Source organism: Sphaerisporangium aureirubrum, from assembly GCF_042658925.1.
Lineage (GTDB): Bacteria > Actinomycetota > Actinomycetes > Streptosporangiales > Streptosporangiaceae > Sphaerisporangium > Sphaerisporangium aureirubrum.
Map to the genome: position 1 here is coordinate 57,672 of NZ_JBHSRF010000013.1, position 95,689 is coordinate 153,360.

General features: G+C 73.4%; 82 protein-coding genes, 2 pseudogenes and 1 riboswitch (1 of these 85 running past the window's edge). Of the genes and pseudogenes, 36 read left to right on the top strand and 48 right to left on the bottom strand.

Going from position 1 to position 95,689, the window contains the following annotated elements:
* Positions 1-701, bottom strand: partial view of a substrate-binding domain-containing protein gene (locus tag ACFP1K_RS12350; RefSeq protein ID WP_380750939.1) — the 5' portion only. 418 nt of this gene lie to the left of the window's left edge; the window shows 701 of its 1,119 coding nt (coding positions 1-701); it begins with the start codon at positions 699-701; the stop codon falls past the left edge of the window.
* A 690-nt stretch (positions 702-1,391) separates the two neighbouring features.
* Between ACFP1K_RS12350 and ACFP1K_RS12355 the strand changes: the two genes are divergently transcribed.
* A complete protein-coding gene (locus ACFP1K_RS12355; RefSeq protein ID WP_380750942.1) occupies positions 1,392-2,240 on the top strand; it encodes a hypothetical protein in 849 nt (282 codons plus the stop codon).
* Here ACFP1K_RS12355 and ACFP1K_RS12360 read toward each other — a convergent pair.
* The 4 genes from ACFP1K_RS12360 to ACFP1K_RS12375 form a co-directional block, all read right to left on the bottom strand.
* The gene (locus ACFP1K_RS12360; RefSeq protein WP_380750945.1) at positions 2,230-4,254 is read right to left on the bottom strand and encodes a beta-galactosidase; all 2,025 of its coding nucleotides are present in this window, start codon (positions 4,252-4,254) and stop codon (positions 2,230-2,232) included. The genes ACFP1K_RS12355 and ACFP1K_RS12360 overlap by 11 nt on opposite strands.
* Before the next feature lie 63 nt (positions 4,255-4,317).
* Complete coding sequence (locus ACFP1K_RS12365) at positions 4,318-5,661, bottom strand: ABC transporter substrate-binding protein (RefSeq protein WP_380750948.1); 1,344 nt, start codon at positions 5,659-5,661, stop codon at positions 4,318-4,320.
* Between the two features lie 24 nt (positions 5,662-5,685).
* A complete protein-coding gene (locus ACFP1K_RS12370) occupies positions 5,686-6,528 on the bottom strand; it encodes a carbohydrate ABC transporter permease (RefSeq protein ID WP_380750951.1) in 843 nt (280 codons plus the stop codon).
* Positions 6,522-7,397, bottom strand: a complete 876-nt coding sequence (locus ACFP1K_RS12375) for a carbohydrate ABC transporter permease (protein ID WP_380750954.1) — start codon at positions 7,395-7,397, stop codon at positions 6,522-6,524. Before ACFP1K_RS12375 ends, ACFP1K_RS12370 begins: the two co-directional genes overlap by 7 nt.
* Before the next feature lie 226 nt (positions 7,398-7,623).
* On the opposite strand from ACFP1K_RS12375, the gene ACFP1K_RS12380 reads away from it, so the two are divergent.
* Positions 7,624-8,667 carry a LacI family DNA-binding transcriptional regulator gene (locus ACFP1K_RS12380; protein ID WP_380750957.1) on the top strand — a complete coding sequence of 348 codons (1,044 nt, stop codon included), beginning with the start codon at positions 7,624-7,626 and terminating at the stop codon, positions 8,665-8,667.
* On the opposite strand, the gene ACFP1K_RS12385 is transcribed toward ACFP1K_RS12380, so the two are convergent.
* Positions 8,664-10,001 (bottom strand): aminotransferase class V-fold PLP-dependent enzyme, encoded by a 1,338-nt coding sequence (locus tag ACFP1K_RS12385; protein ID WP_380750960.1) that lies wholly within the window; start codon positions 9,999-10,001, stop codon positions 8,664-8,666. The genes ACFP1K_RS12380 and ACFP1K_RS12385 overlap by 4 nt on opposite strands.
* 181 nt (positions 10,002-10,182) lie before the next feature.
* On the opposite strand from ACFP1K_RS12385, the gene ACFP1K_RS12390 reads away from it, so the two are divergent.
* The 8 genes from ACFP1K_RS12390 to ACFP1K_RS12425 all read left to right on the top strand — a co-directional run bounded on the left by ACFP1K_RS12390 (position 10,183) and on the right by ACFP1K_RS12425 (position 18,999).
* A complete protein-coding gene (locus ACFP1K_RS12390) occupies positions 10,183-10,587 on the top strand; it encodes a hypothetical protein (protein ID WP_380750963.1) in 405 nt (134 codons plus the stop codon).
* 104 nt (positions 10,588-10,691) lie between these two features.
* Positions 10,692-11,804: a PLP-dependent cysteine synthase family protein gene (locus ACFP1K_RS12395; RefSeq protein WP_380750966.1), complete on the top strand. Its 1,113-nt coding sequence runs from the start codon at positions 10,692-10,694 to the stop codon at positions 11,802-11,804.
* A complete protein-coding gene (locus tag ACFP1K_RS12400; RefSeq protein ID WP_380750969.1) occupies positions 11,801-13,057 on the top strand; it encodes an MFS transporter in 1,257 nt (418 codons plus the stop codon). The genes ACFP1K_RS12395 and ACFP1K_RS12400 overlap by 4 nt, the downstream gene beginning before the upstream one ends.
* A gap of 389 nt (positions 13,058-13,446) precedes the next feature.
* Entirely contained in the window at positions 13,447-14,193 is a 747-nt protein-coding gene (locus ACFP1K_RS12405) for a hypothetical protein (protein WP_380750972.1), read from the top strand.
* The gene (locus ACFP1K_RS12410) at positions 14,193-14,918 is read left to right on the top strand and encodes a hypothetical protein (RefSeq protein ID WP_380750975.1); all 726 of its coding nucleotides are present in this window, start codon (positions 14,193-14,195) and stop codon (positions 14,916-14,918) included. Before ACFP1K_RS12405 ends, ACFP1K_RS12410 begins: the two co-directional genes overlap by 1 nt.
* A 15-nt stretch (positions 14,919-14,933) precedes the next feature.
* The gene (locus tag ACFP1K_RS12415) at positions 14,934-16,223 is read left to right on the top strand and encodes a hypothetical protein (protein ID WP_380750978.1); all 1,290 of its coding nucleotides are present in this window, start codon (positions 14,934-14,936) and stop codon (positions 16,221-16,223) included.
* A 40-nt stretch (positions 16,224-16,263) separates the two neighbouring features.
* The gene (locus ACFP1K_RS12420; RefSeq protein WP_380750981.1) at positions 16,264-16,926 is read left to right on the top strand and encodes a hypothetical protein; all 663 of its coding nucleotides are present in this window, start codon (positions 16,264-16,266) and stop codon (positions 16,924-16,926) included.
* Between the two features lie 312 nt (positions 16,927-17,238).
* Entirely contained in the window at positions 17,239-18,999 is a 1,761-nt protein-coding gene (locus tag ACFP1K_RS12425; RefSeq protein ID WP_380750984.1) for a serine/threonine-protein kinase, read from the top strand.
* A 13-nt stretch (positions 19,000-19,012) separates the two neighbouring features.
* Here the strand turns inward: ACFP1K_RS12425 and ACFP1K_RS12430 are convergent, their stop codons facing one another.
* From ACFP1K_RS12430 to ACFP1K_RS12440, 3 genes are all read right to left on the bottom strand, one after another.
* Complete coding sequence (locus ACFP1K_RS12430) at positions 19,013-19,543, bottom strand: SRPBCC family protein (protein ID WP_380750986.1); 531 nt, start codon at positions 19,541-19,543, stop codon at positions 19,013-19,015.
* Complete coding sequence (locus ACFP1K_RS12435; protein ID WP_380750989.1) at positions 19,540-19,890, bottom strand: ArsR/SmtB family transcription factor; 351 nt, start codon at positions 19,888-19,890, stop codon at positions 19,540-19,542. The genes ACFP1K_RS12430 and ACFP1K_RS12435 overlap by 4 nt, the downstream gene beginning before the upstream one ends.
* 67 nt (positions 19,891-19,957) lie before the next feature.
* Positions 19,958-20,752, bottom strand: a complete 795-nt coding sequence (locus tag ACFP1K_RS12440; RefSeq protein ID WP_380750992.1) for an SDR family NAD(P)-dependent oxidoreductase — start codon at positions 20,750-20,752, stop codon at positions 19,958-19,960.
* A gap of 115 nt (positions 20,753-20,867) precedes the next feature.
* On the opposite strand from ACFP1K_RS12440, the gene ACFP1K_RS12445 reads away from it, so the two are divergent.
* Both ACFP1K_RS12445 and ACFP1K_RS12450 read left to right on the top strand, forming a co-directional pair.
* Positions 20,868-21,893: a DNA topoisomerase IB gene (locus ACFP1K_RS12445; protein WP_380750995.1), complete on the top strand. Its 1,026-nt coding sequence runs from the start codon at positions 20,868-20,870 to the stop codon at positions 21,891-21,893.
* 64 nt (positions 21,894-21,957) lie between these two features.
* A complete protein-coding gene (locus ACFP1K_RS12450) occupies positions 21,958-23,025 on the top strand; it encodes a DNA alkylation repair protein (protein WP_380750998.1) in 1,068 nt (355 codons plus the stop codon).
* 62 nt (positions 23,026-23,087) lie between these two features.
* Here the strand turns inward: ACFP1K_RS12450 and ACFP1K_RS12455 are convergent, their stop codons facing one another.
* Positions 23,088-23,648: an NADPH-dependent FMN reductase gene (locus tag ACFP1K_RS12455; protein ID WP_380751001.1), complete on the bottom strand. Its 561-nt coding sequence runs from the start codon at positions 23,646-23,648 to the stop codon at positions 23,088-23,090.
* An 85-nt stretch (positions 23,649-23,733) separates the two neighbouring features.
* On the opposite strand from ACFP1K_RS12455, the gene ACFP1K_RS12460 reads away from it, so the two are divergent.
* The 3 genes from ACFP1K_RS12460 to ACFP1K_RS12470 all read left to right on the top strand — a co-directional run bounded on the left by ACFP1K_RS12460 (position 23,734) and on the right by ACFP1K_RS12470 (position 27,044).
* Positions 23,734-24,192, top strand: coding sequence for a MarR family winged helix-turn-helix transcriptional regulator (locus tag ACFP1K_RS12460; RefSeq protein WP_380751004.1), 459 nt, complete (start codon positions 23,734-23,736; stop codon positions 24,190-24,192).
* 163 nt (positions 24,193-24,355) lie between these two features.
* Positions 24,356-25,168: a class I SAM-dependent methyltransferase gene (locus ACFP1K_RS12465; protein WP_380751007.1), complete on the top strand. Its 813-nt coding sequence runs from the start codon at positions 24,356-24,358 to the stop codon at positions 25,166-25,168.
* A gap of 43 nt (positions 25,169-25,211) precedes the next feature.
* Entirely contained in the window at positions 25,212-27,044 is a 1,833-nt protein-coding gene (locus ACFP1K_RS12470; protein ID WP_380751010.1) for an AfsR/SARP family transcriptional regulator, read from the top strand.
* Here ACFP1K_RS12470 and ACFP1K_RS12475 read toward each other — a convergent pair.
* The 14 genes from ACFP1K_RS12475 to ACFP1K_RS12540 form a co-directional block, all read right to left on the bottom strand.
* A complete protein-coding gene (locus ACFP1K_RS12475; RefSeq protein ID WP_380751013.1) occupies positions 27,041-31,468 on the bottom strand; it encodes a caspase, EACC1-associated type in 4,428 nt (1,475 codons plus the stop codon). The two genes, ACFP1K_RS12470 and ACFP1K_RS12475, sit on opposite strands and share 4 nt — an antisense overlap.
* A gap of 18 nt (positions 31,469-31,486) precedes the next feature.
* Complete coding sequence (locus ACFP1K_RS12480) at positions 31,487-31,867, bottom strand: effector-associated constant component EACC1 (RefSeq protein WP_380751016.1); 381 nt, start codon at positions 31,865-31,867, stop codon at positions 31,487-31,489.
* Positions 31,868-31,964: 97 nt separating this feature from the next.
* The gene (locus tag ACFP1K_RS12485) at positions 31,965-32,681 is read right to left on the bottom strand and encodes an ABC transporter ATP-binding protein (RefSeq protein ID WP_380751019.1); all 717 of its coding nucleotides are present in this window, start codon (positions 32,679-32,681) and stop codon (positions 31,965-31,967) included.
* On the bottom strand, positions 32,678-33,202 hold the full coding sequence (locus ACFP1K_RS12490) for a PadR family transcriptional regulator (protein WP_380751022.1): 525 nt from the start codon (positions 33,200-33,202) through the stop codon (positions 32,678-32,680). Before ACFP1K_RS12490 ends, ACFP1K_RS12485 begins: the two co-directional genes overlap by 4 nt.
* Positions 33,203-33,280: 78 nt before the next feature.
* Positions 33,281-34,888: an ABC transporter permease gene (locus ACFP1K_RS12495; protein ID WP_380751025.1), complete on the bottom strand. Its 1,608-nt coding sequence runs from the start codon at positions 34,886-34,888 to the stop codon at positions 33,281-33,283.
* A complete protein-coding gene (locus ACFP1K_RS12500; RefSeq protein ID WP_380751029.1) occupies positions 34,885-35,805 on the bottom strand; it encodes an ABC transporter ATP-binding protein in 921 nt (306 codons plus the stop codon). The genes ACFP1K_RS12495 and ACFP1K_RS12500 overlap by 4 nt, the downstream gene beginning before the upstream one ends.
* Positions 35,783-36,487 (bottom strand): TetR/AcrR family transcriptional regulator, encoded by a 705-nt coding sequence (locus ACFP1K_RS12505; protein WP_380751032.1) that lies wholly within the window; start codon positions 36,485-36,487, stop codon positions 35,783-35,785. Before ACFP1K_RS12505 ends, ACFP1K_RS12500 begins: the two co-directional genes overlap by 23 nt.
* Before the next feature lie 71 nt (positions 36,488-36,558).
* Positions 36,559-37,065, bottom strand: coding sequence for a flavin reductase family protein (locus ACFP1K_RS12510; RefSeq protein ID WP_380751035.1), 507 nt, complete (start codon positions 37,063-37,065; stop codon positions 36,559-36,561).
* A complete protein-coding gene (locus ACFP1K_RS12515; RefSeq protein WP_380751038.1) occupies positions 37,062-37,589 on the bottom strand; it encodes an NADPH-dependent FMN reductase in 528 nt (175 codons plus the stop codon). The genes ACFP1K_RS12510 and ACFP1K_RS12515 overlap by 4 nt, the downstream gene beginning before the upstream one ends.
* On the bottom strand, positions 37,586-38,932 hold the full coding sequence (locus tag ACFP1K_RS12520) for an LLM class flavin-dependent oxidoreductase (RefSeq protein ID WP_380751041.1): 1,347 nt from the start codon (positions 38,930-38,932) through the stop codon (positions 37,586-37,588). The genes ACFP1K_RS12515 and ACFP1K_RS12520 overlap by 4 nt, the downstream gene beginning before the upstream one ends.
* Positions 38,932-39,882, bottom strand: coding sequence for an ABC transporter permease (locus tag ACFP1K_RS12525; protein WP_380751044.1), 951 nt, complete (start codon positions 39,880-39,882; stop codon positions 38,932-38,934). The genes ACFP1K_RS12520 and ACFP1K_RS12525 overlap by 1 nt, the downstream gene beginning before the upstream one ends.
* A complete protein-coding gene (locus ACFP1K_RS12530) occupies positions 39,875-40,726 on the bottom strand; it encodes an ABC transporter ATP-binding protein (protein WP_380751047.1) in 852 nt (283 codons plus the stop codon). Before ACFP1K_RS12530 ends, ACFP1K_RS12525 begins: the two co-directional genes overlap by 8 nt.
* Complete coding sequence (locus tag ACFP1K_RS12535; RefSeq protein ID WP_380751050.1) at positions 40,723-41,742, bottom strand: ABC transporter substrate-binding protein; 1,020 nt, start codon at positions 41,740-41,742, stop codon at positions 40,723-40,725. Before ACFP1K_RS12535 ends, ACFP1K_RS12530 begins: the two co-directional genes overlap by 4 nt.
* A gap of 343 nt (positions 41,743-42,085) precedes the next feature.
* Positions 42,086-43,426 carry a lanthionine synthetase LanC family protein gene (locus ACFP1K_RS12540; RefSeq protein WP_380751053.1) on the bottom strand — a complete coding sequence of 447 codons (1,341 nt, stop codon included), beginning with the start codon at positions 43,424-43,426 and terminating at the stop codon, positions 42,086-42,088.
* Positions 43,427-43,495: 69 nt separating this feature from the next.
* Here ACFP1K_RS12540 and ACFP1K_RS12545 point away from each other — a divergent pair, with 69 nt between their 5' ends.
* On the top strand, positions 43,496-44,521 hold the full coding sequence (locus ACFP1K_RS12545; RefSeq protein ID WP_380751056.1) for a sulfotransferase family protein: 1,026 nt from the start codon (positions 43,496-43,498) through the stop codon (positions 44,519-44,521).
* 35 nt (positions 44,522-44,556) lie between these two features.
* On the opposite strand, the gene ACFP1K_RS12550 is transcribed toward ACFP1K_RS12545, so the two are convergent.
* Positions 44,557-45,456, bottom strand: coding sequence for a hypothetical protein (locus ACFP1K_RS12550; protein WP_380751059.1), 900 nt, complete (start codon positions 45,454-45,456; stop codon positions 44,557-44,559).
* 219 nt (positions 45,457-45,675) lie between these two features.
* On the opposite strand from ACFP1K_RS12550, the gene ACFP1K_RS12555 reads away from it, so the two are divergent.
* Complete coding sequence (locus tag ACFP1K_RS12555; RefSeq protein ID WP_380751062.1) at positions 45,676-46,341, top strand: MOSC domain-containing protein; 666 nt, start codon at positions 45,676-45,678, stop codon at positions 46,339-46,341.
* Between the two features lie 39 nt (positions 46,342-46,380).
* A complete protein-coding gene (locus ACFP1K_RS12560; protein ID WP_380751065.1) occupies positions 46,381-47,484 on the top strand; it encodes a serine hydrolase domain-containing protein in 1,104 nt (367 codons plus the stop codon).
* Positions 47,485-47,492: 8 nt separating this feature from the next.
* On the opposite strand, the gene ACFP1K_RS12565 is transcribed toward ACFP1K_RS12560, so the two are convergent.
* Complete coding sequence (locus tag ACFP1K_RS12565; RefSeq protein ID WP_380751068.1) at positions 47,493-47,927, bottom strand: hypothetical protein; 435 nt, start codon at positions 47,925-47,927, stop codon at positions 47,493-47,495.
* Positions 47,924-48,268, bottom strand: a complete 345-nt coding sequence (locus ACFP1K_RS12570) for a hypothetical protein (protein ID WP_380751071.1) — start codon at positions 48,266-48,268, stop codon at positions 47,924-47,926. The genes ACFP1K_RS12565 and ACFP1K_RS12570 overlap by 4 nt, the downstream gene beginning before the upstream one ends.
* Positions 48,269-48,531: 263 nt before the next feature.
* On the opposite strand from ACFP1K_RS12570, the gene ACFP1K_RS12575 reads away from it, so the two are divergent.
* Genes ACFP1K_RS12575 through ACFP1K_RS12590 form a run of 4 tightly spaced genes read left to right on the top strand, consistent with a single transcriptional unit; the run spans position 48,532 to position 51,650 of the window.
* Positions 48,532-48,921: a TIGR03618 family F420-dependent PPOX class oxidoreductase gene (locus ACFP1K_RS12575; protein WP_380751074.1), complete on the top strand. Its 390-nt coding sequence runs from the start codon at positions 48,532-48,534 to the stop codon at positions 48,919-48,921.
* A complete protein-coding gene (cbiE, locus tag ACFP1K_RS12580) occupies positions 48,918-50,126 on the top strand; it encodes a precorrin-6y C5,15-methyltransferase (decarboxylating) subunit CbiE (RefSeq protein ID WP_380751077.1) in 1,209 nt (402 codons plus the stop codon). The genes ACFP1K_RS12575 and cbiE overlap by 4 nt, the downstream gene beginning before the upstream one ends.
* Positions 50,123-50,866 (top strand): precorrin-4 C(11)-methyltransferase, encoded by a 744-nt coding sequence (gene cobM / locus ACFP1K_RS12585; protein WP_380751080.1) that lies wholly within the window; start codon positions 50,123-50,125, stop codon positions 50,864-50,866. Before cbiE ends, cobM begins: the two co-directional genes overlap by 4 nt.
* A gap of 22 nt (positions 50,867-50,888) precedes the next feature.
* A complete protein-coding gene (locus ACFP1K_RS12590) occupies positions 50,889-51,650 on the top strand; it encodes a cobalt-precorrin-6A reductase (RefSeq protein ID WP_380751083.1) in 762 nt (253 codons plus the stop codon).
* Here the strand turns inward: ACFP1K_RS12590 and ACFP1K_RS12595 are convergent.
* The 3 genes from ACFP1K_RS12595 to cobG are packed head-to-tail and all read right to left on the bottom strand — an operon-like array spanning position 51,638 to position 54,998.
* Positions 51,638-53,128: a precorrin-2 C(20)-methyltransferase gene (locus tag ACFP1K_RS12595; protein ID WP_380751086.1), complete on the bottom strand. Its 1,491-nt coding sequence runs from the start codon at positions 53,126-53,128 to the stop codon at positions 51,638-51,640. The genes ACFP1K_RS12590 and ACFP1K_RS12595 overlap by 13 nt on opposite strands.
* 5 nt (positions 53,129-53,133) lie before the next feature.
* Positions 53,134-53,754 carry a precorrin-8X methylmutase gene (locus tag ACFP1K_RS12600; RefSeq protein ID WP_380751089.1) on the bottom strand — a complete coding sequence of 207 codons (621 nt, stop codon included), beginning with the start codon at positions 53,752-53,754 and terminating at the stop codon, positions 53,134-53,136.
* A complete protein-coding gene (gene cobG / locus ACFP1K_RS12605) occupies positions 53,751-54,998 on the bottom strand; it encodes a precorrin-3B synthase (protein WP_380751092.1) in 1,248 nt (415 codons plus the stop codon). The genes ACFP1K_RS12600 and cobG overlap by 4 nt, the downstream gene beginning before the upstream one ends.
* A gap of 11 nt (positions 54,999-55,009) precedes the next feature.
* Positions 55,010-55,217: riboswitch (cobalamin riboswitch) on the top strand.
* A 30-nt stretch (positions 55,218-55,247) separates the two neighbouring features.
* On the opposite strand from cobG, the gene cobN reads away from it, so the two are divergent.
* Positions 55,248-58,862, top strand: a complete 3,615-nt coding sequence (cobN, locus tag ACFP1K_RS12610) for a cobaltochelatase subunit CobN (protein WP_380751095.1) — start codon at positions 55,248-55,250, stop codon at positions 58,860-58,862.
* Here the strand turns inward: cobN and ACFP1K_RS12615 are convergent.
* The 8 genes from ACFP1K_RS12615 to ACFP1K_RS12650 form a co-directional block, all read right to left on the bottom strand.
* Entirely contained in the window at positions 58,817-60,175 is a 1,359-nt protein-coding gene (locus ACFP1K_RS12615; RefSeq protein WP_380751097.1) for a cobyrinate a,c-diamide synthase, read from the bottom strand. The two genes, cobN and ACFP1K_RS12615, sit on opposite strands and share 46 nt — an antisense overlap.
* Positions 60,169-60,771 (bottom strand): cob(I)yrinic acid a,c-diamide adenosyltransferase, encoded by a 603-nt coding sequence (gene cobO / locus ACFP1K_RS12620; RefSeq protein WP_380751100.1) that lies wholly within the window; start codon positions 60,769-60,771, stop codon positions 60,169-60,171. Before cobO ends, ACFP1K_RS12615 begins: the two co-directional genes overlap by 7 nt.
* A 3-nt stretch (positions 60,772-60,774) precedes the next feature.
* On the bottom strand, positions 60,775-62,892 hold the full coding sequence (locus ACFP1K_RS12625; protein WP_380751103.1) for a magnesium chelatase subunit D family protein: 2,118 nt from the start codon (positions 62,890-62,892) through the stop codon (positions 60,775-60,777).
* Between the two features lie 39 nt (positions 62,893-62,931).
* Positions 62,932-63,672 (bottom strand): CbtA family protein, encoded by a 741-nt coding sequence (locus ACFP1K_RS12630; RefSeq protein WP_380751106.1) that lies wholly within the window; start codon positions 63,670-63,672, stop codon positions 62,932-62,934.
* Positions 63,673-63,680: 8 nt separating this feature from the next.
* The gene (locus tag ACFP1K_RS12635) at positions 63,681-63,866 is read right to left on the bottom strand and encodes a CbtB domain-containing protein (RefSeq protein WP_380751109.1); all 186 of its coding nucleotides are present in this window, start codon (positions 63,864-63,866) and stop codon (positions 63,681-63,683) included.
* A gap of 198 nt (positions 63,867-64,064) precedes the next feature.
* Entirely contained in the window at positions 64,065-64,823 is a 759-nt protein-coding gene (gene cobF / locus ACFP1K_RS12640; RefSeq protein ID WP_380751112.1) for a precorrin-6A synthase (deacetylating), read from the bottom strand.
* Between the two features lie 48 nt (positions 64,824-64,871).
* Positions 64,872-65,231, bottom strand: a complete 360-nt coding sequence (locus tag ACFP1K_RS12645; protein WP_380751115.1) for a spore germination protein GerW family protein — start codon at positions 65,229-65,231, stop codon at positions 64,872-64,874.
* 95 nt (positions 65,232-65,326) lie between these two features.
* Positions 65,327-66,298 carry a UDP-glucuronic acid decarboxylase family protein gene (locus tag ACFP1K_RS12650; protein ID WP_380751118.1) on the bottom strand — a complete coding sequence of 324 codons (972 nt, stop codon included), beginning with the start codon at positions 66,296-66,298 and terminating at the stop codon, positions 65,327-65,329.
* A gap of 267 nt (positions 66,299-66,565) precedes the next feature.
* Here ACFP1K_RS12650 and ACFP1K_RS12655 point away from each other — a divergent pair, with 267 nt between their 5' ends.
* Both ACFP1K_RS12655 and ACFP1K_RS12660 read left to right on the top strand, forming a co-directional pair.
* Positions 66,566-67,108, top strand: coding sequence for a D-glycero-alpha-D-manno-heptose-1,7-bisphosphate 7-phosphatase (locus ACFP1K_RS12655; RefSeq protein ID WP_380751121.1), 543 nt, complete (start codon positions 66,566-66,568; stop codon positions 67,106-67,108).
* Between the two features lie 60 nt (positions 67,109-67,168).
* On the top strand, positions 67,169-67,516 hold the full coding sequence (locus tag ACFP1K_RS12660) for an MmcQ/YjbR family DNA-binding protein (protein ID WP_380751124.1): 348 nt from the start codon (positions 67,169-67,171) through the stop codon (positions 67,514-67,516).
* Here the strand turns inward: ACFP1K_RS12660 and ACFP1K_RS12665 are convergent.
* The 3 genes from ACFP1K_RS12665 to ACFP1K_RS12675 form a co-directional block, all read right to left on the bottom strand.
* Positions 67,495-68,478 carry a helix-turn-helix domain-containing protein gene (locus tag ACFP1K_RS12665; protein ID WP_380751127.1) on the bottom strand — a complete coding sequence of 328 codons (984 nt, stop codon included), beginning with the start codon at positions 68,476-68,478 and terminating at the stop codon, positions 67,495-67,497. The two genes, ACFP1K_RS12660 and ACFP1K_RS12665, sit on opposite strands and share 22 nt — an antisense overlap.
* Positions 68,479-68,530: 52 nt before the next feature.
* Positions 68,531-69,352 carry an alpha/beta fold hydrolase gene (locus tag ACFP1K_RS12670; protein WP_380751130.1) on the bottom strand — a complete coding sequence of 274 codons (822 nt, stop codon included), beginning with the start codon at positions 69,350-69,352 and terminating at the stop codon, positions 68,531-68,533.
* 125 nt (positions 69,353-69,477) lie between these two features.
* A complete protein-coding gene (locus ACFP1K_RS12675) occupies positions 69,478-70,314 on the bottom strand; it encodes an alpha/beta hydrolase (RefSeq protein WP_380751133.1) in 837 nt (278 codons plus the stop codon).
* A 172-nt stretch (positions 70,315-70,486) separates the two neighbouring features.
* On the opposite strand from ACFP1K_RS12675, the gene ACFP1K_RS12680 reads away from it, so the two are divergent.
* The 3 genes from ACFP1K_RS12680 to ACFP1K_RS12690 all read left to right on the top strand — a co-directional run bounded on the left by ACFP1K_RS12680 (position 70,487) and on the right by ACFP1K_RS12690 (position 72,368).
* Positions 70,487-70,945 (top strand): nitroreductase/quinone reductase family protein, encoded by a 459-nt coding sequence (locus ACFP1K_RS12680; RefSeq protein ID WP_380751136.1) that lies wholly within the window; start codon positions 70,487-70,489, stop codon positions 70,943-70,945.
* A 65-nt stretch (positions 70,946-71,010) separates the two neighbouring features.
* Entirely contained in the window at positions 71,011-71,517 is a 507-nt protein-coding gene (locus ACFP1K_RS12685) for a MarR family winged helix-turn-helix transcriptional regulator (protein ID WP_380751139.1), read from the top strand.
* 113 nt (positions 71,518-71,630) lie between these two features.
* The gene (locus ACFP1K_RS12690; RefSeq protein WP_380751142.1) at positions 71,631-72,368 is read left to right on the top strand and encodes a DsbA family protein; all 738 of its coding nucleotides are present in this window, start codon (positions 71,631-71,633) and stop codon (positions 72,366-72,368) included.
* Between the two features lies 1 nt (position 72,369).
* Here the strand turns inward: ACFP1K_RS12690 and ACFP1K_RS12695 are convergent, their stop codons facing one another.
* Positions 72,370-73,023 (bottom strand): TetR/AcrR family transcriptional regulator, encoded by a 654-nt coding sequence (locus ACFP1K_RS12695; protein WP_380751145.1) that lies wholly within the window; start codon positions 73,021-73,023, stop codon positions 72,370-72,372.
* Positions 73,024-73,146: 123 nt separating this feature from the next.
* Between ACFP1K_RS12695 and ACFP1K_RS12700 the strand changes: the two genes are divergently transcribed.
* From ACFP1K_RS12700 to ACFP1K_RS12710, 3 genes are read left to right on the top strand one after another with little or no spacing between them, the layout of a single operon-like run.
* Complete coding sequence (locus tag ACFP1K_RS12700) at positions 73,147-73,662, top strand: (2Fe-2S)-binding protein (protein WP_380751149.1); 516 nt, start codon at positions 73,147-73,149, stop codon at positions 73,660-73,662.
* Positions 73,659-74,654 carry an FAD binding domain-containing protein gene (locus ACFP1K_RS12705; protein WP_380751152.1) on the top strand — a complete coding sequence of 332 codons (996 nt, stop codon included), beginning with the start codon at positions 73,659-73,661 and terminating at the stop codon, positions 74,652-74,654. Before ACFP1K_RS12700 ends, ACFP1K_RS12705 begins: the two co-directional genes overlap by 4 nt.
* Positions 74,651-76,957 (top strand): xanthine dehydrogenase family protein molybdopterin-binding subunit, encoded by a 2,307-nt coding sequence (locus tag ACFP1K_RS12710; protein WP_380751155.1) that lies wholly within the window; start codon positions 74,651-74,653, stop codon positions 76,955-76,957. Before ACFP1K_RS12705 ends, ACFP1K_RS12710 begins: the two co-directional genes overlap by 4 nt.
* Before the next feature lie 116 nt (positions 76,958-77,073).
* On the opposite strand, the gene ACFP1K_RS12715 is transcribed toward ACFP1K_RS12710, so the two are convergent.
* The 4 genes from ACFP1K_RS12715 to ACFP1K_RS12730 form a co-directional block, all read right to left on the bottom strand.
* On the bottom strand, positions 77,074-79,614 hold the full coding sequence (locus ACFP1K_RS12715) for a hypothetical protein (protein WP_380751158.1): 2,541 nt from the start codon (positions 79,612-79,614) through the stop codon (positions 77,074-77,076).
* A gap of 169 nt (positions 79,615-79,783) precedes the next feature.
* Positions 79,784-81,190: a metallopeptidase TldD-related protein gene (locus tag ACFP1K_RS12720; protein WP_380751161.1), complete on the bottom strand. Its 1,407-nt coding sequence runs from the start codon at positions 81,188-81,190 to the stop codon at positions 79,784-79,786.
* Between the two features lie 57 nt (positions 81,191-81,247).
* Positions 81,248-82,636, bottom strand: coding sequence for a TldD/PmbA family protein (locus ACFP1K_RS12725; protein WP_380751164.1), 1,389 nt, complete (start codon positions 82,634-82,636; stop codon positions 81,248-81,250).
* Complete coding sequence (locus ACFP1K_RS12730; RefSeq protein WP_380751167.1) at positions 82,633-85,056, bottom strand: lantibiotic dehydratase; 2,424 nt, start codon at positions 85,054-85,056, stop codon at positions 82,633-82,635. Before ACFP1K_RS12730 ends, ACFP1K_RS12725 begins: the two co-directional genes overlap by 4 nt.
* Here ACFP1K_RS12730 and ACFP1K_RS12735 point away from each other — a divergent pair.
* Complete coding sequence (locus ACFP1K_RS12735; protein WP_380751170.1) at positions 85,033-85,434, top strand: hypothetical protein; 402 nt, start codon at positions 85,033-85,035, stop codon at positions 85,432-85,434. The two genes, ACFP1K_RS12730 and ACFP1K_RS12735, sit on opposite strands and share 24 nt — an antisense overlap.
* Here the strand turns inward: ACFP1K_RS12735 and ACFP1K_RS12740 are convergent.
* Together ACFP1K_RS12740 and ACFP1K_RS12745 are read right to left on the bottom strand one after the other, a co-directional pair.
* On the bottom strand, positions 85,371-86,459 hold the full coding sequence (locus ACFP1K_RS12740) for an NAD(P)/FAD-dependent oxidoreductase (RefSeq protein ID WP_380751173.1): 1,089 nt from the start codon (positions 86,457-86,459) through the stop codon (positions 85,371-85,373). The genes ACFP1K_RS12735 and ACFP1K_RS12740 overlap by 64 nt on opposite strands.
* A 1,271-nt stretch (positions 86,460-87,730) precedes the next feature.
* Positions 87,731-87,952 (bottom strand): annotated as a pseudogene (locus ACFP1K_RS12745) (hypothetical protein); the annotation flags it as partial.
* 1,553 nt (positions 87,953-89,505) lie between these two features.
* Here ACFP1K_RS12745 and ACFP1K_RS12750 point away from each other — a divergent pair.
* From ACFP1K_RS12750 to ACFP1K_RS12765, 4 genes and pseudogenes are all read left to right on the top strand, one after another.
* On the top strand, positions 89,506-89,649 hold the full coding sequence (locus tag ACFP1K_RS12750) for an ammosamide/lymphostin RiPP family protein (RefSeq protein ID WP_380751176.1): 144 nt from the start codon (positions 89,506-89,508) through the stop codon (positions 89,647-89,649).
* A gap of 105 nt (positions 89,650-89,754) precedes the next feature.
* Complete coding sequence (locus ACFP1K_RS12755) at positions 89,755-91,662, top strand: hypothetical protein (protein WP_380751179.1); 1,908 nt, start codon at positions 89,755-89,757, stop codon at positions 91,660-91,662.
* Entirely contained in the window at positions 91,659-94,136 is a 2,478-nt protein-coding gene (locus ACFP1K_RS12760; protein ID WP_380751182.1) for a lantibiotic dehydratase, read from the top strand. The genes ACFP1K_RS12755 and ACFP1K_RS12760 overlap by 4 nt, the downstream gene beginning before the upstream one ends.
* A pseudogene (locus tag ACFP1K_RS12765) lies at positions 94,133-95,689 on the top strand (hypothetical protein); the annotation flags it as partial. The gene ACFP1K_RS12760 and the pseudogene ACFP1K_RS12765, both read left to right, overlap by 4 nt.

The following is a 95,689-nucleotide window of genomic DNA, read 5'->3' on the forward strand; positions in this document are numbered from 1 at the left end:
GCCTGCCGCCACCCGCGCCGCACGTGCGGGGTGGTGGGGCTGCGCCGCGGGGTGACCACGCCGATCCGCCGGTGCCCGAGCGTGGCGAGGTGGCGCACCGCCATGGCGGCGCCGAGCGCGTGGTCGCTGACCACCGACTCCATCGCCTCGCGGTAGGGCCCCACCGTGGCGGCACGCTCCAGCAGCACCACCGGCACGGCGGCGGACTGCAGCCACCGCACCAGCGACTCCCCCTCCTCGCCCGTGGTGGTCGGCGCCACCAGCAGCCCGTCCACCGCCATCGACTCGACCAGCCACGTCAGCTGGCGCCGCTCGTCGGCCGCCTGGTAGGTCGCGCCCCGCAGGACGACCCGGGCGGACGACGGCCCGGCGGCGGCGCGCACGCCGCGGGTCACGTCGGGCCAGTAGTAGGTGAGCGACGGCACCACCAGGCCGACGGTGAGCCTCGCCCCCGGCACGTCGCCGGTGTCCGGCGCGGTGTCCTCGTCCTCGGCCTGGGTGTGGAGCACGGCGCCGCCGCGCACCCGGCGGATCACCCCCTGGGCGGCCAGCAGCGCGATGTCCCGCCGGATGGTGATGACGGAGACGTCCAGCTCGGCCGCCAGGTCGTTGACGCGGACCACGCCGCGCCGCCGCAGCAGATCGACCACCTGGGCCCGGCGCTCGTACGGCAGCGGGCCGGGCGGGTCGGACACCGTCATGCGCAGCTCTCCACCCCGCCATCGTACCGATCGGAACTGATCGAAAATGACCCGTCCACCGGCGGAACCGATCGGAACCGCGGACCGTAATTTTCATCTCCGCGCGCCACGGCATCGGCCCCCCTCGGCGGGGTGAGCAGCGCGAAGGCCGCTGACCCCCCACGTCCCCCTGTGCGCCCGGTGCCCGGTGCCATGGACACCTCCCGCGTGAAGGGCTCACCATCCGACCGCGACGACGGCCGCCTGTCCCTTCTCCCGAGCCGCGGCCGAGGACACGAGGAGAACGTTCATGAGGCGCAGAACCCTGCTCGCCGGAGCCGGCGGAGTCCTGCTGGCGGGAGCCCTGCCGGTAGGCACGGCCCACGCGGACGTCACCATCCGGGTCGACCCGGGCGCCGGCTACGGGCCCTGGGAGGGCTGGGGCACGTCCCTCGCCTGGTGGGCCAACGTGTTCGGCGACCGGGACGACTTCGCCGACGCCTTCTTCACGCTGCGGGACGTCTCCTACAGCGGCCGCACGCTCCCCGGCCTCGGGCTGAACATCGCCCGCTACAACCTCGGGGCCTGTAGCTGGAACTCGGTGAACGGCGAGTCGATGGTGGCCTCGCCCAACATCCCGAGGTTCAAACAGAGCGGCAGTTCGCCACCTACCTCGCCGCCACGGCCCGCCGCGCGCAGGACTCCTGGGGCGTGCGGTTCGCCTCGGTGGAGCCGTTCAACGAGCCGTCCGCCAACTGGTGGCGGGCCGACGGCACGCAGGAGGGCTGCCACATCGGCGCCGGCGTGCAGGCCACCGTGCTCGGCCACCTGCGTTCCGAGCTGAACCGGCTGGGGCTGTCCGGCATGACCATCGCCGCCTCGGACGAGACCAGCTACGACCAGGCCCGTACCACCTGGGCCGCCTTCAACTCCCAGACCCGCGCCCTGGTGGGCCGGGTGAACGTGCACGGCTACCAGGGCTCGGGCGGGCGCAGGGACCTGCTGTACAGCGAGGTCACCGGGGCGGGCAAGGCGCTGTGGAACTCCGAGACCGGGCAGAACGACGGGACGGGCCGGACGATGGCCACCAACCTGTTCCTGGACTTCCGCTGGCTGAAGCCCACCGCGTGGGTGTACTGGCAGGTGATGGACCCGAGCGCCGCCTGGTCGATGATCGCCTATGACGGCAACACCTCGCAGCCGGGGGCCGTGCAGACCAAGTACTACGCGTTCGCGCAGTTCACCCGGCACATCCGGCCCGGGATGCGCATCATGCCGACCAGCGCGGGCGACTCGATCGCGGCGTACGACCCGGCCGCCCGCCGCCTGGTGCTGGTCGCGATCAACACCGGGGCGGCGCAGCGGCTCATCTTCGACCTGTCGGCCTTCGGGCAGGTCGCCGGGGACGCCGGCGGGGCGGTGACGCGGTGGTCCACCCACACCGGCGGCGACGACCTCTACGTCCGGCGCGCCGACACCCGGCTGTCCGGCAAGACCCTCAGCGTGCCGTTCACCACCGGGCAGATCCAGACGATCGAGGTGAACAACGTCACCGAGTGACGGTGCGCAGCACGACCACCCCGCCGGGCGGCACCTCGGTCCAGCCCTCGGCGGGGTGCTCGGTGCCGGTGAGCAGGTCGGTGCCGCCCGCGCGCACGAAGGCAGGGGCGTCCGCGTGGTTGAGGGCGAACAGGTAGTCCGCGTGCGGGCTGCGGCGCCGTACCAGCTCGGGACCGCCGGTGGCCTCGGCGGGCGGCGCCGCCCCCGCCTCCGCCAGGACCCGGGACACCAGCGCGGCCGTGGACCCGGGGTCGAGCTGGGTGGCGGCGTACCAGGCCAGGCCGTCGCCGTGCCGGTTCACCGTGACCGCGGGGACGCCGGCCAGCGGGCCCTCGGCGTAGGTGGCGACGGGCCGCGCGGTGGTCGCGCGCATCAGCTCGGTCCACGTGGCGGCGGTCCACTCCGGTCCCGGTGAGTCGTGGTGCACGGCGACCGTGGCGCCGGGCAGCAGGGGGAAGAACTCCTCGGTGCGCACGCCCAGCAGCTCGCGCAGCGCGCCGGGGTAGCCGCCGAGGCGGATGTGGTCGTTCTCGTCCACGATGCCGGAGAAGTAGGTGACGAGCAGGTGGCCGCCCCCATCGGTGTACTCGGCCAGGCGGGCGGCCGTGGCGTCGGTGACCAGGTGCAGGGCCGGGGCGAGGACGAGCCGGTAGCCGTCCAGATCGGCCGTGGGCGGGACGACGTCGGCGGTGATCCCGGCCTGCCACAGCGCCTCGTACCACCCGAGGGTGATCTCCCGGTAGCGCAGCGCGGCCGGATGGGAGTCCAGCTCGACGGCCCACCACGACTCCCAGTCGAACAGCAGCGCCACGTCGGCGACCACCCGGGAACCCGCGGCCTCGGCCAGCGCGGCCAGGTTCCCGCCGAGGGCCACCACGTCGCGCCAGATCTTCGAGTCGGTGCCCGCGTGCGGCACCATGCCCGAGTGGTACTTCTCCGCGCCTGCCCGGGAGGCGCGCCACTGGAAGAAGCACGCGCCGTCCGCGCCGCGGGCCACGTGGGCGAGGCTGCCGAGGCGCAGGGTCCCGGCGGGCTTGGCGACGTTGACCGGCTGCCAGTTGACCGCGCTCGGCGCGTGCTCCATCAGCAGCCAGGGCCGCCCGCCCGCCACCCCCCGGGTCAGGTCGGCGGCGAAGGCCAGCTCGACGTGCGGGCGAGCCCGCGCGCCGTCGGGGTAGTGGTCGTTGGCGACGAGGTCGACGTCGTCCGCCCAGGACGCGTAGTCCATGTTCTTCGCGCCGGCGATCATGAAGTTGGTGGTCACCGGGATATCGGGGGTGAGGCGGCGCAGCACGTCGCGCTCGGCGCGCAGCTGGTCGCGCAGCTCGTCGGAGCAGAAGCGGGCGAAGTCGAGCCGCTGGGTGGGGTTGACGAAGGTGGGCGCCGGTCGCGGCGGCAGGATCTCCGCCCAGTCCGAGTAGACCTGGGACCAGAAGTCGGTCGCCCAGGCGGCGTTGAGGCCGGGAAGGGTGCCATGCCGCCGCTGGAGCCAGCGCCGGAACGCCGTGGCGGAGACGTCGCAATGGCAGTGGGCGTTGTGGCAGCCGAGCTCGTTGGAGACGTGCCACATCGCCAGGGCCGGGTGCCCGCCGTACCGCGTGGCCAGCTCCTCCGTCAGCCGCAGCGCGTGCACCCGGTAGACGGGGGAGCTCGGGCACCACGCCTGCCGCCCGCCGTGGTGCAGGCGGCGGCCCTCGGCGTCCACGGGCAGCATCTCGGGGTGGGCATGGGTGAGCCACGGCGGGGGCGATGCGGTCGCGGTGGCGAGGTCGACGGCGATCCCGCCCTCGTGCAGCAGGTCCATCACCCGGTCCAGCCAGCCGAACGCCCAGGTCTTCGCGGTCGGCTGGAGGCGGGCCCAGGAGAAGACGCCGACGCTGACGAGGTTGACCCCGGCCTCGCGCATGAGCCGGACGTCCTCGTGCCAGACCTCCTCGGGCCACTGCTCGGGGTTGTAGTCGGCGCCGTGGGCGAGGCCGGTGGGCCTCGGCCAGCGGATCCAGCGGTGCGGCATGGTCCTCCTCGGGACGGGACGGGCGGTCGCCGGACGGCGCCCGCCGGGGATCGGGGTCGTCGCTCAGGGGCCGGTGGTGACGGTGAAGCCCTGCTGCTTGGCGTAGCCGGTGATCTGCTGCTGCCAGGCGGACAGCCCGGCGGCGATGTCGCTCCGGCCGGCGAGGGCCTGGCCGACGGTGTCCTTGATCACGCTGTTGGCGTAGACCTGGAAGGGCAGGTAGTTCCAGCCCGCCGCCACCTCGGCCGAGCCGCGCGCGAGGATCTCGTTGGCCCGCTGGCCGTCGAAGAAGGGCATCTCGGCGTCGGTGAACTCGGGGCTGTTCAGCAGCTCCCCGGTGGCGGGGAACAGGCCGGACGCGGTGTTCAGCATCCGCACGGCCTCGGGGTCGGAGTTCAGCCACTTGGCGAAGCCGGCCGCCGCGAGCGTGTTCTCGCTCTGCGCCAGCACCGCGACGCTCGACCCGCCGTTCTCGGCGTTGACCGGCGTCCCGGCGTCCCACCGCGGCATGGGCGCCACCCGCCACCTGCCCTTGGTCTGCGGGATCGTGCTCTCGATGGCGCCCGGCGCCCACGCCCCGGTCAGCCACATGGCGTACTTGCCGCCGCTCATCCCCTGCCACCAGGCGTCGTTCCACCCGGCGGCGGGATCGACCAGTTCGTCCTTGAGCAGCCTCGTCCACAGCGCCGCCCACCGCTTGGCACCCGCGTCCTGGAGGTCGACCCGCACGCCGGACGGGCCGGTGATGGCGAAGGGCCTGCCGCCGGCCTGCCAGATGAGGCTGTCGACACCGCCCGCGTCACCGGGGTCGATGGTGGTGATGAACGACGACGGGTTCGCCTTCTTGAGCTTCTGGGCGGCGGTGACGAACTCGTCCCAGGTGGCGGGCGGCTTCACCCCGGCCCGGTCCAGGAGGTCCTTGCGGTAGAACATGGCCATCGGCCCGGTGTCCTGCGGCACGCCGTAGACGCCGCCGTTCACGTTCACCTGGGCCCAGGCCGACTCGGTGAACAACCCCTTCCACGACGCCGCCCCGTACGGGTTGAGGTCGACCACCGCCTTGGACAGGGCGAACTGCGGCAGCGCGAAGTACTCGATCTGCGCCACGTCGGGCGCGCCGCTGCCCGCCTTCACCGCGGACTGCAGCTTGGTGTACTGCGCGGCGGACTGCCCGGCGTTGACCAGGTTCACCGTGACCTTCGGGTACTTGCTCCGGAACAGGTCGACCGCCTTCTCGATGCCGGGCACCCAGGACCAGAACGTGAGCGTGGCGCCGGTCGCCAGCGCCTGCTCGACGTCGGTGGCGGCGGGCCGTGGGGCCTCCGCCGCGGGGGGCGTCGGGGACCCGCCACACCCGGCGAGGGGGAGCAGGCACAGGGCGAGTGCGGCGATCACTGACTTTCGCATGATGATCTCCCTGGGGTGGGGTCACTACTGCTTGACGGCGCCCGCCGCCAGCCCCGACCGCCAGTACCGCTGGAGGAAGAGGAAAGCCAGGACGAGCGGGATGATCGCGATGAGGGAGCCGGTGAGCACGAGGTTGTGGACGGCCTGCCCGCCCGAGCTGCTGCCCGCCTGGCTGTTCCACTGGTTGAGGCCGATGGTGAGCGGGTACCACGCGGGGTCGCTCAGCATGATCAGCGGGAGGAAGTAGTTGTTCCACGTCGCCACCAGCGTGAACAGCAGCACGGTGACGAGCCCCGGGCGCAGCAGGCGCAGCGCGATGCACAGGAAGATGCGCAGCTCGCCCGCCCCGTCCAGCCGGGCGGCCTCGATCATCGAGGGGGGCACCGCGCCCGCGGCGTAGACGCGCATCAGGTAGAGGCCGAACGGGCTGGCCAGGGCGGGCACGAGCACCGCCCACGGCGTGTTCACCAGGCCGATCCTGGTGAACAACAGGAACGTCGGCACCGCGAGGGCGGTGGTGGGCACGGTGATCGCGCCGAGCACCACGGCGAACAGCACCTTGGCGCCGCGGAACTCGTAGACGGCCAGGGCGTACCCGCCGAGCGCGGCGATGGCGGTGGCGCCGCCCGCGCCCACCACGGCGTACAGCACCGTGTTGGCGAGCCACCGGCCGTAGGCGCCGTCCTGGTAGACGAAGACCTGCCGGACGTTGTCCGCGAGCGCGAAGTCGTCCGCGAACCACAGACCCGGGCTGTCCGCCAGGCCGGCGTTGGTCTTGGTCGCGCTGATCGTCAGCCAGACCAGAGGGAGCAGGCAGTACAGCAGCATGGCCAGCATGGGGACCGTCAGCGCCGCGCGTCTCACCACAGGCGCTCCCTGCGGCCGGCGGTCAGCTGCACCGCGTACGACACGACGATGGTCACCAGGCCGAGCACCACGGCGATCGCCGCGGCGTAGTTGTACTGCTGGCCGTTGAAGGCGAGGTTGTAGGCGTACATGTTCGGCGTGTAGTAGGTGGTGATCTGCGCGGGCGCGAGCGTGGCCAGCACGTTGGGCTCGTTGAAGAGCTGGAAGCTGCCGATGATGGAGAAGATCGTGGCCAGCAGCAGCGCCGGGCGCAGCGCGGGCAGTTTGATGCTCCACGCTTTGCGGATCTCCCCCGCGCCGTCGATCTCGGCGGCCTCGTACAGCTCGGTGGGGACGACCCGCAGCGCGGCGTACAGGATCAGCATGTTGTAGCCGGTCCACTCCCAGGTGACGATGTTGCCGATGGAGACGAGGATCCACGAGCCCGACAGCGCCTCGCCGCCGAGCACGCCGAACCGGTCGCCGTACAGGTAGCCCCACATGAGCGACGCGACCACCGCGGGCACCGCGTACGGCACGAACACCCCGATGCGGTACACCCCCGACCACCGCAGGCGCCCGCTGTCGACGGCGAGGGCCAGCAGCGTGGCGAGGCCCAGCATGATCGGGACCTGCACCGCGAGGAACAGCGCGACCCGGAGCAGGCCGACGTGGAACAGGCGGTCGGTGAAGGCCGCCGCGTAGTTGGCCGCCCCCGCGAAGACGACACCGCCGACCAGCCGGTCCTGGAAGAGGCTCAGGTACATGGCGTACGCCAGCGGCGCCACGATCGCCACCAGGAAGACCGCGCAGAACGGAAGGCAGAAGGCCCACCCCGTCCAGTGGTGGCGCGGGACGCCGCGGCGGCTCCTCCCTCCGGAACCGGGCATACGGCATCCCACTTCCCCTCGTGTTAGCGCTACCAGGGTCGTAGAAGATCGAGCATCACAGCGGCGGGGAGGGCCGTCAAGAGAGCCCCCGCTGAGCTGGAGGTTTTTCGCCGCCCGACACATCGCCGTCACGCGGGACGGCCATCATGTGTGTTAGCGCTGCCATGACTCTGGGTGCCCCCGTGGGGGTTGTGGCACGATTCGACCGAGGACAGGGAGGGCGTGGGTGACCATCCTCGACGACGGGGCGAGATCCGGCCGGGGCCACGGGGCCCCCTCCATGGCCGACGTCGCGCGGCTGGCCGGGGTGTCCCCGCAGACCGTGTCGCGGGTGGCCAACAACCGGGCCAACGTCGAGGGGGCGACCAGGGAGCGCGTGCTGAACGCCATGCGGGCGCTCGGCTACCAGCCCAACATCGCCGCCCGCGCCCTCGCCACCGGCCGGTTCGGCACGATCGGGCTGATCAGCTTCTCACTCGGCAGCCACGGCAACATGCGCACCCTGGACGGCGTCGCCACCGCCGCCCGCGAGGCCGGGTTCTCCATCAACCTCGCCGGCATCACCACACCGACCAGCCAGGAGGTGCACAGGGCCTTCGCCCGGCTCGGTACACAGGCTGTGGACGGCATCGTCATCGTCGAGGCCGAGGTGCTCGACACCCCGTCCCTGCTGCTCCCCCCGGGGATCCCCGTCGTCGTGGCCGACGGCCACGGCGGCCACGACCACCCCCGGGTCGACTCCGACCAGGCGGACGGAGCGCGCCTGGCCACCGAGCACCTGCTCGGCCTCGGCCACCGGACGGTCTGGCACATCGCGGGACCGCCCGACTCCCACTCCGCCAAGCACCGGCACGCCGCCTGGCGCGGCACCCTGGAACGCGCCGGACGCCCCGTCCCCCAGGTCCTGTTCGGCGACTGGACCGCCGCCTCCGGCCACCGCCTCGGCGGCTACCTCGCCGCCCGCCCCGACGTCACCGCCGTCTTCGCCGCCAACGACCAGATGGCCCTCGGCGCCCTGCACGCCCTGCACGAGGCCGGCCGCCGCGTCCCACACGACGTCAGCCTCGCCGGTTTCGACGACATGCCAGAATCCGCCCACTTCTGGCCCCCCCTCACCTCCGTCCACCAGGACTTCACCCGCGTCGGCCGCGTGTGCGTGGACATCCTGGTGGAACAGCTCCGCACCAGAACCCCGGCCCCCGCCGTCCTCCACCCGGTCCCCGTCGAACTGAAAATCCGCGCCAGCACGGGCCCGCCGCAGGCCCTCTAGCCGGGCCGTCCGGCCAGCTCGCGCAGTCCCTTGGCGAGCAGGTCGACGTCGCCCGCCGAGGTGAACAGGGCCGGGGTCACCCGGACGCAGTCGCCCCGGGCCAGGCCGCCGCGGCGGACCGTGAAGACGCGGTGGCGGTCGAGCAGGTGCTTGACGATCGCCAGGTTGTCGGCCTCGGAGGTGCGGCCGGTGAGGCGGAAGGAGGTGATCGCGCCGTACATCGCGGGGTCGTCCGGGGTGAGGATCTCCACGCCGGGAAGGTGCCGGACCTGCTCCACCCAGCGGTCGCGCAGGTAGCGCAGCCGGGCCTGTTTGACGGCGGCGCCGAGGGCGTCGTGGAAGTCCAGCGCGACCGGGGTGACGAGGATCGGGGCGACGTCCATCGTGCCGGAGTGCACGCGGGAGCGGATGTCGTCGCGCGGAAAGGACTCGTCGGCGAAGGCGAGGTCGATGTCGTCCAGGCGGTCGCGGCGGATGTAGAGGAAGCCGCTGCCGAGGGGGGCACCCATCCATTTGTGCAGGGAGAAACCGGCGAAGTCCGCGCCGAGGCCGGGGATGGTGAAGTCCAGCTGGCCCCACGAGTGCGCGGCGTCCACGACGGCGTCGGCGCCCGCCTCGCGGGCCATCGCGACGAGCTCCGCGACCGGCAGCACCAGGCCGGTGCGGTTGTTCATGTGGCTGATCAGGAGCAGCCGGGTCCGCGGGTGCTCGCGCAGGGCCTTGGCGTACGCGTCCAGCACCGCGGCGCGGGTGGCCGGTTCCGGGACGACCAGCCGTGCCACGCGCACGCCCCGGCGCTCCTTCAGCCAGTTCATCGTGTACTGCGTGCTGTGGTAGTCGAGATCGGCGTACATGACCACGTCGCCCGGCGCCAGGCGGCGGTACCCGGCGAGGAGATTCTGCAGGGCCTCGGTTCCGCCCCGGGTGAGGGCCAGCTCGTCCGGCCGCACGCCGGTCACGGCGGCGACGCGTTCGCGCACCCGATCGGCCTCGGCCCGGTAGGTGGTGCGCAGCAGGTGGGAGTTCTCCCGGTTGAGACGGTCGACGGCGCGGTGGTACGCCGCGCGGACCGGGTCCGGCATGATGCCGTAGTACCCGTTCTCCAGGTTGACGAAGTCCGGGCTGACCTGGAACCGCCGCGCGACGCCCTCCCAGAAGCCCTCGTCCCGGGCGAGCCGGTCGGGCGTGACACCCTTCGGCGCGCCGAAGAGTGCCGGTGGCTCCGGCTCGGCGCCGGCCGGAGGCGCCCTGCGGACGGCGGCGGCTGGCGGTGCGCCGTACGTGGCGGCCGCCGCGCCGAGGCCGGCCATCATCGCCCGTCGTGTGAGGACCATCGCAGCACTCCCCCGCCGCTCGGGGGATCCGTGTCGCGGAGCCCCGGCCTGCTCCGACCAGTGTGCTTCGGCCCGGCGCCGGAGATCGGCAACCGGGGTTCCCGGGCGTGGCGCGGCACGGGACCACCATTTGGACGCTACGTTGCCAATCGGTCACCATATGTGACCTAGGTTGGCGGATGTGATCTCGTCGCGGTGGTTCGCGCAGCGTGGCGGGCCCTGGCTCATCCTGTGCCTGGGCCTGCTCGCCATGACCGTGGTGATCCACCCGGGCCACCGGCTCTCCTTCGACCAGGCCCCCGCGCACGACCACGGCGCGGCGGCCGAGGCGTGGCCGTCCGTGGGTCCCGTCTCGGACCACCCCGGCCATTCGCACCCGCATCCGCCCGCCGGCCACGACCACTCGCTGTGCGGGGTCACCACCGTCCCCGGCCCGGCCACCGGGCCCGTCCCCGTGGCACCGCCCCTCGACGGCCGCCCGCAGCGCGCGGAGACGTCGTGTCCCTGGCGCCCGGCCGGCGGCGCCGCCCGCGCCGCCGTCGCGGGGCCCGCGTTCCTGCGGCTGCTGTCCGTCTCCCGCACATGACCGCCGTCCCGGCCACGCCCGCGCCGCACCCCGACGGGGTGCCGCGGCGCCCGCGTGCCCACGCGAAGTGAATCGGAGGAGACCTCGACTCGCAGGGACGGACCATGACCAGCACGATCACGGGCTTCGACATGCCCTCACCCAGCCAGATGGTGGCCGGGACCACCTGCCACACCCCGGATCGGGTGGTCGGCAACACCCCGGTGCTGTGGATACCGGAGATCGCCGCGGGCCGGGGCGGCTTCTGGGCGAAGCTGGAAGGCAGCAACCCCGGCGGGATCAAGGACAGGGCCGCCCTCCACATCGTCGAACAGGCCAGGGCCCGCGGCGAGCTGCGCCCCGGCGCGCCGATCGTGGAGTCCACCAGCGGCACGTTCGGCCTCGGGCTGGCCCTCGCCGGGATCGTGTACGGCCACCCCGTCACGCTGGTGACCGACCCCGGCATGGAGCCCCTGATGCTCCGCCTGCTCCGCGCGCACGGCGCACGGGTCGAGGTCGTCACCCGCCCGCACCCCGAGGGCGGATGGCAGCAGGCCCGCCGCCTGCGGGCCAGGGAGCTCATGACGCCGGACGCCTACTGTCCCGACCAGTACGGCAACCCCGACAACGTCACCGCCTACCGGGGCCTGGCGGTGGAGCTCGCCGGGCAGCTCGGCCGGGTCGACGTGCTGGTGTGCGGGGTCGGCACCGGCGGCCACAGCGCCGGGATCAGCCGGACGCTGCGCCGCTTCTACCCCGACCTGCGGCTGGTGGGCGTCGACACGATCGGCTCCACGATCTTCGGCCAGCCGGCCCGCCCGCGGCTCATGCGCGGTCTCGGCAGCAGCATCCACCCGCGCAACGTCGACCACGGCGCCTTCCAGGAGGTGCACTGGGTCGCGCCGCACGAGGCGGTGTGGGCGTGCCACCGCCTGGCGCTGCTCCACTACGCCACCGGCGGCTGGAGCGTCGGTGCCGTCGCCCTGGTCGCGTCCTGGCTCGCCCGCACCCTGCCCGGTCACGTGAGGATCGCCGCCGTCTTCCCCGACGGCCCGCACCGGTACTTCGACACCGTCTACAACGACGACTACTGCCGGGCCCACGAGCTGCTGGCCCGGCCGCCCGCCGCCGAGCCGGACGAGATCCGCCACCCGGCCGAGCGCGAGCCCGTCCGCTGGACCCGCTGCACCACCGTCGTCGACCCCACGGGAACACGCGTCCCCGGCGCGGCACGATGACGAGCACGCTCGCCCTGGCCCGTTCCTTCGACCGCCCCGTGCGGCTCCTGCTCGTCAACCAGCTCACGATCAACATCGGCTTCTACATGCTCATGCCGTACCTGGCCGGGCACCTGTCGGGAGCCCTCGGCCTTTCCGCGGCCGTCGTGGGCCTGATCCTCGGCGTCCGCAACCTCGGCCAGCAGGGCATGTTCCTGATCGGCGGCACCCTCGCCGACCGCTTCGGCTACAAGCCCGCGATCGTGGCGGGCTGCGCCCTGCGCACCGCCGGCTTCCTGCTCCTCGGCCTCGCCGGCACCGTCCCGGTGCTCATCGCCGCGTCGGTCCTCACCGGCCTGGCCGGCGCCCTGTTCAACCCCGCCGTCCGCGCCTACCTGGCCGAGGAGGCCGGCGAGCGCCGCGTGGAGGCCTTCGCCGCCTTCAACGCCTTCTACCAGCTGGGCATCCTGGCGGGCCCCTTGATCGGCTTCCTGCTCTACAAGGTCGACTTCTCCGCGGTCTGCCTCACCGCCGCCCTGATGTTCGCCGCCCTCACCGTCGCCCAGCTGCGCGCCCTGCCCCCCCAGCGAACTTCCACCCACCGAACCGGCCGCCCCTTCCTCGCCGACTGGTCCGAGGCCCTGTCCAACCGCAACTTCATGCTGTTCGCCGGAGCGATGTCCGGTTCCTACATCCTCAACTTCCAGATCTACCTGACCCTCCCCCTGGAGATCCGCCGCACCACAGGAGGAGAACTAGGCGTAACCCTGATGTTCGTCCTGTCCGGCCTGCTCACCATCGCCACCCAAGCCCACGTGACCTCCTGGGCCACCCGCCGCTGGACCCCACCCGCAGCCGTAACCAGAGGCTTGTTCCTGATGTCAGCAGCCTTCCTCCCCCTGGCCCTGACCGCCCCCTTCCTGCCCCCGACCGGCCCCGTCCCCCCCATGATCCCGATCATGCTCACCACCACCCTGCTGACCCTCGCCACCATGCTCGCCTACCCCTTCGAGATGGCCACCATCATCACCCTCGCCGGCGACCGCATGATCGCCACCTACTACGGCATCTACAACACCCTCGCCGGCCTAGGCATCGCCACAGGCACCCTGCTCTCCGGCCTCACTTTGGACATCGCCCACCACTCATCCCTCCCCAGCCTCCCCTGGACAGCCCTAACCCTCATAGGCACAACCTGCGCCCTAGCCCTCCACCTCCTCAGCAGAAAGAACCGCCTGACCGGGACACCCCACGAGGCCGACCTGCAAACCTAGGGATATCCACCTCCCATCTACTTTCTGGATATTTCAGACATTCAGCTTTTTCGGGCCATTGCCGTATTTAGCTCATATGCCTGCCTTGCCACCATTTCAGGGCCTTTTCCCGGTCGCTTGCGCTTCCTTATCAACGACGGCGTCTACGGCTCCGCCGCGCCGCATGATCTCGCAAGCGAGCTGCAAGTAGCGAGCTGTACACATCTTTTATGTGTATCGGTCCCGCGAGCCAGGATTTGCCGGGAGATGATCACCTACGCCGAAGTTCTTACGTCTTTCCCCGACCCTGGAACGCGGGTCATTGATATCCCGTTGTACAGCTGACATAAGAATTCCGCTGAAGATGCGGGAAAGTGTGGTGACAGGTGCAAAACTCCAGAAATCCCGGGATGCCGCCCCTGTGGTGGCGACCGGCGAAACAGTTCAGGGCCGCCCGGGCCGGACGCAGGGACGGACGTCTCGGGGTCCCCTACGACCACTTCGCGACCGAGAACCACGGCCTGGATTCCAGGCGGTGGACGACATACATCCAAGCCCTCGCCGCCGAAAGCACCTGCAGGCGCGCACGGGTCCTGAAGGCATTCATCCGTGACAGCAAGCCCGAGCAGGGAGCGCTGCTGCTGGCCGCGGGCAAGGTCAACGACCTGGCCCGTCGGCTGGAGATCATCGGGTCCCGCTGCGGTGCGGCGGGCAAGGGCGGCCGGACTTTCCCCCTGTCCGCGGAGGACGTCATCAGCGCCCGCCACGAGAAGTCGTCCGGCGGGGAACGACGCGCCCTTGAGGACGCGTTCAGCGAGGCGCGGCAGGCGATGACCGGAAAGATCGCCCTGTACGAGGCCGCCATCAGCCGGATGCGCACCGAGATGCACGAGGTGGCCGGGTGGTCCAACCGCATGGTGGCGCACTACCGCGAGTCGCTGGACCGCGCGTATCTCATCCGCAAAAGGAGAAAGGGCCGCACCGACATCCGTCTTCCGGTCTGGGTCCCGGCGGAGATCAAGCCGGAGACCTCCGAGGAGCAGATGGTGCTGTCCGGCGACCACCTCTCTCTCCTGTCGCCGAAGATCCGGGGCGTCGTGGAGGAAGCCCTGCGCCACCTCGCCGCCGTGCCGGCGGGGGAGAGGGGGGCCGCCTGATGCCCGCCTCACGCCTGGCCGCCGGCGGGCTCGTCGTCTGCCTCGCGCTCCTCGGCACCGGCTGCTCGCAGCCGGCGGCCAAGCCCCTGCGCGGCTGCGGGATCATCGTGGACGCGACTTCCTTCAGCGGGCACACCGACGTCCCCGGAAAGATCAAGAGTAAGGTCCCGAAGTTCCTCGCCGAGTGCGACCGGGTCGCCTTCGGGGTGATCAGCGGCTCCGCGGGATCGTCCGACTGCCGGGAAGAGCCGATGGAACTCGTCGCGGGACCCCAGGACAACCCGCAGAACAACCCGAACAAAGCGACTCAGATCGGCCTGCTGCGCCGCGCCGCCGCGGTCACCACGATGAACCGGTTGCTGGACTGCGCGCTCGCCGAGACCGACACCCGGACGGGATCGGACATCATCGGCGCCCTGTCCGAGATCGCTCGCCAGACGGCCCCGTTCGACAAAGCGGCGAAGGTCCTAGTGATCAGCGACATGGCGCAGAACACCAAGGAACTGAGCCTCTACAAAGCGGAGATCGACACGCCGGAGAAACGGCTGGCCATCATCTCGGTCCTTCAGCAGACCAACCGTCTTCCCCGGCTGAACGGAACACACATCAAGATCATCGGATTCGGCATCGACGTCACGAAACAGGTGGTGCGCGACCAGCAGATCCGGGATTTCTGGGACCTGCTCTTCCAAAAGGCCGGCGCACACCCGGCGACCTACGTCTGAACCAAGGAGAATCCGTTGGGCCAGAACCAGCGCCGCGCCTTCTGGTGGCGGCTGATGTCCTACCTCGACGGTAGTGGCTTCGAAGCCCGCGAGATGGAAATGGACATGGAGGACGACCCCTACGGGGGGCCGACTCCGAAGGAGCCCGCCTCCGACAAAGAATTCAAGTCGCTGCGCGAGGAGGCCAGGAAGAAGGGCGTTCACGACGGCCGCTCCGGAATGTACGACGAATGGAGCCTTTCCACGGGAAGCCGTCCGCCGTACCTCACGACGCTGGAGGCCAGGCGCGAGGAGGCGACGGCGCACGAGCGGGTCCGCGAGATGCGCGATCTAGAGCGCCTGGAGCAACGTGTCGCCGTCACCCAGTTCGACCTCAGCAAATGCCAGGAACGGGTCAAGCGAATCACGGACGAGATCGACTCGCTGCGCTCGCAGGAGAAGGACATCCAGCACGTCCTCAGCGGCCACAGCGCGAACGAAGACTCCCGCGACGGCGCCGCGAGGCTCGGTGCCGCCGGGCGCGCGGGACACCGGTGGGCCGAGCCCACGCGCACGCTGAGACGGCGCGCCCTAGGCGGCACGCTGCGCTTCGCCGTCCTGGTCCTCTTCGTGGCGGTGGAACTGCCCATCCAGTACGCGACCTTCCTGTACCTCGGCGAGGACTCGCTGATGACCTGGGCCTTCGTCATCGGCACCGCGGGGGCGATGCTCGTCGCCCCGCACCTCGCCGGCGGATGGACGCGGCGCATGAAGGTCGAGGGCTGGCGATCGCCGCTGCTGCCGAGCATGCTGATCGTGCTCGCCGGATGGTCGGCGGGGGTGTGGCTACTGGCCGTCCTGCGCACCGCCGTGCTGTTCGTGCCGACCATCGACTCCGTCACCCTGCAACCGGTCGTGTCGACGATCGACGCGCTGAAGCTGGGCCACATCCCGGTGACCGTGCTGTTCGCCAGCCTCCTGACGATCAGTGGTGTCGTGACCTTCACCTTCGGCTACCTCGGCGAGAACCCCTACGCCGGGAAACTGGCGGACCTCCAGCGCGAGCGCAAGAAGCTGGAGCGGACCCTGGCGGGTCTCGAAGGGCGTAAGGAGCGCGACGAGTACATCGTCGGCCTCACCGAGACGAGGATCAAGCGTCACAGGGAGCGCTGGCAGGCATACATCGAGGCCACGAGCACGCCCTACCGGGTCTGCGCCGCGCTGTACCTCCACGCCGTCGCCGACACGATGCGCAACCCCGCCTTCACCGAATCCGCGAGCCAATGGCTGCGTCTCCAGGAGGAGAAACCGAAGCAGGCCGCCTGACCTCCCGTCCGCATCCGACCCGCACCACCTGGAGCGTCCCTTGGACAGTGTCCGCGTCTGCCTGGCCGGCCTCGGGTTCGGCCTACTGGTCGCCGCATTGCTCGACCTGCCCGTCAGGGTGGCCGGCATCGTCGAGATAGACCCCGTCCCCTCACCCGGGGTGCGCATCGGCATGCTGGTGATCGGGGTCGCCACCCTGCTGCTGACCATCGTGATCCCGCGCGGGCGCAGACGCCGCGGGGTGCGTTACGTGTGCGGGGTCCTGTTCACCAGCATGCTGGCGACCTTCGGCGTCATCGTCGCCGGAACCCTGAGCTTCCCCTTCGTCGCGCGGCAGATCGGCGCTTGGGGCTCCGGCGGCCACTGGAGAGGACACCTCGACTACCAGAACGTCGGCCCGCACGACGTCGACCTGTACATCGACCCCGGCACGCCGGAGCTCATGAGTTCCGGCCGTCTGACCGTCCACCTCGCCAACGGCAAGGATTGCGTCTTCTCCCTGGAGGACTTCACGATCCCGCCGGCTCACCGGATGGTCATGAAAACGCGGGAGGAGAGCACCGACAAGGCGTGCGACTCCGGCAACGGCTCCGAACTGAACATCACCCCCAGGGACGGCTCCAACCGCGTGCTCGAACTGAAGGTGAAGAACTCCGAACCCTTCCCAATCGCCACCGGGGTGGCCACGGCGGCGCCCACCTGAAAATGGAGCACGATGAGCCCGGCAGGACCCGGGGGTGCGGGGGTGTCCCCCGCAGGAGAACAGCCCTCGCGGTGTCCGCGCGAAGCGCGCCCTCCGCGAGGACCATTTCACCGGAGCCGCACACACGCCGGGTTGTCCGCCCTACGGCTGCGCCGAATTCGGCGTATCACGTCGGTATGTGCTGCGACAGGGGACATAGCGGGGCAGACTTAGGTCTTCCGCCAGTGGACCTTTGTCGGGGATGTGGGGGCACCTGTGGTTGCCGGGCCGTTGAGGGCGGGGGATCCCGAGTGGGTGGGGAGCTTCCGGATCGTGGGGCGGCTTGGTGAAGGGGGGCAGGGGGTCGTCTACCTGGGGGTGGGGGGGACCGGGGAGCGGGTGGCGGTCAAGGTCTTTCATGCTTCTGTGCGGGCGGGGCGGGATTCGGGGATCGTCAGGGAGCTGGCGGCGGCGCGGCAGGTGGCCGAGTTCTGTACGGTGCGGATTCTGGAGATCGGGCTGGAGGGGCGGCCGCCTTACATCGCCAGTGAGTATGTGGACGGGCCCACGTTGCAGCATGTGATCGAGCGGGAGGGGCCGCGGCGGGGGGCGGGGCTGCATCGGCTGGCCATCGGGACGATCACGGCGCTGGCGGCGATCCATCGGGCGGGGGTGGTGCATCGGGACTTCAAGCCGGGGAACGTGCTGATCGGGGCGGACGGGCCGCGGGTCATCGACTTCGGGATCGCGCGGCTGGCGGAGGCGTCGCACACCACGGGGGGAGCGTCGGGGTCGCCGTCGTACATGGCGCCCGAGCATTTCTCCGGGGAGCGGATCGGACCCAAGGCGGACGTGTTCGCGTGGGGGTCGACGATCGCGTACGCGGCGACCGGCGTGCCGCCGTTCGGCGGGGACACGCTGGCGGCCATCGCCTACCGGATCCTGCACAACGAGCCCGACCTGAGTGCGCTGCCGGTGGCGTTGCGGAGCGTGGTGGCGCCCTGCCTGGCGAAGGATCCGGAGCGGCGCCCTTCGGCGAAGGACGTGTTGCTGCGGCTGCTCGACGACCGGGAGGAGTCGACCGAGGAGACGGTGGCCCTGCGTCAGGGCGCGGTGGTCGCGGGCGGCCCCCCAGGCGGGGTGGCGGGCAGAGCGGCCGGCGAGGCGGCGGGCAGGGGAGCCGGCGGGGCGGCGGTGGTGAACGGACGTCCTCGTGGGGGGCCGGACAGTCCGTCCGGGGAGACACCCACGGGGCCGGCGGGGGCGGGGGTGTCGCGGCGGAGGCTGCTCCTGTCGGTGGCGAGCGGTGTCGTGGCCGTGGGCGGGGGTGGGGCGGTGCTGGCGTACGCGGCGTCGCGGAACGGGGGGACGCCGGGGGCCGCGTCCGGGACCCCATCGGCGCGCCGGAGCACGAAGAGTTCGCCGGCCCCGCCGGAAGAGGAGACGGAGCCACCGCCGGGGAACGCGATCGATCTGGCGGCGGCGATCGACACCGCGGTGACGGCCAGGCCGGTCGCGGACTTCACCTTCACCGGCGCCTTCACCGAGAGCAGCTCGTCGGCCCGCGCGACGGGGCGGCTGGTCCACGGGAACGAGGGATCCAGCCGCACCGACTACGACATGCGGTTGCAGGGCGGGGGCATCGAGGCCGGGGAACGGGTCGTGGTGCTCGGCACCTCGGGATACGCGGTGAACCGGACGAAGAAGGCGTTCGAGCTGTACCGGTCGCCCGAGGACGGCGAGAGGCCGGGGTACGCCGACGGCGCCGCGATGGTCGTCGCCACGGGCTCCGTGCTCACCCTGCTGGAGATCATCGCGGTGAGCCGGAGCGTGCGCCGCGACGGCCGCACGTACTCGGCGAGCATCTCCATGAGCGCCGCGGGCGCCGACCTGCACCAGCTCTTCACCCCGTGGAACCAGGCGGTCGACAAAACGTACGTCTCCTACACCGTCACGATCGACCCCGCCGACCTGCCCGTCGAGTTCAGGCTGATCTGGAAGGTCCCCATCGCGGGCACCGGTTTCTACGAGTCGTCCTTCACCACGAGATACGCCTCCTGGCGGCAGGGCTCGCCCATCCACGAACCGAAGTGAAGCGCCCGGCCGGTCAGCCGCCGGCCTCGGGTCGCGGACCGGCTGGACGGTACCGGTCCTCGTCGGCGGTCGTGCTCACGGTGTTCCCCTTTCCTGTGTCCTCGGCAGGGTGCGCGGTCAGGCGCGCGTCGAGCAGGTCGAAGCAGCCGCGCCAGCCCTCAGCGAGGGCGTCGCGCGTCTCGGGGGAGGTCAGGCCGGTCTGCAGGAAGGTCATCTCGGTCTTCCCGTCCCGCTCGGCGAGCACGACGGTCACCACCGTCTCGGGCGCGGAGCGGCCGTCGCCGTCCCGCTGGGTGAGCGTGAGGACCAGGCGCTCCGGCGGCACGACCTCGCGGAACTCGCCGTGCTCCAGGTAGGCCTCTCCGGCGGGCGACTCGTACCGGACGTGCCACCGCCCGCCGGGGCGCGCGTCGAGCTCGCACTCTGTGACGGCGAAGCCGCCGGGCGCGAACCACGTGCCGACGTCCTCGGCGCTCACCCAGACGCGGAACACGAGTTCGCGCGGGGCGTCGAAGAGCCGGACGATCGAGATGGAATGTGTCATCGGGTGTCCCCTTCCTCGGCTTGGGGCCGCTCCTTGCGCCGGGCGAGCCCTTCGTCCATCCGGTCGAAGCGGTGCTGCCAGAGCCGCCGATAGGAGTCCAGCCATTGGTCGATGCCGGCGAGCGGCTCGGCCCGGATGCGGCTCGGCCGGCGTTGCGCGTCCCGGCCCCGGACGACGAGCCCCGCGGCCTCCAGCACGGCGATGTGCTTGGACACCGCGCGCGGGGTCATGGTGAAGGGCTCGGCGAGCTCCGCCACCGACGCGTCGCCGTCCAGCAGGCGGGCGAGGATCGCCCGCCTGGTCGGGTCGGCGAGCGCCGCGAAGGCCGCGCTGAGCGTGTCCTCCAATTGGAACCTCCTAGTTCCGGAACCTACTGGTACCGTAAGCCGAGAGGGCCGCGGAAGGCAAGCGGCGTCAGGGGATGATGGCGTCGACGTAGCCGCCGTCGACGCGCAGGGCTCCGCCTGTGGTGGCAGAGGCCTGGGCGGAGCTCAGGTAGACGACCATGTTGGCGATCTCCTCGGGTTCGATGAAGCGTTGCAGCAGGGAGTTCGGGCGGTGTTCGCGCATGAAGACGCGCTGTGCCTCGTCCCAGGGCAGGTTCCGGTCGACCAGTTCGTACACGTACGTCTCGACGCCGCCGGTGTGGGTGGGGCCGGCCAGCACGGCGTTGACGGTGACCCCGGTGCCGGCGGCCTGCTTGGCGAAGCCCCTGCTGACCGCGAGCAGGGCCGTCTTGGACATGCCGTAGTGGATCATCTCGATGGGGGTCGCCACCGACGAGTCGCTGGCGATGTACTGCACGCGCCCCCAGCCGCGCTCGATCATCCCGGGCAGGTAGGCGCGGGTGAGGCGGACCGCGGACAGCACGTTGACCTCGAAGTAGCGCCGCCACTCGTCGTCGGTGATCTCCAGCGCGGGCCGGGCCTCGAAGACCCCCAGGTTGTTGACCAGGATGTCCACCTCCGGCAGCCGTTCCACCGCCCGCGCGGCGCCCTCCTCGGTGGCGAGGTCCGCCACGACGGGCACGAAGTCGGCGTCCGGGACCTGCTCCGCGAGGCGCGCGACGGCCTCCTCGACGCCCGCCGCGCCGCGGCCGTTGACCCCGACCCGGGCGCCCGAGCGGGCCAGGCCCGCGGCGATCGCCGCCCCGATGCCCTGGGTGGATCCGGTGACCAGCGCGGTCCGTCCTGCCGAGTTCAGATGCATCGCACACTCCCCGTCGGTACTTGTCTCCTCCGCCCCCTACCCGGCCGCCCCCGTCATGATCAGGGCAGTCGGCACCGCTCTGATGGGCCGCCCGGTTCGTGGGTAGAAGGGGCGGGTGAGCGAGCTACGGCACAGCAACCCCGCCGAGCCCGGGATCGTCCGGCGGCGCAGGGGGCGGGGGTTCCGCTACCACTACGCGGACGGACGGCCGGTGCGGGACCGGGCGACGCTGGCGAGGATCAAGGCGCTGGTGCTGCCGCCCGCGTGGACGGACGTGTGGATCTGCCGGTCGGCCGACGGCCACATCCAGGCCGTGGGGACGGACGCGGCGGGGCGGCGGCAGTACCGCTACCACGACGTGTGGCGCGCCGAGCAGGACATGCTCAAGTTCGACCGGGTGGCGCGGATGGCCGAGCGGCTGCCGCGGTTCCGGGAACGGGTGGCCGGCCATCTGAGCCTGCGGGGACTGACCCGCGAACGGGTGCTCGCGACGGCCGCCCGCATGCTCGACAGCGGGTTCTTCCGGGTTGGCGGGGAGTCGTACGACTCGTTCGGGCTCGCCACCCTGCGCAGGGACCACGTCGTCTGCTCGCGCGGCCGGGTGCGGTGCTCGTATCCGGCCAAGGGCGGCAAGCCGCGCGAGGTGGAGATCACCGACCCGGACGTGTGCAAGGTCGTCACCGCGCTGCACCGCGAGGGGGACCAGGAGGAGCTGCTGCGCTACAAGAGGGACGGCGAGTGGGTCGACGTGCGCAGCGAGGACATCAACGAGTACCTGCGCGAGACGCTGGACTTCGAGGCGACCGCCAAGGACTTCCGCACCTGGCACGCCACGGTGCTGGCCGCCGTCGGGCTCGCCGTCTCGGTCCGCGCGCGGTCCCCCCGGGGCCGCACCCGCGCGGTGACCCGGGTGATGCGCGAGGTCGCCGAGTACCTGGGCAACACCCCCGCGGTGGCCAGGGCCTCCTATGTCGACCCGCGCGTCGTTGCGGCGTACGAGCGGGGCCGCACCATCGACCGCGCGCTCACCAGGCTCGGCGAGGAGAACGGCGACGGACGGCTGGCCACGCACGGCCCGGTCGAGCGCGCCGTGCTGTCCCTGCTGCGCGCCACCCCGGCGAACGGCGCCCCGTCCCGCTGAGCCCCGAGCGGCGCCGGACGGCGTCCGGCGGAATTGTCGGTGCGGCCTGCGACGCTGTGGTCTTATGGCGCAACCCCTCAAAGAGCTGATCAACCCCACGTCGGTGGGAGTCCTCGCCGACGGCCTGGCCGCGGCCTGGGCGGCGTTCCCGCGCGACCGCTTCGTCCGCACGGCCGGGGCCGGGCTTGACGGGCTGGAGCTCAAAGATCGCGTGCGCCATGTCGCCGGCGCGCTCGGCGCCACCCTGCCGGCGAGCTTCCCCGAGGCCGCGGCGATCGTGCGGGAGAGCACGACGCTCGCCCGGCTGGACATGTGGAGCGGCTGGCCCGCCACCGAGTACGTCGCCGTGCACGGGCTCGGCCATCTCGACGAGGGCATGCGCACGCTGGCCACGCTCACGCCGTACGCCACCGGCGAGTTCGCCGTCCGCCCCTACCTGGACCTCCACCGCGACGACGCGCTACGCGTGATGCGCGGCTTCGCCGACTCCGCCGACGAGCACCTGCGGCGGCTGGCCTCGGAGGGCTCGCGCCCCCGGCTGCCCTGGGGTGCCCGGGTGCGGTGGCTCATGGAGCACGGCACCACCCTGCCCATCCTGGACCACCTGCGCGACGACCCCAGCGAGTACGTCCGCAGGTCCGTGGCCAACCACGTCAACGACATCACCAAGGACCACCCCGACCTGGCCGTGCGCACGCTGGCCCGCTGGCGCGCCGAGGGCGGCTCCCACGTGGAGGCCGTCCTGCGCCACGCCGTCCGCGGCCTGCTGCGCGCCGGCCACGCGGGCGCCCTCACCCTCGTCGGCGCCACCCCCGGCCAGGGCTCGGTGCGGGCCCTGACCCTGTCCGCCGACCAGGTCGCCGTGGGCGGCCACCTCCGCTTCACGGCCACCGTCGCCGCGGGCGCGGAAGGCCCCCTGGTCCTGCGCTACGCCGTCCGCCGCGAAGGCTCCCGCCGCGTCTTCCACCTCGCCGAACGCACCGCCACCACCCCCGGCCAGACCTTCACCCTCACCAAGTCCCACTCGTTCAAGCCCGTGACCACCCGCACCGAACCCCCGGGTCCCCGCCTACTGGAGATCATGGTCAACGGCACCCTCCGCGCGACCGCCCCCTTCACCCTGACCAGCTGACCGCCTGGTCCCCGGGCCCGCCGGCGTCCGCCTGCCGGACATCGGCGGGCCTGGGGGGCTTTTCAGGCGGCGCGGAGCGGGGCGAGGGCCCTGCTCCAGGCGACGACCTGGTCCAGGGTGCCGCCGAGGGCCTGGGCCTGATGTTCGGCGGGCTTGAAGACGCTGAAGTTCTCGAAGTCGGTGAACATCGAGAGGGCCACCTGGGCGCGCACGTCGGCCATCATCAGCTCGCCGACGATCAGGCGCAGGTGCTCGACGGCGCGGGCGCCGCCGACGGAGCCGTAGCTGACGAAGCCGACGGCCTTGTTGTTCCACTCGCGGAACAGGAAGTCGATGGCGTTCTTCAGCGCGCCGGAGGTGGAGTGGTTGTACTCGGGGGTGACCATCACGAAACCGTCGAACGAGTCGATCTTGGCGGCCCACTCCAGGGTGTGCGGCTGGCTGTACTGGCCCATCGCCGGCGGGTACGCCTCGTCGAGGTGCGGCAGCTTGTAGTCGAGCAGGTCGATCAGCTCGAACTCCGCGTCGGTGCGCTGCCGGGCGATGTCGTACACCCAGCGGGCGACGGCCTCTCCGTTACGCCCGGGGCGGGTGCTGCCAAGAATGATCCCGATCCTGGTCATCGGTGGGTGCTTCTTTCGCTAGAAAATACTTGCTTCGTCAAGCAACATACAGACACTTGCACCGTCAAGCAACTAGAGTGAGCTCATGGCCACCGGCACCGAACAGGCATTACTTCCACTGACCCCCGACGAAGAAGCGCTGCTCCGTTCGCTGCGCCAGGTGATGTTCGCCCTCCCCCGGGCCCTCGACACCGACCTCGTCCGCGAGCAGCGCATCACCCTCGCCGAGTACACGACCCTGATGCACCTGTCCGAGGCCCCTCGGAACATGCTGCGCATGAGCGAGCTCGCCGCCGCCAACGACGTCTCCCTGAGCGGCATGACCCGCCTCGTCACCCGGCTGGAGGAGCGGGGCCTGGTCAAGCGCACCAAGTGCGCCGAGGACGCCCGAGGCTGGAACGCCGCCCTCACCGACGCCGGCCTCACCCGCCTGCGAGAGGCGTGGCCCACCCACCTGGCCAGCGTCCGCCGCCACATCTTCACCCACCTGGAGGGCTTCGACCTCGCCCGCCTCGCCACCGCCCTGAGCACCTTCGCCACCTGATCGCTGTCCCGCCTGGACCGCCACGGCGCCGTCACACGCCGGCTCACACGGCGGTGCCGCAGAGTTCCGCGTACATACCCCGTAGGGCGTGCGCGGGTTCCGCCGCACGCCCCTCGCCACGGGGGCCGGGGTACGGCGCACTGGCAACCGGAGGGAATGTTCCATGAGCTCCATCATCGACCTCGAAGACCTCAAGGCACGGCAGCAGAAGACGTGGGCCAGCGGGGACTACGCCAGGATCGCCTGGGTCACCGTCCCGCTGGCGGACGTGCTGTGCGACGCGGTGGGCCTGCGGCCCGGGTCGGCCGTCCTCGACGTGGCGACCGGCACCGGCCACGTCGCGCTCGCCGCGGCGCGCCGCTTCTGCGCCGTCACCGGCATCGACTACGTACCCGCGCTGCTGGACCGGGCCCGGAGCCGCGCCGGGAGCGAAGACCTTCCCGTCGTGTTCCGGGTGGCGGACGCGGAACAGCTTCCTTTCGGGGACGGGAGCTTCGACTACGTGCTCTCCGCGATCGGGGTCATGTTCACCGCCGACCACCGGCGGGCGGCGGGGGAGCTGGTGCGCGTGTGCAGGCCGGGGGGCCGCGTCGGCCTGGTGAGCTGGACGCCGCAGGGCTTCGTCGGCGGGATCCTCGCCACCGCGGGCCGCCACGCCCCGCCGCCCGCGGGCGCGCTGCCGCCGACGCGGTGGGGCACCGAGGACACCGTCCGCGAACTGCTCGGTGACGGTGTCACCGGCCTGACGGTCACCACCGCGACGGTGACCCAGAGGTTCCTGTCGGCCGAGCACTTCGCCGACTTCTTCCTCACCTACTACGGCCCGACCCTGAAGGCCGCCGAACGGCTCGGCGAGGCGGAACGGCGGGCCTTCCGCGACGACCTGATCGCCCTCGCCGCCGGGTCGAACCTCGCCGCGGACGGAACGCTGGTCAACGAGTGGGAGTACCAGATCGCCGTCGCGACCAAGGTCTAGCGGCGGCGCGCCGGGACCTGGATGCTGGGTACGGGGTGGGCTCATGCTGACGATAAGGCTGCTCGGGCCGCCGGCCGTCGAGCGGGACGGCCGGCCGGTCAGGCCGCCACGCGGCCGCAAGGCGTGGGCCCTGCTCGGCTACCTGCTGCTGGCCGAGCGTCCACCGGCCCGCGAACGCCTCGCGGAGCTGTTCTTCTGCGACGCCGACGACCCGCTCGGAGCGCTGCGGTGGACGCTCGCCGAGCTGCGCCGCGCGCTCGCCCTGCCCGGCACGCTCGGCGGCGACCCCGTCGCGACGGAGCTCGGCGCGGAGGTGACGGTCGACGTCCACGTGCTCGCGAACGGGGACACCGACCCCGCCCCGCTGCTGGACGTCGAAGGGGAGCTGCTCGAAGGGCTGCGGCTGGCGGCCTGCCCGCAGTTCGAGTCGTGGCTGCTGGTGGAACGGCACCACGTCTCGGCCATGGTGGAGGCGCGGCTGCGCCAGGCGGCGGTCGCCCTGCTCGCCGCCGGGCGCCCGCGCGAGGCGATCGCGTACGCCACGCGCGCGGTCGCCCGCAACCCGCTGGAGGAAGGCAACCACGAGCTGCTGGTCCGCGGCCTGGCGGCGGCGGGCGACCGGACCGCCGCGCTGCGGCAGGTGGCGGTCTGCGAGGACACCCTGCGCCGGGAGCTCGGCATGCGGGCCTCGGCGGCGCTGCGGGAGGCGGCGGCCGTGGACCGGGGGTCCCCCACGGCGCCGCCGCTGAGCGGGCGGGGCGCGGCGGCCAGCCAGCTCGACGCGGGACGGGCCGCCATCGTCGCCGGTGCCGTGGACGCCGGCCTGCAATGCCTGCGCCGCGCGGTGTCGGAGGCGGCCCGCTGCGGCGAGGCCACCCTGCACGGCCGCGCGCTGGCCGCCCTCGGCGGCGCCCTTGTCCACGCGTCCCGAGGCCGGGACGAGGAGGGCGCCGTGGTCCTGCACGAGGCGATCGCCGTCGCCACCCGGGCGGGCGACCGCGCCACCGCCGTGACGGCGCACCGCCAGCTCGGGTACGTCGAGGTGCTCGCCGGCCGGGGGCGGACCGCCGACACCTGGCTCGCCAAGGCCCACGCGCTTGCCGAGACCGACGAGGAACTGGCGGCCGTCCTCGCGCTGCGGGGCCTGCGCGCCGTGGACCGCGCCGACTACCCGGCCGGCCTGCGCCACCTCGGCGAGTCCGCCGAGCGGGCCGGCCGCTGCGCCGACAACCGGCAGCAGGCGTGGTCGCTGACCATACTGGCCCGCACCCACCTGCTGCGCGGCGAGCACAGCCAGTCCGCCGCCGCCCTGACGCAGGCGCTCGACCTGGTGCACCGGGAACGCTGGATGGCGTTCCTGCCGTTCCCGCAGACCCTGCGCGCCGAGCTCGACCTGCGGGCCGGTGACACCGTCCTCGCGTCCGAAGGGCTGGAACGGGCCTGGGCGCTGGCGTGCCAGGTGGAAGACCCGTGCTGGGAGGGCATGGCCGCCCGCGGCCTCGCCCTGCTCTCCGCCCGCCGGGGCGACCACACCGCCGCCGTCATGTGGTTCGCCGAGGCGGACCGCCGCTGCCGCCGGGTGACCGACCTCTACCAGTGGCTGCACGCCTACGTGATGGATGCCATGGCCGCCGCCGCCCTGGCCCGCGGCGACACCGCCCAGGCGGCCCCGCTCGTCGCGCGCCTGGCGTCCCTGGCCGCCCGCTGCGACATGCGCGAGTTCGTGGTCCGCGCCCACCTGCACCGCCACCACCTCGGCGACCGCACGGCCCTCGCCGCCGCCCGCCTGCTCGCCGCCGACATCGACAACCCCGCCCTGCTCCCGCTGCTCGGCGGGACACCCGCCCTCGGCGCGCTCGCGGCGCGGACGGGCTAGCAGGTGGCCTGGTAGGGCGCGGTCCGCACGTGGTCGGCCCATTCGGCCTCGGTCAGGCCCCGCCCGCTCATGGCGCAGGCCGTCTCCAGGGGACGGGCGGTCCTGGCGATGAAGTCCGTCAGGTCCCACAGCTCCAGCTCGGGACCGGTGCCGCCGGAGACGAGCCTGCGGCCGTCGGGGCTGAAGGCCACGGCCTCGACGAAGCCGTCGTGGTCGCCGAGCGTCGCGGCGAGCCGTGGTCGCGCGGGGTCGGTGACGTCCCACAGCTTGACCGGGTCGTGCTCCCCGCCGGTGGCCAGCAGGTGGTCGTCGCGGCCGAAGGCGGCGGTGACGATCCTGTTGTTGCCGGTGACGCTCGCCGTGCGGCGGGGCGCGGCGATGTCGGTGACGTCCCAGACCACGAAGGTGTCGCCGCCGCCGCTCACCAGCAGCCGACCGCTGGGGCTGAACGCGAGCGTCTCGACGTAGGCCTCGCTGTCCAGGGTGACGACGGGACGGCTGAAGTCGCGGGTGTCCCAGACGCTCACCCTGTCGCGGTCGGACCCGGAGGTGGACCGGCTCACGGCCAGGAACCGCCCGTCCGGGCTGAAGGCCAGCGTCTCTCCTCCGCTGTGACCGGCCAACGGCAGCCTGCGCACGACCTTCGGCCGGAGGGGATCGGTGGTGTCCCAGAGGGTCAGGGCGTCCACGTCGACGCCGGCGAGCACGGCGCCGCCGGGGGCGTACGCGAGGGAGGCCACGTCGTGCCCACCGGGAAGCGGAACCGCGTGCGGTCGCCCGGGCCGTCGCAGATCCCAGATCCGCGCACCGGACCTGGACCTCCCCCCGTCCGCGCCGGCGGCGACTCCCGGAGTGGAAGGGCTGAACGCCACCGAGGAGTAGTCATCGGGGTTGTCCGGATCGCCGGTCACCATGGGTGTCCGGCGCAGACCGCCCCGGTGGTCCACGCTCCAGAGGTTGAAGTCGCCCCCGTCGAGCAGAGCGGCGCCGTCCGGGCTGAAGGACACCGAACGCGGATACGACTCGCCCGCCTTGTCCAGCAGGACCGGGCGCGGCGGCGCCGCCGCCGACCACAGCCGTACGCTGCGGGCCCCAAAGGTGAGCAGGAGCCCGCCGGAACGGTCGAACCGCGCCCCGAGGACCACGTCCTCGTGGCCGGTCAGCGGCGCCGAGCGCACGGGGGCGCCGGGCCGGCGGAGGTCCCACAGTACGAAGGCGTTCAGCGAGTGGCGGGTGACCAGGACCGGGCCGGCCGGGCTGAACGCCACGAACACGTTTCCCCGCGTGCCGACACCGGGCGGCTCCGGCACCCGCCTCGGCCGCGCGGGGTCGGAGACGTCCCACAGGAGCGGCAGGCTCCCCGACAACGCGAGCAGCCGGCCGTCGGCGCTGAACGCCATCGAGCGCGTGCCGGTCTCGTACGCGCCGGTCACGGCGTCCAGCCGCGCCACACGGCGGGGCCGGGCGGGATCGCCCACCTCCCACAGGGACGCCGTCTCGCCGCCGCTCAGGCCGACGGCGGTGCGGAGCTGGGCGACGCCCACGGCGAGGATCCGGCCGTCCGGCCGGAAGGCCAGCGACACGGGGTTCAGGATGATGCCGTTGGTCGCCACGAGCCTTCCGGCCGACCGCAGCTTCCCCGCCGGGCCGACCGCCACCAGCGCGACGGCCATCGGCGTGTCGGCCACCGCCAGCAGCCGTCCGTCCGCGCGGAACGCCAGCGCCGGCGCCCGGCCCGCGTGCGCGAGTCGACCGGTGCGCCGCGGACGACCCGGATCGGCGACGTCCCACAGCGTGACCTCGGTCGCGGTGCCGACGGCCAGCAGCCCGGCCGGGCCGAACGCCAGGGTCCCGCCGGACGGCAGGGTGCCCGCCTGGCGCGGCCGGCCGGGATCGCGCACGTCCCACAGGATGGTCGAGGATTCCAGGGCCACCGCGGCGAGGTGGCCGTCCGGGGCGAGCGCCGCCGACACGACCGGGAACTCCGGGCCGCCCGGCGCCCGGATCCGTGAACCGGCACCGCCGGGGAAGGTGTCGATGGTCCCGAGGGCCCGGCTGCCCGCGACGGAGGCGCGCAGCGCGGCGAGCGTCTCCCTGCCGGGCCGGATGCGGTGCGCGGCGATCTCCAGCCGCAGCGCGGTCGCGGGATGGGTGCGCCTGATGGCGTCGGCCCTGGCCAGCAGGGCCAGCGCCGTCGCGCCGCGCCGCTGCTCGTCGGCGGCATGCCGCTGCTCGTCGGCGGCGCGCCACTGGGTGAACGCGACCCCGCCCCCGGCCAGCGACGCCAGCAGCAGCACGGCGAGCACGGCGGTGGTGATCGTCCGGACACGGCTCCGCCGGCGGACCGCGGCCCGTTCCTGCCGGTCGCGCTCGGTGCCCGCGTCGAGGAACCGTCGCGCGACCGGCGCGACCGGCCCGCCGAGCGCGGCGCCCTGCGCCACGGCGAGACGCGTGTCGCGGTAGAGGTAGGAGGGGTCCTGTCCGTGCCGTGCCCAGGCGTCGGCGTCCTCGGCGAGTTGCTGCCGTACGGTGAGACCGGCCCGGTCCTCGTCGATCCAGCCGCGCAGCCGGGGCCAGGCCCGGATCAGCGCCTCGTGGGCGATCTCGACCTCGTGCTCGTCCACGGTGATCAGCCGGGCCCGGACGAAGCGGTCCAGGACCTCCCTGGCCTCGTGGTGGTCCGGGTCGTCCGGAGCGGGGAGCAGGTCCGCGCGCGGGACCCGGCGGCGGGTGTCCTCCATGCCCTCGCCGAGCCGCACCAGGCGGGGGAACAGCGACCGCGCGATCCGCCTGCCCGCGGGGTCGAGGGCCTCCAGCGTGGTGTCGGCGGTGTTGGCGAGGGACCGCCGGATGCCGCCGGTCGCGCGGTAGCCGGCCAGGGTCAGCGTGCGGCCCTCGCGGTGCTGCCACGTGGTGAGCAGTGCGTGTGACAGCAGCGGCAGCGTGCTCACCGTGCCGTTTCCCGGGCCCGCGCCGAGCTCGTCCATCAGCAGGTCGGCCAGGCCGTCCTGGAGGGTGAGCCCGCCGAGCGCGGCGGGGCCCTCGATGACCGCGCGCAGGTTCTCGCCCGTCATGGGGCCGACGACGACGGGACGCGCGAGCGCGTCGAGCAGCTCGGGGTGGCCGGTGCAATGCCCGAAGAAGTCCGCCCGCACCCCGATGACGACGACCGCGGGGGCCTCGGACACCGGCTCCGCGCACGCCGCGTGCAGCGCCGCCACGAAGGCCCGGCGCCGGGTCTCGTCGCGGCAGGCGATGAACACCTCCTCGAACTGGTCGATCACGATGACCGGGCGGGACCGCTGCGGCGGGCGCGCCAGCAGCGCGCGGAACGACGCCGGGTCCTCCGTCAGCTCGTCGGTGTCCCCGCCGAAGGTCGCCGCGAGGCGCCGCACCGGATCCCCGCCCGGCAGCAGGACGCCGCAGTCGATGTCCTGGCCGTGCAGCCACGGCAGCAGCCCCGCCCGCAACAGCGACGACTTGCCCGCCCCCGAGGGCCCGGCCACGACCAGCGGGCCCGGCACGTGCCGCTGGGCGGCGACCCGTCCGGTGAGGGTGGCGGTCAGCTCGTCCCGCCCGAAGTAGTACCGCGCGTCCTCCTCGCCGAACGCCGCCAGCCCCCGGTACGGGCTGAAGTCCCCCTCCGGCTCGGCCGGGGAGGCCGACGGCGGCGTGTAGGCGGGGTTCGGCGCCACCACCTCGGGCCCGCCAGCGTCCGACGCCTGGCGGCGCGGCCGGGGCAGCCCTCGCTCGGCGAGCCGCCGGGACAGCGAGCGGTACAAGTCGTCCAGGGTGAACCGCGGCGGGCCGGTCGGGTCGCCTTCGGTCAGCAGGCCGATCAGAGCCCCGGTGAACGCCGTGTGCCGTTCCCCGTCCGGCGCCCAGGCGGCCTCGTCTCCGCCGGTGGCGCTCAGCAGGTACATGCCCCGCGGCACGGTCGCGAAGGCGTCGTCCACGCCGCCGCGCGGGACGGCCCGTGCCCGGCCGGAGAAGCAGCAGTCGAGCACGACCACCACCAGCCGGGCGCGGGAACCGGCGAGGACGTCCCGCACGGTGGCGTACGGCAGCGCCTGGTGGGCCGGGATCCCTCGGGTCAGGTCGTCCGTCGCCACGGTGGCCAGGTGCAGTTCGTTCCCGGCGCTCACCAGCCCGTGCCCCGCGAAGTACAGGACCAGCACGCCGGTCGCCTCGCGCGCCGCGTCCACCAGGGCCGTGCCGAACTCCTGCGGGCCCGCCGGGTCGACCAGCGTGGTCAGCCCCGCCGGATCCAGCCCCGCCCGCTCCACCAGAGCCTGCCCGAGATCGGCGACCGAGGCGGCCACGGCCCCCACCGCGGGCAGCCGCGAGCCGGGCGCGTGGGAGGACGTGCCCACCAGCAGCACCCGCGTACCCGGCGCCCCGAGCAGAAGGTCCGGTCCGCTCACCACCGCCGGCCGCCGCCCTCAGCCCGTGTCCTGGTCCGGGGACAGGGACTTCTCACCGCTGCGTCTGATGCGTTCGGCGAGGTCGGCGACCGCGGCGGGGTCCAGGGAGCGGACTCCGGAGGCGGTGACCTCGAACTCGTCGTCACCGCGTCTCAGGCGCACGGTGATCTCGGCGGGGCGGGTCTTCAGCCAGGCGATGACGACGCCGGCCAGGGTGGCGGCGACGCCGCCGGAGCCGAGGGCGATGTGGAGGCCGTCCAGGACGGGGCCGAGGGCGCCGGGGGGCGGCGGGCTCTCGTGGGGGGTGACGCGGCCGCGCAGGTCGGGCTCGTCGGTCAGCCAGGAGTGGAGGTCGCGGAGGTCGTCGGCGGAGGCGTCCACGGTGACGAGCACGTGCATATCGCCTCACCTGGGGCCGATGAACCAGTGGGATGTGTCCAGTATCCCGCCGGCCGGTCTCCGGGGGGAATGATTCAGCGCAACCGGGTCATCACTGTCAGGCACTCTGCGGGGCTATGAGGTGTTCGGCGGACGATGTCCCTTTCGCGGGGGACGGGGTGCGGCCGTCGCGGACGACGATCTCGCGGTCGGAGTAACCGGCGACGCGGGGTTCGTGGGTGACCAGGACGACGGCGGCCCCCGTGTCGCGGGCCGCGCCGGTCAGCAGGCGCATCACGCGTTCGCCGCCCAGGGAGTCGAGGGCGCCGGTGGGCTCGTCGGCGAAGATCACCTGGGGGGCGGTGACGAGGGCGCGGGCGACGGCGACGCGCTGGGCCTGGCCGCCGGAGACCTCGCCGGGGCGCTTGCCGGACACGCCGGTGACCTCCAGGCGGTCCAGCCACTCGGTGGCCCTGCGCTCGGCCTCGTGGCGGCGGACCTTCTCCATGCGCAGCGGCAGCGCGACGTTCTCCAGGCAGGTGAGCTCGGGCACCAGCTGGCCGAACTGGAAGACGAAGCCGAACCGCGTGCGGCGCAGCACCGTGCGCTCGGCGTCGGACATCGTCCCCATCTCGCGGCCCTGGTAGCGCACGCGGCCCGCGTCCGGGCGGGTGATCCCGGCCAGGCAGTGCAGCAGGGTCGACTTGCCCGCCCCGGACGGCCCCATGACCGCCACCACCTCACCGGCGGCCACGGCCAGCGAGACGCCGTCCAGCGCGACCGTCCGGCCGTACGACTTGCGCAGGCCCTCGGCGGCCAGCAGCGGCGGCGTCACGGCCGCACCTCTTTCGCCAGGTCGTCCAGCCGGGCGGCCGTCAGCTCCAGCCAGCGCAGGTCGGCCTCCAGGTGGAACAGCGCGTGGTCGCAGATGAGCTGCTCGGCGAGGTCGCCGGTGGTCTTGCGCCGGGTGAGCTCGCGCATCAGCCGCAGGTGCTCGGCGCGCTGCACGTCGAGCAGCTCGGCCGCGGGCCGCCCGGTCAGCACGGCGAGCACCACCTTGGTGTACAGGGTGCTCTGGAGGTAGGGCTCCGGTCTCTCCGGGCTCGCCAGCCACCGTGCCACGTCCGTCACCCCCGCCGAGGTGACCGCGTACCGCTTGCGCTCGGGCCCGCCGCCCGGCTCGACCCCGTCCAGCTCGACCAGGCCGTCCTTGAGCAGCCGCGACAGCGTGGCGTAGACCTGGCCGTACGCGAGCGGCCTGGCGTGGCCGAACCGGTCGTCGTAGGCGCGCTTGAGGTCGTATCCGTGCCGGGGTCCCGACTCCAGCAGGCCGAGGAACGTCTGTCCGATCGACATACCCGCGACTATACACTCCATGTATAGCCGAGGGCCCGGCCGCCGGGACGCGGCGGCCGGGCCCGGCCGGGTATCGGGTCAGGTCGCGGGCATGTCCCGGCGACGCAGCGCCGCCAGGCCGGCGAGCCCGAGTACGGCCGCCAGCGCCACCAGGACCACCAGCGGGGCCGCGGTCACGTCACCGCCGGGCAGGTGGGGCAGATGGGTGAACGGCGAGATGTCCAGCACCCACTGGCTCACCCCGAGCGCGCCGCCGACCAGGCTGATCAGCAGGCACACCACCAGCGCGCCCCAGCTGACCGCCGCCACGCGGGGCAGCAGGCCGAACAGCACCACCGGCACGGCGGTCAGCACCCAGACCGCGGGCAGCTGCACGAGCGCGGCCACGAGGACCCGGGGCATCTCGCCGCCGACGTCGCCGATGATCGCCCCGTAGGTCGCCCCGACGGCCAGCCCGGCGGCGACCAGCGCCACGGCGGGGCCGAGCGTGGCGAAGACCAGGTGACTGGCGGCCCAGCGCAGCCGTCCCACCGCGGTGCCGAGCAGCGGCTCGGCCCGTCCGGCGCCTTCCTCGGCGCGCAGCCGCAGGCAGGCCTGGATGCCGTACGCCGCGCCGATCAGCCCGAACAGGCCCATCATGGCGGCGAAGTAGCTGTCCACGAGCGCGCCGGCCCCGCCGATCCTGGCGAAGACGTCCGCCATCTCGCGACTGTCGCGCACCAGGTCCCCGACACTGTCGGCGAGCCCGCCGAACAGCACGCCGAGCAGGGCGAACGTCACGACCCACCCGGCCAGCAGCCCGCGGTGCAGCCGCCAGGAGAGGGCCAGCGGCGAGCGCAGCCCCGGCGCCGCGTACACCGGGCCGAGCCGGGACGGCAGCAGGCCCGAGCCGACGTCGCGCCGCGCCGAGAGCGCGACGGCCACCACGACCAGCAGCGCGGCGGCCACGACGGTGAGCACGGCCGGCCCCCACGCGTCGGCGCTGTACGGAGCGATCTTCTGGGCCCAGCCGATGGGTGACAGCCAGGGGAGCCAGGACAGCGGCCCGCCGGACAGCGCGCTGACGTCACCGGCCATCCGGAGCGCGTAGGCCACACCGAGGACGGAGACCGCGATCGCCCGCGCGCCGCCCGCGTTCTCGGTGAGCTGCGCCGCGATCGCGCCGATCCCGGTGAACACCCAGCCGCTCACCGCGAACTCCAGGCCGAACAGCCAGGAACCGGTCGGGGCCAGACCCTGGCCGAGCATGTTGACCGCCAGCACCAGGCCGATCACCGCGTTGGCGGCGAGCGTGGTGAGCACCGCCGCCGCGAGGCCCGCGTGCCGTCCGACCACCGTCGCGCCGAGCAGCTCCCGGCGGCCGGTCTCCTCGTCGGTCCTGGTGTGCCGGATGACGGTGAGGACGCTGAACAGGCCGATCATGACGGGGATGAAGCCCGCGCGCCACGCGACCAGCTCTCCGACACCCGACCCGGACAGGGGGCCGTACAGCGCGATGAAGCCGACATTGCCGGTGCTGGCGTCGGCGTACCCCTGGCGTCCCGCGGCGGTGGGGAAGAGCTGGTTGATCGACACTACGTACGAGGCCGGGATGAGCCCTGTGATGAGCACCCACACCGGCAGCAGCAGGCGGTCGCGCCGCAGGACGAGGCGGATCAGCTTGGCGGTGCCCGCGAACGTGCTCATCGGGACGTCTCCGGCTGGCGCGGCGCGGCGCCCTCACGCACGTAGTGGCGCAGGAACAGCTGCTCCAGCGTCGGCGGCCTGCTCACCAGGCTGCGCACGCCCGCCGAGGTGAGGTGGCGCAGCACCGGGTCCAGCGCGTCGTTGTCGACGTCGAAGCGCACGTGGCCGTTGTCGGTGCGCAGGTCGTGCACGCCCGGCAGCTCGGCGAGGCCGTTCACGGGGGCGGCCAGCTCGGCGTCGATGGAGGTGCGGGTGAGGTGGCGCAGTTCGTCCAGGGTGCCGGTCTCGACGTCGCGGCCCTCGCGGACGATGGTGACGCGGTGGCACAGCGCCTCGACCTCGGACAGGATGTGGCTGGACAGCAGCACGGTGCGGTCGCCGCGGCGCAGCTCCTCCCGCACGACCTCGCGGAACACCTCTTCCATCAGGGGGTCCAGGCCGGAGGTCGGCTCGTCGAGCAGCAGCAGCTCGACGTCGGAGGCCAGCGCGGCGACCAGGGCGACCTTCTGCCGGTTTCCCTTGGAGTACGCGCGGCCCTTCTTGCGGGGGTCCAGATCGAAGCGTTCGAGTAGTTCGTCGCGGCGCTTCCTGTCCAGCCCGCCGCGTAGCCTGCCGAGCAGGTCGATCACCTCGCCGCCGGACAGGCTCGGCCACAGCGTCACGTCGCCGGGCACGTACGCCAGCCTGCGGTGCAGCTCGGTGGCGTCGGCCCAGGGGTCGCCGCCGAGCAGTCGCGTCTGTCCGGTGTCCGGCCGCATCAGGCCGAGCAGGATGCGGATCGTGGTGGTCTTCCCGGCGCCGTTCGGCCCGAGGAAGCCGTGCACCTCGCCGGTGCGCACCGACAGGTTCAGCCCGTCCAGGGCGCGGGTACGCCCGAACGTCTTGACCAATCCCTCAGCGTGAATCGCCTCGGTCATCGCCGTTCTCCTTCGGGCGCGCGGTGTGCCGCGCGCCGCCTGTGGGGGAACCGCGCTGGACACGCTCCAGCGCGGCGAGCAGCTCGCCCGCGACCTCCGGGCTGAGCAATGCGTGCGAGTAGAACTCCACGAGCCCCCGGGACATGCGCAGATGCCCCTCGGCGCCGAGGACGTCGGCCCCGAGGGCGCGGGACAGCTGTTCGTGCATCACGTACAGGCCCGACTGCATCGCGACCAGCACCGCGACGTACGCCCGCGGGTCGCTCACCGTGATGTCCTGCTGGTCGAGCCATCGCTCGCCCAGCAGGACCATCTCGTCGAACATCGCCGACGCGGCGTCCGATCCGTCGACCATCGATCGGGAGAGATAGCGCTGCAGGAGCAGCGCCTCCGGATGGACCTCGACCATCAACCCCGCGTTGAGGTGGCCTCCGGGGAACATCTCGTCCCGCAGGTGGTTGAGCCGGTTCATCGCGTAGGAGTCGCACGCGTCGCGCAGCGCCTCCTTGGAGCCGAAGTGGTGCCGGACGAGACCCGAGGACACCCCCGCCTCCGCGGCGATGTCCCGGATGCTCGCCCCGTCGATGCCGCGGTCGGCGAACAGGCGGAGGGCCGCGTCTCTGATCCGGGCACGGGCCGTAAGGTCCTCAGCCGCCCGGTCACGGGACGAGCCCACCGCCATACCGACTCCTCAACTGTGCAGGTTCCTACTCGCATGTACAGCACACTATACATACGTGTAGGCGAGTCCTGTCAGCCGTGCGGGGTGAACCTCCCGAAACGTCCTCGGTGGTACAGCAGCGGATGGTCGAGGGAGTACACGAAGGCGTCGGTGACCAGCCCGACGACCAGGATGTGGTCCCCGATGTCGAGGCTGCTGTGCGGGGTGCACAGCACATGGGCGGCGGTGTCGCCGAGCAGCGGGGTGCCGAGCGGGCCGGGACGCCAGCGGGTCGGTTCGCCGAACCGGTCGGCACCCGGGCGGGCGAACCTGGCGGCCAGCTCGGCCTGGTCACCGGCCAGGATGTTCACCGCGAACTGGTCGGCCTCCCGCAGCCTGGGCCAGGTGGTGGAGTTCCGGTCGACGTAGAAGCACACCAGCGGCGGCTCCAGGCTGACCGACGAGAACGACGTGGCGGTCAGCCCGGCCGGGATGCCGTCGGTCTGCCCCGTGACGATGACGACCCCGGCGGCGTGCGCGGACAGCACCCGGCGGAAGCGCGCCGGGTCGACGGCCCGGCCGGGCAGCATCTCGGTCATGCCTCCACCCCCTGCCGTATCCGCGTGGCGGCCACCTGGGGGGCGACCCGGTCGGCCCACTCGGCGAGCACCGCGTCCAGCTCCGGGATCTGCGCCTCCAGCAGGGCGAGCCCTGGGGTGGGCACGACGGCGCCGAGTTCCAGCAGCAGCGGCCGCAGGTGGATCTCGACGGCCAGGGCGTGCCGGGGGTCGCCCATCACCAGCAGCGGCAGCGCGACGGTCCCCCGCAGCGCCTGCGGAGGCAGCCGGTCGACGAACGCCTTGAGCAGCCCGGTGTAGGTGGCCTTGTAGGTGGGGCTGGCGACGAGCAGCACCTCGGCCCCGGCCACCAGCTCCAGGGCCACCTCCACACCGGGCGACGGCACGGGGGACAGCAGGTGCGGGCCGAGCGCCGACAGGTCCACGACCTCCACCGGCTCGGTCAGCCCCGCGCGCCCGCCGACCACCTCGGCGGCCCGCAGCGCCACCGTGCGGGTCTTCGACCCGGGCTTCGGGTTGCCGATCAGCGCGACCAGGCCGCTCATGACGCCACCACCAGGTCGTGCCGCTCGCCGGATGTCGCGGCGAAGCGGGAGGCGGGCCGGTCCAGGCCGTAGTTCTCCCGCAGGGTACGGCCGGTGTACTCGGTGCGGAACAGACCTCTGACCTGCAGCTCCGGCACCACGTGGTCCACGAAGTCGGCCAGCCCGTCCGGGAGGATCGGCGGCATGATGTTGAAGCCGTCGGCGGCGCCGTTCTCGAACCACAGCTGGATCTGGTCGGCGATCTGCTCGGGCGTGCCCGCCACAACGCGGTGCCCGCGCCCGCCGGCGAGGCGGCCGAGCAGTTGCCGCACGGTCAGGCCCTCCCGCCGGGCCAGCTCGACGACGAGCCTGCGGCGGCTCTGCGCACCCTCGGTCTCCACGCCGACGTCCGGCAGCGGGCCGTCCAGGTCGTCCTCGCCGAGGTGGATGCCGGTCATCTGGGAGAGCTGGGCCAGGCCGTAGGCCGGGATGATCAGGTCTTCGAGCTCCTTCTCCAGCCGCAGCGCCTCCCGCTCGGTGGAACCGATGATCGGCGAGATGCCCGGCAGGACGACGACCTGCTCGGGCCGCCTGCCGTACCTGGCGAGGCGCCCCTTGAGGTCGGCGTAGAACTCCTGGCCGTCCTCAAGGGTCTGCTGCGCGGTGAACACGGCCTCGGCGTGCCGGGCGGCGAACTCGATGCCGTCCTGCGACGACCCGGCCTGCACCAGCAGCGGGTGACCCTGCGGCGAACGGGAGATGTTGAGCGGCCCGGTGACGCCGAAGTGGTCACCCGCGTGCCGGATCGCGTGGATCTTCCCCGAGTCGGCGTACCGGCCCCCGTTCCGGTCGCGCAGGACGGCGTCGTCCTCCCAGCTGTCCCACAGCTTGGTGACCACGTCCAGGAACTCGGTGGCGCGCTGGTACCGGGCGGCGTGCGCGGGGCGCTCGATGCCGAAGTTGTGCGCCTCGGCCTCACCGGCGGAGGTGACGATGTTCCAGCCGGCCCTGCCGCCGCTGATGTGGTCGAGCGAGGCGAACTTCCTGGCCACGTGGAACGGCTCGTTGTAGGTGGTGGACACGGTGGCGATCAGGCCGATGTGCTCGGTGACCGCCGCCAGCGCCGCGAGCAGCGTCAACGGCTCCGGCGTGCCGAGCGCGTTGTGCCGGACGTCGCCCTGCAGGGCGAGCCCGTCGGCGAAGAACACCGAGTCCAGCCTGCCGCGCTCGGCGATCTCGGCCAGCCGCCGGTAGTGCCGCACGTCGGTGATCAGCGCCGGGTCGGTGCGGGGATGGCGCCAGGCGGCCTCGTGGTGGCCCACGCCCATCAGGAAGGCGTTCAGGTGGAGCGTGCGAGGGGACATCAGGTGGTCCTCCAGGTGGAGAAACGGCGCTCGACGAGGAGCAGCAGCAGGTTGAACGAGAGACCGACCACGGAGATCGTGATGATCCCTGCGTACATGTCGGGGATGCGGAAGCTGGCCTGGGCGTCGTTGATGAGGTAGCCGAGCCCGGCCTTGGCGCCCACCATCTCGGCGATCAGCAGCACGAGGATCGAGTACGCCCCCGCCAGCCGGATGCCGGTGAAGATGGTCGGCACGGCCGCGGGCAGGATGACCTTGCGGAACAGGGTGATCGGGCCGAGGCCCATCGACCGGGCCGACTTGATGAGCATCGGCTCCACGGTCTTCACGCCGCTTACGGTGTTGAGCAGGATCGGCCACGCGCAGGCGTACAGCACGAAGGCGACCTTCGAGGACTCGCCCAGGCCGAGGATCAGGATGAAGACCGGCAGCAGGGCGATCGGCGAGGTGTTGCGGAAGAGTTCCAGCAGCGGGGTGAGCAGGTCGGCGACCGGCTTGTACCAGCCGATGACCAGGCCCAGCGGCACGGCCAGCGCGATCGCCAGCCCGAAGCCCGACAGCGACCGGATCACCGACGCCTGGAAGTGCTCGGCGAGCTGACCGCTGAGCAGCAGGTCGTACCACGCGACCAGGTCCTCGGAGAACGGCGGCACGAACACCCGGTCCACCACCCCGATCCGGGGCAGCGTCTCCCAGACGGCGAGCAGCAGCACGATGGCCAGCGAGTTGCGCACCGCCCGCGATCCCCCGGCGCGTGCCACGCCCCAGCCCCGGCGCCACCGCGACCGCGACGCGGGCCGCGCCTCCTCGTCGTCCTCCGGCGCGGCGTCGTCGTCGGGCAGGTCGTACCAGTGGACGTCGCCGGGATACTCCTCCGCGGTCCCCTCGCGTGGCGGGGTACCCTCGGCGACGGCCACGTTCGTGCCCCCCGTCGTGCGCGGCTCAGCCATGACGGCGCACCGCCTCACGCCTGGCGACGGCCTCGGCGCCTTCCTCACGCAGCAGCGTCCACACGTGGTGGCGGTACTCCCCGAACGCCGGGTTGGCGCGCAGGTCGCCGTCGCGGGAGTCGAAGTCGACCGGGAAGATCTCCTTGATCCGGCCGGGCCGCGCGGTCATCACCGCCACCCGTTGCCCGAGGTAGACCGCCTCGTCGATGCCGTGCGTGATGAAGATGACGGTCTTGCCGGTCTTGTCCCAGATGCGCAGCAGCTCCTCCTGGAGCGACTCGCGGGTCTGCGCGTCCAGCGCGGCGAACGGCTCGTCCATCAGCAGCACCTGCGGGTCGAACGCCAGGCTGCGGGCGATGGCCACCCGCTGCCGCATGCCGCCGGACAACTCGTGCGGGTAGCGCTCGCCGAAGCCGTCCAGACCGACCAGGTCCAGGTAGTGCCGCGCCCGCTCGGCCCGCTCCCTGCGGGACACCCCCTTGGCCTCCAGGCCGAACTCGATGTTGGCCAGCGCCGTGCGCCAGGGGAACAACGCGTACTGCTGGAAGACGATCCCCCGGTCCAGCCCGGGACCGGTGATCGGCGTGCCGTCCAGCAGGATCTCCCCGGACGTCGGCGCGGTCAGGCCCGCGACCAGGTCCAGCAGCGTGGACTTGCCGCAGCCGCTCGGGCCGACCAGGGTCAGGAACTCCCCGGCGCCCACGTCCAGCGAGATGTCCTCCAGGGCGGCGAACGGCGGGCCGCCGTCGCGTACGGGGAACTCCTTGCGCACGTCCCTGATGCCGATCTTGGGTCGCGTCGCGGCCGGTTCCCAGCCGGTGACCTGGTCCAGGATGGCGGTCATGAGGCGCTCCCGTTCGCGTAGGGGTTGAAGTCGTTGGTGTAGAGGTCGGTGAGCTTCACCTGGCCGGGACGGATCTCGCCCTCGCGCTGCAACCAGTCGATCCAGGTCTGGAACTCGCTCTCGGCGATGACCCCGCCCTTGCCGGCGATGCCGGTGCTCTTCCAGAACTTCACCGCGCTCGCGTCCTCGTTACGCCCGCGCTTGGCGATGATCTGCTCGAACTTGGCGATGACCTCGGCCTTGGGATGGGTCTGCGCCCAGTCGATGGCCTTGGCGAAGCCCGCCACGAACTTCTTGACGGTCTGCGGGTTGCGGGCGATGAAGTCCTCGCGCATCACGGTGGCGCCGGCGGTGAACGGCCCGAACAGGCCGACGTCGGTGAACAGCGGCCGCAGCCCGCCGCGCTCCAGCGCCTTGTCCTTGAGAATGCCGCCGAGCGTGGCCACGTCCAGCGTGCCCTGCCGCACGGCCTGCTCGGTGTTGACCGGCGGGACGACGACCAGCTCGACCTGCTTGATCTCCTCGGGGCTGAGGCCGTTGCGCTTGAGGTACTCCTTGATCACGGCCTCGTGGTGCGCGCCGAGGGTGTTGACGCCGATCTTCTTGCCGATCAGGTCGCGTGCGGTCCTGATCGGGCTGTCCTCGGCGACGTAGTAGCCGCTGAAGCTCTCCTTGTCGGAGCCGTAGTAGCCGATCACTCCCTTGATCGGCGCCTTGGCGGCCCTGAGCTTGACGATCGCGCCGTTGAACGCGCCGCCGAAGTCGATCTGGCCGGTGGCGACGGACTGGATGTCCTGGGGACCGGAGATGGTGTTGCCGACCCACTTGAGTTTGATGTCACCGAGGTAGCCGAGTTCGGCGGCGAGCTCGGGGAAGGTGACTTGGCCGACGCTGCCCTGGTAGCGAAGCTCGGTCGCCTCGGGAGCGCCGGGCTCGGCCTGGCCCGCGGCGGAGCCGCAGCCCGCCAGCACGGTGGCCAGCAGGACGGGCAGCAGGGCGTGTCTGATTCTGATCACGGGGATTTCGTCCTCACGGAGGGACGGGCATGGTCGCGCGACCTGGTCGCGGGCATGCGAAAGCACATCGGGCGTGCGTGGGCGGCGTCGGCCACGCGGGGGTGGAGGCGGGGCGGGGGGCGGCGTTGGCCGCGCTCAGGGCCCCGGGCGAAAGGAAGAGGACTGACCGGTGATCAACGACACTGCGCGGCGACGACGCGCCCGAAGTCCACGTACGGGCGCCGGGTCAGGTAAAGGCCCTGGCTCATGTCTTTCACGCTACGAGCCCGCGATCCATAAGTCAATATTTCCTACCTGATATACATGAAAAGGACGGACCTGGACGTCACCGGCGCTTCGCGCGCTACGCGCCGGGCCGCCGGGCCATCACCGCGGGCACCGGGATGACCGGGAAGGGGTTGTCCGGCAGCAGCAGAACCGAGCGCGCCGGGTCACCCGCGACCGCGGCGTGCAGATGGAGCAGCGCCGCCCCGATGCCGGCCGCGCCGACCATGTACCCCGTGTCGGCGGAGATCTCGGTGGGCCGAATCCGCCGGTACGCCTGGTACCAGCGCAGCCCTCTGCCGTCTGGATCGGTCCCTTTCCCTGCCAGGTGCTCGCCGAGCGTGCGCGCGAAGGCGAGGTGCGCCTGCCGGCCGGTCGCCGCCCACAGGCCGACGAACAGCTCGAGCAGCCCGGCCGCGCCGCAGCACTGGCACGCGACGTCCCAGAACCCCTCGGTCTTCACCCACGGCGCGCCGCTGGTCATGATGCCGTGCGCGAGCAGCTCGACCCACTCCAGGTCGCCGGGGTCGCCCGCCACCTGGTACAGCTCGTGGAACAGCCGCGCCACCCCCGCGGAGCCGGAGCACAGCCCGAGGTAGTGCAGTTCCCTGGCCTGCGGCACGTGGTGCGGGACCACCGCGCACCGGCCGCGCACCGTGCTCACCGCGCGGACGAACCCCGCGCCGCGCCGGGCCGCGCTCAGGAACCGCTCGTCGCCGGTGACGCCGTACAGCCGGGCGAGCAGGAAGGCCGTTCCCGCGGTGCCGGACAGGAAGCCGGGCGTGACCGCGTCCTCGGGGAGGTCGGGGCAGTCGCCGAACCGGTGGCCGGGCACGACCGCCGCCGCGACCCGCTTGCCCGCCTCGACCGCCACCTCTTCGTACGCCGGCACGCCGAGCACCGCTCCGGCCTGCAGCAGCCCGAGGATGATGCCTCCGTCACCGCGCTGCGCGGGGTCCTTGGACCAGCCCACGCCGTCGTCGAAGACGCGCACCCGGCGGACGATGTGGTCGGCGGCGGCCACCGCGGCGTCCTCGAGGCCGGCGTCGCCGAGCGCCCAGCCGGCCCGGGTGAGCGCGACCACCGTGCCGGTCAGGCCGTGGTACAGGGACAGGTCGGTCTGGCGCCGCCAGGTCGCGGCGAGGCGGCGGGCTCCGGCCCGCGCGTCGTCGAGGTACGCCTCGTGGCCGGTCGCCTCGGCGAGCTCCAGGAAGAAGAGCACGATCCCGGCCGCGCCCGCGTAGAGGGAGGACGGCTCCGGGGTGCCCGCGGAACGGCCTCCGGGGTCGGGGTTGGCCTTCCAGTACCGGCCGTGCTCGTCGTCGACGGCCGCGGAGCGGATCCATCGGGCCGCCGCGATCGCGGCGCTCAGCGGAGTCTCGGCACGCCCGCCGCCTGGGCGGATCCGATCCGAACTCATGACCAGGATTATCCCATACATCTGGTAGGAATATAAGGTTTGTCGACCGGAGCGTGGGAGGGACAGCCGATGCCGTTTCCGGACTTCCTGGTCATAGGTGTACCCAAATCTGGGACCACCGCTTTGCACGCCGCCCTGCGGCCCCATCCCGCCCTGTACATGTCACCGGTCAAGGAACCCAAATACTTTCTCACCGATGGGCCTCCCCCCACCAGAGGGGGACCCGGGGACGCCGCGACGTACCGTGAGCACGTCTGGCGTCGCGAGGACTACGAAGCCCTGTTCGCGGACGCGCCAGCCGGGGCGTTGTGTGGTGAGTCGACCCCTTTTTATCTCTATGACCGGGCGGCGCAGCGGCGCATCCACGCCGTCGCCCCGCAGGCGAAGCTCATCGCCATCCTGCGCGACCCCGTCGAGCGGGCCCACTCCAACTGGACCCACCTGTGGTCGGCGGGACTGGAGCCGATCGGCGACGTGGTGCGGGCGTGCGCCGAGGACGAGCGGCGCAAGGCCGCCGGGTGGGCGCACTTCTGGCACTACGTGAGCCTCGGCCGGTACGGCGAGCAACTGGAGCATCTGTACGACCTCTTCCCTCGCGAGCAGGTGCTGGTCTTCCGGTACCGCGAGCTGCTCGACGACCCGGCCCGGACGCTCGACCGGGTGTGCGGCTTCCTCGGCGTCGAGCAGGGGCTGCTCACCCACATCCCCCGGGAGAACGTGACGGCCCAGCCCGAGCAGGGGCGGCGGCACCAGTTGCTGTCGATGGCGCTGCGGGCACTCGCCAGGGCCGGGCACCACCTGCCGGAAAAGCTGGGGCGGGTGCCGATCGAACGGATCGAGAGCCTGCTGCAGAGCCAGGGCGCGCCGCGGCGCCCGCTCACCTGGGATCAGCGGCAGCGGCTGCTGGCCCACTTCACCGCCGACATCGAGCTGCTCCAGCGGGTCACCGGCGAGGACTTCGGCGACTGGCTGAGGCCGCGCGAACGCTCGGGCGGCCTGGTCGGGGCCCGTCCGCCCGGCCAGCGCCAGGCCCGCAACGGCCGCCCCGGCCCTCCGGCGATCGGCCGGAACGACCGGAACGACCGTCCGGCGTAGGAGCCGCCGCGCGACCGCCCGGCGGAACCGGGCGGTCAGCGCAGTTCGGTGCGTAGTTCGTGGGTGCCGTCGGCGCGGGTGTACTCGTAGTACAGCCGCGTCCCGCCGCCCGGCAGGTCGACCAGGTCGAGGTAGCGCAGGCCGCCGCCGCGATGCGGTGAGGCGGCGAGCGGGGCGGTGCCGATCGCGGTCAGCTCGGCCGGGTCGCGGCCGACGGCCACGCCGGTCTTCTCCTCGTAGTTCTCCGCCGCGCTGGCGCGGCCGTCGTAGAACGCCACCACGCGGTCGCCCTCGAAGCGCACCGCGCTGATCCGCACGCCGCGGCCGTCCCACTCGCCCGGCCGGCCGCGCAGCGCCGTGCCCCGCCACGTCCAGACGAGCCCGTCGGTGCTGGTGGCGTAGTCGGTCACCATCTGGTCGGCCTGCTCGGGGTCGGCCAGCGGGTGGCAGGACGCCCACAGGTGCCAGACGCCACCGTGCCGCACGATCACCGTGTCCTTGACGCCGGTGCTCGCGTCGCCCGCGAGCACGGTGCGGCGGCCCGCCGGGTCGAAGTCCGCCGGGTCGTCCGCCTCGAGCACCTCCACCCGCCAGTGCTTGGTGCCGATGGTCGCGCAGCTGAGGTAGAGCCGCCAGCGTCCCTCGGGCGTGTGCACCAGCGTGGGACGCTCCAGCGACTCGGCGTCCATGTCCTCGCGCCGGATCGTCCGCAAGGTCTCGAAGGTCGTGCCGTCCGCGGAGCGGGCCACCGACACCGCGTACCCGCGCCCTTCCCCGATCGGCCGCCGCAGCCGGTACGCGAGGTAGATCGTCCCATCGGCCAGGACGGCACTCGGCGCGCCCGCCCAGTGGCCCTCCCCGGCGACGGGAGGGGTGATCGCGACGGCCGAGCGGTCGGGAGCCGGGAGCAGCTCTCCGAGATCGGCGACGCTCACATCCTCGGGTGCGGGTGTCACCTTCGGCAGAGGTTGGGCAAGGTTCACGAGTGTTCACTCCTCACGGTGTAGGTCCGAGCTTCCTACATGGATTTCCCGCATTCCCTACGAACTTTACCGGAAATAACGCGGTGCCGCATGACGCGCTGTGACGATCGCTGCCTCGCGGCGGAAAAATAGGGAGTGCGCCGGGGTCGACTCCCCGGATAGCGTGCCGGTATGGGGGAACTCATTTCCGTCAACCTCGCGGTGCCCCGGCCGAACCCGGCGAAAGCCGACGTGGGCACCACCGGCATCGACAAGCGGCCTACCACCGAGGCCGTCCACGTACGCGCTCCCGGGCCCAGGCGCACCGGGCTCGGCAGTGGCCTGCTGGGCGACCAGATCTTCGACACGACCAGCCACGGCGGCGACGACCAGGCCGTCTACGCCTACGCCCGCGAGGACCTCGACCACTGGGAGGGTGAACTCGGCCGATCCCTGACCGGCGGGATGTTCGGCGAGAACATCACCACGCGCGGCCTGGACGTCAACGGCGCCCTCATCGGCGAACGCTGGCGGATCGGCGATCATCTCCTCCTGGAGGTCAGCGCGCCGCGCATCCCCTGCGACACCTTCGCGCAGTGGATCGAAGAGCCGGGCTGGATCAAGCGCTTCGTCGTCGCCGCGCGGCCGGGGGCGTACCTCCGGGTGATCGAACCCGGCGAGATGCGCGCCGGGGACCCCGTCGTCGTCGAGTACCGCCCCGGCCACGAGGTCACCGTCGCCGTCACCTTCCGCGCCACCACCCTCGAACCGGACCTGCTTCCCCTGCTGCCGCCCGTCGAGGCCCTGCCCCGGTCCGTCCGCGAGCGGGCCGCCCGCCGCACCGGGACGACCATCTGACCGTGCCGCGAACCACGCGGCGGAGAGGAAGGCCCCTCGATGGGTGACGTGCGGATGCGCCTCCAGGAGGCCGTGGACCGGCTCGTCGAGGACGGCACCGAACGGGGGATACAGGTCGCGGTCTACCGGCACGGCGAGCTGGTCGCCGACGTCGTGGCCGGCACGGCGGACCCCGGCTCCGGCCGGCCGGTCACCTCCGGCACCCTGTTCTACAACTTCTCCATCGGCAAGGGCGCCGCCTCGGCCGTCGCGCACGTGCTCGCCGAGCGCGGCCTGTTCACCTACGACACCCCGGTCGCCGAGCTGTGGCCGGAGTTCGCGGCGCACGGCAAGGGCGGGGTGACGGTACGGCACGTGCTGACCCACTCGGCCGGGCTGCCGGGCGTGCCCCCGGGCACCACCGTCGAGGACCTGTGCGACTGGGACCGCATGTGCGCGGGGCTGGCCGGCGCGGAGCTCTGGTGGGAGCCGGGCACCCGGGTGGGCTACCACGCCTACTCCTTCGGGTACCTCATCGGGGAGATCGTCCGCCGGGCGACGGGGAAGCCGATCTCGCAGGTGCTGCGCGAGGAGGTGACCGGTCCGCTGGGCGTCGCCGACGAGCTGTACTTCGGCGTGCCCGAGTCCGAGCACCACCGGCTCGCCCGGCTGGAGGACGCCGAGGGCACCGCCGAGATGATGGGGAGCCTGCCTCCCGACCTGCCGATGTTCCGGGCGGGCGGCCCCCAGCTGTGGCCGTGCGCCGCCCTCGGCAACCGCACCGACGTCCTCACCGCGGACATCCCCGCGGGCGGCAAGACCACGGCCCGCGCCATCGCCCGCATGTACGCCGCGATGATCGGCGAGGTGGACGGCGTGCGGCTGATCTCCCCCGGGCGGCTGAAAGAGGTGTCGTCCACGGCCGCCGAGGGCGTCGACGCCGTCTTCGGCAACGAGTCCCGCTGGGGGCTCGGCTTCGGCCTCGGCCGGCCCGACGTCACCAAGGAGGTCCCCGGCGCGTTCGGCATGAGCGGCGCGGGCGGCAGCCACGCCTACGCCGACACCGCGACCGGCATGACGCTCGCCGTCACCAAGAACCGCCTCAGTCTCGATTTCTCCACCGTCAACCAGATCAACGAGCTGGTGCTCGGCCCGGACGCCTGAGCGGCAGGTCAGGCCGGGCAGTCGTCGTCATCGGGGCGGGTCTCCTGGGCGAGCGCCGTGTCGCCGTCCTCGCGGGCCGTCGTCTCGGCCTTCTTGACCTTCGGCTTCTCGGGCGACCGGACGATGATCTGCAGGGTGATGTGACAGACCTTGACGTTCTTGCACAGGGCGCTCTGCACGTTGGTCGCGCCGCCGGCGTTCTGGGTGGAGGTGTGCTGGGTGCCGCGCTGGACGGTCGGGCTCTTGATGTCGACGAAGGTGCGGTTGCGCTTGCCGTTGCCCGCGTCGACGCTCTTGGGGTCGTCGCCGCGGATCTCGGCGTGCTTCACGGGCCGCCGGCCGCCCTTGCCGTCCGCGCTCGTGGGGGACGCGGTGGCGAGGACGGCCAGGCTGCCGAGGAGTGTCAGGACGAGGACCGTCCCGGCGGTGGGTCGTCGGCTCATCTGAGCCTTTGGCGGATCTTGCACACCCGGTGCTTCTTCACGCAGGCGCCCGACAGCGAGAAGATGCCGCCGCCAATGGCGGAGTTCTCCGCGTGCTGAACGCCGCTCAGGTACGCCGGGCTGTTCCATTCGACGAAGATGTTGTTGCGCTTACCGTTGCCGATCCGCAGCCGGATCGAGCCGCCGTCGTCGTGCGAGTGGGCCCTCGGCCGTCCCTGCGCCGTGGCGGCGTGCGCGGCGCCCCCCAGGGACACGACTCCCCCGGAGAGGACGAGCGCCGAGACGACGAGCGCGGCCCGTCCCGCCCGGCCGGCTCGGCTCCGCCTGTTTCGTGAGTCCATTCGGTGTGCACCTCGATCGTCTGATGGTGGGCGACGCCGCCGGCCCCGGTGACAGAAAGCTCCTACCCGATCACTGCGCACGGACCCCTCGGCCGATCGATCACGGCACCTGCGTTTGCGGAGTTTTTGCCCGTCCACCGGAAGGCTCGGTGGCCCTCGGCCCCCACGCGACGGCCCCGCCGCCATCGGCCCGCCGCCTGCACACCAAGGGCTGACCGCGGGGGCTACGATGTCCGAGGTTTCCGGCCGGGGGAGGGGTTTGGGTGGATTTGACGGAGCGTGGTGTGGAGTTCGCGGCGTTCTGGCGGGAGCGGCATCTGTCCACCCTGTCCACCGTCCGTCCCGACGGCACCCCGCACGTGGTCCCCGTGGGGGTGACCCTGGACATCCCCAGCGGCATCGCCCGCGTGATCACCTCGGGTACCTCCCACAAGGCCCGCCTTGTCGCCGCGACCCCCGGCGTCTCCGTGGCCCTCTGCCAGGTCGACGGCCGCCGCTGGTCCACCCTGGAAGGCCGCGCCGTCCTGCGCGCCGCCCCCGAGGACGTCGCCGACGCCGAGCGCCGCTACACCGCCCGCTACAAGCCCCCTCGCCCCAACCCGGCCCGCGTCGTCCTGGAGATCCAGGTGACCCGCGTACTGGGCAACGTATGATCACCGTCGTCGGCATCGGCGCGGACGGCTGGGACGGCATCTCCACCGCCTCCCGGCTCGCCATCAGCGCCGCCGAGGTGCTCGTCGGCAGTCCGCGGCAGCTGGACCTGATCCCGCCGACCCCCGCCGAACGCCTCCCTCTCCCCTCCCCCCTGCTCCCCGCGTTACCGGAACTGCTCACCGCACACGAAGACCAGGAGGTCTGCGTGCTGGCCAGCGGCGACCCCATGTTCTTCGGCATCGGCGCCACCCTGGCCCGCCTGCTCGGCCCCGGCGCCCTGCGCGTGCTGCCCCACGTGTCGTCCCTCTCCCTGGCCTGCGCCCGCCTCGGCTGGCCGGTCGAGCGGGTCACCCCGATCAGCCTGCTCGGCCGCCCCCTCGCGGCCGTGACCGCCACGCTCCAGCCCGGCGCCCGCGTGCTCGTGCTCAGCCCGGACGGCGGCACCCCGGCCGAGGTGGCCGCCCTGCTCACCGGACGCGGCTACGGCGCCAGCACCCTCACCGTCCTGTCCGACCTCGGCACACCGGCGGAGACCAGGGTGTCCGGCACCGCCGCCACGTGGGCCCACCCCGCCACGGCCCCCCTCAACGTGATCGCCGTCGAGTGCGCCCCCGCCGGCGGCACCCGCCCGCTCCCGAGGACCCCCGGCCTCCCGGACGACGCCTTCGACCACGACGGCCAGATCACCAAACGCGAGGTCCGCGCCGTCACCCTGTCCCGCCTCGCCCCCATGCCCGGCGAACTCCTGTGGGACGTCGGCGCCGGCGCCGGCAGCGTCGCCATCGAATGGATGCGCACCCACCCCACCTGCGCCGCCATCGCCGTCGAGAGCCACCCCGCCCGCGCCACCCGCATCCGCCGCAACGCGGAAATCCTCGGCGTCCCCACCCTCCGCCTGATCGAGTCCCACGCCCCCGAGGCCCTGGCCGGCCTCCCCGCCCCGGACGCCGTCTTCGTCGGCGGCGGGACCACCACGCCAGGCGTCCTGGAAACCTCCTGGCACGCCCTCCGCCCCGGCGGCCGGCTGGTCGTCAACGCCGTGACCCTCGAATCTGAGGCGGTCGTCACCCGGTGGCACGCCGCCCACGGCGGCGACCTGACCCGCCTGTCGGTCCACCGCGCGTCCCCGATCGGCGGCTTCACAGGCTGGCGCGCCATGATGCCGGTGACCATCTGGGCCACCACAAAAGAGGACATGTCATGACCGTGTACTTCATCGGTGCCGGCCCGGGAGCCCCGGACCTCATCACCGTGCGCGGGCTACGCCTTCTGGAGTCCTCTCCCGTCTGCCTGTACGCCGGCTCCCTGGTCCCCCGCGAACTCCTGGACTCCTGCCCCCCCGGAGCCCGCCTGGTGGACACCGCGAACCTCGACCTGAACGAGATCGTCACCGAACTGCACGACGCCCACCGCGCCGGCCGGGACGTGGCCCGCCTCCACTCCGGCGACCCCTCCGTCTTCAGCGCCATGGCCGAGCAGATGCGCCGCCTGGACACCCTGAACGTCCCCTACGAGATCGTCCCCGGCGTCCCCGCCTTCGCCGCCGCCGCGGCCTCCCTCGGCCGCGAGCTCACCGTCCCCGGCGTCGCCCAGACCGTCATCCTGACCCGCACCGCCGCCCGCGCCACCCCCATGCCCGAGGGCGAGGACCTCCCCAGCCTGAGCACGAGCCGCTCCACGATGGTCATCCACCTGGCCGTCCAGCGCATCGACGCCGTGGTCGCCGACCTCATCCCCTCCTACGGCCCCGACTGCCCCACCGCCGTGGTGGCCCGGGCCAGCCGCCCCGACGAGCTCATCCTCCGCGGCCCCCTGTCCACCATCCCCACCCTGGTCAAGGAAGCCGGTGTGAGACGCACCGCCGTGATCATCGTCGGGAAGGCCCTGGCCGCCGCCGGTTTCCCCGGCAGCCACCTGTACAGCACCACCCGCCCCCGCCCCTGACCAGCAAGGACCGGTGACCCCCATGCGGCGAGTGCTGATCCTGGGCGGCACGGCCGAGGCCCGCGCCCTGGCCGCCACCCTCACGAACGACCCCACCCTCCACGTCATCTCCTCCCTCGCAGGCCGGGTGACCAACCCCCGCCTCCCCGAAGGAGAGGTCCGCCAGGGCGGCTTCGGCGGCCCCGACGGCTTGGCCGCCTACATCCGCGACCAGGCCATCACCGCCGTGATCGACGCCACCCACCCCTTCGCCCAGCAGATGACCACCTCCGCCCTCCAGGCCACCACCCGAACCGCGACCCCCTTCCTCCTCCTACGCCGCCCCCCCTGGCACCCCACCCCCACCGACAACTGGCATCACGCCGACTCCCTGACCGCCGCCGCCACCCTCCTCACCACCCACAACCACACCAGAGCCTTCCTGACCACCGGCCGCCGCAGCCTCCCCGCCTTCACCCCCCTCACCCACCTGTGGTTCCTGGCCAGATCCGTAGACCCCCCCAACCCCCCCATCCCCCCAAATGTCCAAATCCTCCTGGCCCGCGGCCCCTACACCGTCCCCGGCGAACTCTCCCTCATGCGAACCCACAGGATCGACGTCCTGATCACCAAGAACAGCGGCGGCCAAATGACCACCGCCAAACTAACCGCCGCCCGCGACCTGTCCCTCCCCGTAATCATGATCGACCGCCCCCCGCCTCCCCCCGGCGTCCCCTATGCCGAAACGGTGGAGGCCGCATCGGCCTGGCTCCGCACCGGCGAGGCCGCCGCTCAGACGGGGTAACGGCGGGGAGTGTAGACGTGGCCCTGGGGGGTCAGGCGGGTCTGGGTGGAGCCGATGATCAATAGGGAGCGCATGTCGACGGTGGTGGGGTCGAGGGTGGCGAGGGTGGTGATGGTGAGGTGTTCGTCGGGGGAGCCTATGTTGCGGCCGATCACTACGGGGGTGGTGGGCGGGCGGTGGGTCAGGAGGAGGTCGCGGGTGGCGGCCACCTGCCAGGTCCGGGTTTTGGAGGCGGGGTTGTAGATGGCAAGGACCAGGTCGGCTTGGGCGGCGGCGGTCAGGCGGGTCTCTACGACGTCCCAGGGCTTCAGCTGGTCGGAGAGGGAGATCACGCAGTAGTCGTGGCCCAGGGGGGCGCCGGCTTTGGCGGCTACGGCTTGGGCGGCGGTCAGGCCTGGGAGGACGCGGACGGGGACCGTGTCGTATTCGGGGGCGGTGGCGGCTTCCAGGACGGCGGAGGCCATGGCGAAGACGCCTGGGTCGCCGGAGGAGACCACGGCGACGCGGGCGCCGGACAGGGCCAGGTCCAGGGCGTGGCGGGCCCTTTCGGCCTCGGCGCGGTTGTCGGTACGGTGGCGGGTCTGGCGGGGGTTGGGGGGGACGCGGTCGACGTAGGGGGCGTAGCCGACCAGGTCGGTGGCGGTGGACAGGGCTTCCTGGGCTTCGGGGGTGAGCCACGGGCGGCCGGCGGGGCCGAGGCCCACCACGGTCACCTCTCCGGGGTGTGACTCCGCGGGGCGGGGGCGCTCGGGGACCTTGTGGGCGTGGGGGCTCGGGAGGAGGGCCAGGGAGAAGTAGGGGACGTCGGCGGGGTCGACGTCCTTCAGGGGGGCCAGGCGTTCGGCGGAGGTGGTGGCCCGTTCCACGTACCAGGCGTCGTCCAGGCGGCCGGCCTCGGCGAGGGCGTCACGGACCTTCTCGAAGGTGCGGCCGAGTTTGAGGACGGCGGCGGAGTCGGTGGTGCGGAGCTTCTCCGCGAGCACGTCGCCGGGGAGGGTGCCGGGGAGGATGGTGAGGGTCTCCTCGTGCTCCACCAGCGGGCGGCCGAGGACGGCGGAGGCGGCGCTGACCGAGGTGACACCGGGCACGACCTCGGTGGGGTAGCGGTGCGCGAGGCGCTTGTGCAGGTGCATGTAGGAGCCGTAGAAGAGCGGGTCGCCCTCGCTCAGCACCACGACGGTACGGCCGGCGTCCAGGTGGGAGGACAGGCGGGCGGCGCAGTCGGTGTAGAAGTCCTCGAGGGCTCCCCGGTAGCCGCCGGGGTGGTCGGTGGTCTCGGTGGTGAGCGGGTACATCAGCAGCTCCTCCACCTGGCCGTCCCGCATGTACGGGCGGGCGATGGAGCGCGCGATGCTGCGGCCGTGCCGCGCGGCGTGGTAGGCGATCACGTCCGCCTCGCCGATCAGCCGGGCCGCCTTGACCGTCACCAGTTCCGGGTCGCCGGGGCCGAGGCCGACGCCGTACAGCCGTCCCGTCATGCCGATCACTCCACCTCGTTGGCGATGGCGTTGACCGCCGCCGCCGTCATGGCACTGCCGCCCCTGCGGCCGTGCACCACCAGATACGGGAGGCCGCTGCCGGCCAGGGCCCGCTTGGACTCGGCCGCCCCGATGAAGCCCACCGGGATGCCGAGCACCGCGGCCGGGCGGCCCGCTCCTTCCTCGACGAGTTCGAGCAGGCGGAACAGCGCGGTGGGGGCGTTGCCCACCGCGACGACCGCGCCGTCCAGGCGGTCGCGCCACAGTTCGAGCGCCGCGGCGCTACGGGTGGTGCCGAGACGTGCGGCCAGTTCCGGCACGCCGGGCGCGCCGAGCGTGCACACCACGTCGTTGGCGGCGGGCAGCCTGCTCCTGGTGACCCCGGAGGCGACCATCATGGCGTCGCACAACACCGGGGCGCCGCCGCGCAGCGCGGCTCGGGCCGAGGTGACGACGTCCGGCGACCAGTCCAGGTCGTCCACGAGGTCGGTCATCCCGCAGGCGTGGATCATCCGCACCGCCACCACGGCGACGTCGGAGGGAATACCGGTGAGGTCGGTCTCGGCGCGGATGGTGGCGAACGAGCGCCGGTAGATCTCGGGCCCGTCGCGCAGGTAGTCGTTCACCGCTGCCTTTCCTGAATGACGGACTCCTCGACGCGGTGGCCCGTGTCCTGGGTGACGGCGGGTTCTTCGACGCGGTAGCCCGTGCCGGTGGCCACGTACTGGAGTACCGGCCCGCGGGGCAGCCCGCAGCGCCGTTCGCATCCCGACCAGTGGACGGGCGGGCCGCCCGGCCCGGTGCGGCCGGACACCCAGCGGGTCACGTCGTGCCGTACGTCGGCGAGGGCCTTGGCGCAGCCGGGACGCCCCGTGCAGGCGGACACGCCGGCCCACGGGGAGGCGGGGTCGCAGACCAGGCCGGTGCCCGCGAGGACCCGTGCCACCTCGTCGGCCCGCGCGGCGGTGAGGTCGAGCACGACGACCGTCCGCCACGGCGTCAGGCGCAGCGCGGGGCCGTCCGGGGCCGCCGGTACGGCCGCCAGCGCCTCCGCCTGCGGCACGGTGAGCCGTCCGAGGGGCACGACGACCTCAAGTGCCACCCGCCCGTCGCGCTGGGGCAACGGCCCGGCACCCGCTCGCGGCGCGCCCTCGTGCGGCGTGACGTCCGGGTGCGGCGTGACGGCTGGACGGGGGTGCGCGAGGCGGGCGGCGATCCGGGCCGGGCCGTCGTCGAGGTCGGCTACGCGCCAGGCGGAGCCGTCCTGCGCGTCGCGCTCGGCGAGGAAGCCCTCGGCGGCGGCGATCATCAGGGGGACCGGGCCGGCGGTGGCGAGGCCGGTGTCCACACCCGCGAGCAGGACCGTTCCGGACGCCGCCCCGCGCGCGGGGACGAACGTGACGTCGGCGCCGAGGCCTGTCATGTCGCCCGTGCCGTCGTCCACGGCGAACAGGAAACGGCCCGACAGGTCGGCCAGGGCGGCGCGGGCGCAGAGGGCCCGGTCGAGGGACGCCACGAGAGGGTCGGTGTCCACCAGGCCGGACGGGCCGCGGCCGGCGAGCGGGGAGGCGGCGATGTTGCGGACCCGTTCGTGGGTGGCGGACGGCAGCAGGTCGGCGTCCGCCATGCGCGCGGCGAACTCGGAGGGGGAACGCAGGCCGCGGACCTGCACGTTCGCCCGGGACGTCAGCTCGACGACGCCGGTGCCGAGCGTCCCCGCGCACGCGGCGAGCTCGCGGAGCTGGAGGGGAGTGAGCGCGCCGCCGGGAACGCGGATCCGGGCCAGCGGGCCGTCGGCCGCCGTGTGCACTTGAAGTGCCCCGGGACACGCGTCTGGGGGCGCTTGTCCGGAAAGGGGGGCTCTGCGCACGAAGAGATAGTAATGCCAGTTCTTCCGGCGGTCCCGTCAGCGTAATCTCCTCAGTAGGCGATGGCGGACGGAGGAAGCCGGTGCGAAGCCGGCGCGGTCCCGCCACTGTGACCGGGGAGCGACCCCCACCACGAGGCCACTGCCCGGCGACGGGCGGGAAGGCCGGGGTGAGCGTCGATCCGGGAGCCAGGAGACTCCTGCCGTCGCGACACCCACGACCGGGGCGAGGACCCCGAGGGAGGATGCTCCATGCTGCCGGTGCGGCCCGCGATCCTTTTGCTCTCCACATCAGACACCGACCTGCTCAGCGCCCGGTCCAGCGGGGCGGCGTACCGCCTCGGCAACCCGGCGCGGCTGGCCGTCGGCGACCTGCCCGCCCTGACGGCGGACGCCGACCTCGTCGTCGTCCGCATCCTCGGCGGGCGCCGCGCGTGGGAGGACGGCCTGGACCACCTGCTGGCCGGCCCGCTCCCCGTCGTGGTGCTCGGCGGCGAGCAGGCGCCGGACGCCGAGCTGATGAAACTTTCCACGGTCAGCGCGGGCACCTGCGCCGAGGCGCACGCCTACCTCGCGCACGGCGGCCCGGCCAACCTCACCGAGTTGCACGCCTTCCTGTCCGACACGGTGCTGCTCACCGGCCGCGGTTTCGCGCCCCCCGAGCCCGCGCCGTCCTGGGGACGTCTGGACCGCACCCCCGCGAGGGAAGACGGCCCGGTGATCGGCGTGCTGTACTACCGCGCGCACCACATGGCGGGCAACACCGCTTTCGTCGAGACGCTGTGCCGGGCCGTGGAGGACGCCGGGGGCCGCCCCCTGCCCGTCTTCTGCTCCTCGCTGCGCACCGCCGACCCCGCCCTGCTGGACACGCTGAGGGCCGCGGACGCCCTGGTCGTCACGGTGCTCGCCGCGGGCGGCTCCCGTCCGGCCACCGCGGGCGCGGGCGGCGACGACGAGGCGTGGGACGTCGGCGCGCTCGCCGAGCTGAACGTGCCGATCCTTCAGGGCCTCTGCCTGACGAGCGGCAGGCGCGAGTGGGAGGACAACGACGACGGCCTGTCACCTCTGGACGCCGCGTCCCAGGTGGCCATCCCCGAGTTCGACGGCCGCATCATCACGGTGCCGTTCTCGTTCAAGGAGATCGACGAGGACGGCCTGACCGTCTACGTGGCCGACCCCGAGCGGGCACGGCGGGTGGCGGGCATCGCCGTACGGCACGGGCTGCTCAGGCACGTCCCGCCGGCCGAGAAGCGGCTCGTCGTGATGCTGTCGGCGTACCCCACCAAGCACGCCCGGATGGGCAACGCCGTCGGGCTGGACACCCCGGCGAGCACGGTACGGCTGCTCGCCCGGCTCCAGCGCGAGGGCTACGACCTCGGCGACGGCTTCCCCGGGGTCGCCGGGCAGGACGGCGACGCGCTGATCCACGCGCTGATCGCGGCGGGCGGCCAGGACCAGGAATGGCTGACCGAGGAGCAGCTGGCCGCCAACCCGGTGCGCTTCCCGGCCGCCGCCTACCAGGAGTGGTACGCCACGCTGCCCGCCGGCCTGCGGGAGAAGATGGAACGGCACTGGGGCCCGCCGCCGGGCGAGTTGTTCGTGCACGAGGGCGACATCGTGCTGGCCGCGCTGCGGGCGGGCAACGTCGTGCTGATGGTGCAGCCGCCGCGCGGCTTCGGCGAGAACCCCATCGCCATCTACCACGACCCCGACCTGCCGCCGAGCCACCACTACCTGGCGGCCTACCGCTGGCTGTCGGCGGAGTTCGGCGCGCACGCGATGGTGCACGTGGGCAAGCACGGCAACCTCGAATGGCTGCCCGGCAAGTCGGCGGGCCTGTCGGCGTCCTGCGGGCCGGACGCGGCGCTCGGCGAGCTGCCGCTGGTGTACCCGTTCCTGGTGAACGACCCCGGCGAGGGCACCCAGGCCAAGCGGCGGGCGCACGCCGTGCTGGTGGACCACATGGTGCCGCCGATGGCCCGCGCCGACACCTACGGCGACATCGCGCGGCTGGAGCAGCTGCTGGACGAGCACGCCACCATCGCCGCGATGGACCCGGCCAAGCTGCCCGCCATCAGGGCGCAGATCTGGACGCTCATCCAGGCGGCGCGGCTCGACCACGACCTCGGGCTGGAGGACCGGCCGCACGACACCGAGTTCGACGACTTCATCCTGCACGTGGACGGCTGGCTGTGCGAGGTGAAGGACGCCCAGATCAGGGACGGCCTGCACGTGCTCGGCGTGCCCCCCGAGGGTGGTCAGCGGGTGGACCTGGTGCTGGCGATGCTGCGGGCCCGGCAGATGTGGTCGGGCACCCGCACGCTGCCCGGCCTGCGCGAGGCGCTCGGCCTGGCCGAGGACGGCGGCGCGTCCCTGGCCGCCGTGGACCGCGCCGAGGCACTGGCCCGGGCGCTGGTGGCGGGCATGGAGGAGCAGGGCTGGGGGCCGTCCTCGGTGCCCGAGGTCGTCACGGCCGTACTCGGCCCCGCGGCGGGCGACGGGGTGGACCCGGGCATGGTGGAGCGCGTCCTCACCTTCGCGGCCACCGAGATCGTGCCGCGGCTGGCCCGGACGACCGACGAGGTCGACAACATCCTCGCCGCGCTCGCCGGGGAGTACGTGCCCGCCGGGCCGAGCGGTTCGCCGCTGCGCGGGCTGGTGAACGTGCTGCCGACCGGCAGGAACTTCTACTCGGTCGACCCCCGCGCCGTGCCGAGCAGGCTCGCGTACGAGACCGGCCAGGCCATGGCCGAGTCCCTGCTGGCCCGCTACCGCGCCGACACCGGCGACTGGCCCCGATCGGTCGGCCTGTCGGTGTGGGGCACCAGCGCGATGCGCACCGCGGGCGACGACATCGCCGAGGTGCTCTCACTGCTCGGGGTGCGCCCGGTGTGGGACGAGGCGTCGCGCCGCGTCACCCGGCTGGAGCCCGTGCCCCTGGCCGAGCTCGGCAGGCCGCGGATCGACGTCACCGTGCGGATCAGCGGGTTCTTCCGCGACGCCTTCCCGCATGTGGTGGCCATGCTGGACGACGCGGTGCGCATGGTCGCCGCGCTGGACGAGCCGCACGAGGACAACTACGTGCGGGCGCACGTCGCGGCCGACCTCGCCGGGCACGGCGACGACCGCAGGGCCACCATGCGGGTCTTCGGGTCCAGGCCCGGGGCGTACGGCGCCGGGCTGCTGCCGCTGATCGACAGCGGGAACTGGCGGGACGACGCCGACCTGGCCGAGGTGTACGCCGTGTGGGGCGGCTTCGCCTACGGGCGGGACCTGGACGGCGTGCCGGCCCGCCCGGACATGGAGAACGCCTACCGCCGCATCGCGGTCGCCGCCAAGAACGTCGACACCCGCGAGCACGACATCGCCGACTCCGACGACTACTTCCAGTACCACGGCGGCATGATCGCCACCGTGCGCGCGCTGACCGGCACCGCCCCCGCCGCGTACATCGGCGACAGCACGCGGCCGGACGCGGTGCGCACCCGCACGCTGGTCGAGGAGACGTCCCGGGTCTTCCGCGCCCGGGTGGTCAACCCGAACTGGCTCGCCGCGATGCGCAGGCACGGCTACAAGGGGGCCTTCGAGCTGGCCGCGACGGTCGACTACCTGTTCGGCTACGACGCCACCACCGGGGTCGTCGCCGACTGGATGTACGACAAGCTGGCCGCCACGTACGTCCTGGACCCCGTCAACCAGGAGTTCATGGCCAAGTCCAACCCGTGGGCGCTGCACGGCATCGCCGAACGGCTGCTCCAGGCGGCCGGACGCGGCATGTGGGAGCACCCCGACCCGGACATCCTGCGCGACCTGCAGGAGGTCTACCTCAAGAGCGAAGGCGACCTGGAGGACGACACGAGCCGCTGAGCCAGCGCGGGCGTCCCGGCCCAGTGCAGGTGCAGATACGAAGCGGTCAACAGGCCGTCACCGAACCCGTCGCCCCCACCGTCCCACCGGAACAGCGGCGCGCCGGCGGAGGTGACGGCCGTCCGGTGGAACTCGTGCCCCCGGTACGCCTCCCCCGCCCGCGTCAGCAACGACGCCCGCGTGGCCACGGCGTCGCGATACCCCAGCGTCAGCCGCGGCGTCATCGCGGCCGTGGCAGCCAGCCGCCCGCACATCGGAACGCCGTCCAAGCTCTCGCACAGATACAGCAACCCCCCGCACTCCGCCGCGATCGCCCCCCCGAACCCCGCCACCTGCTCCCGCAACAAGACGTTGCCCGCCAGCTCTTCGGCATGCACCTCAGGAAACCCACCCCCGACGACCAGCCCCCCAACCCCCTCGGGCAGCCCCTCGTCCCGCAACGGATCGAACACCACCACCTCGGCCCCCGCCGCCCGCAACAACTCGACATGCTCCGCGTACCCGAACGTGAACGCCGCCCCCCCGGCCACCGCCACAACAGGCCGCCCACCCCCAGCCACCACCGCGCCCCCCGCCACCTCGTCGAGCGTCGCCTCCGGACTCCAGCGGCGCCCGGGAAGGGGAGGGGCGGTGCGGGCCAGCCGTACCAGGGCGTCGAGGTCGCACGAGCGGGCGATCAGTTCACCGAGGCGGGCCACGCCGGCCACGGCCTCGGTATGGCGCTCGGCGGCAGGGACCAGCCCGAGATGCCGGGACGGCGCGAACACGGCGTCGTCCCGCCGGAGCGCTCCGAGCACCGGGACGCCGGCCTGAGCGAGCGCCGAGCGGCACAGCTCCTCGTGCCGGTCCGACCCGACGCGGTTGAGCACCACCCCCGCGACCCGCACCCGGGGGTCGAACGTCGCGAACCCGTGCACCACGGCCGCCACCGACGTACTCTGCCGCGCGGCGTCCACCACCAGCACCACCGGCGCGTCCAGCAGCCGCGCGACGTGCGCGGTGGACGCGAATCCGGTGTCCCCCTTGCCGTCGAACAGCCCCATGACACCCTCGACGACCGCGATGTCACACCCCGCCGCCCCGTGCAGGAACAGCGGCACGATCCGCTCCTCCCCCACCAGCCACGGATCCAGGTTCCGCCCGGGCCGCCCGGTGGCCAGCGCGTGGTATCCGGGGTCGATGTAGTCGGGCCCCACCTTGTGCGGCGACACCCGCAGCCCCCGCCCCCGCAGCGCCGCCATCAGCCCCGTCGCCACCGTCGTCTTGCCGCTCCCGGACGCGGGGGCGGCGATCACCAGACGGGGGACTACCACTCGATGCCCTTCTGACCCTTCTGCCCGGTGTCCAGGGGATGACGCACCTTGCCCATCTCGGTGACCAGGTCGGCGACGTCCGTCAACCCCTGTGGAGCGTCCCGGCCGGTGATCACCACATGCTGGTTGCCGGGCCGGTCGGCCAGCGCCTTCAGCACGTCGTCGAGGTCGATCCAGCCCCACTTCAGGGGATAGGTGAACTCGTCGAGCACGTAGAAGCGATACGTCTCGGCCGCCAGGTCACGCTTGATCTGGGCCCAGCCCTCGCGAGCGTCCGCGGCGTGATCCTCCTCGGTGCCGGGGCGGCGGATCCACGACCACCCCTCGCCCATCTTGTGCCACGTCACCGGCCCGCCCTCCCCGGTCTCGCCGAGCAGGGTCAGCGCACGCTCCTCGCCGATGCGCCACTTGGCCGACTTCACGAACTGGAAGACCCCGATCGGCCAGCCCTGGTTCCACGCCCGCAGCGCCATGCCGAACGCCGCGGTCGACTTGCCCTTGCCGGGCCCGGTGTGCACGATCAGCAGCGGCCGCGTGCGACGCTGCCGGGTGGTGAGCCCGTCGTCGGGAACCATGTCGGGCTTGCCCTGCGGCATCGCTCAGACCGCCTTTCGCTGATCGCGGCCGACCGCGTGCGGGCCGTCGGCCCTCCGGTGGTCACGGACCACCGAACCCAGATCAGCCAGTGAGTCCAGGCTGACCACGCGGGCGCGCAACCGGACCGCCAGACGTCCGGCCAGGCCGAGACGCACCGGCCCGCTCTCGCAGTCGACGACCACGCTCGCCGTGCCCGCCAGCCGCGCGGCGGCCCGATCCACGTCACCGCCCGCCGTGGCGCGGCCATCGGTCACCACCACCAGCAGCGGGCGCCGCGCCGGGTCACGCAGCCGTTCGATCCGCAGCACCTCGGCGGCCCGCAGCAGCCCAGCGGCGAGCGGGGTACGGCCGCCGGTCGGCAACGAGCGCAGCCGGGCCGCGCCCACCTCGACCGAGGACGTCGGCGGGAGCGCCAGCTCGGCCCCCGCGCCGCGGAAGGTGACCATGCCGACCTTGTCCCGCCGCTGGTAGGCGTCCAGCAGCAGGCTGAGCACCGCGGTCTTGACGGCGGTCATCCGCTTCCTCGCGGCCATGGAGCCGCTGGCGTCCACCACGAACAGCACGAGATTGCCCTCCCGCCCCTCGCGGACCACCGCGCGCAGGTCGTCCGCCCGCAGCAGCAACCCGGGACCGCTACGCCCGCGCTCCCGCTGGTGCGGCGCCGCGGCCAGCAGCGTGGCGATCAGGTGGACCGAACGCGCCCGCCCGTCCGGCACCCGGGCACCGGTGGTACGGCCGCGCGGGGTACGGGCCCGCGACCTGCGCCCGGCGGCGCCCTCACCGAGTCCGGGCACGGTCAGCACGGGCACCCGGTACGGCAGCGCCACCGCGGCCACCTGCCCGTCGCCCGCCCCTTGGTCCCGCGCGCCCGCGTCGTCCCGACGATCCGCCTCGTCCGTGCCCTTCGCATCGTCCGAATGGTCCTTGGTACCGTCTCGCGCCGTGCCGTCCCGCGCCGTGCCGTCCTCGCCGGCCGGACCCTCCGGCGGGTCCGCCGCACCGGAGGCGCCGTCCGGTGCGGAATCGGTGTCCCCCTCCGGAGATCCGTCCCCGCCGCGATCGGGCCCGCCGTCCTCCGGAGCCGGCCCGTCCGGTGTGTCGTCCGGGTCGTCGTCCCCCTGGGCCAGCAGTTCCTCCAGCAGGTCCTCGTCCAGCCCGGGCGCGTCGAACGGATCGCGCCGCCTCCGGTGCGGCAGCGACAGCCGGGCCGCGGCGCGGACGTCGGCGGTGGTGACGGTGTCGCGGCCCTGCCAGGCGGCGTGCGCGATGGCGGTGTTCGCGGTCACCAGATCGGCCCGCAGGCCGTCCACCTCGAAGGCGGCGCAGACGGTCGCGATCTGCCGCAGCCGGTCGTCGGGCAGCCGCACCCGCGCCACGTCGCCCCGCGCCCGGACGATCCGCGCGGCCAGCGCCTCCTCCTCGGGAGCCCAGCGCGCGGCGAACCCCCCGGGGTCGGCGTCGTACGCGAGCCGCCGCCGCACCACCTCGGCCCGCTCCGCGGGGTCGCGGGACGCCTTCACCTCCACGGTCAGCCCGAACCGGTCCAGCAGCTGCGGCCGCAGCTCCCCCTCCTCGGGGTTCATGGTCCCGACCAGCAGGAACCGTGCCGCGTGCCGCACCGACACGGTCTCCCGCTCGACGTAGCAGGTCCCGAGGGCGGCGGCGTCGAGCAGCAGGTCCACGAGGTGGTCGTGCAGCAGGTTGACCTCGTCGACGTAGAGCACGCCGCGGTGCGCGGCGGCGAGCAGGCCGGGCTCGAACGCCTTCACGCCCTCGGTGAGCGCGCGCTCCAGGTCCAGCGACCCGACCAGCCGGTCCTCCGAGGCACCCACCGGCAGCTCCACCAGCGCGGCGGGCCGGGTGCGCAGACCGCCGGACTCGTGCGGCCCGTCGGGGCAGCCGGGGTCCGGCGCGGCGGGGTCACAGGAGAAACGGCAGCCGGTGACCACGTCCACCGGCGGGAGCTGGGCGGCAAGCGCCCGCACGATGGTGGACTTGGCGGTGCCTTTCTCGCCGCGCACCAGCACGCCGCCCACCCGGGGCGACACGGCGTTGAGCACCAGTGCCAGCTTGAGGTCGTCCAGGCCCACGACCGCGCTGAAGGGATAGGTGACGATCACTAGCTGACCTTCCGGTCGACCTGGGGAATGAGGCTCGGCTCAGCGGGGCGACGGCACGGGGGCCTGGACCCGGCGCGCGGCCCGGTCGCAGGCGTACCCGAACAGCACTCCGAAGGCCGTCCAGAACACCAGCTGGGTGCCGAGGGAGGAGAGCCTGAACTCCCACAGCAGGGTGGCGGGGAACCCGGAGGGAACCTCGTCGATCCTCGGCAACAGCAGCCACGCGGCGACCACCGGCACCAGGAACGCGGCCCCGCCGGACAGCCACCGGGCCCAGGGCCCGCCGGTGACGCGGCGGGAGGTGCCGACGGCGACCGCGACGGACACCAGGCCCACCACGACCATGATCACGTGGAGGAGGGTGCGGCTGTTGATGGTCTCCGGATCACCGACCGCCGGAGGGTTGGCCGGATATTTCAGGAAAGGCACCAGCACGATGGCCACGAACGCGGTCCCGGCGGCGGCCAGCGCGAGACCGCCGTCCGCACGGGGACCGACCCGCCCGCGCAGCCCCGCGAACACCAGCGCGAACACGCCGCCGACGGCCAGGCCGTACAGCCCGGTCGCCAGGAACAGCCCGGCCTTCTGCACCGGCCTGCTCACCACGGCCTCGTCGCCGTGCTCGTGCCCGCCGCCGTCCGCGTGCGCGGGCTCGGCGGCCTGCTCGATGGCGATGGCGCCGTCCACGTACCGCTCGCCGAAGGCGAACGCGAAACCGCCCGCCACCAGACCGGCCAGCAGGCCGAGCAACAACCCTCGCACCAGAAGCGCGCGTACCACCCCGGCCCCTAGTGACACGGGACGCCGAGCAGGTGCCGTCCGTCGTGCATGAGCTCGTGGAGGTACGGACCGGCCTGCGAGAGGGCGCCGTTGTCCATCAGGACCAGGTAGGCGACCAGCAGAAGCAGGGGCACCGCCGCCAGCCACGGGCGCAGGCGGGGAAAGGGAACAGTGGTCGTGGTCAGGCCACTCATGGTGATCCTCCTCGGGGATGACGCGTCCCATCAGCTGAGGTCACGGTCGCCGAGCGACCTGGCTCCCGGGATCTTCGTCCCGGATACAGTGGCGCGTCCGCACCGGCATCTCACCGGATTTCCCTCGGACAACCGTGAAATCCCCCGGAACGTACCTTTTCTCCACCATCCCGTCAACCTCTACCTAGTCATCATGATCTAGGACAGAGGATCACGCCTGCGCAGCAGATAGGTGTCCATGATCCACCCCTTCCGCTCCCGGGCCGCCGCCCGCACCTCCTTGATCCGTTCGGCCACCTCCTCCACCGGCCCGGCCACCAGGATCTCGTCCGGCGTCCCGACATAGGCCCCCCAGTAGATGTCGAACCCCTGCATCCCCGCGAAGGCGCACCGCGCGTCCAGCATCACCACGATGTCGTCCACGTCCCCCGGGCCCTCGGCCTCCAGCCGCCGCCCCGTGGTGACCTGAACCGGCCGCCCCACCCGCGTCAGGCTGGTCCGATGCCGCGCCGTCAGCGCCGCCACGCTGCTGATCCCCGGCACCACCTCGTACTCGAACGCCACCGCCCCCCGCCCGAGCACCTCCTCCAGGATCGCCAGCGTGCTGTCGTACACCCCCGGATCCCCCCACACCAGGAACCCGCCCGTCTCTCCCTCCCCGAGCTCCTCCGCGATGAGGCGCTCGTAGACGACCGCCCGCCGCGACCGCCACTCCTCCACCGCCCCCGCGTACCCCGCCGCCGTCCGGTCCCGCTCCGGATCCCGCGCCTCGACCACCCGATGCCCCGGCCGCCCGTGCGCCTCGACCATCCCCCGCCGCAGCCGCACGAGATCGTCCTTCGCCTCCCCCTTGTCCAGCACGAAGAACACATCCACGAGCCCGATGGCCTTGACCGCCTGCAACGTGAGGTGATCGGGATCCCCGGCCCCGATCCCCACGACCAGCATTCGCTTCATCCGCCCGAGTCTGCCGGACGCCTCAGACCACCCGGCGGCGGGACCCGCCTAGCCCTTCTGCCGCCGCGTCTTGGCCCGCCCCCGCACGATCGCCCAAACCACCAGAAGCCCGATGCCCGCGATGATCTGCCCCCCGAGAACAAGCCGCCTGACATCCACCACCGGAACCCACCCGACCTCCCCGTTCTTGATCACATAAACCCCCACAGGCGAAACCTTCAGCCCAAGCCCCCCGCCACCCCCCTCCGGTCCGCCGGCGGTCCCCCCGCCCCCACCGCCGCCCCCGCCCCCACCCGCGATCCGCGCCACAGGAATGACCGTCACCCCATCCCGCTCCACCGGCTCCCCGAACACCCGCTCGACCGACACACTGTCGGTCGCCTTCTCCACCAGTTCTTTGAAGTCCATGACCCGTCCCTTCCCAGCGCTCTTTGATCGATCATGCCGCGCCGGACGCGGCGGCGGGAGGGATCGGCCGGCGCGAAACAGAAGGGGACAGGGAATCAGCGGCGGGTGGTGGCGCGTTCGCGGCCGCCGTGGAGGTAGGCGTCGAACCACTCGATGGTGCGGCGCAGGCCGGTGACCGGGTCGATACGGGGACGCCAGTTCAGGCGGCGTTCGGCGAGGGTGGTGTCGGGGCGGCGGACGGCGGGGTCGTCCACGGGGCGTTCGACGAAATGGATGGGGGAGGACGAGGAGGCAAGGTCGCGGATGGTCTCGGCTATTTCCAGGACGGACATCTCGGTGGGGTTGCCTATGTTGACGGGGCCCTCGAAGTCGCTGTCGGCCAGGGCCAGGATGCCGTCCAGGGTGTCGTCCAGATAACCGATCGATCTGGTCTGGCTGCCGTCGCCGGTGACGGTCAGGGGTTCGCCGTTCAGGGCCTGGCGGATGAAGGTGGGGATGGCGCGGCCGTCGTAGGGGCGCATACGGGGGCCGTAGGTGTTGAAGATGCGGACGATTGCGGTGTCGGTGCCGTGGGTGGTGCGGTACGCGGTGGTCAGGGACTCGGCGAAGCGTTTGGCCTCGTCGTAGACGCTGCGGGGGCCCACGGGATTGACGTTGCCGCGGTAGGTCTCACGCTGGGGGTGTTCCAGGGGGTCGCCGTAGACCTCGCTGGTGGAGGCGAGGACGAAGCGGGCGTCCTTCTCGCGGGCCATTCCCAGGGCGTGCAGGGTGCCGATGCTCCCGACCTTTAGGGTCTCGATGGGGTGGCGTAAGTAGTCGAAGGGCGAGGCGGCGGAGGCGAAGTGGAGCACCATGTCCACCTGGCCGGCCACGTGCACGAAACCGGTGAGGTCGCATTCCACCAGGCGGAACGGCGGGCACCCGAGGAGGTGCGAGACGTTTCGCGGCGAGCCTGTGAGGAAGTTGTCCATACAGATCACCGTGTCCCCGCGGGCCAGAAGACGCTCACAAAGATGAGAGCCCAGGAATCCGGCACCCCCGGTCACGACGATCCTCATTCGGCACATCCCTTCCACGGATACGCGACGCCGGCGCATTGACCGGACGGCACGGGCCTCGTCCCCGGCACGCCTGACGCGAGCCACCGTGGGAGTCCTGACGGACCACGAGCACAGGAGGGTCAGGTGGCTCCTGGCATAGGACAGCATCCGACTACCTGTAGGAGGAGCGTTCAAACCGGGGCCCTGGGGAGTGGTGGGTCACCGGGTCCCGGAGCTGCGCTTAGTGACGCAAAGTAGTTGTTAGTACCCCGCCGGACCGGGTATCGCACCCCGATGCCGAGGAATGTCCGCCCCGCCGCGGTGCTGTTCGACCGGGACGGAACCTTGATCGTGGACGTGCCCTACAACACCGACCCGGCCCTGGTGCGCCCGGTCCCCGGCGCCCGCGCGGCGCTGGACCGGCTGAGACGGATGGGCGTGCCGATCGGCGTGGTGACCAACCAGGCGGGGGTCGCGATGGGCCTGATCGGCGAGGACGCACTCCAGGCGGTGAACACGCGGGTCGAGGAGTTACTCGGGCCCTTCGGCGTGTGGGCGGTGTGCCCGCACGACGACGGCGACGGGTGCGACTGCCGCAAGCCCATGCCGGGACTGGTGCTGCGTGCGGCGACGGCGCTCGGCGTCGCACCCGAGGACTGCGTGGTCATCGGGGACATCGGCCGGGACATGGACGCGGCCCGGGCCGCCGGGGCCAGAGGGATCCTCGTGCCGACCCCGGTGACCCTGCCCGCGGAGGTGGCCGCGGCGCCCGAGGTCGCCGCCGACCTGACGGCTGCGGTGGACGCGGCGCTCCGCGGAACCGGGACGGGTCGCTGACCGAGATCGCCTGAGACGTCCCCCGGCCGAATGTCGGTCCCGCCTGGTACACCTTGACGCATGGGCGTGAGTATCGACGAGTTCCTCGACATCCTGGACGGCCTGCCGGAGGTGCAGCAGATCCCCGGTGGTGACTGGGTCGCCCTGAAGGTTCGCGGCAAGGGGTTCGGTTATCTGTGGGAGCGCACGCAGACGGTCGGGCTCAAGGCCACCGTCGACGAGCAGATCGCCCTTGTCGCGGAGCGGCCGGATGTCTTTGAGAAGCAGTTCACGACCGATCGGTTCGGGTGGGTCGTCGTGCATCTTCCGAAGATCGCTCCGGATGAGCTCACCGAGCTCGTCACCGAGGCCTGGTATCTCACCGCGCCCAAGTCGCTGGCCGACAGCTACGAGTTCCCGGCGGGCTGATCCGCGGGGGGCGGGCGGTGGGTGCGCAGGGCGGCGATGGTCCAGAGGTGGGCGTCGCGGGCGAGGGTCAGGTGGGACGGGGAGGGGACGCCGGAGGGGTAGGGGGGCCAGGAGTTGACGGTGGCCATCAGGTGCCAGTAGCGCTCGGCGCGGGGGTCCGCGGCGAGTTCCAGTTCCTGTAGCAAGGTGTCGTCGCGGTGGCCGGGCGGGGGGTCGGCGAGGATGCGGGCGAGTACTTCGCCGGCTTCGGGGGACTCGGGGGGGATGCCGTCCTGGCGGGCGGTGGAGGCGTGGCGGATCAGGCGGCGGGTGAAGTTCTCCGGGGCTCCGGGGGTCTCGCGGCGGGCGGCGCGGGCGCGGGCCACCTGGGTGGCGAGGGCGCGGATCGCGCGGCGGAAGTCCTGGTCCCGCACCAGTGTGGCCAGTTCCACCCAGGCGTCGACCTGCGCGGCGGTGGGGTCGTCGGGGAGGTCGGGGGTGCCGAGCCTCAGGCGGGTGTGGATGCCGCCTGAGGGGTCGAGGTCGCTCAGGACCTCGTCCAGGAAGTCGTCGACGATCTGCTTGCGCTGCTCGGCGGACAGTCTGGCCAGTTCGCTCATCTGGGCGATCTCCTCGGTGCTCGATCCGCGGTGGACGACGGTGGACAGCACCGCGCGGCGCAGCCGGAGCGTGCGGATGCTCGCGTCGAGGGCCTCCACGTGCATGGCGGCGACCTCGGCGAGCGTGGTCTCCTTCTCCAGTACGCGGCGGATGTCGTCCAGGCCGAGGCCGAGGTCGCGCAGGGTGGCGACCAGCTCCAGCCGGGCGACGGACCCCGCGTCGTACAGCCGCCAGCCCCTGGCGGTCCGGGCCGCCGGGGAGATCGCGCCGATGTCGGACCAGAACCGGATGGTGCGCACCGGCAGCCCGGTGCGACGGGCCAGCCCGCCGATGGTGAACAGCGCGCCACTGTCGTCCTTCATGGTGGCGAGTGTCGCTGCTCCAGCGGCTGGAGATGCAAGGGCCGCCTCGGGGTCAGGAGGCGAGGAAGGCGAGGAGGTCGGTGTTGAAGGTGTCGCGGAAGGAACCGGTGAGGCCGTGGGGGGCGCCTGGGTAGATCTTCAGGGTGGCGTTCTCCACCAGTTTGACGGACTCCAGGGCCGCGGCGGTGATGGGGACGATCTGGTCGTCGTCGCCGTGGGCGATCAAGGTGGGGACGTCGACGCGTTTGAGGTCCTCGGTGAAGTCGGTCTCCGAGAAGGCCTTGATGCAGTCCAGGGCGGCCTTGAGGCCCACCTGCATGCTCCAGAGCCAGAAGGAGTCGCGCTGGCCTTCGGATACGACGGCGTCGGGGCGGTTGAAGCCGAAGAACGGGATGCTGAGGTCGCGGTAGAACTGGGAGCGGTCGGCGGAGACGCCGGCGCGGATGGCGTCGAACGCCTCGATGGGGAGGCCGAGCGGGTTGGCCTCGGTCTTGAGCATCAGGGGAGGCACGGCGCCGAGGAGTACGGCCTTGGCGACGCGGGAGGTGCCGTGCCTGCCGATGTACCTCGCCACCTCGCCGCCGCCGGTGGAGTGGCCGACGAGGACCACGTCGCGCAGGTCCAGGGTCTCGATCAGTTCGGCGAGGTCGTCGGCGTAGGTGTCCATCTCGTTGCCGTGCCAGGGCTGGCCGGAGCGGCCGTGCCCGCGCCTGTCGTGGGCGATGGCCCGGTAGCCGTTGGACGCCACCAGGTTCAGCTGGTCGTCCCAGGCGTCGGCGTTCAGCGGCCAGCCGTGACTGAACACGACCGGACGGCCGCCGCCCCAGTCCTTGTAGAAGATCGGGGTGCCGTCACCGGTGGTGAAGGTGGCCATGTGTCACGTCCTTTCGTCGGCGGTCCGTGAAACCCCCAGGTCACGGCCGCACACGTCAGGGTCGCGGCCCCTTCCGGGCCCGCCCACGGCAGGCTATGTCAGCGCCGATACGACGCGGCTAAAAATCAGACAAAACGCTGGAGGAACGTCAAAGCGGTCTGGGCGACCTCGCGCCAGCCGCTGTCGATGGTGAGGGCGTGGCCGCGGCCGGGGATCTCCACGATCTCGGTCACGTTCTCGTTGCCGGACTGGCGCTTGTAGGAGGCGTTGGCGATGGCCCACGGGACCGTGTGGTCCTTCTCGCCGGAGATGATCAGGAGGGGGCCGCGGGCGGGGTTCTCGGTGTCGACCTTCGCCTCGGTCCAGGGGTTGAGGTTCGCGGTGGCCGCCTGGAACAGCGGCTCGCCGGGGGCGGGGACGGCGTAGGTCTCGTACAGCTGCTTGGCCTCCTCCTCGCTGACGGCGTTGGCGAAGGCGAAGCGGAACTGCTCGTAGGTGAGGGGCACGGCGCGGTGGAGGTTGGCCGGGTTGCCGAGCACGGCCGAGGCGGCGCGCAGTGCGGAGAACGGCAGCGGCAGCACACCGCGGAACGGGGCGGGGTCGATGGCCACCGACGCCGTGGACAGGCCACGTCCGGCGAGGATCTGCGTGAGCAGGCCGCCGAAGGAGTGGCCGACCAGCGCGGGCTTGCGGTCCAGCTTGCCGATCACGTCGGTGTAGTGGTCGGCGACGTCTCCGATGCTCTTGTTGGCGAAGACCTCGGGATGGGCGTTGGCCTCGGCCACCGTCTCGGGGTCGTCGGGCCAGCCCGGCGTGAGCGCCGTGTAGCCCGCCTCCTCGAAGACCTCCGCCCAGCGGTCCCAGCTGCTCGGCAGGAGCCACAGGCCGTGGATGAACACGACAGGCGTGCGGCCGCTGGCGTTCGCCTTCTCGATCTCTTGCATGTCATGGGCTGTCGTCATGGGAGGAAACGTAACCCCTGGGGCGCTCGCCCCGATCCATCGACCAGCTGCATTCAACGTTAAAGCTCGGTTAACGCCCTTACCACCTCATATGCCGCAGGCCATAACATTCCTCTGCGTGGCCGCCGCCTCCGCGCCGCGTGCCGACCCGAACGACCGAGGAGCTCTGAAGATGGGGCCGACCGACCACCAACCCCGAGGGTGGCTCAGGAGGACACCGCGCGCGCCGCTGTGGCTGTACCGGCACGGCCTCGGCTGGATGCTCGGCGAGCGCTTCCTCTACCTGGTGACCCGGGGCCGCGCCACCGGCCTGGCCCGGGAGACCACCCTGGAGGTCGTCCACCTCGACCGGTCCGCCGGGACGGTGTACGTGCTCTCCGGCCGGGACGGCGGCGGCGACTGGTACCGCAACCTCCAGGCGGCCCCCGCGCTGGAGATCCGGCTGGGCAGGCGCCGGCTGCCGAGGCCCGCGCACCGGTTCCTCACCCCCGAGGAGTGCGGGTCGATCCTGCTGCGCTACCGCGGCACCCGCCCGCTGACGCGCCACGGGCTCGCCCCGCTGATCGACCCGTCCGACCCGGCGCAGCTGAGCGGTGTGCACGCCGTCGCCTTCCACCCGGCGTACTCCTGATCGGATGACACCCGGTCCGCGGCGACGCCGAGGCCGGCCCGGAGAACGAACCAGAAACGGTGCCTATGGCAGAGCATGTCGCCGACGAGCCCTGCGAGGAGGACTTCGAGGCCGTCACCTCCGCGGTGCTCGGGGCCTCGCGTCTCCTGGTCGCCATCTCCGCGCGTTCACTGGCCGCCGCCGAGGACCGGGTGACCCTGCCGCAGTTCCGCATGCTGCTCGTGGTGTGGCAGGACGAGACCAAGCTCGTCACGCTGGCCGAGCGCCTCGGGGTGAATCCCTCCACCGCGCTGCGCATGGTGGACCGTCTCGCCTCCGCCGGGCTGGTCAGCCGCGAGGTGAACCCGAACAACCGCCGGGAGACCCTGCTGCGGCTGACCGGCGAGGGCCGCCGCCTGGTGGAGGAGGTCACCACCCGCCGCCGGACGGAGATCGCGACCATCGTCACCCGGATGCCCGTCTGCCAGCGGCAGGCGCTGATCAAGGCCATGCGCGCCTTCAACGAGGCCGGCGGCGAGGCACCGGTCCACGGCGCCTTCCCGCTCGGATGGCCGGACGCCCCTCCCTCCTGAGCGGCCCTTCCGCCCCCACCGCCGTACCCGCCCGGTAGCGTTTGTCAGGTCGGCACGGCGGCGGCGGCACGGGGACCACGCCGTCATCAGGGCGAGAGATGGGTTCCACGATCATGAGCAAGGCGTCTCGGCAATCGGCACGTGATCGCCTGCGCGAGGAGCGGATCCGCCAGGAGCAGCAGGACAAGCGGCGGCGCGTGCTGCTCATCGCCCTGGTGGTCGCCGTGGTGATCGTCGTGGTCGCCGGGGGGGTGCTGTACTCCATGAACCAGTCGAAGCCCAGCGAGTACACCGGCGGGCTCGCCCCCGTCACGGTCGACACCACCACGGCCACGGTCACCATGGCCAAGCCGGGCGTCACCGCTCCGGTGCTGGATGTCTACGAGGACTTCCAGTGCCCGATCTGCAAGGAGTTCGAGACGGTCAGCGGCGGCATCATCAAGGAGTTCGCCGCCCAGGGCAAGGTCAAGGTCGTCTACCACCCCATCGCGTTCGTCAACCCCGAGGGCTCGCTGCGCGCCGCGGCCGCCTCGCTGTGCGTGCCGGGGCAGTCCTGGGTCCGCCTCCACGACGAGATCTACGCCAAGCAGCCGGACGAGCGCACGGCGATCACCCTCGCCGACATGAAGACCTACGCCAAGGGCGCCGGGATCACGGACCCCGCGATGATCTCCTGCATGGACGCCCAGGGGTTCGCCGGGGTGGTCCAGAAGCACACCGAGGAGACCTTCAAGGGAGGCAAGGTCTCGGGCACACCGACCCTGCTGCTCAACGGCAAGGCGCTCACCACCGGCCAGACCCTGTCCGCCGACGGCCTGCGCGACGCGCTGACCAACGCCGCCAAGGGCTGAGTCAGCGCAGGGACGGGATCCCGGCGATCAGCGCGGTCAGGGCCCGGGTCAGCGTCGGCAGGAACGGCGGGCAGGTGGCCGCGATCTCGGGGTCCTGGGTGTACAGCTCGGCGAGCACCGGTGAGGGGTTGGCGACCGGGTAGAGCACGCCGGCCAGCGCGGCGGCGGCCCCGGCCAGCTCGCCGCCCTCGGTCGCGGTCAGGCCCGCGGCGGTGTCGCCGACGGCCGTGCCGATGCCGGCGACGACGCCTATCACGGCCCTCTTGAAGGCGCGGGCCGCCTCCAGTGAGACGTTGTGCTCCAGGCTGAGCGGCGCGTGGCCGATCAGGTCGCAGAGCAGCGGGCGCGCCGCCAGGGTCTCGGCGAGCGCGGCGGCGACCTCGGCGGCGCCGGAGGTGTGGCCGAGCCGGGCGGCGACCGCCTCGCCCCAGCCGCGCCACTCCTCGGCCGCCAGTTCGAGATAGATCTCCTCGCGTGTCCCGAAATAGCGGGACACGTTGGACTTCGCCAGCCCGACGGCCACCGCGACGCCGCCCAGGCTGACGTCGCGCACGCCGTGCTGGAGGGCGAGCTCGCGTGCCGCGCCGAGGATCGCCTCCCGCCGCTGACGCTTCTGCTCCGGCTGCCTGGCCCGGACGAACGGTGCGTGCTTCATTTCTCCGCAAGCATACGACCCCCCGGGGGTAGGAACCCAGCTTAAAAGAACAACGTTCTCTTGTTAAGGGGACGGCGTTCTGTTAGCGTCCCCGACGGGAGGAACCCGCATCTGGAGGGAAACGTGGTCGAGGTACGCATACGGGTCAACGGCGCCGTCACGACGCTCGACCTGCAACCCCAGGTCAGCCTGCTCGACGCGCTCCGCGAGCATCTCGGCCTGACCGGCACCAAGAAGGGCTGCGACCAGGGTGCCTGCGGCGCCTGCACGGTCCTGGCCGACGGCGAGCGGATCAACTCCTGCCTGGCCCTGGCCGTGCAGTACACCGACCGCGAGATCACCACCATCGAGGGCCTCGCCGCCGGGGAGAGCACCCGGGCGCTGCGCGAGGCGTTCGTCGAGCACGACGGCTTCCAGTGCGGCTACTGCACCTCGGGCCAGCTCTGCTCGGCCGTCGGGATGCTCGCCGAGCACGCCGCGGGCGCGCCGAGCGTGGTCACCGAGCACCTGGCCGGCCACGCCGAGCTGTCGGAGGCCGAGATCCGCGAGCGCATGAGCGGCAACCTGTGCCGGTGCGGCGCCTACAACGGCATCGTCACCGCGATCCGGCAGGTCGCCACGGCGGAGGCGGCCCGATGAGGCCCTTCGCGTACGTCAGCGCCCCGGACGTCGCCACCGCCGTCCAGGCCGTGGCCGAGCACCCGAACGCGCGGTTCCTCGGCGGCGGCACCAACCTCGTCGACCTCATGCGCGAGGGCATCGAGCGGCCCGACACCGTCATCGACATCACCCGGCTGCCGCTGGCGGGTGTGGAGGAGACGCCGGACGGCGGCCTGCGGGTCGGCGCGCTGGTCCGCAACAGCCATCTCGCCGCGCATCCCCTCGTACGCGGCCGGTACCCCGTGCTGGCCCAGGCACTGCTGAGCGGCGCGTCGGCGCAGCTGCGCAACATGGCCACGGTCGGCGGCAACCTGCTCCAGCGCACCCGCTGCGTGTACTTCTACGACGAGGCCGCCGCCTGCGGCCGGCGCGACCCCGGCGCCGGGTGCGACGCGATCGGCGGGTTCACCCGGAGCCACGCCGTCCTCGGGGCCAGCGAGCACTGCATCGCCACCCACCCCTCCGACATGTGCGTCGCGCTGGCCATGCTGGACGCCACCGTGGAGCTGGAGAGCGTCCGCGGCACCCGCCGCGTCCCGCTGGCCGACTTCCACACGCTGCCCGGCGAAACCCCGCACATCGAGACGATCCGGGCGGACGACGAGCTGATCACCGCCGTCGAGCTGCCCCCGCTCCCGATCGCGGCACACTCGCGCTACCGCAAGGTGCGCGACCGGGCGTCCTACGCGTTCGCCCTGGTCTCGGTGGCCGCCGCGCTGGACGTCCAGGACGGCGAGGTGGCCGGCGTGCGGCTGGCCCTCGGCGGGGTGGCCACCAAGCCCTGGCGGGCGCACGAGGCGGAACGGGCGCTGACCGGGGCACCCGCCACCGAGGAGTCGTTCCGGCGGGCCGCCGACGCCGAGCTGGCGCCGGCGACAGGCGGCCCGGACAACACGTTCAAGATCGAGCTGGCCCGCCGCACCATCGTCGCGACGCTGCTGCGGCTGCACACCGACGGGAGCGCGGCATGACCCAGACCGAACCCCTGACCCGCCGCCCCCCGCTGCGCGACCCGGCGGACCGCTACGTCGGCAAGCCGGTGGACCGGGTGGACGGCCCCGCCAAGACGACCGGCGCCGCGCTGTACTCCGCCGAGTATCCCTACCCCGACATCACGCACGCCGCGCTGGTGCACGCCACCGTCACCCGCGGCAGGATCACGGGCATCGAGACCGATCAGGCCGCCGCCGTCCCCGGGGTGATCGCCGTGCTCACCCACCTGAACGCCCCGGCGCTGAAGCCAGCACCCAAGCAGAGCCCGATGAACCTCAGCTCCCTGGTGTCGGGCACCTCGGTCGACTACCTCAACACCGACGAGGTCCACTGGAACGGCCAGCCGGTCGCGGTCGTCGTCGCCGAGACCCTGGCCGCGGCGCGGCAAGCCGCGGCCCTGGTCGAGGTCGCCTACGAGGAGTTCCCCGCCACGGTGGACTTCGCCGCCGAGGAGCCGAAGGCCACGCCGCAGAAGAGCGACCTGCTGCAGAGCGGCGAGGGCAAGAAGGGCGACGCGGAGGCCGCGCTGGCCGCCGCCCCGGTGTCGCTGGACCTGCGCTACACCACGCCGCCGCATCACCACAACGCCATCGAGCCGCACGCCACCACGGCCGTGTGGGACGGCGACCGGCTCACCGTCCACGAGGGATCGCAGAGCATCGCGTGGGCACGCGAGCACCTGGCCCTGCGGTTCGGCGTCCCGGCCGCGAACGTGCGGGTCATCGCGCCGTACGTCGGCGGCGGGTTCGGCGGCAAGTCGTCGCTGTGGCCGGGCACGATCGTGACCGTGATGGCGGCGCGGGCCACCGGCCGCCCGGTGCGGATGATGCTCACCAGGGAGGGCGTGTACCGCACGGTCGGCGGGCGCACCCCCTCGGCGCAGCGGGTCGCGCTCGGCGCCCGACCGGACGGGAAGCTGACCTCGCTGATCCACACCAGCGTGACCATGACCGGGAGGGTGGGCGGCGGGCCCGAGCAGGTGACGTCCCAGTCCAGGCACCTCTACGACGCGGAGAACATCCTGGTCCGCCAGAGCCTCGTCCAGATGGACATGGTCTCGAACGCGACCATGCGGGCGCCCGGCGAGGCCATCGGGACCTTCGCGCTGGAGGCCGCGGTGGACGAGCTGGCGTACGGGCTCGGCATGGATCCCATCGAGCTGCGCATGCGCAACGAACCGGACAGGAACCCGATCGACGGCAAGCGGTTCGCGCATCGCATGCTCCGCGAGGCGTACGCGCTCGGCGCGGAGAAGTTCGGCTGGTCCGGCCGTACGCCCGAGCCGGGGTCGATGCGGGACGGCCGGTGGCTGGTCGGCATGGGGGTCGCCTCGGCGTACCACCCCGCCTGGCTGTTCTGGGCGAACATCAAGGTCCGGCTCTTCGCGGACGGCACCGTGCTCGTGCGGTGCGGCTTCCAGGAGATGGGCATGGGCGGCGCCACCGCGCACGCGCAGATCGCCGCAGACGCGCTCGGCGTGCCGCTCGGCGCGGTGCGGGTCGAGTACGGCGACTCCGAGCTGCCCACCGCGCCGCCCGCGGGCGGGTCGGGGCAGACCGCCAGCGTGGCCGCGTCCCTGCTGGCCGCGGCCGACAAGCTGAAGCGGTCGCTGCTGGCCCTGGCCAAGCGCTCGCCCGGATCGCCGCTGCGGGGGCTGCGGCCGAGGGACCTCCAGGCGCGGGACGGCGGGCTGCACCCGGTCGCGGGGACCGGGGAGAGCTACGCGGCGATCCTCACCCGCGCGGGCCGGGACCACGCCGACGCGGCCATCGGGTCGGAGAGCCGCGCGGGACAGGTCGCGGGGCAGCTGAAGTTCATGGCGCAGTTCCTGCGGGACCGGCGGCGCTTCGTGCGGGCCGCGGCGGGGGCGCAGTTCTGTGAGGTGCGGGTCGACCCGGACACCGGCGAGGTGCGGGTGACGCGCTGGGTCGGGGTCTTCGACGTGGGCCGGGTGATCAACGCCAAGATGGTGGCCAGCCAGCTGCGCGGCGGCATCGTGATGGGCATCGGCATGGCCCTGTCGGAGGCCACGCTGGTCGACCCGCGCACCGGGCGGATCATGAACCCCAGCCTGTCGGAGTACCACGTGCCCGTGCACGCCGACATTCCCGCCATCGACGTGCACTGGCTGGACGACCCCGACCCCACCATGCCGCTCGGCCTGGTCGGCGTCGGCGAGGTCGGCATCACCGGCGTGGCCGCCGCGGTCGCCAACGCGGTCCACCACGCCACCGGCAGGCGCGTGCGCGACCTGCCGATCACGCTGGACAAGCTGCTCTGACGGCGACGCGGCCCGCCCCGGCGTCCGGCGCGGGCCGCTCACCGGCCGCAGACGCCGTCAGGCCGCCGGTGCGGCGCGGGCCGCTGGAGCCGTCGAGCGGGCCACTGGAGACGCCGTCAGGCCGCCGGTTCGGCACGGTGCACGCGCCAGCCGGGGCCGCCGGTGGCGGCGCCCGCGCTGCCCGGGTGGACGGCGAAGGCGCGCAGCTCGAAGGTGTGGCGGCCGTCCCGGCCGGGCAGCCACAACTCGCCCGGGGCGGGGAGCATCTCGCTCACCGTCACCGGGCCCGCGCTGCGCGCCACGTGCCGGTGGAACAGCTCGACGAGATGGCGGCTGGTGAAGTCCAGCAGCAGAGGCTTGGGCTCCTCGGGGGTCCGGTAGTACACCTGCTCCGGCATGCCCGACCGGGCCCGCCACTCCCGGGCGGCCCGCAGCAGCGCCCAGCCGCCGATGGCGCCGTCCCACGGCAGGCCGGGCACCTGCCAGCGTTCGCGCTGGTAGACGACGCCGCCGACGGTGATCCTCGGGGTGTGTCCCGGCAGGGTGACCGGGTGGTCCTCCACGGCGGGCAGGGTGAACGGCGCGAACGGGTCGAACCCGGGGGCGCGGCGCAGCTGGGGATGCAGCAGCAGGGGACCGTCGTGGTCGTACAGCGTCACCCCGCCGCCGTCCCGGCACACCCGCAGCGCGGCGGCGGGCACGGCGCCAGGCCCCGGCAGGTGGGGGCGCAGTTCCACCAGGGTGTCGGCGAGCCGGTACGGGAAGATCTTCGTGTGCCGGCCGATGAGAACCTGGCCCACCCGGACCCCGGCGTCGGCGAACACCTTGGCCAGCAGCGCGGCCACCCGGTCGGGGTCGCCCCCTTCGCGGCGGAAGTGGTCGGTGGGGAACACCGACACCAGGGCCGGCGCGTGCCCCTCGCCCACCACGATGCGGAACCGGCCCTCGGCCAGGTCCTTCTCCGAGGCCGCCGCGAGCAGCAGGTCGACCGAGGTGAACGCCGGGTGCCGGGCCCCGGTGGCGGCGTCCGCGATCTCCCCGAGCGCCGCGGCGGACAACGCGGCGAGCCGTCCGGGGTCCAGCTCCACGTGGGGCGCGTCGCCGTGGCCGTCCAGCAGCCCGCGCAGCGAGTCCTCGAACCGCCCGAGCGCCGTGCCGCCGTCAGGGCCGTCGTCCGATGCCGTGCCCGTGGCCGAGCGCAGGTAGCGGAGCAGGGGGACGTCGCCGCCCGGCGCCAGCGCGTCCAGGATCCGCCGGGCCTGGCGCCGCTGGTCGTGCCCGCGCAGCAGCGCCGCGGTCCGCCACAGCTCCAGTACGGGGACCAGGCTGTCCCCCGTCCGCCGGGCCACCGCGCCGCCGAGCTCGAACCGCGCCAGGTCGCCCCGGCACTCCTCGAACACCAGCGTCCGATCGGCGTACATCACGCCCGCGCCCCGCCGGGCGCTCTCGCCGGACAGCTCCTCGTACCTCTCCTCCAGCCGCCGCAGCGCGGCCGTCGCCTCGGTCCTCGGCACGGCCGCGCACCCAGCCACCAGGTCGGCCAGCTCTTCGGCAGTGGCCCGCCATTCCCGTACGGCGTGCTCGGCGTCACCGTCGTGATGGGCCGGGAGCCCGTCCAGCCACGCCGTGACCGCGTCCAGGGGGTGAGCGGTGTCGGGGCCGGCGGGCGGGGCGAAGGACAGCAGGCGGCGGTGGACCAGGGCGGCGACGCGGGCCGCGACGGACGGCCAAGGCTCGCCCAGCGAGGCGGCAAGGTCCAGGACACTGCCGGTGCCGTCCGCCGCGCCGAGCAGCCGCGCGTCGGCCGGGGTCAGCGTCGCGGCGCGTCCGGTGCCGGTGTGCACGGCGCGGCCGTCCTCGAACCGGTGGGCCACCGAGCGGCGGGGTCGCAGGTGCGGGCGCATCCTCGGGTCGGCCTGGACGGCGGCGGTGACGGCGTCGGCGAGGCGGGCGGCGGCGAACACCGTGCGGGTGACCAGCGACGGGTCGCGCTCCACCCGGACCTCGTCGGGCAGCGCCGGGTCCAGGCGGCCGTAGTTGACCGGCCCGAAGTGGCTGTTGGTCTCGTTCTTGGCGGCCAGCCTTTGAAGGTATGCGGCCAGCCGCCGCTCCACCTGCCAGCCGTCCCTGGGCGTGCCCGGCCCGCCCGCGTACTTGCGGAGGCTGTCGTGGAAGGCGGGGCTGAGCAGCAGGATCGCGTCCTGCAGCAGCGGGTCCGCCGCCCGCGCGCGCAGCCGTTCGCGGCACAGGGCCAGCTCGGCCGGGTGCTCGGCCTCGGCCAGCTCCGCCAGCCCGGCCACCACGGCGAGCAGCCGGTTCCATTCGCGCAGCCGGTCGGCGAGCCCGTCACCGGGCGCGAGCTCCGGCGCGGAGACCGGGCACCACCGGCCCACCGCCGACCGCTGCTTGCTGAGCAGCCGCCCCGCCGCGCGGTCTCCCGCCACCGCGCGCACCGCCTCGGGGAACGCCTCACGCAGCAAGACCTCCCGGTGGGCCTCCGCCGCGCGTTCCGCGGCGAGCACGGCGTCGACGTCCGCCGCCGTCCGCGGCAGGGTCAGCTCCTCGACCACCTCGTAGGGGAAACCGGTCGTGCGCACCACCACCTGGTCGTGCAGCAGCCAGTTCGGGGGACGTCCGGGCAGGGCGGCATGCGTCATTTCTCTGGACCTCTTCACGGGCTACGGAGTTTCGATCGCAACTGAAACTCTCCGTGCACCGCGAGCCGCGGACCAGGGAGAACGATGTCAGCTAGTTGTCAGCCGCCATCCGATTGCTGCCAAACGGCCGACCGGCACGACGGTGCGCGGCGGGCCGGGAAGGGACGGTTCAGCCCACGTCCATGCGGCTGACGAGGACGCTCGGGGACTCGGCGCCGGCGGCGAGGAACGAGCGGGCCGGGTCGTCGCCCACCGCCTCGATGGAGCGCAGCAGTTCGAACACGCCGAGGGAGATGCGGACCGGGCCGAGGGCGTGCACGCGACGGCCGCCGCGGATCTTCCAGCCGAGGACCACGGTGGTGAAGGTGCCGCGCCCGCCGCGGATGGCGCCGGGGTGCACGACCCCGACGGCCTCGATGCCATCGTCCATGCCGGACCGCAGGGCGTCCACCGAGCGGGTCCCCGGGGTCAGGCGGATGCGGGACGGGCTCTCCACCGCGGGTTTGTCGGGTGCCTCGCGGCGCGCCGAGCCGGACGGGGGCACGCCGAGGACGGCGGCGTTGTCCCGGCTGGTGAGGAAGCCGCGCAGCACCCCCGCCTCCAGCAGCGTCTGCCGCCGGGTGGGGGTGGCCTGCGCGTCCACCGGGGCGGGCGGGTCGTCGACCAGGGTGACCGCGGGGGCGGCGATGCGCTTGCCGACCCGGGACAGCAGGGGACGCATGCCTGCCAGGACATTGCCCGCGCTGAGCAGGAAGCCCAGGCTGCGTACGAGGTGGGCGGCGACCTCCGGGTGCAGCAGCACCGGCCGGGGACCGCTCTCCACCACCGCGCGGGGCCCCGCCAGGTGGACCGCGCGGAACTCGTGGGCCCGGGCCGCGAGGGCGTCCCAGCTCAGCTCGCCGAACCGGGTGGCGGCCAGCCCGTCGACCATGTGCCCGCCCAGCCCTTCCAGCCAGTGCCAGGCGTGATGCCCCGCCTGCTCGTACGCCACGGCGGTGCCCGCCGTGTCCGCGACCACCGTCCAGCTCTGGCTGCGCACGTGCTCGGCCCCGAGCGCGACGGGCCCCTCCACCGGCGTCAGCAGCCGGGAGAGCAGTTCCCGGCAGTACTCGAACGGCACGTCCGGCTCCGCGGGCACCGGGTGGATCACGGCGTCCGCCGGCCCGGCGCCCGCGTGCGCGACCACGGCGTGCGGGTGTCCGGCGGGGGACGCCGAAGGCTCGGTCCCGGAGGCCTGGGTGGTCAGCGGGGGCAGGTCGCGGGGGTCGGCGGCGAGGCGGGAGCGGCGGGCCAGCTCGACAGCCAGGCGGGCGACGGGCGCCGGGTCGCCCGGAGGGGCGCCGAGCAGCATGCCCGCCACGCCGCCCCCGGCGCGGACGCGCAGGCCCGTGACCGTGGTGACGCCGTCCCGGCCCGTGTGGGTGCCGTCGGCGAAGACCTGCGTGGCGCGCACCGACGTGGACACCGCCTGCACGTCGGCCGCGTCTCCCCCGGCCGCCGCGACGGCGTCCAGCAGGCGCCGGGACGCGCCGAGCAGCTCCTCGGCCGCCAGCGGGCCGAACTCGTCACCGCTCATCGCGCGCTCACCACCCGTCCGGTCATGGCCGCCCACCGTCTCCCCGTGCCGCGCCGGTCACGGGCCGCTCACCGCCATCGCGGCCACGCGGAGGGTGGGCTGGCCGACCGAGACCGTGAGGGGGAACTGGCCGAGCTTGTTGCACTGGTAGCCGTACGGCATGAAGCGCAGGTCGTCGCCGATCAGGTCGATGGCGCTGAGCACGCCGAGGCCCGTGCCCGTCAGGGTGGCCTCGCGGATGGGGGCCGTCAGGCGGCCGTTCTCGATGAGCCTTCCCGAGGTGACCCGCACGCTGAACCGGCCCGAGCTCATGTCGGTCTCGCCGGAGACGATGGACTCGACGTACAGGCCGAACGGGGTCGCCGCGACGATCTCCTCGGGCGACAGCGTGCCGGGTGCGACGTACGTGCAGCTCATCCGGGGCAGCGCGGGATAGGCGTAGCTGAGGCGGCGGCCGTGGCCGTGCGGCTCGGCCCCGGTGGCGCCAGCCGTGCGCCGGTCGTGCAGGTACGACCGCAGCACGCCGTCCTCCAGCAGGGCCACCTCCGCCGCGGGCTCCCCCTCGTCGTCGAACCGGTACAGCCCGGCGCCGGCGGGGGCGCGCGGCGAGTCGATGAGCGTCAGGCCGGACGGCGCGAGCCGCTGCCCGAGCGCTCCCCCGTACGCGGCCCCCGGCTGGAGCGCGACGTCGGCCTCCAGGCCGTGCCCGCACACCTCGTGCAGCAACGCGCCGGGGCCGCCCGCCGCGAGCACCACCGACAGCTCGCCGACCGGGGGATCCACCGCGTCCAGGTCGCGCACCGCGACGTCGGCCGCCGCCCGCGCGGCGGCGCGGATCCGTTCGTCGCCGACGGCCGCGGCCAGCGCCCCGGGGTCCGCCACCTCGGCCCCGGCGACGCGCAGCACCCGCGCGGTGCCGCCGTTCCGCCGCGCCGTGACCGTGACCCGGAGTTCCACGCGGCCGTTGACGTCCTCGCGAAGCACGCCGTCCTCCCGGGCGACCAGCGTGACCCGCCGGGTGAACTCGCCGGTCACCCGCGCGGTCGTCACCCCCGGGTACGCCGCCCCGGCCTCCGCGGCGGCCACCCCCACCATCCGGGACAGTGTCTCCGCGGTGGCGAGGTCCGCCTCCGCGCTCACGTCCGGGCCGTCCTGCCCGCCCGGGATCGGCCCGGCCCCGCCACGTCCCGCGGCGGGGTGGTCGGCCAGCAGCAGGGGCAGCCGGTCGGTCGCCAGCCACGGCAGGTGGCGGTGGTGCACACCCTGTGCGGTGACCAGGGACAGGCCCATGCCCTCCCGGCGGCGCTGGGCGAGCCGCAGACCGTCCTGCTCGGCCACGGCCCGGGACAGCACCCAGGACTCGGCGAACACCTCCGCCCGGCACCCGGTCGCCGCGGCGGCGGCCACCCGCGCCGCGGCGTCCTGGTCGATCAGGGGGGTGCTCACGCCGGTGCCCCGGGGACCACGCGGGCCGCCACCATGCGCAGCTCCGCGCAGTGGGTGCCGTCCGGGCCTTCGAGCCACAGGTCGCCGGGGCCGGGCAGCATCTCCGAGAGCGTCAGGGCCGTGCCGGGCTCGCCGAGGTGGGCCACCAGTTCGGCGAGGAACAGGCCCTCGGTGTCCAGGAGCACGGGCTTGCGCTCACCGGGGATCTTGACGAACGCCCACCGGGGCAGGCCGTGCCGCCGTGCCGCGCGGCGCAGCGCGACGAACAGGGCGAAGGCCGCCTCGTCCCCCGGGGTGCCCTGGGGGGTGTCCGGGACCAGCTCGTCCCGGTCGACGATCCACCGCTCCCGCTGGATCACCGTGCGGCCGACCGAGATCCGGGGCGTGTGCCGCGAGCCCTCGGCGCGGCCGAAGGCCACCGGGCGGATCCTGGGCGGGGCGAGCACGTTGTGCGCGGGGGAGTCCAGCTCGCCGTTGTACAGCTGGAACCCGTCGTGTCCCGGCGCGGCCAGCAGCAGCCGCCCGTCCCGTACGACGACGTCGACCTCGCCGACCGGGATGGTCCCGCCGTCGGTCCGGTGGCTCGGCTGGGCGGCCTCCACGGTGGGGCCGGGGAACTCGAAGGGCACGATCTTGGCGCGCTTGGCGGTGAGCATGTTGGCCAGCGGGTGGGCGGCGTCCAGCCGGGTGAGCAGCCCGGCCACCTCGGCCTGGGCGGCGGCGGGGTCGTCGGCGAACTGCAGCGCCCAGCCCCACAGCAGCGCGGTGTCGTGCGACTCGGCCAGCACCAGGGTGAAGTCCCCGGCGCGGAAGGCGTCCAGGTCCCTGGCCACGATCATGACGTCCGGCGAGCAGACCAGTGCGCGCCCGTCCAGCGCGTCCCGCGCCACCGCCACGTCCGCCGGGTCCAGCACGACGGTGTCGCCGCCGGCCGCCTTCTCCTCGATCACGGCCCGCCAGGGCGCCACGGGCGCGGAGTCCGCGGTCGGGGCGTCCGGCCAGGGTTCGGCGAGGTAGCGGGTGAGCGGGGCACGGCCGCCTTCGGGCAGGCCGAGCGCGGCCGTCGCGGTGGCGGTCAGCGCGGCGTGCCTCTCGATCGCGGCGGCGGCCAGCAGGTCGAGCACGGGGGCGAGCTCGGCGGTGAGCAGGTCGTGCACCTCGCCGCCGAGGCGCAGCGGGGTGGCGTCGCCGAGGCACTCCTCGGTGATCACCAGCCGGTCGGCGTAGAGGCGGCCGCCGTCCCGCCGGGGTTCTAGGCCGGTGAGCCCGGCCACGGTCCGCTCCAGCTCGTCCAGCAGTTCCCTGCGCCGGGCGAAACCGGCCCGGGCGAACTCCTCCTGCGCGGCGCGCAACGCGGACAGCCGCTCCAGCCAGACCTCCCGCGCGGCGCAGTCCGGCGGCAGCTCCGCCACCCGGTCCACCAGGGCCTCCAGTGCCCGCGGCTCGGTCACCGGCAGGTCGATCCCGAACGTCACGAGGCGCGTCCCCGCCAGCCGTTCCAGCGCGGCGACCACCTCGGTCACCGGGGCGCCGATCCGCGCGGCGAGTTCGGTGGCGTCCCGCCGGCCGTCCACCAGCGGCAGCACCTCGCCCGGACGGCCGGTGACCGTCACCGTCCTGGCGCGCGCCAGGGTCACCACGACGCGGGCCGGGCCGGTCGAGACCTTGGCCAGCGGGGAGAGCCGGGGGCGCAGGTGGGGCCGGACGGACGGCTCCTCGGCGAGGCGGGCGGCCAGCGCCTGGACCACCCAGTAGGCGACGTACGCGTGGCGGCGCGTGACCGCCCCGGCGCGCGGCCGTTCCGGGCCGGGGGCGGTGAAGTCCCCGTAGTTGATCGGCCCGAAGAACGAGGCCGTCTCGTTCTTGGCCGCCACCCGCTGGAGGTACCCGGCCAGCTGGCGTTCCAGGGAACGCACCCTGCCGGTGCGGGCTCCGGCCAGGTCGGCGGCCACGTGGCCGCGCAGCCCGCGCTCGTACATCTGCGGGCTGGACAGCCACACCGCTTCCTGGAACCGCTCGTCGGCGGCGAGGTCGCGCAGCGCGGCCCGCCGTTCGGGCAGTTCGGCCGCGAGTCCCGCGCGGGCGTCCTCCCACGCGCGGCCCACCCGCTCCAGCGCTCCCCGGTACCCGGCCAGCAGGTCCCGGGTCACCGGGTCCGGCTCGCCCTCCTCCTCGGGGAGCGGCCGGTGCCGCGACAGGCTCTTCCACAGCCTGCGGCGCACCCGCCCGTCCGTGACCCCGTCATGGTCCCGCAGGTGGGCGACCGCCGCCTCGGCGGCCACGGCCACCGCGCCCTCCGCGTCCAGCGCCGCGTCGATCAGGGCCGCGGTACGCGGGAACGAGATCCGGTCCAGCGCGGAGAACGGGAACCCCGTACTGCGCAGGATGAACCGGGGGTGCAGTTCCCAGCGCGCGGTCACTCCGGCACCGGAGCCATGGTGCGCCCCGGCCACCCGGCCCGCCTCGGCCTCCCCTGCCCCGGAACCGGGGCGAAGCCCCCGTCGCACCTCGGTCTCGTCCGCTCCGGAACCGGAGCGAACCCCCTGGCGCACCTTGGTCTCGTCCGCTCCGGAACCGGGGCGAACCCCCTGGCGCACCTCGGTCTCGTCTACTCCGGAACCGGGGCGAACCCCCTGGCGTACCTCGGTCTCCTCCGCTCCGGAACCGGCGGGTACGCCCCGGCGTACCTCGGCGTCCGCTTCGGTGCCGGGGTGTACGCCCTGGTGTACGGCGGTCACTCCCGCTCCAGTGACGGGGCGAACGCCCTGACCCACTCGTCGTCGCCGGTGTCCAGGTAGCCGGCGACGGCGCGGCCGGTGAGGCCGCCGGTCAGGATGCCCTGGCCGCCGTGGCCGGTGGCCGCGATCACCCGGTCCTGGCCGGGGACCGTGCCGATCAGCGGGCGGCCGCCGGGGGCGGCGGCGCGCAGGCCGCTCCAGGCGTCGCGCAGGGATCCGGAGGCCAGGCGCGGCAGCATGCGGCCGAGGAACGCGGTGAGCACCAGCAGACCCTCGGGGGTCACGGTCTCCGCGAAGCCCGCCCTCTCCTCTGTGGCGCCGACCACCACGGTGCCGGACCTGCTCGGCGCCGCGTACACCGAACCCGACACGACGTGCCGCAGCGTGACGCTGGCGTCCAGCCGCAACATCTGGCCGCGCAGCGGGCGCACCGGCAGCGGCGTGAGGCCGGGGATGGACCCGGACCAGGCACCCGCCGCCACGACCACCAGGTCGGCCTCCAGCGGCCCGTCCTGGGTGCGCAGCACGACACCGCTCGCCGAGTGCTCCACGCCGTACACCTGCGTGCCGAACCGCAACTGCGCGCCGGCGGCGGTGGCGGCCTGCTGGAGCAGGGTGACGTACCCGTCGGAGTCCATCACCAGGCCGGCGGGGTCGAAGTACGCGCCGTGGATCTTGTCGGTGGCCAGCAGCGGCTCGACCTCGGCGAGCTGCTCGCGGTCCTTCCAGTCGCCGAGGTAGCCGGGGTTGGACGTGGCGGCGGCCTCCAGCTCCTCGCGGTGCTGCGGGGTCCGCACGATGCGGATCACCCCGGCCTCGGTGCGCAGCCTGCCGGGGTCGTTCCCGGTGAGCTCGTCGATGTCGGCGAGCAGCTGCTTGCGGCCCGCCTCGGCGAACCCGAGCATCAGCGGGTCGGCCAGCAGGCGCACCGACGGCACGCCCACCCCCGCGGCGGCGCGCGATCCGCGCCCGCCGCGCGCGCCGGCGTCCAGCACGCAGACCGAGGCGCCCTCCGCGGCGAGCAGGCGCGCGGTGGACGCTCCCACCACGCCCGCGCCGATGACGGCGATGTCGTATCGAGCCATTGGTCTTCCTTTCGCAGGTCCGGTGTCCTAGTGGCGGGTGAAGTAGGTCATCCGCAGCTCGGTGCTGTAGCGGCCACGGTCGTCGGACAGCCACCAGCGGTCCGGGCCGGGCAGCAGTTCGGTCAGCCGCACCGGGCCGTCGCCCGCCGAGCGCACCATGTGCGCCAGGTGCTCCAGGCTGAGCGGCTCGGCCAGGTCGGCGTAGAAGGGTTTGCGCTCGCCCGGCACCCGGACGAAGACCCGGCCGGGCAGGCCGTGCTCCTCGCGCATCAGGTCGGCGGCGAGCATCGCCTCGGCGGCTCCCGCGGCGCCGAGCAGGCCGGACAGGGCGGCGGCGGGCAGCTCCCAGGCGCGCCGCCACACCGTGGCGCCGCCGAGCCGTACCCGGGGTGAGCCGCCGGGCAGTTCCAGCGGGGGCGGCACCACGGGCGGCGGGCCGAACAGCCAGCTGGACGCGGCGCGGGGGTCCCTCGGCCGCAGGAACAGCTCTCCGTGCCCGGGATGCCGCAGCCGCAGTCCTCCGGGGGTCCGGACCACGGTCAGGTCGGCGGCGCGCAGTGCCTCGTCCTTGGTGGAACGGCCGAGCACCTCGATGTCGTGGCCGGGCAGGTCGCGCTCGAACGCCTTGCCCTGGGTACGGCGGTGCACCAGCGCCGCGGGAGGCCGCCCGTCCACGGTGAGCAGCGTGACGAGGGCGGCGGCGTGGCGGTCGTGGTCCGGCAGCAGCGCGCCGAGGTGGGTCCAGACCTGGGTGCCGTGGTGGATCTCCCCGACGATCAGCTCGGCGGCGCCGTCCCGCAGCTCCGGTTCGCCCGGCGCGGCGAGGAAGACGTCGGGGGAGACGCTGAGGCCCGGCGGCAGCGGGCGGGTGAGCGGCGCGACGTCCGCCGCGTCGAGGTCGGCGACGCCGTCACGGTCGTGGGCGCGCACGATGCCGGCGAGCCGGGCCAGCCAGGCGGCCACCGCCGGGCCGGCCGTCACGTCCGTCATCGGCACTCGCCCGTCGAGCGCGGCGATGAAGGGGAGGAAACCGACCTCGGTGCCGCCCCCCGCCAGCTCGGCGTGCAGCGCGAGCGCCTGCTCGTGCACGGCCTCGGCGACGGTCAGCCCGTATCCGGCGCACAGCCGCAGCACCGGGTCCAGCCGCGCGGAGACCTCGGCGAGCAGCGGCCCGCCGAGCGCCGCGTCCACCACGTCCCCCCGGCAGTCCTCGGTGACGATCAGCCGGTCGGCGTAGATGGTGCCCGCCGCCCGGCGCGCCTCGGCGCCGCTCAGCTCCGCGAAGCACTCCTCCGCCGCCCGCAGCGCCGCCAGCCGCTCCCCGTCCCCCGCGGCGGCGAACCGCGCCACGACCTCGGCGAACCGCTCCAGCTCCGCCACCCACCGCTCGGCGGGATCCCCGGGCACGACCGCGCTCGGGCCGGACACGCTTGACCTGGACACGCTCGGGCCGGACACGCTCGGGCCGGACACGCTCGGGCCGGACACGCTCGGGCCGGACACGCTCGGGCCGGACACGCTCGGGCCGGACACGCTCGCCTCGGACACGCCGGATCCCTCCGGTCCTCCGGACGCGTCGGGCTCCCCGAGCCCCGCGAGGCCCGTGACCGTGGTGTGGAGCCAGGCGAGCGGGTCGTCCACGGCGGTGGGGATCGGCAGGTCGCGGCGGAGCACCCCGCGGTCCAGCAGGCGGCGGGCGGCGGTGGTCTCCTCCGGGGTGGACTTCTCGGCGAGGCGGGCCAGGGTCAGACCGGCGTCGCAGGCGCGGACCGCGGCGGCGGACGCGGCGTCGAGCCGGGCCGTACGGCCGTCGGGCAGGGTCAGGCGCCGGCCGTCCGGGGTGGCGGCGAAGCCGGGGGCGAGGCGCAGGGGCAGCCGGTCGGCGAGGTCGGCGGCGGCGCGGGCGGCCAGGGCCTCGGCGGCCCAGTGGGCGGTGCGCGGCCAGCGGGCCTGGAGGGTGCCGGGACGCCGGGCCAGGGTGAGCGACTCGGCGGAGCCGGGCTCGATCCGGACGAGGTCGACAGGGCCGAAGAAGCTCACCGACTCGTTCTTGGCGCAGAACCGCTGGAGGTAGGCGTAGAGCAGGCCCTCCTCCCGCCGCGCCTTCGCGTTGCGTGCGGCGGGCGGCACGGTGCCCGCCCGGTGCAGCACCCGCTCGTACGCGCCGGGGTTGGACAGCAGGACCGCCTCCCGGAACCGCGCCCCGGCGGCGGTCTCCCACAGCAGCGCGCGTGCCCGGCCCAGCGCCGCCTCGGCGGCGGACTCGAAGCGGGCACGGCACCCCTCCAGCCGTCCGGCGGCGACGCGCTGCCGTGCGACCCACCCCGCGACGTCAGGGCCGAGCGCCTCCACCGTCGCGAGCGCCTGCGCGGGAGGAGCCTCGGCCCGCCCCGCGGCGCGGCGCACCCGGTAGAGCGCCTTGAACACCGGGGCCGGGGCCCGCGCCGCCTCCTGGTCGCGCACCGCCCGCTCGAAGACCTCCGCGTCGAACTCCGCGTACAGCTCCCCGGCGTCCGCCCGCGCGGCCCGGTACGCGCGCAGCGCCTCCGCGGCCTCCGCGTCGGCGAGCCGGTCGAGCAGCTCGAACGGGAAGCCGGTGCGCCGCAGCAGCGCCAGCGGCGCCGGCCGCCACCGGGTCGCGTCCGCGGTCATGAGATCGCCTGGAATATGGGCCGTTCCATGGTGCGTGGACTCCGGGGGTCGCCGTGAATTCGCAGGTGCCGTGAAACCTAACCGGCTCGACGCCAACCGTAATTCGGACGGGCCCGTACACCCGTCTTCCAGAATGCTGAATCCGCGATATCGGACGGCCTGCGGGAGACGGAAACTCGGCACGTGCGAAGAAGACACGGCAGCCCCGCTGTTGCAGGATCGGGGAGCGACAGGAGGACCGCGGCCCCGGGACGCCGGGGGCGCGCCGGCCTGCCGCTTCGCCATGCCCGGCCTGGTGCCGCCAGGCCGCGTGGCAGGACATACGGAAGACGAGTAACGCTCCGGTGACGCGCCTCCCGTGCGGGTCGCCGGCGCCTTTCGGAAGGAGGCCCGCATGGCCGACGACGAGATCACCACGGATTCCGCGGTGGATTCCGTGGCGGAGGACGGCGCGTACGACGACGACGAACTCGGCGACCTCGACGACATGGAGTTCCTGCTCGAGGAAATCGAGAACCGTATCGCTCCGCTCGCCTGAGCGACTCATCCCGGCGTGACGACAGCGGTTCCCGCTGTGACAACTATTTCCAATTCCAACAGGATCGCGATGGGAGCCCTGGTGCGAATGGTCACGAATACATTGGTGGACACCCCGCGGGACACGGTCGTGCTGCACGTCGGCGACCCGCTGTCTCCACCTCCCGGCCCGGTGCCCGTCGTCGTGGCCGTCGGCACCCGGCTCCCCGTCGCGTTCTCCTCCCTGCGGGCCGTGCTGACCACGCTGGCCGGCCTCGTCCCTGACGTCGTGGACGAGGTCGCGCGGCGGCACCGCCCCGAGTGGGAGTGGTTGTTCCCCGGCACCTTCCCCGACGCGCCGCTCCTCGCCGACCTCGCGGGCACGCCGTCCGAGCGTCGCCTGCACGCCGAGTCCGAGCAGGTGTTCCGCGTGCTGGACACCGGCGCCGAGGCGGTGGCCGCGGCGCTGGCGGCGGTGGGCCGCCCGCTGCTGCTGCGCGGGGTCGGGCACGCCGACGTGGTGAGCCTGCGAGCGCTGCCCCGGATCGCCGAACGGCTCATGGTGAGCGGCGCCACGGGCACCGGCCTGTGGCTGGCCGACCTGGACCCGCCCGCCGCGTCCTCGGCGCGCGCGTCCACCGTCCGCCGCGCCACCCTGGCGGGCCTGCTGGACCGGCTGGGCCTCGACGCCCCGGCCGGCCCCGGGACCACGGAGGACGGCGCGGCCCTCGCCGCCGAGCCCACGCCCGGCGCCCTCGCCGCCGACCCGGTCGCCGACGGCCCGGCCGTGGACGTGCCCGAGTACCGCCAGCTCACCGAGGTGCTCGGCGAGTCCGCCGGCCCGCCGGAGCGCACCGCGGCCGCCGCGCTGCTCGCCATCCGGTCCTGCTTCTTCAGCGCCAACCACGAGGGCGGCATCCTCGCCGCCGAGGCGCTGCTGGCCCTGCTCGACGCCACCCCCGGGCTGGACTGCGCGGCGGTCGCCGAGCACTTCACCGCGACGGACCCCGGCGACGGCACCCCGGCCATCGGCATCCACGTGGACGTCGCCCGTTCCCCGGCGCACCTGCGGGCCCTCGCGCTGCGCTCCATCGGCGTCGTCCGCGCGCTCGTGCAGGACATCGACGGCGCGCGGGAGGAGTTCGACCGCGCCTTCGCCGTGGCACCGGACGCGGTCAGCGAGGCGCAGGTGCTGCTGCTGCGGGCGCTGCTCGCGGTCAAGCGGGCGGGCACCTTGCCCTCGGGCATCGCCGACATCGAGTACGGCCTCACCGAGCTGGCCAAGGAGCCGTCGGAGGTGTCCGCGGTCGAGCAGGCGTGGCTGCGCAACGTCCGGGCCCTGGCCCACGTGCGGGCCAAGGAGTACCCGCAGGCGATGCGCGAGGAGAAGAAGGCCGTCGCGCTGATCTCCAAGCTGCACTCGGCGGACGCGACCCACCTGAAGATCAACTTGATCTCCAACATCAGCGTGCTGCAGGAGATGGCCAAGAAGTACGACACGGCCGCGGGCACCTGGGACCACTTCGCCAAGATCAGCTCCGGCTGGGGCGACAGCTTCTTCAAGCACCACAGCTACCGCGCGGCGGGCCTGAACTACCGCGCCGGACGGCACGAGGAGGCGCTCGCCGGGTACGCCACCGTGTACGAGCTGGCCCGCAGGCTGGAGGACCAGCTGCACCAGCAGATCGTGGCCACCGAGATCGGCGGGTTGCTCCTCGACCTCGGCGAGGCGACGCGTGCCGGTGAGTGGTACGAGCGCGCCGAGTCCGCCGCCGCCGCGATCGGCGACCCCTACGCCCTCGCGCTCGCCCGCGCCGGGCGTGCCGTCGCGGACGGCGGGGTCCCCGGGCCGGAGGTGCGGGCGCTCGCCACGCGGAGCCTCGCCTTCCGCGCGGAGGCCGCCGCACTGGTCGCCGCGCTGGACGCGGCGGCGGGGGGCGACCCCGCGGCCCTGACCGCCGCGCTGCCCCGCCCGACCACCAAGCTGAACCGTCCCTTCCGGCTCATCGCCCTCGACCTGGCCACACCGGCATGACCGCGTTCCCGATGCTGGACACCCTGCCCGGCCTCACCGGCACGACCGCGTTCCGGATGCTGGACACCTTCGTGCTGCGGCGCGCGGGCTTCCCGTTCGGCCTGCTGTCCGGCCTGGACTGCCCGCGCACCGCGGCCGCGCTGCGCGAGGCGCACCTGTGCCGGGACCGCGCCGAGGTGGCCCGCGCCGGGTTGCTGGAGACCACGATCCCGGCGGAGGTCGGCAGGCTGCGCGACGCCGGCGACCGGGCGGCGTTGCGTGCCCTGTCCCGGCTGCGCAGCCGGGTCGGGCGCCGCATCCCCGCCGAGCCGCCTCCCGGGCCGTGGTCGCCCGAGCTGCTGTCCGGCCACCGGGACTGGACCGGCGCGCTGGACGACGCGGCCCGGCACACCACGCGGGCCCGGGACCTGCTCGCCGCCGAGGAGCCCGCCGCCGCGGCCGTGCTCCAGGCCGCGACCGGGCGTCAGGACGTGCGGGAGGCGGTGTTCCTGCTCTCGCCCGACTTCCTGGAGTCCCTGACCCGGCGCGACGAGCGCACCGCCTCGGGGGGCCCGCGCACCGCGCGGGACCGGGCCATGGAGCGGCGCGAGTACGCGTACCTGCAGCGTCTCGGCGCCAAGAACGAGACCACCAGCTTCTTCGGGCCCGTCTGCTTCGGCCGCGTCGACCCGGACGTCCAGTCCGTGGAGACCGGGCCGGAGACCGCGTCCGGCGTTGCTTCACGGGAAACATTCGTCGCGTTCTGGGCCGCCGCCGCGTGGGCCCGCGCCGCGGCGTCCGTCCCGTCGGTGCGCCGGCTGCTGCCACCCCGCAGGCTCCCGGTCGCGATCATCGACGAGTCGGCGGACCACGACGCCGCGCACGGTCCCGGCGGTGGGGTCGCGCGGATCCCCGGACGGCCGCCGGTGCCGCTCGACGCCGCCGGCCTCGCCCTGGTGCGTGCCGCGGACGGTGTCCGTACGGCCGCCGAGCTGGGTGCCGTCGTGGGGATCGGCGCCGAGGAGGCCGAGCGGCGGGTCGCCGCGCTGGAGCGGACCCTGCTGCTGCGCCGGGACCTGGAGCCGAGCTCCACCACCGTGTACCCGCTGCGGGACGTGGTGGCGCGGCTGCCCGACGTCCCCGCCGCGGCGCGGTTCCGGGAGGCCGCCGCGGAGCTGGGTGAGCTGCTGGAGCGGTTCGCCGAGGAATCCGGCGTGCCGGAGCGGACCAAGATCCTCGCCGAGGCCGAGGAGCTGTTCGAGTCGGTCACCGGGGCTTCCGCTCGCCGCAACCAGGGACGTACCTACGCCGACCGGTTCATTCTGTTCGAGGACTGCCACGCCGACGCCCAGCCCGTCCGCTGGCCCGCCGCGACCGCCCGGCGGCTGGAGAAGGCCCTGGACCCGGTGCTGAAGCTCGGGCTGACCGGTGCGCGGATCCAGCACGACGGGCTGCGGGCCCTCGCGGCCCGGCTGCTCGCCGAGCACGGCGGGTCGCTGCCGTTCCTGGAGTTCGCCGACGCCTTCGCCGCACGGCTCGCGACCGGTGCGTTCGAGCCCGTCCTGGACACGTGGGGACTCTGGCGTACCGCGCTGCTGGAACGGTTCCTCGCGGTGTCCGACGGTCGCGTGGCGTTCCTGGAACCCGAGGCGGTCGCGGACCTCACCGACCCGCCGCAGGGGGCCTTCTTCGTCAGCCCCGACGTGATGCTCCAGGCCGGTGACGCGCCGCTGGTGCTGGGCGAGATCCATCCCTACGTGTTCGCCTGGGGATTGCAGGCGCACTTCGCTCCCGACCCCGTGGAGCTGGCGCGGGACGTGGCACCGGTGCTGGAGGTGTGGGGCGGCCGGGAGCGGGCGGCCACCGTCCTGCACCGGCGCCAGCACAAGGGCCTGGTCGGCGCGACCTACCCCGGCACGTTCATCGAGGTCACCGGCCGCTCCGGCGCCCCCGCCGGACGGCACGTGGCCGCCGGGGACCTGCGCGCGGTGCTGCGCGACGGCCTGCCCGAGCTGACAGGCCCGGACGGCCCCGTGTCCCTGTACATCGGCGAGGACGACCACCCGCACCTGCGCGTGTTCGCCCCCGTCCCCGTCGACTTCCCCCGCCTGCGCGCCGGCGAGCACACCCCCCGCCTGGTGCTGGGCGACCTGGTCGTCCAGCGTGAGCGCTGGGACCTCCCCGAAGGCGCGCTGAGCGCGATCATCGACGCCTCCGACCGCCTGGACCTGTTCGCCGCCGTGGTCGCCGAACGCGAACGACGCGGCTGGCCGAGACACGTCTTCGCCCTGAGCCCCACCGAGACCAAGCCCGTCTGCCTGGACCTGGACGTCCCCCAAGCCCAGGAGCACCTCCGCTCCCTGGCCGCCGCCGGCCCCCTGGCCATCTCCGAAATGCTCCCCAGCGCCACCGACCTATGGCTCCACCGCTCCACCGGCCCCCACACCAGCGAATTCCGCGTAGCCCTGACCGGCCACATCGGACCCCCACCATGACCCCCACCCCCGGGCCCACCCCATCCCCCGCCGATCCTCACGGCCACACCGCCCAGTCCGGCCATGCCCCGCCGTCCGGCTCCGTCGAGACCACTGTCATCGTGCCGCCCTTGGCCGACGTCACCGTGCGCCTCGAATGGACCGCCGGACCGCACCGCCTGCTCGACCCGGGCCGCCAGTTCATCGGCCGCCTGCTCGCCACCGCGACGACCTCACCGACGCCGAGCCCTCCGGGGCCCACCATCACCGTGGACGGCACCGGAAACGCTCAGCCTGCCGTCGAAGGCGCCGGTCCTGCCGCCGGTAGTAGCGCCGGGGCCGAGATGACCGTGCGGCTGCGGGCGGGTGCGGCCGTACTGGCCGACCCCGCGGGCCCGCTGGCCCGGCTGCGGGCCGCCACGCTCCTGGTCCCCGCCGCGGCTCACCACCCCGGCTCGGCGGTCGAGATCACGTTGGACGACCTGGAGTTGCGCGACGGCACCACCGAGGACTCCACCGCCGCTCTCCGCGCCTCCCGCGCCCCCGCGCCGTACGACGCCGAGCTGGAGGAGACCGTCGCGGCCGTTCATGAAGGCCCACCCGGAGAGATCTGGCTGGTACTGGACCGCGACCAGCAACTCCCCGCCGCCCTGACGATCGCCGCACGCCTTCCCGCCCCCCTCCTGATAACCGGCCGCTTCGCCCACGCCCACTGGCCCGTACTCGCCAACCTGGCACCCCTGCGCCGTGCCAGGCTCGCCGAGCCCCCCGCCCCCGTCCTGTGGCGAGTCGCCGGCCCTCCCACACCCACCGACCTGCGGACCGCCGATCCACCACCACCCGGCCACCCCGCCGGGCCGCATCGGCCTGAGCCGGCCGAGGACCCAGTTCCTCCCGGGCCGTACTGGGGTGAGCGGGCCGGGGAGGCGGTTCCTCCCAGGCCGTACTGGCGTGAGCGGGCCGGGGACCCCGTTCCTCCCGGGCCGTGGGCGGGCCGTGCCGGGCTGGCGCGGACCGTGGCGGACCCGGACGGGCTGATCGCCGAAGGCTGCACGACGGTCGTGCTCGGGGTCTGCGCGGCCGACCACGAGGTCATCGGCCGTGGCGGCGCTGTCGTGCCCATGGAACGGATGCGCGTGACCATGGAGAAGCTGCGTGCCGCCGGGATAACCGTGCTGGCGGAACTGTGGCTGGGCGCCCCCGGCATCGGCGCCGACAGGATCCGGGCCGCCATCGCCACGCTGACCGCCCCCGACGCCCCGGTCGACCGCCTCGTCGGCCTGCGCCCGTTCGACTGGCCGGTCCACTGGACCACGCCCCGCTGGGGAAACACCCCCGTGGAGATCGATCGCACCCCGGGCCCCGACCTCGCCCGCCACCACCACTTCCACGCCCCTGGCACCCTCCCCCCCGCCGAGGTCCAGTCCTTGATCTCCGAGGTCGGCCCCGCCCTGGCCCGCACCGGCACCCTGATCCCCGCCCGCGTGGCCGCCGCTTACCTGTCCGAAGACCCCCCCACCGACGACTCGGCAGGCATAGCCCTGGCCCCCGACACGGTGGTGATCAAAGGCGCC

Excerpts from the sequence above, each read along its gene's own strand:
- cobO (WP_380751100.1), bottom strand. The coding sequence starts at position 60,771 with ATGCCGCAGGGCAAGCCCGACATGGTTCCCGACGACGGGCTCACCACC.
- ACFP1K_RS12385 (WP_380750960.1), bottom strand. The coding sequence starts at position 10,001 with ATGGTCCTCACACGACGGGCGATGATGGCCGGCCTCGGCGCGGCGGCC.
- ACFP1K_RS12440 (WP_380750992.1), bottom strand. The coding sequence starts at position 20,752 with ATGCATCTGAACTCGGCAGGACGGACCGCGCTGGTCACCGGATCCACC.
- ACFP1K_RS12470 (WP_380751010.1), top strand. The coding sequence starts at position 25,212 with ATGCTGACGATAAGGCTGCTCGGGCCGCCGGCCGTCGAGCGGGACGGC.
- ACFP1K_RS12430 (WP_380750986.1), bottom strand. The coding sequence starts at position 19,543 with ATGACACATTCCATCTCGATCGTCCGGCTCTTCGACGCCCCGCGCGAA.
- ACFP1K_RS12740 (WP_380751173.1), bottom strand. The coding sequence starts at position 86,459 with ATGGCTCGATACGACATCGCCGTCATCGGCGCGGGCGTGGTGGGAGCG.
- ACFP1K_RS12560 (WP_380751065.1), top strand. The coding sequence starts at position 46,381 with ATGGGTGACGTGCGGATGCGCCTCCAGGAGGCCGTGGACCGGCTCGTC.
- ACFP1K_RS12525 (WP_380751044.1), bottom strand. The coding sequence starts at position 39,882 with ATGGCTGAGCCGCGCACGACGGGGGGCACGAACGTGGCCGTCGCCGAG.
- ACFP1K_RS12680 (WP_380751136.1), top strand. The coding sequence starts at position 70,487 with ATGGGGCCGACCGACCACCAACCCCGAGGGTGGCTCAGGAGGACACCG.
- ACFP1K_RS12690 (WP_380751142.1), top strand. The coding sequence starts at position 71,631 with ATGAGCAAGGCGTCTCGGCAATCGGCACGTGATCGCCTGCGCGAGGAG.
- ACFP1K_RS12515 (WP_380751038.1), bottom strand. The coding sequence starts at position 37,589 with ATGAGCGGCCTGGTCGCGCTGATCGGCAACCCGAAGCCCGGGTCGAAG.
- ACFP1K_RS12565 (WP_380751068.1), bottom strand. The coding sequence starts at position 47,927 with ATGAGCCGACGACCCACCGCCGGGACGGTCCTCGTCCTGACACTCCTC.
- ACFP1K_RS12395 (WP_380750966.1), top strand. The coding sequence starts at position 10,692 with ATGACCAGCACGATCACGGGCTTCGACATGCCCTCACCCAGCCAGATG.
- ACFP1K_RS12540 (WP_380751053.1), bottom strand. The coding sequence starts at position 43,426 with ATGAGTTCGGATCGGATCCGCCCAGGCGGCGGGCGTGCCGAGACTCCG.
- ACFP1K_RS12490 (WP_380751022.1), bottom strand. The coding sequence starts at position 33,202 with ATGTCGATCGGACAGACGTTCCTCGGCCTGCTGGAGTCGGGACCCCGG.
- ACFP1K_RS12455 (WP_380751001.1), bottom strand. The coding sequence starts at position 23,648 with ATGACCAGGATCGGGATCATTCTTGGCAGCACCCGCCCCGGGCGTAAC.
- ACFP1K_RS12715 (WP_380751158.1), bottom strand. The coding sequence starts at position 79,614 with ATGACGCATGCCGCCCTGCCCGGACGTCCCCCGAACTGGCTGCTGCAC.
- ACFP1K_RS12705 (WP_380751152.1), top strand. The coding sequence starts at position 73,659 with ATGAGGCCCTTCGCGTACGTCAGCGCCCCGGACGTCGCCACCGCCGTC.
- ACFP1K_RS12760 (WP_380751182.1), top strand. The coding sequence starts at position 91,659 with ATGACCGCGTTCCCGATGCTGGACACCCTGCCCGGCCTCACCGGCACG.
- ACFP1K_RS12500 (WP_380751029.1), bottom strand. The coding sequence starts at position 35,805 with ATGACCGAGGCGATTCACGCTGAGGGATTGGTCAAGACGTTCGGGCGT.
- ACFP1K_RS12590 (WP_380751083.1), top strand. The coding sequence starts at position 50,889 with ATGCGGCGAGTGCTGATCCTGGGCGGCACGGCCGAGGCCCGCGCCCTG.
- ACFP1K_RS12505 (WP_380751032.1), bottom strand. The coding sequence starts at position 36,487 with ATGGCGGTGGGCTCGTCCCGTGACCGGGCGGCTGAGGACCTTACGGCC.
- ACFP1K_RS12570 (WP_380751071.1), bottom strand. The coding sequence starts at position 48,268 with ATGGACTCACGAAACAGGCGGAGCCGAGCCGGCCGGGCGGGACGGGCC.
- ACFP1K_RS12670 (WP_380751130.1), bottom strand. The coding sequence starts at position 69,352 with ATGGCCACCTTCACCACCGGTGACGGCACCCCGATCTTCTACAAGGAC.
- ACFP1K_RS12555 (WP_380751062.1), top strand. The coding sequence starts at position 45,676 with ATGGGGGAACTCATTTCCGTCAACCTCGCGGTGCCCCGGCCGAACCCG.
- ACFP1K_RS12545 (WP_380751056.1), top strand. The coding sequence starts at position 43,496 with ATGCCGTTTCCGGACTTCCTGGTCATAGGTGTACCCAAATCTGGGACC.
- ACFP1K_RS12650 (WP_380751118.1), bottom strand. The coding sequence starts at position 66,298 with ATGTGCCGAATGAGGATCGTCGTGACCGGGGGTGCCGGATTCCTGGGC.
- ACFP1K_RS12405 (WP_380750972.1), top strand. The coding sequence starts at position 13,447 with ATGCCGCCCCTGTGGTGGCGACCGGCGAAACAGTTCAGGGCCGCCCGG.
- ACFP1K_RS12675 (WP_380751133.1), bottom strand. The coding sequence starts at position 70,314 with ATGACGACAGCCCATGACATGCAAGAGATCGAGAAGGCGAACGCCAGC.
- ACFP1K_RS12695 (WP_380751145.1), bottom strand. The coding sequence starts at position 73,023 with ATGAAGCACGCACCGTTCGTCCGGGCCAGGCAGCCGGAGCAGAAGCGT.
- ACFP1K_RS12400 (WP_380750969.1), top strand. The coding sequence starts at position 11,801 with ATGACGAGCACGCTCGCCCTGGCCCGTTCCTTCGACCGCCCCGTGCGG.
- ACFP1K_RS12530 (WP_380751047.1), bottom strand. The coding sequence starts at position 40,726 with ATGACCGCCATCCTGGACCAGGTCACCGGCTGGGAACCGGCCGCGACG.
- ACFP1K_RS12360 (WP_380750945.1), bottom strand. The coding sequence starts at position 4,254 with ATGCCGCACCGCTGGATCCGCTGGCCGAGGCCCACCGGCCTCGCCCAC.
- ACFP1K_RS12665 (WP_380751127.1), bottom strand. The coding sequence starts at position 68,478 with ATGAAGGACGACAGTGGCGCGCTGTTCACCATCGGCGGGCTGGCCCGT.
- ACFP1K_RS12685 (WP_380751139.1), top strand. The coding sequence starts at position 71,011 with ATGGCAGAGCATGTCGCCGACGAGCCCTGCGAGGAGGACTTCGAGGCC.
- ACFP1K_RS12465 (WP_380751007.1), top strand. The coding sequence starts at position 24,356 with ATGAGCTCCATCATCGACCTCGAAGACCTCAAGGCACGGCAGCAGAAG.
- ACFP1K_RS12450 (WP_380750998.1), top strand. The coding sequence starts at position 21,958 with ATGGCGCAACCCCTCAAAGAGCTGATCAACCCCACGTCGGTGGGAGTC.
- cobM (WP_380751080.1), top strand. The coding sequence starts at position 50,123 with ATGACCGTGTACTTCATCGGTGCCGGCCCGGGAGCCCCGGACCTCATC.
- ACFP1K_RS12645 (WP_380751115.1), bottom strand. The coding sequence starts at position 65,231 with ATGGACTTCAAAGAACTGGTGGAGAAGGCGACCGACAGTGTGTCGGTC.
- ACFP1K_RS12495 (WP_380751025.1), bottom strand. The coding sequence starts at position 34,888 with ATGAGCACGTTCGCGGGCACCGCCAAGCTGATCCGCCTCGTCCTGCGG.
- cobN (WP_380751095.1), top strand. The coding sequence starts at position 55,248 with ATGCTGCCGGTGCGGCCCGCGATCCTTTTGCTCTCCACATCAGACACC.
- ACFP1K_RS12460 (WP_380751004.1), top strand. The coding sequence starts at position 23,734 with ATGGCCACCGGCACCGAACAGGCATTACTTCCACTGACCCCCGACGAA.
- ACFP1K_RS12365 (WP_380750948.1), bottom strand. The coding sequence starts at position 5,661 with ATGCGAAAGTCAGTGATCGCCGCACTCGCCCTGTGCCTGCTCCCCCTC.
- ACFP1K_RS12510 (WP_380751035.1), bottom strand. The coding sequence starts at position 37,065 with ATGACCGAGATGCTGCCCGGCCGGGCCGTCGACCCGGCGCGCTTCCGC.
- cobF (WP_380751112.1), bottom strand. The coding sequence starts at position 64,823 with ATGAAGCGAATGCTGGTCGTGGGGATCGGGGCCGGGGATCCCGATCAC.
- ACFP1K_RS12375 (WP_380750954.1), bottom strand. The coding sequence starts at position 7,397 with ATGCCCGGTTCCGGAGGGAGGAGCCGCCGCGGCGTCCCGCGCCACCAC.
- ACFP1K_RS12655 (WP_380751121.1), top strand. The coding sequence starts at position 66,566 with ATGCCGAGGAATGTCCGCCCCGCCGCGGTGCTGTTCGACCGGGACGGA.
- ACFP1K_RS12710 (WP_380751155.1), top strand. The coding sequence starts at position 74,651 with ATGACCCAGACCGAACCCCTGACCCGCCGCCCCCCGCTGCGCGACCCG.
- cbiE (WP_380751077.1), top strand. The coding sequence starts at position 48,918 with ATGATCACCGTCGTCGGCATCGGCGCGGACGGCTGGGACGGCATCTCC.
- ACFP1K_RS12660 (WP_380751124.1), top strand. The coding sequence starts at position 67,169 with ATGGGCGTGAGTATCGACGAGTTCCTCGACATCCTGGACGGCCTGCCG.
- ACFP1K_RS12595 (WP_380751086.1), bottom strand. The coding sequence starts at position 53,128 with ATGACGGGACGGCTGTACGGCGTCGGCCTCGGCCCCGGCGACCCGGAA.
- ACFP1K_RS12635 (WP_380751109.1), bottom strand. The coding sequence starts at position 63,866 with ATGAGTGGCCTGACCACGACCACTGTTCCCTTTCCCCGCCTGCGCCCG.
- ACFP1K_RS12520 (WP_380751041.1), bottom strand. The coding sequence starts at position 38,932 with ATGTCCCCTCGCACGCTCCACCTGAACGCCTTCCTGATGGGCGTGGGC.
- ACFP1K_RS12410 (WP_380750975.1), top strand. The coding sequence starts at position 14,193 with ATGCCCGCCTCACGCCTGGCCGCCGGCGGGCTCGTCGTCTGCCTCGCG.
- ACFP1K_RS12480 (WP_380751016.1), bottom strand. The coding sequence starts at position 31,867 with ATGCACGTGCTCGTCACCGTGGACGCCTCCGCCGACGACCTCCGCGAC.
- ACFP1K_RS12750 (WP_380751176.1), top strand. The coding sequence starts at position 89,506 with ATGGCCGACGACGAGATCACCACGGATTCCGCGGTGGATTCCGTGGCG.
- ACFP1K_RS12720 (WP_380751161.1), bottom strand. The coding sequence starts at position 81,190 with ATGAGCGGTGACGAGTTCGGCCCGCTGGCGGCCGAGGAGCTGCTCGGC.